The sequence below is a fragment of the Bacillus cereus ATCC 14579 genome (assembly GCF_000007825.1).
GTDB lineage: Bacteria > Bacillota > Bacilli > Bacillales > Bacillaceae_G > Bacillus_A > Bacillus_A cereus.
Genome location: NC_004722.1, coordinates 627,843 through 717,500 on the forward strand (window position 1 = coordinate 627,843; position 89,658 = coordinate 717,500).

Genomic DNA, 89,658 nt, shown 5'->3' on the forward strand with positions numbered 1-89,658 from the left:
CAGAAGCGAAAGTACGTAACATTGAGATTATGCTTGATATTGTTGTAAATCATAGTTCGACTGAACATAAGTGGTTTAAAGAAGCGAAGGAAGATAAAAATAGTCCATATCGTAATTACTATATTTGGCGTGATGAAAAAAATAATTGGCAGTCTAAGTTTGGTGGATCTGCTTGGAAATATGATGAGAAGACGGAGCAATATTATTTACATTTATTTGATGAAACACAAGCTGATTTAAATTGGGAAAATGAAAAACTTCGTGAAGAAGTATATGATATGATGCGTTTTTGGCTGGATAAAGGAGTAACAGGATTCCGATTAGATGTCATTAACTTAATTTCAAAAGACCAATGTTTCTTAAACGATGAAGGTAGTACTGCGACAAGTGATGGACGCAAGTATTATACAGATGGTCCGCGTGTTCATGAATATTTACAAGAGATGAACCGAAATGTTTTTGCAGGAAAAGATGTAATTACAGTTGGAGAAATGTCATCTACGACAATTGATAATTGTATTAAATATTCAAACCCTGAGCGTAATGAATTAAGTATGACGTTTAGTTTCCATCATTTAAAAGTAGATTATCCGAATGGTGATAAGTGGACGAAGGCTGATTTTGATTTTATTAAATTAAAAGAGATTATGTCTAGCTGGCAAATTGAAATGCAAAAGGGCGGAGGATGGAATGCGTTATTTTGGTGTAATCATGACCAGCCTCGCATCGTGTCACGCTTTGGTGATGATGGAAAGTACCGAAACGAATCTGCAAAAATGTTAGCGACAGCCATGCACATGCTGCAAGGAACGCCTTATATTTATCAAGGGGAAGAAATCGGTATGACGAATCCTAAATTTGAGTCCATCGAGCAATATCGTGATGTGGAATCGTTAAATATATACGATATAAAGCTAAAAGAAGGGCTATCAAAAGAAGAGATTATCGGGATTTTAAAGCAAAAATCTCGTGACAACTCTCGCACTCCGATGCAGTGGAATGAAGAGATGAACAGTGGTTTTACAACAAGTACACCTTGGATTTCAGCGGCTGAAAACTTTAAAGAAATAAACGTAGAGAAGGCATTAGAAGATAAAGAGTCCGTATTTTATCATTATAAAAAGTTAATAGAACTTAGAAAAACATATGATGTAATTACAGAAGGAGAATATGCTATTTTGGATAAAAATGACCCTAAAATTTGGGCATATACTCGTACTACAGAAAGTGAAGTACTACTTGTTATAAATAACTTCTATGGAGAAGAAATAACGTACTCTGTACCAGCGCACGTTCAATTAGATGGAATGAAACAAGAAGTACTACTGTCGAATTATAAAGATGCTAGCAAGGATATTGCAAAACTTAACTTAAGACCATATGAATCAATTGTGTATCGATATACGAAATAAAAAGGTTGTATGCCCATGCGGCATACAACCTTTTTATTTTAGGACACCACTGTACAAAATGTTTACCTCTACCTCAGGTTTGAATTTTACTTTTGCATAATCTTTATTCCAATTTTTCTTCTTCCATAAGTCAGGGTGGTAGGCGATAAGGTGTCTGCCGATACCGAAAGCATCACAGTTTGCTTTTTGTAACTTTTTCGTTATCTTTTTAGCTTCTTTCGTAAGTTGTTTAGACAATTCTTTATTTAGTTTTTTTCTTTCATCCATTTTGTAAAGATTATCTCTCGGAGCTTCAAGCGCTATAACTTTTAGTTGGAGCTTAATGTGAGCATAAACATTTCCTTTTTTATCTGTTGTTATTTTTAAGTCTCGTTTTAACTTTCGGTTGCTAATTTCCATTGTTAAATAATCAGATGTTTTCTCTGATTCATCGCTAGTAAGCTTCTGGGTTATACGGGCACTTGTTCCCATTTTTCCGGTTAATAATACGAATAAAACAGATTGTTTCAAAGGTAAATGCCCAGTTAATTTATCATTGTTAAATAAAGCTAGACCGTTTGTAATCACTTCTTTTCCTTTTATTTTTATAGAAGGGAGGGTAAAGTCTTTACCGGGATCTAACATTTTTGTAGCAGCTGTCTCTAAAGTTTCTTTTGGAAATACACTCATATCTTCTAAGCTTTTCACTTTTTTCTTTAGAAAATCTCCAATTAGTAAATTTCCTACTTTCTTTTTTTCTAGTATCTCGGATGTTTCACCATCTACTGCAATAAGTTTTACTAAAGCAGTTGGGTTTGTTGGGTCCCGAAAGCTGACATCTAAATAAGGTAATATACCTTTTTTTAGGATTTTGGTTCCTAGTAATTGAACACCATATTTAAAATAACGAATATTCCCAGTAACATTTTTTTTTAGGGCATCGCTTGTATCCCTTATGTTATGCCCCGTTGCTGAATGTATTTCATTTTCGAATGAAGATTGCTCTCCGCTTGAACTTTTTACGAGCTCGATTGTTTGCTGGAGTTGATTCTCTTCCGTAATATCAGATCCAATACTATAAGCTAACCTTGCCTCCCTTAATGGTTCTTGATCCCAGCATCCAGAAAGGAGGGAACTAGTACATAATACAAAAAGTAATTTAACTCTTTTTTTGAACATACTGTTCTCCTTTCTTATTTCGTATCACAGAATAAAGTAGAAATAAAAGAGGAAGGACAACTATGAAAATATAGGTGAACTTATCAGTGAAAGTTGAGATTACTTTTAATTCTTCAGGTGTATCTATAAATAAGGCTACACTAAAAGCAATAATACCAATGATTGGAACAGCTTTTTTATGATTAGCAAGATTGAATATATGTCCTATTCCGATTGAAGCAGCGCAATAATAACTAGCGATAGAAGCTGCAACAGTTATCATCCAAATTGGTATAAATAGTAAATCAGTTCGGTCTATAATTCCGATATGTAAGGAGCGTAATAAGTAAGCAACTGGTTCTGGAATAAGCTCAATTTGTTTTGGACTAAATACGATAAAGCAAATCCAAACAGTAAAAGTATAAAAAAGTGTTACAAATCCATTAGCGATAGAAATGGCCTTCAGTTTTGCGACAGAACTGCCATTTACTTTTGGAAAAGCGATAAGAATGATTTCAAAACCATACATGGCTGTAATTGTTTCCTTGGATGCTTGAATTATATTCCACCAGCCGGCTTCTGTAATGGGAAAAATATAAGAGAAATCAGCTCGGGAAAGCCCTAGAGCAATTAAAAGGGCCATTGGAATAATGAGGATAGAGGCCATGACATAAAATCGTACGATGACTTTAAAAGTGTTATAAGCTACATAACAACAAGCTATTGTAAATAGCATGAGAATGGCAGACCAAGGAGTAGCTTGTAATATCCATACTTTAATGACATTACAAGCATTCAACATAACCGTCATACCAATAAGCGTAAAATAAAAAACATAAGCAAAACCTAATAGTTTTCCAAACTTATTACCAAATAGCATACAAACGCTTTCATACATATCTGCATCAGGAAATCGCTTTAAGAAAAGCCACATAAGTAAAATAATAAGTTGAATTGCAAGCCCAGCGACGAGAGCGGAAATCCATCCACCTCCTTTTGCTATTGGGTGAAGACGGTTAGGTAGAGAAAGGATACCAACTCCGATTTGGCATTGAATAACGAAAAAGGTAAATTGAACGAGCGAAATTTTACTTTGCGTGTTTGTCACCGTCCTCATCCTCTCTCGTTACATGTTGTCGTTGCATTTTTTTCGGTTTTGGATCATGTGGTCGTTCCCAAAACGACCAAATTGGAAGTCTTACGAAAGAATCTTTCATATCTTTTATCCGCATCGGGGCAACAGGAGAAAGATATGGCGTATGAAATGAATGTAATTGACATAAATGAACGAAAGTTATAATTAGACCGAATGATATTCCGACGTATCCGAATATAGCAGCAAGAATCATTAATGGAAAACGAAGAATTCGAACTGCTGAACTCATATCGTTTGATGGAACGAGAAAAGATGAGATGGCAGTTAAAGCTACAACAATAATCATCGTATAAGAAACAAGTCCAGCTTTTACAATTGCATCACCAATTACTAAACCACCTACAATACCGATTGTTTGTCCAACTCGGCTTGGTAAGCGAATACCAGCTTCCCGTAATAATTCAAAGATTAATTCCATTAAGAGAGCTTCAAAAATAGGAGGAAGTGGTACTTTCTCTAATGAAGCTTTAATTGTATACACAAGTTCGAGCGGCAATACATCAGGATGAAAGGCTACGGTTGCGATATATATAGCTGGTAAGAGAAAAGCAATCAAGAAACTCACTAAGCGAATCATTCGGACGAAAGAACCGACAATCCAGCGGTTATTATAATCGTCTGGTGATTGATAGAAAGCAAATAACGTAACAGGAACGATAAGCGCTGTGGGATCTCCATCAGATAAAATAGCAACTCGTCCTTCCATTAAATTTGCAGCGGTCCTATCTGGACGCTCTGTATTTAATTGCTGCGGAAATGGTGAGAAAGACGTATCCTCTATAAATTCTTGTATATATCCTGGAGGCATAAGTGCATCTGTCTTAATCGTTTCTAACCTTCTTTTTACTTCTGTAACTAAATCGTCATTCGCTATGTTTTGCATATAAGCAATTGCCACTTTCGTATGCATTTCTTCACCAAGTGTGAAATATTTAACGACGATATTTGGACTTTTTATGAGCTTACGAATCGAAGCTAAATTAGTTGCTAGATCCTCTACAAAACCAGTATGTGGACCGCGCACAATCCCTTCATTATCAGGCTCTGCTATATCTCGCTTTAAAGATAAAGCTGTTTCGAAAATAAAAAAACTGTCGACGTGTTCATGAAAATATAAGGATTTACCTTGTAATAAAAGCTGCACACCATAATTTAAATTCGTTTCTTTTTTCATATTTAATGTAGAAAAAGCTTTATCTAAAGATAAATCCGATCGCGTTAATAATGGCTCAAGAGCTAATTGATGAATTAGATTTGGGTCTGCTAAAGATTCGATATATATGATTATTCCTTTTCCGTTTTGAAAAGGGAGATCTAATTTTTTTATATCATCAGAATGAGAAAGTTTATTTTCAATGTAATTAATGTTCTCAGGGAGTGATGGAAACATATGCTTTTGGCCCGTACTCTCTTGTTGTTCTTTTTTCTCTCTCACAATTTCCACCTCTTTTAGATAAAGTTACTTCTGTTAATTTTTGCTTTTTGTGAGAAATTTATGCTTGGATTATTTTTGACAAAGTAGCTTGAAAGTTACGTTACGTCATCTTTTATACTATAGAAAATAGGGTATAGGGGATGATATAAATGACTTTGAGGGATATGTGGGGATGGAAAGAAATTTTATATTTATTTATGTTTGTATTTGTTATTGTTCCAGTAACTGTTGAATCTCTTTTTTATAAATATATTTTAGAAATGATAGGTAACTCACTATATGCTGGAGTATTAATGGGCTTTATAATGGCAGTGATATTTACTACTGTAGTTTATCTTTTTTGTATCAAAAGATATAAACTCTCGTGGAAAGATATTGGAATTCGGAAGCTTTCATGGAAAGATCTTTTATGGACAGTTGGAGCGGTTATTTTCTTAATTGTAGCTAGTATTGCTGTATTAGTGATAATGGAGAAAATGGGTATTTCCTTTGAAAATAGTAAGACGGAGACGGTCCAAAATGATAAATCAATCTATTCATTCTGTATCGTGGTAATTGGAGCAGCAATTATATCACCAATCTATGAAGAGATTTTATATCGAGGTGTTTTTTATACATTTTTTCGTGATAGATATGGCATGTGGGGCGGTATGTTTATTAGTTCCATAATATTTACCGTTGTCCATATCCCTACATATAACACATTACTGGTGAATTTTTTGAGTGGGGTAGTATTTGCATGGTTATATGAGAAAACAAATTCTATTTTATCAGCTATGATTGCCCACGCATTATTCAATTTCATAGCAGTACTTCTAACATTTGTGTCGAATTAAGAAGATATATAGGAGGGATATATATGGAAATAGCTGTAGAACGTGTTTTTACGAAAGAGATTTTAAAAAGAGCAGTGAATTTGTTTCATGTAACAGTAGAAGAAAAGCCACTTGGAGATTTTGAGAATTATATTTTTAAGGCGAAGGGTGATAATGATGAAGATTATGTATTACGTTTAACACATTCTTCTCATCGTTCTAAACAAGAGGTAGAGGCTGAACTAGATTTTTTACGATATGTTGCGGAGAATGGGGCAAAGGTAGCAGGACCTCTTTATTCAACGTCTCGAAATCTCGTAGAAGAAATCGTAGCAGAGGATGGGACTTTCTTTTTCGCTTCTTTATTTATATATGCAAAAGGTGAGCAAGTAAAAGGAGCAGAATCGCCTTATTGGGGAGATGCTTATTTTGAAGCGTGGGGAAAAGCGATTGGGCAACTGCATCGCCTTACAATGGATTATCCTAAAACAGACTACCGTGATACGTGGGAAGAAGACGAAAGTGGAATTGTTAATGAATTAGAAGATGGTCAAGTGAAAGAGATTGCAGCAGTATTAATGGATGAAATTAAGGCTCTTCCAGTTGAAAGAGAAACGTTCGGTCTTATGCACGGTGATATTCATCAAGGTAATTTTCATTATGATGGTAAAGAGCTAACAATCTTTGATTTTGATGATGCTGCTTATAATTACTTTATACATGATTTAGCGATGGTTTTATACTACTCTGTTCTATTTACACCGTGGACAGCAGAAGAGAAGACAGATTTTGCTCGTAAACAGTTACAAGTGTTACGAAAAGGATATGAGTATGAGCACAGGCTGGCGGATAGTTGGTATGAATCGTTACCACTATTTTTACGTTTACGTGATATAGGTTTATATGGAACGCTTCAAAAGAAGTTTAAAGGGAAAGATATGCCTGATAACTTCTTGAAATTATCAGAAGAGCTATACGAAAGAATTATTAAAAGAGAAGCAATTGTGAATATATAATACATTTAGTTCAAAACAAAGTATATAAAACAAATATATACTTTGTTTTTTTATACAAAAATATGTTTACTTTATTAAAATAATATTGTCCTAGATTCGGTATACACTTATAATTTTATATATATTCTGAATATTCTTTATAAATAAGGAGGGGGAATGGTGGAAGCTTTCGTAAATTGGTTAAATAATATTGTTTGGAGTCCAGCACTTGTTTATTTATGTTTAGGAGTAGGTTTATATTTTTCCATTCGAACGAAGTTTTTACAAGTAAGGCACGTAGGAGAAATGGTTAAGCTGACATTTCAAGGAGAAAAATCAGAAGCTGGTGTTTCTTCATTCCAAGCGTTAGCACTTTCGTTATCAGGACGCGTTGGAACAGGAAATATTGCTGGGGTAGCAACCGCGGTTGCATTCGGTGGACCAGGAGCTGTATTTTGGATGTGGGCAGTAGCCTTTTTAGGGGCAGGATCAGCTTATGTAGAATCAACACTCGCGCAAATATATAAGACGAAACATCAAGGGCAGTTTCGTGGTGGACCTGCTTATTACATCGAAAAAGGTCTAGGTGTGAAATGGTATGCTTTAGTATTCGTTGCAGCGACAATTCTTGCAACTGGGCTTTTATTACCGGGCGTGCAAGCAAATAGTATTGCTGTAAGTTTAGAAACGGCTTTTGGTATTAATACTACCGTATCAGGGGCTATATTAGTTGTCGTATTAGCTCTTATCATTTTCGGTGGAGTAAAGCGAATTGTTAACGTAGCGCAAGTTGTCGTACCGTTTATGGCAGTAGGTTATATATTAGTAGCTTGCGTCATTGTTGCTATGAATATTGAAAAATTGCCAGAAGCATTTATGTTAATTATAAGAAGTGCATTTGCATTAGAAGCTGCTTTCGGTGGTATTATCGGTTTAGCAATCTCTTGGGGGGTAAAACGTGGTATTTATTCCAATGAAGCAGGACAAGGGACTGGACCACACGCAGCAGCTGCAGCCGAAGTATCACATCCAGCTAAGCAAGGTTTAGTACAAGCATTTTCCGTTTACATTGATACATTATTTGTTTGTTCAGCAACAGCATTTATGATGATTATTACAGGCATGTATAACGTATTTGATGCAAGCGGAAAAAACTTTATCGTTAATAAACTAAACGGCGCTCAGCCAGGACCAGGATATACACAGGCGGCGGTAGAATCTGTTTTCCCTGGATTTGGAAATGGTTTCGTTGCAATCTCGTTATTATTCTTCGCGTTTACAACAATTATGGCGTATTACTACATTGCAGAAACGAATATCGCGTACTTAAATCGTGATAAAGACCGTCCTTGGATGTCTATGGTATTAAAATTTGTATTTTTAGGAGCTGTATTCTACGGTTGTATAAAAACAGCAGCAACGGCTTGGGCTTTAGGTGATATCGGTGTAGGGATTATGGCATGGGTAAATATCATTGCGATTTTATTGTTACAAAAACCTGCATTAGTTGCATTAAAGGATTATGAAAAGCAGAAGAAAGAAGGAAAAGATCCAGTATTTGATCCAGGGCCATTGGGAATTAAAAATGCTGATTTCTGGGAACATGAATACGGAAAAGATAAGAAAGAAGAAGTATCTTAACTTAATAGAATAGAAATGAAAAAGCAAAGGGAAAATGCCTTTGCTTTTTTTTATGGACAAAATGAGGCTGGAAGTTATTTTTTTGCCTATTTTTGAATATAAAAAGAATGTACATGCTTTGTTAGGGGAAGGAGGGAGTATGTTGATAGAGTTTCGTAACGTAAATAAATATTATGGCAACTTTCAAGTTTTAAAAGATATTAATGTGCAAGTGAAAAAAGGTGAAGTAGTAGTTGTTGTTGGGCCTTCAGGATCAGGGAAAAGTACATTACTCCGGTGTATAAACCAGTTAGAGTCAATTACAGATGGAGAGTTAATTGTACAAAATACAGAGGTACACAATGCGAAAACAGATATGAATGAATTACGCCGAAATATTGGAATGGTCTTTCAACATTTTTATTTATATCCACATAAAACTGTTCTTCAAAATATTACACTAGCACCTATTAAAGTAAATAAAATTTCAAAAGAGGAAGCTGAGAAAACAGCAATGTTTTATTTAGAGAAAGTAGGAATCCCTGAAAAGGCCAGTGTATATCCACATCAATTATCTGGTGGACAACAGCAACGGGTGGCAATTGCTAGAGGACTTGCGATGCAGCCGGAAATTATGCTATTCGATGAGCCTACGTCTGCTCTTGATCCAGAGATGATCGGGGAAGTACTTGATGTTATGAAAACGCTAGCTAAAGAAGGGATGACGATGGTCGTTGTCACGCATGAAATGGGATTTGCTAGAGAGGTAGCAGATAGGATCTTATTTATGGATGATGGCCAAATTATTGAAGATACAACACCGGCGAACTTTTTTGCAAACCCTGAACAAGAAAGAGCCCGTTTATTTTTAAGTCGGGTACTAAATCATTAGAGGAGGAATTTCATGCTTAAAATGAAAAAGTTATTTACTTTAATCGTATTTTCATGTTTATTCGTGCTTGTTGTTGCTGGATGCGGAAGTAAAAAAGATGAGGCGAAAGAAACGAATACGAAGCAAGGCGGGGCCGTTGAGCAAATTAAGAAGCGCGGGAAACTAGTAGTTGGGGTGAAGAATGATACGAACTTATTTGGATTGAAAAACCCTTCCACAGGGCAGGTAGAAGGATTTGATGTTGATGTTGCAAAGGCGCTTGCCAAAAAAATTCTCGGAGATGAAAAGAAACTAGAATTAAAAGAAGTAACGTCTAAAACACGTATTCCACTACTGAAAAATGGTGACATTGATGCAATTATCGCAACAATGACAATTACGGAAGAACGTAAAAAAGAGGTCGATTTTTCAGATGTATATTTTAAAGCAGGGCAATCGTTACTCGTGAAAAAAGGGAGCGAAATTAAAAGTATTGATGATGTGAAAAAGGGTGTGAAGGTGTTAGCCGTAAAAGGTTCAACATCGACAAATAATATTCGTCAAAAGTCACCGGAAGCGACTGTATTAGAATTTGAAAATTACAGTGAGGCATTTACGGCGTTAAAAGCAGGAAAAGGTGATGTTTTAACGACAGATAATGCAATTCTTTACGGCATGGCAAAACAAGATTCAAATTATGAAGTTGTAGGGAAAATTTTTACGGATGAGCCGTACGGAATCGCAGTGCAAAAAGGTGCAGATGATTTAACGAAAGAGATTAATAGCTTGTTAAAAGATATGAAAGAGAATGGAGAATACGATAAATTGTATGAGAAATGGATTGGGCAAAAACAAGAGAAGTAAAGTGAAACTTTAATTAGTGGGGCTTTATTCCTATTGAAGAGTAAGAGTGAGAGGATGAGGGATGCTCATCCTCTTCTTGTAAAGAAAGAGGGGAGAATATGTGCCTGATTTTTCTATATTAACGAATAACATTGATATGTATTTAGAAGGGTTTAAATATACAGTTATGTCTAGTGTAATTGCATTGATAGGTAGTTTTATTTTAGGAGTAATTTTGGCAGTAATGCGTATTGCACCTATTCGCATTTTAAATTGGATAGGATCAGCTTTTGTGGAGTTTGTAAGAAATATTCCACTTGTATTAATTGCATTTATATTCTATTTTGCTTTACCTGTAATAGGAATTACTTTAAATGGTTTTGTAGCAGGAACAGTTACGCTTACGGTATATACGGCAACTTTTATTGCAGAAGTAATTCGCGCTGGTATTTTATCAGTTGCGAAAGGGCAGATGGAAGCTGCTCGCTCTTCAGGGCTAACGTATGTGCAGGCGATGTATTATGTTGTCTTACCCCAAGCAGTGAAAATTGTAGTTCCCCCTTTAGGAAACCAGTTTCTCAATTTAGTTAAAAACTCCTCAATACTTGGAATTATTGCTGGTGCTGATTTAATGTATCAAGGAGATTTAATTTCAACGAAGACGTTTGTTACGTTTGATGTTTATATATTTGTCGGGATGTTTTATTTAATATTAACAATTCCGCTCAGTATGCTAGTGCGTTATTTAGAAAAACGCTTAGCAAAGGAGGCGGTGTAAATGGATTTCAAGGGAGCAATTACAGGAGATCATATTCTATTTTTATTAAAAGGATTACTTATAACATTAGAGGTAGCGCTCATAGCAATTGTACTTAGTTTTATTATTGGAAGTGTAATCGGTATATTGCGCTACACGAAAATACCTGTCGTCTCACAAGTATTAGGAGTTATAGTTGAAGTGATTCGAAACTTACCACTACTGTTAATTATATTTTTCACGTATTTTGCACTTCCAGAAGCAGGCTTGAAATTAGAAATTATAACAGCTGCAATTGTTGCTTTAACAATATTTGAGGCAGCAATGATATCTGAAATTGTTAGAAGTGGTCTATTGTCTATTGAAAAAGGGCAGGTTGAAGCTGCAAGATCTTCGGGATTAACGTATGTTCAAGCGCTTTGGCATATTATTTTGCCACAAGCATTAAGGAGAATGGTTCCGCCGCTTGTCAGTCAATTTATTTCATTGCTGAAGGATACGTCGCTAGCGGTTGTTATATCACTCCCTGAGCTTATGCATAATGCTCAAATTATTAGCGGGCAAAATGTGAATTACATGATTCCGACGTTTATAGTAGTAGCTTGTATGTACTTTATCGTAAATTATAGTTTATCAATTTTATCGAGAAGATTAGAACTCCGTTGACTCTTACAATATATGTAAGGGTTTTTCCTTGTTTCTCCTTATTTTCCTCTAAATAGAATCTAAATCTTGCAATAATTCGATTTTTATATTGTTTTATCAGAAAAGTTTTAATTTTATATAGAAAATGTAATCGCTTTCGTGTATATTTTTATTATCAGAAAATTTTAACAGGATATAGGGGTATGGTAGGGGGAGGATTTAGATGCAGCAACCAACGAATGAGAAATTACATCGTACGATGAAGAGTAGACATTTATTTATGATCGCACTTGGTGGTGTAATCGGAACTGGTTTCTTCTTAGGTTCAGGTTACACCATTAATCAGGCTGGACCAGGGGGAGCCATCCTTTCATATTTAGTAGGCGGATTTATTATGTATTTAACAATGCTTTGTCTTGGAGAGTTAACGGTAGCGATGCCGGTTTCAGGATCTTTCCAAAAGTATGCGACGAAGTTTATTGGACCAGGAACGGGCTTTATGATTGGCTGGTTATACTGGCTCGGCTGGGCAGTAACAGTGGGTCTAGAATTAACGTCAATCGGTTTAATGATGAAAAGATGGTTTCCAAATGTTGATGTTTGGGTATGGTGCCTTGTATTCGGCGTTATTTTATATGCTTCAAACGCAATTTCGGCGAAAAGTTATGCTGAATTAGAATTTTGGTTCTCTAGTATTAAAGTAATTACAATTCTTGCATTTGTTGTGCTTGGTGGTAGTGCATTATTAGGATTTATATCATATGACGGAAAAGAAGCAGCACCTCTTTTCTCTAACTTTGTAAGCAATGGTGGACTTTTCCCGAATGGACTAGCTGCCGTATTACTTACAATGATTACAGTTAACTTCTCGTTCCAAGGAACAGAGTTAATCGGAATTGCAGCGGGAGAAAGTGAAAATCCAGAAAAAACAATTCCACGTGCGATTCGTAATACAGTATGGCGCATTATGTTATTCTTCATTTTAACAATGACGATTTTAGTAGGATTAATTTCTTGGAAAGAAGCAGGCGTAATTGAAAGTCCATTCGTAGTCGTATTTGATAAAATTGGTATTCCATACGCAGCTGATATTATGAACTTCGTTATTATTACTGCGTTATTATCTGTAGCGAACTCTGGATTATATGCAGCGACGCGTATACTATGGTCACTTGCAAATGAGGGAATGGCACCAACTTCCTTCCAGAAAGTAAATAAGCGTGGTATTCCAATTACAGCGCTAGTCGTAACGATTGCGGTAGCTGGATTATCTCTATTCACAAGTTTCCTTGCAGAAGATACAGTATACATGTATTTATTATCGATAGCTGGTTTATCGGCTGTTTCAAGTTGGATCATTATTGCTCTATCGCAACTTCGCTTTAGAAGTCAGTATATAAAAGGCGGAGGAAAGTTAGAGGACTTAAAGTATAGAACACCACTATACCCAATTGTCCCGATTTTAGCCTTAATTACAAATAGCATTGTTGTTATTAGTTTAGCGTTTATTCCTGAACAAAGAATGGCGTTATACTGTGGTATTCCATTTATCATTTTCTGCTATATATATTATTATATTAGTAAGAAACGGCAGAAACCGATGAAAGTGGAGATGGAAAAAACAAATGAAACTAACAATCAAACACGATGATATAGAAGCAGATTTATCGTATGGTCAATTAGCGATTGGAAAAGAAAACGGGTATTCACCGTTACAATTACTCATTTCTTCTATCGCAGGATGTAGTGCAATTGTCTTTCGAACAATTTTAGAAAAGAAACGTATTACATATGATACGTTTACAATCGAAACTGAAATTGGTAGAAGTGAAGCTTTATCGAAGCCAGTTGAAAGTGTTCATTTGCACTATAAAATTAAAGCAGAAAACATTACAGAAGAGCAGCTGGACAAGGCGCTGCAACTTGCAGTGAAAAATTGTACGATTGTTCAATCTGTAAAAGATAGTATAAAGGTTACGGAAACAATTGAACTAATAAAATGAAACATAAAAACGTGAGAATACGGCTCTCACGTTTTTATGTTTTTAATAAAGGGAGAAAGTATGATGGAATGTTTAGGTTGTAAATTAGCAAATGAAGAGGAAAAAATATATAAAATATATGAAGATGACTATGTAACATGTTTTTTAGATCATGAACCTTTCTATACAGGACATACTTTAATTGTGCCAAAGCAACATGTTGTAGAGGTAGACGAATTAGATGACGTTGCTCAATTATGGATGCTTCTAAGCTGATTGCAAAAGCGATTAAGGCATTATATAAACCTGACGGAATTACGATTTGTCAAAATGGTGGAATCTTTAATGAACTTACGCACTATCATATGCATGTTGTACCGAGATATAAAGAGCGTTCATTTGCTGAGTTTTATACGGTACAATCGGGAGAAAAGAAGAATCATAATTTGGAAGAAATAAAGACGTTGTTAAAAGAAGAGATAGAGCAAGTGTTGCTGACTGAAAAGGCATAAGAGGAATGTTCTTTATGAAACAGTCAGGAAAATTCGAATAAACAAAAGCCCGATTTCTTAGTTAAAATAGAGAAATTGGGCTTTTGTTTATTCTATTATTAAATTTTATCTATAAAAAGATTTTGCAGTGTCACAAAGTTACAGTGCTCATTCGTTATATAGAGTGAGAGGAGGAATTATATGAAAGTTACAAACAAAGATTATGAAAAGATGGAAGAGCTATATGAGTTGTATGAACAAAAAATTTATTATGTAGCTTATTCTATTTTAAATAATATTCAACAGGCTGAAGATGCGGTTCAAGAGACGTTTATTACTCTTTATAAGAACTTGGAAAAGCTCCATAGCTTGAGCACTGAAGAGCTTAAACGCTATATTTTGAGGGTCGCGAAAAACAAGGCGATTGATAGTTACCGGAAAAATAAACGACATGAAACATTTTTAGAAGAATATGAAAGAGAATCAATAGAAGCAGTAGATGAAAATATTGAAGAGTGGGAAAAACGTAAAATGTCTGAGGTTCAAATTGATACATTGCTAAAAGAGTTAAATGAATCTAACAGACAGGTGTTTAAGTACAAAGTCTTCTATAACTTAACGTATCAAGAAATTTCAAGTGTAATGGGGATTACGGAGGCTAATGTCCGCAAGCAGTTTGAACGCGCTCGAAAACGAGTCCAAAATATGATAGGAGGTATACAACATGACGAATTCAAAGAACTCCAAAGAAATATATGAACTTGCTGAAAAAATTGCTTTAGATGATTTTGATAAATCCGAAGAACAACATGAATTTTCACATACATATACGCGCAAAAAGAAATTGTTTATGGAAGAAATGAAGCTGAGAGGCGAGCGACCACAGAAAAAGCGTAAAAGACATCGTATGTTAATCGCTGCTGCCTGTTTATTAATTGGTATGCCAACAACTGTTTTTGGTGCAGTGAAAGTCTATAATATGATTGTTCAAAAACAAAATTACGAAGTAAATGTTTCCTTAACAAATAAGGATTCGAAAAAGAGTAATCAGTGGTATAAGTTGAAGATTGGTAAATTGCCAGAAAATATGGAAGCAATTGATGATAGTGCTATGAAATATTCATTTAAAGATAACGACGCAATGGGCGGGTTTTCATTTGTTCTTTCGAGAGTGGGAGAAAATGCGGATTTTCAAACTTTATATTCAAAAAGTTATGAAGAAAAAGAGATAAATGGCAGGAAAGCAGTAATTGTCCATAAAGAAACTGGAAACAACAACGTAATGTTTGACAGAAAGGTCTTTCTCTTTTTTGAGAAAGAAGGGATTATGTTAGAAAGTTATATTGGATCCGATGTAAACGAAGAACAAATGATAGATGTGTTAGGGAGTATTTCACTTGAGCCTACGTCAAAAGAAAAGGCATCATATATAGCAGATTATGATGAAAATCGCTTTACCAAAGCAGCTGAACCGAAAGAAAATAAGGTGATTCCATTGAAAAAAGATAGTCTACGACTATTTCATATAGGACAAAAGGTTCCAGTAACGATCTCTATGGATAACAGCCAAATTGAATATGTGATAGAAAAAGTTGAAGTCTTTGATTCAATTAAAGATTTTAAACAAGAGAATTTTAATGAACTTGGCCTAGAGATATTAAGCAAGAATAAGGCTTTAGATCAGATGGGAAAATTACTATCGTACAGACGAGATGAATATAAATTAGGGAATGGTAAAGATTCAATTGATACATTAGTAGATTCGAAATTAGTTAATGTTAAATTTGTCTATTTAACAACAACAGTGAAAAATATTGGTAAAAAGTCGACAGAAGAAATCTATATGCATCCATCCATAAAACAGCTTAAATTTGAAGGGAATGCATGGAACTACGCTAAAGAAGAGGGAATGGACGCAACGCGTATTATGACGGGTGAAGTTGATTACTTGGAACCTCACGGAGACGGGAAAAGCTTTTATAATATTGGCAGTATCACACCAGGACAAACGGTGAAGGTTAACTTAGGTTATTTTGTAGATGAGGATAAACTAGATTCAATCTTTTTGGATGCTTTCCATTACAGAGGGAATGGTGGCACTGAAAATATGAATGCGGAATATCGTTGGTGGATTGATATTCGTCAATAGTAACAAAGAGACTAAAAAGCTGCTTACATCTAGCAGCTTTTTTCGTCTTCATACATATGTAAAATTTCTTTCGCACGTATACGTAAACCATCTATCAATTCTTTCGGTTCTAACACTTTTGCATCTTTTCCAAGTCTATAAAATAAAGGAGTAATAAAGTTAATCTCACCTTTATCAATTGTTGAGTGTATATATCCTGTCCCATCCTCGTTTACTATAACGAATTCCTCAAGATAAGGAACGCTTTTACATTGGCGTACGCCTTCTGTTGTCAGTAAAACATGTAACTGAGTAGGGATGTGTACTACGTTAGAGTTAGAGGCAAACCACTCTTCTAAATTCATGAATGTATCCTCATTTTCTTCCGTTGATAATATGGAAAGAATACGATCGATGCGATACAGTAATACTTTTTTTCTACCGAAGTCATAGGACGGTAAGTACCATAACCCGTCGTGAGCATATACACCAATCGGATGAACATGTTTTGTTTTTATCCCTGATTTAGATTCGTATTGAAAGTGTAAATTTTTATTTTCAATAGCCGCTGTTAACACTTCGTTTAAAAGTGGGGTCTCAATTGTTCTCTTCGGATTCCAAAAGGCGATATAAGAACGTATTTTATCAACTTTCACTTTCGCATCATGTTGTAGGGAGCTATACAGTTTATGTGTAACGGAATTGATTTCTGTGTTAAAAGGTAAGTCGCGATAGTAACTTAAAGATTGAAAAGCAAAAAAGATAGAGACTGCTTCTTCTTCCGTAAATAAAATAGGCGGAATTACTCTATTCGTTAATACTTTATAGCCGCCGTTACGACCTTGTTCTGCGTAAATGGGCAACCCCATATCACTTAAATCTAAAATGTATCTATGAACCGTACGAACGGAAATATTAAATTCATCAGCTATTTCTTGAGCTGTAAATGTTTTTTTCGCAGAAGCAAATATAAGAATATCTAATAAGCGTTTAGCTTTTGACAAATGTATCACCTTTTCTTTTTAACGTGACATAAATTGTCATGTTTTATTGTTAGTATATTGTTTACATCATATGTTATCAAGATGAGATACAAGGAGGAAAAGATATGTCACGTGAAATAGTTTTATTTATAGCGGCGAGTTTAGATGGATATATTGCGAAAGAAAATGATGATTTAGAGTGGTTAATGGAAACGGAAGGAGAGGGAGATAATGGTTATACAGAAATGTACGAAACGATTGATACAATAATTATGGGAAAGAAAACGTACGATTATGTAGTAGAGCATACGGAAACATTCCCGTACTTAGATAAAGCATGTTATGTTTTTTCTCGTTCAGAAAAAGGTTCAGACGGAAACGTGGAATTTGTAAATGAAGATGTAGTGGAGTTTACAAAAAGGTTAAAAGCACAAGAAGGGTCTAAAATATGGATGGTTGGTGGAGGAGAGCTACTGAGAGAATTCTTTAAGAATAATCTAATTGATGAATATGTTGTTACGATTACACCGCATATATTAGGTTCTGGAGTTCCGTTATTTCAAGACAAGAACCCAGAAATTAATTTAACTTTGACGGATACGAAACGTTTTGGGCAATTTGTAAATTTATATTATAAAGTAAAGTGATAAAAAAACACGACTATTGATGATAGTCGTGTTTTTTTATGGATGGTAATGAAATTATAAAGCAAGACCCGTAATCGACTTCGCTCGTTACAGTAATATTTCCGCCGTGTAGTTCTACAATTTCTTTTACGATAGATAGCCCTAAACCAGTTCCGCCTGTAGATCGTGTTCTTGCTTTATCGACACGGTAAAAGCGGTCAAAAATGTGAGGGAGGTCTTCAAGCGGAATACCTTCGCCTTCATCTTCAATTGTAATGGAGATACGTTTATGTTCTTCTGTAATAGAAATGTTTATATGAGAATGCTCTTTTGAATGTCTATAAGCGTTATTTAAAATATTCACAACAACTTGTTCGAATCGTTGTTCATCTAAGTTTACTAGCAGTGTAGGAGGACAAGAGAAAGAAACTTTAATGTACCTTTCTTTATACATGGCGTTTACTTTTTCACATATACGCGTAAGGAAGGTGTGTAAATGCACTTCCTTTACTTGAATAGAAAAGTTATGTTGTTCCATTTGTGCAAGTGAAAATAAATCTTGAACTAAGTTTGTAATGTAATCAGACTCATCTTTTATAATTGATAAATATCGCAAACGTTGTTCAGAAGGGGTGCTTTCTTTTAAAGCAATGTCAGCATAACCTCTTACGTATGTTAACGGTGTTCGTAATTCGTGAGCAACACTTGCTAGAAATTCACTTCGCTCTGTTTTCATATAATGTAGATCATTTGCGAGCGTCTGAATAGATGATGCTAGTTCACCAATTTCATCATTTCGAGTAGTTGTTAATGAAACAGATAAATCACCTTTACTCATTTTTTCAGTGGCATGTTTCATGTGTAACAATGGTTTTGTTAATAATCGAGATAATAGGAAAATTGTGATGACTGTGAGTAGAAATGTGATGGCACCAGCAATAATGAATTGTTTTGTTAATCCATTAACTAACTTTTCAATTGATTCTGTTCCAAGAAACATGTACACATAGCCTTCATGTTTTCCATCTACTACAATGGGGCTAACTGTACATATATAATTAGATGTTTTCCAATGATTTTCTATAATCGCTCCATTATGGTCTGTTCGAGTTTGCATTTTACTAATATGATCGTTTATAGTCGTGTTTATTTCGTTAGATTTAGCTAGTATTTCTTTATTTGCATTTGTAATAACGACAGTTGTTTCAGCTTCAGATTCCATTAATGCTACGTGAGAGATGGTTTGCTCATCGTAATATTTTTCAAGTACATCTCGATGACTATTTCCTCGCTTTAATAAAGCTGTCATTTCTTCATTTACTCTAGTGTTTACAAGACTATAATAGAGCAAAATAAAGAGAACACTTTCAATTAAAAGTGTAACAATTAAAAAATAAAATCCGAATTGAATTGAAATTCGTTTCATCGTTTTGCCCCTTACTGTTCAGTATTAATCCATCGATAACCTACTCCATACACGGTTTTTAAATGATGATCAATAGGGAAATTTGCTTTTCGCAATTTATCACGTAAATTACGAATATGTGAATCGACTGTGCGATCTTCTGTATTTGTGTTTAACCCCCAAATTCGTTCGATGAGCTGATCACGGTTTAATACGTAGTTCACATGGCGTAAAAATAATCCGAGTAAAGAAAATTCAATTGGTGTGAGAAGGAGTTCTTCATTATGGACAGAAACGAAGTGTTTTGTTTCATCCCATACAATACCGTGATATTGGATTTGTTTATGTTCATTTGTACGTCTTAAAACGGCTTCAATTCTTGCGAAAAGTTCTTCTTCATGGAAAGGTTTCGTTACGTAATCATCGGCTCCAATTTTTAATCCTTGAACGACATCTACTGTTTGATCACGAGCTGTAACCATAATAATAGGAATGTTACTAAAAGATCGGATTTTTTTGCACGTTTCCCATCCGTCCATCTTTGGCATCATAATATCGAGTAAAACAAATTTAAAGTTTTGATTTTCTATATGTAAAATAGCTTCTTCTCCTGAAGTCGCACATACGCAGTTATATCCAATTGGTGTAAGATAAAGCGTTAATAATTCAAGCATTCTCGGTTCATCGTCTACGAGCAGTATATCAATCATAGAGAGCCCTCCATATTTATAATCGTTACTTAAAGTGTAATGCAAAATCATGAAGAAATGGTGCAGATTATGATGTGTCTGCATAATTTCTTCAGAATTGCTTGTTATTGTGGAGTTGAAATTACATTTTAGGTAATCATATTGGCTCAAAAATGATTAATACGGAGGCGGTATAGTGAAAAAAATGACCCGAATTTTTGGGATAACAATAATTACAGCAGTTGGTCTTGCTGCATGCGGACAAACGAATACAGACCATAAAAACCATGAATCTACAAAAGAGAAGAAAACAGAGCAAAAGGAAATGAAAATGAATCAGGAGGTAACGGCGCCAAAAGAAATGAACCAAGGTGCATCTAATGATTTATTAACGACAAGTTTAAAAAATGTAACGAGATTAAACACAAATGATCCTTCGCAAATGGCAGTATTAACTTCGCAAACGATATGGGCAGCAACTCATAAGGAGAACCAGCCAGGTGCTGTTATTTTAGTACCAGCAAGCGAGTGGCAATTAGGTATTGCGAGTGCAGATTTTATTCATCATCCGAATAACGGGCCGATTTTATTTATAGAAAAAGAAAAGATACCGGAAATGACGTTAAAAGAAATAAAACGATTAAATCCAATCGGAACGAAAGATGGAACACAAATTATGGTGATGGGAGATGTAGGTACTAGCGCGCTTGAACAATTAAAAGGTTATAAAGTAAAACAAATAAAAGAAACGGACCCAGCTATATTTGCGAAGGATGTTGATAAGGAGTATGCCGATATAACAGGAAGCTACCCAAATAGTGTTATTATCGGTTCGTCTGCAGAAGAAGGACGTTTATATACAACCCCCGCTGTAAATTGGATTTCTCATATGCCGGAACCACTACTCTATACAGAAAAGAATAAAGTGCCAGAAGCGACAATAGAGGCACTAAAAATGAGAAAAGATAAAGCAAATATATATGTATTAGGGCCAGAAAAAATTGTTTCAAAAGAAGTAGAAAAAGAGCTAAGCAAATACGGGAAAGTAACGCGTATTAGTGGAGAGACCCCTACAGAAAACTCGATTGCGTTCGCTAAATTTAAAGATGAAAAAACAAAATTTGGCTGGGGATTCACAAAACCTGGTCACGGTTTATCATTTGTTTCAAGTAAAACACCAGATTTAGCAGTTGCTGGGGCACCTTTTTCACATATGGGTAAACATGCACCTGTTGTATTATTAGAAGAAGGTAAAGCTTCACAAACAGTGTATGACTTCCTTGCAAGCATTCAGCCGAAGTTTAAAGATGATCCAACACTTGGACCATATAATCACGGTTTCTTATTAGGAAATACGAGTGATATTTCATTTGAAACACAAGGAATACTAGATGAGAGGTTAGAAATTGTTCAGGAAAGTGGTCAAGGACACGGTGGACATTAATGAAATGAGAAAAGATGCTACTAAGGTAGTGTCTTTTTCTTTAGGAAACTTTTACATAGCAAAAAATCTTCTACTCGTTATATAATAGCTTTCGTGCAGTCGGCTAGATTTTCTTATGGAGAAAACCAAATTATAAAGGAGTAGAGGAGTGATACTTTGTTTCAAACGATAAAAAATGACTGGTTTTCTAATGTGAAAGGGGACGTGTTATCAGGAATTGTCGTTGCTTTAGCGTTAATCCCTGAAGCGATAGCCTTCTCTGTTATTGCAGGCGTGGATCCGACAGTTGGACTATACGCAGCCTTTTGTATTGCAGTTACCATTTCATTTGTTGGCGGAAGAACTGGAATGATTTCAGCTGCAACAGGTGCAATGGCATTATTAATGGTAACGCTTGTTAAAGATCATGGTTTGCAATATTTATTTGCTACAACAATATTAACAGGTATTGTCCAGATTATTTTTGGCGTGTTCAAACTGAGCTCATTTATGAAGTTTGTTCCGAAATCTGTTATGAGTGGTTTTTTAAATTCACTTGGAATTTTAGTTTTTACAGCGCAATTGCCACATTTTAAAAATGCAACTTGGCAAATGTATGCACTCGTTGTATTAGGACTTGCAATTATATATTTATTTCCACGTATTACAACGGCTGTACCTTCTACGCTTATTTCAATTATTATTGTGACGAGTATTGCACTTATGAGCGGATTACAGTTGAAAACAGTAGGAGATATGGGAAGCCTGCCGAAAGAATTACCGTTCTTTAGTATTCCTGACGTGCCTTTTACACTTGAGACATTAGGGATTATTTTACCTTATGCAGTTATGCTTGCAATTATCGGTTTACTAGAATCATTATTAACAGCTTCAGTTTTAGATGATATGACGCATACGGAAAGTAATAAGCATAAAGAGGCACGCGGACAAGGGATCGCAAACATTGTTGCTGGTTTCTTCGGAGGAATGGCAGGTTGTGCAATGATCGGTCAATCTGTTATTAATATTAAATCAGGTGGACGAGGTCGCCTATCAACATTTGTAGCGGGCGGATTTTTAATCGTATTACTATTCGTTTTAGGAGATTATGTCGTTCATATTCCGATGGCAGCTTTAGTTGCGGTTATGATTATGGTTTCAATCGGAACGTTTGATTGGAATTCTGTAGCAACGATTCATAAAGTGCCAAAAGGGAACGCATTCGTCATGATCGTAACAGTCGTGGTCGTTCTTATCACTCATAATTTGGGATTAGGTGTAATTATCGGAACAGTAATTAGTGCGGTTTTATTTGCATTCAATATGGCAAAGATTCACGTGAAACATTTATATATTGAAAATAAGAAAATATACGAAATTCACGGTCAACTCTTCTTTGCATCTACAGCAGATTTTATAAATGCTTTTTCATTGGATGAAGGTATAAAAGAAATCGAAATGAACTTTACTCATGCGCACGTATGGGATGATTCGGCAGTGGCATCAATTGATAAAGTTATTATGAAATATGAACAAAGTGGCGTGAAAGTAAGTATAACAGGATTAAATGAACGTAGCTCAAAACTTGTTGCAAATTTAGCTACTTATAATAAAAGAATTGCTAGTTAAAAGCCTCCTTTTTAGGGGGCTTTATTATATAATACGAGTAGGATAACGAAAAGGGGATTCAGCATATGTACAAACAAATTATATTAGCATGTGACGGTTCTGAACATGCACTTCGAGCAGCGGAACATGCAACATATATTGCAAAATGTAGCGAAGAAACAAATGTTGAAGTTGTGTACGTAGTAGATAATAGAACGGCAAAATCAGATATTATACAAGGTCAAACAGATTTAGAAACAATATCAGCTAGTCGAAAAGATAAATTAAAAGAGATTGAAGGTTTATTAAAGAAAGAGAACATTTCTTATACAATTACGATATTACATGGTGATCCTGGAGATACAATTGTTCAATATGTGAATACAGGAGATATAGATCTTGTCATTGCTGGAAGTAGAGGGCTCAATACACTGCAAGAAATGGTGCTGGGAAGTGTAAGTCATAAAATAGCAAAGCGTGTGAAATGTCCAGTGATGATTGTAAAATGAAATAGAATGTAACGAAGATCTTAGTATAACTGAGGTCTTTTTTTATGTATAAATGACTCTTATCTGTGGAAATACTAGATATATAAGTTGAAAAGATGTTAACTTACAAATTTGTAAGTTAGTTGTTAGAGAAATCGATGTTATGAAATTTTTCCCATTGGTAAAATAAAAGTATCAAAGGGGAGATAGGGAGGATGGAAGCAATGAAATCATTTCAAAATTTGTCATATAGCCAAGGTGTCAGTCTTATTTGTTTAGGGGGATTTGCTGCATCTGTTACGTTAGCCGTTTTAATAAAGGTGTTTCATCAAATCTTTTAATCTTATAGTAGGGAAGGAATGGGTTGTTATCATTAGTAGGAACAGCAATGAAAATAAAAAATAGCTCTTAGCATGTATGTAAATGCTAAGAGCTATTTTTATGCTTGTTATATATTATTTAAGCTTGTTTTGATTTTACTGACCCTGTATTTAAAGTAAGAGCAAGGAAGAACATTGCAAGTACGCAAGATGCAAGTAATAAGATGAATCCGCCATCCCATCCGAATGCATCTACGATAAAGCCCATAGCTGCACTAGCGAAAGCTGCTCCGCCTAAGTAACCGAAGAATCCAGTTAAGCCTGCTGCAGTTCCAGCAGCTTTCTTTGGTGCTAAATCTAGAGCGTGTAGACCAATTAACATAACCGGTCCGTAAATTAAAAATCCAATTGCGACAAGTGCGATACTATCAACCATTGGATTACCAGGAGGGTTTAACCAGTAAACAAGAACTGCGATAAATACACCAACCATAAATAGAATACCAGCAGGTGCACGACGTCCTTTAAATAGTTTATCACTCATCCATCCGCAAAGAAGTGTACCTGGAATACCAGCCCATTCATATAGAGCGTAAGCAGTACGTGAGCTACTATGAGTAAAGCTTTTTTCTTCTACTAAATAAGTAGGAGCCCAGTCTACAACGCCGTAACGTACGAAATATACGAAAACGTTCGCAATAGCGATGTACCATAAAAACTTATTGTTTAATACGTATTTAAATAAAATTTCCTTTACTGAAAGTTCGCGTTCGCGATCTTTTACTTTTTCATCTGGTGGATATTCCCCAGTATGTTCTTCAATAGAAGGTAGTCCACAAGATTGAGGTGTATCTTTCATCGTAATTAATACATAAATACCAACTAAAATTGAAAGAATACCTGGGAAGTAAAAAATACTTTTCCAGTCATCTGCGAAGAAGTATAAGCCTAATGTTACAAGGGAAGGCATAAGCGCTCCGCCAACATTATGAGCGACGTTCCAAATAGACATTTTTGTACCACGTTCGCTAATAGAGAACCAGTGAACCATCGTACGACCACAAGGAGGCCATCCCATACCTTGTACCCATCCATTTAAAAACTGAAGTACAAACATAAGTATAATGCTCGTTGTAATGAAAGAAAATGAGCCGAAAATAATATTAATGATACCTGATAAAAATAGCCCAGCTGCTAAAAAGTAGCGAGGATTACAACGATCGGATACGATACCCATAAGAAATTTACTTAATCCGTAAGCAATAGAAACTGCTGAAAGGATAACCCCAAGTTCCCCTTTACTAAAGCCTTGCTCGATTAAGTATGGCATTGCTAGTGAAAAGTTTTTTCGAACAAAGTAGTAGCCTGCATAACCGATGAAGATACCTAAGAATACTTGTAAACGTAATTTACGGTATTCGCTATCAACGCGATCAGCTGGTAAGCGTTCCGCGTGGGGCGCAGGTTTAAATAATTGTGTAAAAAACATAAAATGAAAATCCTCCCCTAATTAATTCGAAGCGTTTTAAGACAGAGAATATAAAAAGGCCATGAAATATAAAAAAGTTTCCTTTTTTATGATTCATAGCCGTGTACTCCGTTTCTCCGTGACTGTCAATATTAACTTCGTTGAAAATTATACAACTTTGTGACAAAAATGTAAACGTTTTTATGAATAAAAGTATTGACGGATTTTGTTCGCGGGATTAATATTTAAATACGTTAAATATTTTATTGTTTAAATAAGAGGTGGATAACATGCCAAATGATATGACGCATATCGATAAAATTCAAGCTCTTGCCTTTTCGATTGGAAAGAAAATGCAGACGGAGTTATTAGAACAAATGCAAGCAACAGGACTTACACCACCGCAGTTTTATATTTTAAAGATTTTAGATCATTATGGGGCTTCAAGAGCGACAACATTAGCAAAAAAGATGTATGTGAAGCCTAGCGCAATTACAGTGATGATTGATCGTCTAATCGATCAAGAACTTGTAGAACGCTATCACGACAAAGATGACCGTCGTGTTGTCATCATCGAGTTAACGAAAAAGGGGAAAGCTAGAGTAGAAGAGGCAATGACAGCTCGCAACGAGCATATTGCAAAATACTTTTCACATTTAGAGTTGCAAGAAAGAGAAGATTTATTACGTCTCTTTGAGAAGTTAGAAACCATTATTTGCGGGACACAAGAGAAAAAAGAGAATAACTAAGAGGAATTGAGGAGATTACATGGAGCAACAAGAAAATCAAAATAGAAAGTTGTTGTTAATCGGTTTAGTAATCGCGATGCTATTTGCTGCATTAGATGGAACAATTGTTGGTACAGCAATGCCACGTATCGTCGGTGACCTAGGCGGATTAAGTTTAATGACATGGTTAACGACAGCTTATATGTTAACATCAACGACAGTTGTACCAATTGCAGGTAAATTAGCGGATTTACTTGGTCGTCGTAACGTATATATAACAGGGCTAGTTATTTTCATGATTGGTTCGGCGTTATGTGGTATGGCGAATGGTATGACAGAATTAATTATTTTCCGTGGTATTCAAGGTCTTGGTGGCGGTATTATGATGCCAATGGCTATGATTATTATTGGAGATATGTTCACGGGAAAAGAACGTGCGAAATGGCAAGGTATTTTTGGTGCGTTATACGGTCTTGCTTCTGTAATTGGACCGCAAGTTGGTGGTTGGATTGTAGATGCAGTGAACTGGAGATGGGTATTCTACATTAACTTACCGGTTGGTATTTTAGCAACAATCTTTATTGCAATGGGATTAAAATCACATAAACAAACAGGACCAATTAAAATTGATATCGCTGGAATCTTTACGATGATTCTAGGTGTTGTAAGTTTATTACTTGCGCTAACGTTTGGCGGAAAAGATTATGCATGGGATTCTTGGCAAATTATCGGTTTATTCGCACTAGCTGTAATTGGTATCGTTAGCTTTGTTATTGTTGAAACGAAAGCTGAAGAGCCGATTTTACCAATGCATTTCTTTAAAAATCGCACATTTACAATACTGAATGCGATTGGATTCTTTATGAGTATTGGAATGTTCGGCGCGATTATGTTCGTACCATTCTTCATGCAAGGTATTGTAGGAGTAAGTGCTGCTGAATCAAGAACAATTATGACTCCAATGATGATTACAATGATTGTAATGAGTATTATCGGTGGGCAACTTGTATTAAAAGTTGGTGTAAAACCACAAATTATCGCAGGTATGCTTATTATGGCCGGTGGTTTTTGGTTATTAACAACGATGGATATGCACACAACGAAGCTTACAGCTACTTCTTATATGATGGTTATCGGTTTAGGAATGGGTCTTGTAATGCCGACATTAACATTAGCGTTACAAGAAAGCTTCCCGAAAAAAGACCTTGGTGTCGTAACGTCATCAAGTCAGTTCTTCCGTCAAATTGGTGGAACATTTGGTATTACAATTTTAGGATCAATTATGAATAACACTTCAGGTACAACGTTAACAAATAAATTAGTACCTGTATTAGATACATTCCCGAAAGAAGCGGGACAAATGGTAACGAAATTTAAAGATATGATTCACACAGATCCACAAGGTTTATATTCGATGCTATTTAGCCCAGAGGCATTAAAACAAATGCCAGAAGCGTTTGCTAACAGCATTGTACCTATTTTGAAAAACTCTTTAGTAGACTCGCTTCATACTGTATTCTTAACAGGATTAGTATTTATCGTAGTAGGTGCCATCTTTACGATTTTCTTACAAAAAATTAAACTATCAGATCGTAAAAAAGATGCTGAAGAGCCTGCTGTTGAAGAAAAAGAAAAAACTGTATCATACTCGTAATGAAGAAGCATCGCCTTATGGCGGTGCTTTTTTGAGTATAACCTTAAAAGCTTTTTAGTGAGAAATGATTGACGTATTTTTAGAAATACGTTATATTATTTTCTGTAAACGGTTACATGAAATGAGGAGAAAAGAGAATGAGTACGATTAAAGACGTTGCGAAATTAGCGGGAGTATCTGTTGCGACCGTTTCCAGAGTTCTAAATAAAAATGGATATGTTCATGAAGATACATTAAAAAAGGTAGAGCGTGCAATAGAGATGTTAGATTATAAGCCTAGTACAGTAGCGCGTTCACTGTATAATAAAAAGTCTCGTTTAATTGGCTTAGTTGTTCCGAATATCGTGAATCCGTTCTTTCCAGAAGTTGCACGTGCCGTAGAAGATGTAGCACATAAACAAGGTTACACAGTTGTTCTTTGTAACTCTGATGAAAGTTTAGAAAAAGAGAAACAATACATTGATGTACTTAGACAAAATAATGTAGATGGATTTATTGTAGCAACGAATCCACAAAATAGTGTTAATTACATGAATTTATCTGTTCCGGTTGTTGCGATTGACCGTATGTTTAATGAGCGTATTCCTACTGTATATGCAGATAACTATGCAGGAAGTCAGGCTGCGACAAAGTTGTTACTAGATAAAGGATGTAAACATATTGCACATATTCGCGGACCACGTGATGTGAGTACTGCAAATGAACGTTTTGAAGGTTTTGTAGACGTTATTACGCAAAATAATCTTTCGTATATGATTGCGGAGAGTACGTTTGAGCCAGCAAATAGTGAGCGTGTAGCGATGGAATTATTAGAAGAATACCCGCATATTGATGGTATTGTTGCTGGGAATGATTTAATTGCGATTGGTATTGTAAAGGCTGCACTTCAAAAGGGGATTGCCATTCCAGATGATTTACAAATTATCGGATTTGATGGCATTTCTTTAACGGAAATGATGTATCCATCTATTACAACAGTTGCACAACCGATATATGAAATGGGGAAAATTGCAACAGAGTTGTTGTTAGAGCAAATGGAAGGAAATACATTAGAAGAGAAACACTATCGTTTGCCAATTGAAATTATAGAACGAAATACAACGAAGTAAGGAGATGAAACAGATGCCAAATATTGCAGTAGTAGGAAGCATTTCAATGGACTTAGTGGCTGTTTCAAAAAAACGGCCGAAAGCAGGAGAAACAGTAATTGGTGAAGCGTTTCATACAATCCCAGGAGGGAAAGGGGCAAACCAAGCAGTTGCTGCAGCTAGGTTAGGAGCAAATGTAGCAATGGTTGGAGCGGTAGGAAATGATGATTATGGAACAGTAGTTAGAAAAAATTTAGAGAACGAACGCATTTTTATCGATTATGTGGTACCGGTTACAGATAGAACGACAGGAATTGCTCATATCGTTTTAGCAGAAGAAGATAACAGTATTGTTGTCGTACAAGGGGCAAATGCTCTTGTAAATAAGTCAGTTGTAGATCGCTCCAAAGACCTTCTTGTAAAAGCGGATATGGTTGTTCTTCAACTAGAAATTCCACTTGAAACAGTAAAATATGTATTGGCTATTTGTGAGGAACATAATATTCCTGTTATGTTGAATCCAGCGCCAGCACAAGTTTTATCAGAAGAAATTTTAGAAAAAGCAACTTATATTACGCCAAATGAACATGAGTGCCGCATCGTATTAGATGATTTTACATCACCAATTGAAGATTTATTGGCGAAGTATCCAAATAAATTATTGATGACAGAAGGTTCTAACGGTGTTCGTTTCCATAATGGAACAGAGATTGTACATGTTCCTAGCATTGCTGTTGATGTAGTGGATACAACTGGAGCTGGTGATACATTTAATGGTGCGTTAGCAGTTGCACTTTCTGAAGGGGAGACACTTCAAAAAGCAATTCGTTTCGCGAATATTGCCGGTGGTCTTTCTGTAACGAAACTTGGGGCACAGGGCGGTATGCCAACGAGAGATCGAGTACGTGAAGTGCAGGTGATTGTTGGATGAAAAAGCATGGTGTATTAAACAGTGAAATCGCGGCAGTCCTTGCTTCACTTGGGCATACAGATACGGTTGTAATTGCTGATTGCGGTTTACCAATTCCTGACGGAGTAAAACGAATTGATTTAGCTGTTGAGATTGGAAAACCGAGTTTTTTAGAGGTGTTACAAGTTGTAGCTGATGATATGGCAATCGAAAAAGTGACGTTAGCAGAAGAAGTCATTATAAATAATGCGGAAGTAAATAAAGAGATCGAACGGAAATTAATAGAGCCAGCATTTGAGTATGTATCTCATGAACAATTTAAAGAGCATACAAAGAAAGCGAAGGCAATTATTCGTACAGGCGAGGCTACGCCTTATGCAAATGTAATTTTACATGCAGGCGTGATTTTTTAATAAAGGGAAGTGATGGGAATGCATATTGAAATGAAAAACATTTCAAAGGCGTTCAATGGCAATCCTGTTTTGAAGAATGCACAGTTTATGATTGAAACAGGAGAAGTCCATGCATTGATGGGGGAAAATGGAGCGGGTAAATCAACGCTCATGAAGATTTTAACAGGTGTATACAAAAAAGATGGTGGGACAATCAAGATTGATGGGCAAGAGCGCACCTTTAAAAATGCGAAAGAAGCTGAAGAGTACGGCATCGCATTTATACATCAAGAACTAAACATATTGCCGAATTTAACAGTAGCTGAAAATATGTTTCTCGGTAAAGAGTTAATGTATGGGAAAACAGGTATTTTACGCACTCGACAAATGAACGCGATTGCGCAGCAGCAACTAGCAGAGCTAGGGCTGCATGTAAGAGGCGCTATGTTAGCAGAGGAATTATCGGTTGGACAACAGCAAATTATCGAAATTGCGAAAGCATTAATGACAAACGCGAGCGTTATTATTATGGATGAACCTACTGCGGCACTGACGGATCGTGAAATCGAAACGCTCTTTACAGTAATCAATAAGTTACGTAAAGAAGGTGTTTCATTCGTGTACATTTCGCATCGTATGGAAGAGATTTTCTCAATATGTGATGCTATTACGATTTTGCGTGATGGAGAATACGTGGGAAAGAGATTAATTCCAGAAACATCATTTGATGAAGTAGTGAGTATGATGGTGGGGCGCAGCATTGGTGAACGTTACCCAGAGCGAAATAGTCAAATTGGTGATGTCATTTTTGAAATGCGTAATGGAACGAAGAAAGGGAAATTTGAAAATGTTTCGTTTCAAGTGAGGAAAGGTGAAATCCTTGGTGTAGCTGGTTTGATGGGGGCTGGTCGCACTGATATTATGAAAGCGATATTTGGTTATGAACCTTTAGACTCTGGACAAATTTTTATAAATGGACAAGAAGTAAAGATTGATAGTCCAATAGATGCAATTAGACAAAGAATTGCTTTCATTACAGAAGATAGAAAGTCTGAAGGATTAGTGTTAGATTTTTCAATTCGAGAAAATTTAGCTTTACCGAATTTAGAAAATCTTTCAAAGGGAAGTGTTCTAAGCAATGAGCTAGAACAACAGTTTACAGAGGATATGATGAAGCTTCTTAATGTGAAAGCATCTAGCGGGGAGCAGGCAGTGAAATCTCTTTCTGGTGGAAATCAGCAAAAGATTGTAATCGCAAAATGGCTAGGCATTCATCCACAATTACTCATTTTAGATGAGCCAACAAGAGGTGTTGATGTTGGAGCGAAAAAAGAAATTTACTCTATTATGAATAAGCTTACAGAGCAAGGCGATGCCGTTATTATGGTATCATCTGAGCTTCCGGAAGTTTTAGGGATGAGTGATCGAGTTCTTGTTATTCATGAAGGAAAAGTCGGCGGAATTTTAGGGAAAGATGAGGCATCACAAGAGTCTATTATGGCACTAGCTACAGGGGGAGAGTAAGGATGGCTAAGAAGGGGAATGTATTACAACAACTCGGTTCTTTAATCGGTTTAGTATTAATTATCGTCGTAATTACAGCTTTAAATCCAGCGTTCATTGAAATTCCAAATTTATTTAATATACTGCGTCAAGTATCGATTAATGCGCTTATTGCATTTGGAATGACCTTCGTAATTTTAACAGGGGGTATTGACTTATCGGTAGGTTCTATTTTAGCATTATCAAGTGCACTTGTTGCTGGAATGATGGCAAGTGGCATGGATCCGTTCCTTGCAATGGCAGTTGGACTATTAGCAGGTCTTGTAATGGGAATTGTAAACGGTATCATCATTGCGAAAGGAAAAGTAGCTCCATTTATTGCAACTTTAGCAACAATGACTATTTTTCGTGGGTTGACGCTTGTTTATATGGACGGACGTCCGATCACTGGTCTTGGTGATCATTTAATGTTCCAAATGTTTGGCCGCGGTTATTTTCTTGGTATTCCGGTACCAGCTGTTACAATGATGATCGCTTTCGCAGTACTGTACTTCATTTTGAAGAAAACGACATTTGGTCGCCGTACATTTGCAATTGGTGGAAATGAAGAAGCAGCAGCACTATCAGGTATTAATGTTACGAGAATTAAAGTAATGATTTACGGTCTTTCCGGAATTTTGGCAGCGCTTGCAGGTATTGTCTTAACGTCACGATTAGATTCTGCACAGCCGACTGCAGGTACTTCTTATGAATTAGATGCAATTGCAGCAGTTGTATTAGGTGGAACAAGTCTTTCTGGGGGAAGAGGATGGATTGTTGGTACATTCATCGGTGTACTTATTATCGGTGTACTAAATAACGGTTTAAATTTATTAGGTGTATCTTCTTTCTTCCAACAAGTTGTAAAAGGACTTGTAATCTTATTAGCTGTATTAATTGATCGTAGAAAAGAAGCGTAATGGAGGGACAGTTCATGAAGAAATGGTTACTTATACTCGTTGCATGTATTATGGTCATTACTGCTGGTTGTTCAATGGAACCGCCAGAATGGGCAAAGGATTCTAGCGATAAAGGTCGAAATAAAACTATTAAAGTTGGATTCTCTGTTTCAACTTTAAATAATCCCTTCTTTGTAACTTTGAAAAAGGGGGCAGAAAAGAAAGCGAAAGATAGTGGCATCGAATTGATTGCTGTTGATGCGCAAAATGATGCAGCAAAGCAAACGAACGATGTTGAAGATTTAATTCAAAAGGTGTCGATGTAGTTGTTATTAATCCGACCGATTCAGATGCTGTTGCTTCAGCAGTAAGTGCAGCAAACGCAGCAAATGTTCCTGTTATTACAGTAGACCGCGTTGCGAATTCAGGTAAGGTTGTTTCTCACATTGCATCTAATAATATCGAAGGTGGTCAAATGGCTAGTGATTACATTCGTGAATTAGTCGGCGAAGGAGCAAACGTTGCTGAGTTAGAAGGAATCCCTGGATCGTCTGCTGCTCGTGAACGTGGGAAAGGATTCCATAACGTAGCCGATAAGTCTTTAAAAGTAGTTGCCAAACAAGCGGCTGATTTTGATAGAGCGAAAGGATTATCTGTTATGGAAAACATTTTGCAAGCAAATAGCGATATTAAAGCCGTGTTTGCTCATAACGACGAGATGGCATTAGGTGCACTTGAAGCATTGAAGTCTGCTGGAAAAACAGATGTAGTAGTTGTTGGATTTGATGCAACAGAAGATGCTGTGAAAGCGGTTAACGATGGGCGTATGGCTGCAACAGTCGCTCAAAAACCAGAATTAATCGGAGAGAAGGCGATGCAAACAGCAAAAGAGATAACACAAGGTAAAAAAGTGGACAAATCTATTCCGATTGAATTAGAGCTTATTAAGAAAAATAAATAAATATAAAATGAAAATTAGGAAGGAAGAACAACAAATGAAATTCTTTATTGATACAGCAAACATTAACGAAATTAAAGAGGCAAATGAATTAGGCGTATTAGCTGGAGTAACGACAAATCCATCACTTGTAGCAAAAGAAGGCGTAGATTTCCACGAGCGCATTCGTGAAATTTGCAACGTTGTAGAAGGACCTGTAAGTGCAGAAGTAATTAGCTTAGAAGCTGATAAAATGATTGAAGAAGGAAAAGAATTAGCGAAGATTGCTCCAAACGTTGTTGTAAAAGTTCCAATGACAACAGAAGGTTTAAAAGCAGTAAAAGCGTTCTCTGATTTAGGAATTCGTACAAACGTTACATTAGTATTCTCAGCAGTTCAAGCATTACTTGCTGCTCGTGCTGGTGCAACGTACGTTTCACCATTCTTAGGTCGTTTAGATGATATCGGTCATAACGGTATGGATTTAATTCGTCAAATCGCAGAAATCTTTGCAATTCATGGTATCGAAACAGAAATCATCGCAGCATCTGTACGTCACAGCGTTCACGTAACTGACGCAGCATTAAACGGTGCACATATTGCAACAATCCCAGCAAACGTAATTGCTTCATTAGTGAAGCACCCATTAACAGATCAAGGAATTGAGAAATTCTTAGCTGATTGGGAAAAAACACAAGAGAAATAATAGAAAAGCAAGAATCCTAGTTTAATTGACTAGGATTCTTTTTTATTTAAAAGAATTTTCATGCAATTTTGCATATTGTCTTTTAAATTTGTTATATAAGATATTTAATATATATCACATAACTCTTTATTTTTAATATTTCGACATAAAGTGAAACTTTAATCAGTGGGGGCTTTGTTCATTCCCCCACTGATTATTAATTGAACCAAGAGATAAAAAGATAGAGGGTCTGACCAGAAAACTGGAGGGCATGATTCTATAACAAAAAGCTTAATGTTTATAGAATTATGTCTTTTTATATAGGGAGGGTAGTAAACAGAGATTTGGACAAAAATGCACCGATTTATCTGAATTTTAAGTTTTATAAAGGGGAGAAATGGAATGAGAAGAAAAGCACCATTTAAAGTGTTGTCATCATTAGCAATTGCGGCAATTATCGGATGTACATCTGTAATGAGTGCTCCGTTAGCATATGCAGAAACGGTAGCAAAAGAGAAAGATAGTGTATCTACAACACCAATTGATTACAATTTAATTCAAGAAGATCGTTTAGCGGAAGCTCTGAAAGAAAGAGGAACAATTAATCCAGCATCTTCTAAAGAAGAGACGAAAAAAGCTGTTGAGCAATATATTGAAAAGAAACAAGGAGATCAGGCGAATAAAGAAATTCTTCCAGATGCTCACTCACAAGAAACATCTGATTTCACAAAAAAAGTAAAAGAGAAAAAGATGGAAGAAAAGGAAAATGTAAAAAAGGCTGAAAAAAATGTTAGCCTTGAGCAAAAGCCAGAACCAAATAAAAAGCAATTGAATGGGCAAGTTCCAACTTCAAAAGCAAAGCAAGCTCCATATAAGGGATCTGTTCGATCGGATAAAGTATTAGTGTTACTCGTTGAATTTAGTGATTATAAACATAATAATATTGATCAAACACCAGGTTATATGTATTCGAAAGACTTTAGTAGAGAACATTATCAAAAGATGTTGTTCGGTAATGAGCCGTATACTTTATTTGATGGTTCAAAAGTAAAAACGTTTAAACAATACTATGAAGAGCAGTCTGGTGGTAGTTATACGACAGATGGATATGTAACGGAGTGGCTAACTGTTCCAGGAAAAGCATCTGATTATGGAGCTGATGGTAGCAGTGGTCACGATAATAAAGGTCCAAAGGGTGCACGTGATTTAGTGAAAGAAGCTTTGTATGCAGCTGCTGAGAAAGGACTAGATTTATCTCAGTTTGATCAATTTGATAGATATGATACAAACGGGGACGGGAATCAAAATGAACCTGACGGTGTAATTGATCATTTAATGGTAATCCATGCTGGTGTTGGTCAAGAAGCTGGTGGCGGTAAATTAGGTGATGATGCGATCTGGTCACATCGTTCAAAATTAGCAGTAGATCCAGTAGCGATTGAAGGTACGAAATCAAAGGTAGATTACTTTGGTGGTAAAGTAGCAGCACATGATTACACAATTGAACCAGAAGATGGAGCTGTAGGTGTGTTTGCACATGAATTTGGACATGATCTTGGATTACCAGATGAATATGACACGAAATATACTGGAAATGGTTCACCAGTCGAAGCTTGGTCATTAATGAGTGGAGGTAGTTGGACAGGGAAAATCGCAGGAACAGAGCCGACTAGTTTTTCACCACAAAATAAAGACTTCTTACAAAAGAATATGGGTGGCAACTGGGCAAAAATATTAGAAGTAGATTACGATAAAATTAAGAGTGGTGTGGGAGTTCCTACCTATATTGATCAAAGTGTTACGAAATCAAATCGTCCAGGCGTTGTACGTGTTAACTTACCAGGTAAAAGTGTTGAAACGATTAAACCGGAGTTTGGAAAGCATGCATATTATAGTACAAGAGGCGATGATATGCATACAACGTTAGAGACACCATTCTTTGATTTAACAAAGGGAACAAATGCAAAATTCGATTATAAAGCAAATTATGAGTTAGAAGCAGAGTGCGATTTCGTCGAAGTACATGCAGTAACAGAAGATGGAACGAAAACATTAATTGATAGACTTGGGGAAAAAGTAGTCCAAGGAGATAAAGATACAACAGATGGGAAATGGATTGATAAATCATATGATTTAAGTCAATTTAAAGGCAAAAAAGTGAAACTACAATTCGACTATATTACAGATCCGGCTGTAACATATAAAGGTTTTGCGATGGACAATGTAAATGTAACTGTTGATGGACAAGTTGTATTTTCTGATGATGCAGAAGGACAGTCTAAAATGAATTTAAATGGTTTTGTTGTTTCTGATGGGACAGAGAAGAAAGCTCATTATTACTACTTAGAGTGGAGAAATTATGCGGGATCAGATAATGGTTTAAAAGCAGGAAAAGGTCCAGTGTATAATACAGGTCTTGTCGTTTGGTATGCAGATGATAGTTTCAAAGATAACTGGGTTGGGGTGCATCCAGGTGAAGGATTCCTTGGTGTTGTAGATTCTCATCCAGAAGCGCTAGTTGGTAATTTAAACGGAAAACCAGCATACGGTAATACAGGCATGCAAATTGCAGATGCAGCATTTTCATTTGATAAAACACCAGCATGGAGTGTAAATTCATTAACACGTGGTCAGTTTAACTATTCTGGATTACAAGGTGTTACAACTTTTGATGATTCAAAAGTATATAGTAACAAGCAAATTGCAGACGCAGGAAGAAAAGTTCCAAACCTTGGACTTAAATTCCAAGTTGTTGGACAGGCAGAAGATAAATCGGCAGGCGCTGTTTGGATTAAACGTTAATAACATAAAAGCACATTCTTCATATGAAGAGTGTGCTTTTTAATTTGTACAGTAAGTTATTATTTTAGTTTATCCCGCATTAACGGTCAGTAAGATCCCCACCTCAAAATTCAGTGGAAATAAAGAAGTTAGTTGGGAGATCAACTACCCGTAAAAGCCCGATTGGTTCAACTAATAATCAGTGGGGAGGAACAAAACCCCCATTGATTAAAGTTTCACTTTATGTAATACAAGTGTTTATTCATGTGTACTGTATCAAATTATGTGGGGAAAGGAAATATTTCCGAGGAAATTGTCGAAGTATCGTCAGTATTTATAAACTTTCTGTTTAAAAGAAGAGATGTATTATTGCCTTTACGGCTCAATTTATTTACATTGTTATTTGGTTATACACAAAAGTAATATATTGGGCAAAAAGAGTTCTATTCGATAGGGCTCTTTGGTTTTGTATTTGATATACAAATATTAACCTCGATTGTTTGGAAATGTATCTTCTTGTTTAGCCTCAGTTGGACTTTAACTGCAGTTTTTGTTTTTCGTTTATATGAAGAAGGAGATGAGCGGTTACCTTTTATATTTAAATTAATTGGCATTATTCCAACGCTTCCATTATATTACGAGTTATATCAATATGCATTAAAAAAAAGACAACGATGGATTATCCCATCATTGTCTTTTTTACTTTGCTTCTTACATAAATCATCCCAGCAAATGTTAATAAAAATGCTGTCCCGATAATGAAGCTGACGCTAGGTGATGCTCCGATTGCGCCGACTGTAAAGGAGCCAGCAACAACTCCTAATGAGAAGAAGGCATAAAATAATCCGAATGCCTTTCCGCGATTATCGTCTGTAGTATTTTCAACAAGTAAAGCGTTAATAGACGGAAAGAGGATTGCGAATCCAATTCCATAAATCATCATTACGATAAAGAGCATACCTTTTGTAGCAAATAATCCGAGTAAAGATAATGCGAATGCCATAACTGCAATTCCGATTAGCATTAGTTTCGAACGATTAAATCGATCATAAATACGATTTGTTGGAAGCAAGAAGAAGAGGATAGCAGTTATACCAAATACACTTAACATCATGCCTGTTGTAGATGCTTTAAGCGCTAATGCCTCAACTTTTACTGGTAACATATAAGTGACAATTCCTTGTGAAAACATTAATGTGAAAGCACCAATATATGCTTGTAATAACGGTTCTGATTTTAAAAGTTCAACCATATCTTCTTTGTTCATCATTTGCGTTCTTGATGTATCTTTTCTTGATACGTTATTTGGTAAGAAGAATAGAGATACGATCGTACCAAGAGCCATTAAAATAGAAATAGTAATGAAGACCCACTCTACGCCAGCTGTTGCTTTCATAATACCGCTGAAAGCAGGTCCTACGATTGCGGCTGTTCCAACAGCAGCACCAGATAGAGCCATTGCTTTTCCTTGTCTTTTTGCATTTGTTTGTTTTGATAAAAATGTAAAGGCAGCAGGAATTAAAAAGCCATCACTAAATCCATGCATAAAGCGCACAACTAATAGTTGTTCACCACTTTGAACAACGGTGTATAACAAGACTATGAAACTCGTAATTCCCATGCTTATATAAAGGATTTTTTTTGCACCAAATTTATCGACAGCGGCTCCAGCAATAATATTACCGATCATATTAGCGAATGAGTACATACCGACAACTAGCCCGATAATAAGAGGAGTTCCTCCAAGGCTTTGAGCGAAAGTACTCATAATAGGTAATTGTGAAAATGTATCTAAAAATGCCACGATAACGATAAAGTAAATAAAATATTTCAAGCGATATTCACCTCTCCTATGCTATTATGGCACAATGCTAATTTCACCTGCAATGAAATTGAATTAACAGATGTGGAAAAAAGTACAAAGTGACAAAATATTGAACGTTATTTGTAAAAAATTAGTGGGGATGTGATTGTTTTTTTGAAATATATGGATAGAAGTATTATAATAGAATTGTAAACTTCACCAGGTTAAGTATATACATAGAGAGGGATGTATAAAATGAAAGCACTACTTTGGCATAATCAACGTGATGTACGAGTAGAAGAAGTACCAGAACCAACAGTAAAACCAGGAACAGTGAAAATCAAAGTTAAATGGTGTGGTATTTGTGGGACAGACTTGCATGAATATTTAGCAGGGCCTATTTTTATTCCAACAGAAGAACATCCATTAACACATGTGAAAGCACCTGTTATTTTAGGTCATGAGTTTAGTGGTGAGGTAATAGAGATTGGTGAAGGAGTTACATCTCATAAAGTGGGAGACCGCGTTGTTGTAGAGCCAATTTATTCTTGTGGTAAATGTGAAGCTTGTAAACATGGACATTACAATGTTTGTGAACAACTTGTTTTCCACGGTCTTGGCGGAGAAGGCGGCGGTTTCTCTGAATATACAGTAGTACCAGAAGATATGGTTCATCACATTCCAGATGAAATGACGTATGAACAAGGTGCGCTTGTAGAACCAGCAGCAGTAGCAGTTCATGCAGTACGTCAAAGTAAATTAAAAGAAGGGGAAGCTGTAGCGGTATTTGGTTGCGGTCCAATTGGACTTCTTGTTATCCAAGCAGCTAAAGCAGCAGGAGCAACTCCTGTTATTGCAGTTGAACTTTCTAAAGAACGTCAAGAGTTAGCGAAATTAGCAGGTGCGGATTATGTATTAAATCCAGCAACTCAAGATGTGTTAGCTGAAATTCGTAACTTAACAAATGGTTTAGGTGTAAATGTTAGCTTTGAAGTAACAGGTGTTGAAGTTGTACTACGCCAAGCGATTGAAAGTACAAGCTTCGAAGGACAAACTGTAATTGTTAGTGTATGGGAAAAAGACGCAACAATTACTCCAAATAACTTAGTATTAAAAGAAAAAGAAGTTATTGGTATTTTAGGATACCGTCACATCTTCCCAGCTGTTATTAAATTGATTAGCTCCGGTCAAATTCAAGCAGAGAAATTAATTACGAAAAAAATTACAGTGGATCAAGTTGTTGAAGAAGGATTTGAAGCACTTGTAAAAGATAAAACACAAGTGAAAATTCTTGTTTCACCTAAATAAGATAGAATCGAATAGAGTAGCCCTTTTCTAGAAATAGAAGAGGGCTACTTTTTTTCTATACTGAAAGGTGATAGACTTTCCTTTGACTCAATGTATTTTTGTTTGGAAGGGAGAATCTAATGCTTTCATTTTTGTTAACTTTAAAGCGAATGTTAAGAGCCTGTTTACGAGCGTGGAAAGATAAAGAATTTCAAGTATTATTTGTATTAACAATTTTGACTTTAATATCGGGTACGATTTTTTATAGTACAGTTGAAGGATTACGTCCTATTGACGCTTTATATTTTAGTGTGGTCACGTTGACGACTGTCGGTGATGGGAATTTTAGTCCGCAAACTGATTTCGGAAAGATATTTACAATTTTATACATATTTATTGGGATTGGACTAGTGTTTGGATTTATTCATAAGTTAGCAGTTAATGTACAATTGCCAAGTATATTATCGAATAGAAAAAAAGAGTAAAGCATTCAGATGCTTTACTTTTTTTTTACATTAGTTTAGACAAGCCTTAATAATAGTTTATTAAAATGAAAGTGTATTCATTCATTATATTCACTGTGTATAAAGTTATAATGATATGAACATTTGCATATTTTAATTTATTGATAGAAATTTCATGAAAGGTGGGATATTCTAGTCATAGGTTAACCGGACGACATCATAGGATCCTAACAAAATGTTTACAATAATTCAATTATAAAATGGAGGATTTTATATGAAAAAAAAAGTACTTGCTTTAGCGGCAGCTATTACATTAGTTGCTCCATTACAAAGTGTTGCATTTGCTCATGAAAATGATGGGGGACAGAGATTTGGAGTTATTCCGCGCTGGTCTGCTGAAGATAAACATAAAGAAGGCGTGAATTCTCATTTATGGATTGTAAACCGTGCAATTGATATTATGTCTCGTAATACAACACTTGTAAAACAAGATCGAGTTGCACTATTAAATGAATGGCGTACTGAGTTAGAGAACGGTATTTATGCTGCTGACTATGAAAATCCTTATTATGATAATAGCACATTTGCTTCACATTTCTATGACCCTGACAATGGGAAAACTTATATTCCGTATGCAAAGCAAGCAAAGGAAACAGGAGCTAAATATTTTAAATTAGCTGGTGAGTCTTATAAAAATAAAGATATGAAACAAGCGTTCTTCTATTTAGGATTATCTCTTCATTATTTAGGGGATGTAAACCAACCGATGCATGCGGCAAACTTTACGAATCTATCGTATCCACAAGGATTCCATTCTAAATATGAAAACTTTGTAGATACGATAAAAGATAATTATAAAGTAACGGATGGAAATGGATATTGGAACTGGAAAGGTACGAATCCAGAAGATTGGATTCATGGAGCGGCAGTAGTTGCGAAACAAGATTACGCTGGCATTGTAAATGATAATACGAAAGATTGGTTCGTGAGAGCTGCTGTATCACAAGAATATGCAGATAAATGGCGCGCTGAAGTTACACCAATGACAGGTAAGCGTTTAATGGATGCACAACGTGTTACTGCTGGATATATTCAGCTTTGGTTTGATACGTACGGAAATCGTTAAGTATTTAAAAAAGGTCAAATCTCAGAATAGAGTATTTGGCCTTTTTATCACTATACAATACATGGAGGTATGAAACGTGAAAGGTAAATTGCTAAAAGGTGTACTTAGCTTAGGTGTTGGTTTAGGAGCTTTATATAGCGGAACGTCAGCTCAAGCAGAAGTGTCTACAAATCAAAATGATACATTAAAAGTGATGACGCATAATGTATATATGCTATCAACAAACTTATATCCGAACTGGGGACAAACTGAGCGTGCTGATTTAATCGGGGCGGCAGATTATATAAAGAATCAAGATGTAGTTATATTAAATGAAGTGTTTGATAATAGCGCTTCAGATCGTTTATTAGGGAATTTGAAGAAAGAATATCCAAATCAAACAGCAGTATTAGGTCGTAGTAGTGGAAGTGAATGGGATAAAACGTTAGGAAACTATTCATCTTCAACTCCTGAAGATGGTGGCGTTGCGATTGTGAGCAAATGGCCAATCGCTGAAAAGATTCAATATGTATTTGCAAAAGGATGCGGGCCAGATAATTTATCGAATAAAGGATTTGTATACACGAAAATTAAGAAAAATGATCGTTTCGTTCACGTGATTGGGACGCATTTGCAGGCTGAAGATAGTATGTGCGGAAAAACTTCACCAGCATCTGTACGTACGAACCAATTAAAAGAAATTCAAGATTTTATTAAAAATAAAAATATACCAAATAATGAGTATGTGTTAATTGGTGGTGATATGAACGTAAATAAGATAAATGCAGAGAACAATAATGATTCAGAGTATGCATCTATGTTTAAAACATTGAACGCTTCTGTACCATCTTATACTGGACATACAGCGACTTGGGATGCAACGACAAACAGTATTGCAAAATATAATTTCCCTGATAGTCCTGCCGAATATTTAGATTATATTATTGCAAGCAAAGACCATGCGAACCCATCGTATATAGAGAATAAGGTGTTACAGCCGAAATCTCCACAATGGACTGTTACATCATGGTTCCAAAAATATACGTATAATGATTACTCTGATCATTATCCAGTAGAGGCGACTATTTCTATGAAGTAGTTTCAAAAAGTTTCTTCGTAAAGAAGAAACTTTTTTTATTTGCAAACAGGAAAATCATACTTTCTTTCCAATATGTATAAGACATATTGAAAAGAGGAGAGAAAAATGTGGATCGAGGAATTTTTAAAGAAGTTCCATTACCGTGTGCATTTTTGGATGAAGTGGCTTTAGATAGAAATATTCAATCGATTATAGAGTTAAGTGGAAATAAGAAGATTCGTATAGCGAGTAAATCGTTACGTTCTGTTCCGATTATGCAAAAGATTTTAGCTGCAAATGATCGATTTCAAGGTATTATGTGCTTTTCACCTAGAGAGGTTTTATTTTTAATAGAACAAGGATTTAATGATTTATTGCTCGGATATCCTGCTTATGATGAAAGAGCTTTGTGTGAAATTAGTTTGCTAACAAAGAAAGGTTTCATTATAACTTGTATGGTGGATTGTGAAGAGCATATTGTGTATTTAGAAAAAATTGCTGAGAAATCTAAAGGATGTTTTCGTGTTTGTTTGGATATTGATATGAGTAGTCGTTTCTTTCAATTTCATTTTGGTGTACAAAGATCCCCAGTAAAAAATGTGCAGGATGCGTTGAAAGTAGTAGAAAAGGTGAGAAGGTCATCATATTTAATGTTAGATGGTGTGATGGGTTATGAAGCTCAAATTGCTGGGGTGGGAGACCATATACCGAATCAATGGCTGAAAAGTAAAGTGATTTCGTATTTAAAGCAGAAATCAGTGCTAGAAGTGAAAGAAAGAAGAGAACATATTGTAAAAGCAATACAAAAACTTGGTATTGAGCTAAGGTTTGTAAATGGAGGCGGAACAGGAAGCATAAAAACAACTGAGAAAGATAATTCAGTTTCAGAGATTACAATAGGTTCTGCTTTTTATTCTCCGAAGCTGTTTGATTATTATAAAGAGGTGAAATTTCATCCAGCGGTCGGATTTGCTTTACCAGTTGTGCGTAAACCAGTCCAGTTTATTTACACTTGCCTAGGTGGTGGATATATTGCTTCAGGAGCAGTTGGAAAAGATAAAGAGCCTGAAGTTTGGAGACCGAAGGGTGCAAAACTATTAGCTTTAGAAGGTGCTGGCGAGGTACAAACGCCAATTTTTTATAGCGGCGAGGAACGAGTGGATATAGGAGAGTCCATTTTGTTTCGTCATAGTAAGGCTGGTGAATTATGTGAGCGCTTTCCTTTTTTGTATCGTGTTAAAAAAGGAGAGATTGTTGGGAAGTATTCAACATATCGGGGGGATGGCCAATGCTTTCTATAAAGGGGAAAAAGTGGAGAAATTGGACAGGGAATGTAGAAGGAACGCCGCATTATACGATGTATCCAGAAAGTATACAAGATGTAGTAGAAGTTGTGGGGCTTGCGCGAAAAAAGGGAAAGAAAATTCGTGTTGTCGGTTCAGGACACTCGTTTACCCCCCTTGTGCAAACGGAAGAAGTTTTAGTTTCTTTAGATGAATTGAAGGGTATTGTGAATATTGATGCAGAGAAGATGGTTGCTGAAGTATGGGCAGGAACAAAGTTATATGATTTAGGGAAGTTACTTGAGGAAAAAGGCTATGCGCAAGAAAATTTAGGGGATATTGATTCACAATCTATTGCAGGAGCGATTAGTACGGGGACTCATGGAACGGGTATTACCTTTGGGAGTTTATCAACACAAGTTATAGAGATTACGGCAGTTTTATCTAATGGTGAGAGTATAGTTTGTTCGGAAACTGAGAACGTAGAATATTGGAGAGCGTTTCAGTTGTCACTTGGAATGTTAGGTATCATTGTAAAGATAAAATTAAAGGTTATTCCAGCGTATTCACTCGTTTATGAAAGTGAAAAACAGTCATTATCCACTGTAATGAACAAACTAGAAGAATATAAGAAGCATCGTCATTTTGAATTTTTCGTTTTTCCTTATTCTGATGAAGTACAAGTAAAACTTACGAACGAAACAACGAATACAGGCAGTGATTTGAAATGGCATAAATTAAAGGTGGAGTTACTTGAAAATAGGATGTTCTCTTTACTATCTAAAGGGTGTAAATGGTTTCCTTCTATAAGTAAAGGAGTGAGTCGATTATCAGCTAAAGCTGTACCAAACACAAAAATAATTGGCCCGAGCTATGAAGTATTTGCTACATCACGTACGGTACCATTTTATGAAATGGAGTATAGCATTCCTTCAAAGTATATGAGGACGGTTGTAGAAGAAATCTCAAATCTTATTGAAAAGAAAAAGTATAAGGTGCACTTCCCGATCGAATGCCGCTATGTGAAAGGTGATGATATATGGCTTAGTCCAGCCTATGGAAGAGATTCAGCGTATATCGCTGTTCATATGTATAAAGGTATGAAATATGCTGCTTACTTTGGTGAAGTGGAAAAAATTTTTCTGAAGTATGAAGGGCGTCCGCATTGGGGGAAAATGCATACATTATCGTATGAGCAATTACAAGATATATATCCAGAGTTTCATTCGTTTTTACAGGCGAGGAAGTCTCTAGATGAACTTGGAATGTTTTTTAATCCTTATGCAGAAAAGTTATTTATCCCGCTATTTGCCGGGCAGTAAGACCCCCACTGATTAAATTTTCACATTATGTATATAAAAAAGCTGACAAATAATTATTTGTCAGCTTTTTTTAGTGTAATTGCATTTCTTGTATGACTAATATGTTCATAAAATAGTAGTTTATCACGGCTAAATACATGCAGTAAAACATGAATAATGAATAGGCCGTTAATGATAAATAGGAATAACAATGTAATGAGTAATACTAAAGGTTCTGTATGATTTAACATAGAGCTACTAGAAAGAATATAATTGATTCCGCCTAACGCAAAATAAAATATACCGTAGCGAATAAATAGTTCTTTTAATGTAATACGATCTGCTTTTCCTTTCAGATGAATGCGAAGCAATGCTTTCCCAATTGTTTTTCCATTTGTAAAGTATGGAATAAGAATAAAATAAATAAGGATTGAACACGTAATGAAAATGAGTTCATACATATTCGTGTAAGATTGCATATTAGAAACGAAGAAAGAATTTCCTTTGTTTTTAACGACAGGTACGACGATAGATAAGAAAATCCAATCAATTTGCATCGCGATAAGGCGACGAATGAATCCGACTGGTTTCGTTTCCAAATCAATATGACTATCTAACTCGTTTGTCTTCGGAAGGAAGTACGTAAATATTGGTGCAATGATAAAACCAATTACGCCACCTAATGTATTTAAAAACAAATCATCGATATCAAATAATCGGTATGCACAATTGTATATACCGTATAATCCAGTCACTTGTGTTAGCTCGAAAAATAGTGAAAGGAAAAAGGAAATGCAAATTGTTTGTAAGAAACTACGTCGGAAATAATAACGTAAGTAAATACCGAATGGAACAGTTAATAGAACATTAAATGCAACTTGTAAAAACGCAGACTCTTTTAATAAGTAGAAATAAGTAGCTGGTTTCGTTAAAACTGCCGATGTATGACTACTAATCTCTTGTATGAAATAAAATGGTGAGAGTTGCATGTGTTGTGTATTAGCTGGTTGTAGGCTACAAGTATCAAACGTTTGTGGTAACGGCAAAATAACAAGAAAATAGGCATTTAATAAGTAAAGTAATAATGAGTATAAAATAAATGAGCGCCATTTATTTAAATAACCGTATTTTCGATAATTAAATATTAAAAAAGGGATTAAAAGAAACATTGCTAAAAAGGGGAATAAAATAAATGCTGTTTTTACTGGAAATAAATATGCAGTCAAAGTAAAACTCCTTTCAATGAAAATTCGTTTATCATTATAGCGCTAAAAATATTTAAATACAAAGTTAAAATCTTTCGAAATAGAAATAATTACTAATTTTATAGGAATTAAGTTATAATAAATTTAATATGAGGATATTATGATTATGTAAGTTAAGAGAGGGTACAAGAGATGCGATATGAACTTTTTTCTGTAAGTGGGGATCATATTACGACTTTTGAAAGTGCATGGCGTTTTCAGGAGGGAGAACAGATTTTTGTTCATGATGATCAAACAAAAAGAAACTTTATTATTATTCGTCTGACGCATGATGTATTTCAACAAAATAAACATGTTATTCGTTTGTATTGTCAAGAGAAGAAAGTGTATGCATAAGAGAAGCCCTCTTACAGTATGAAAAGTAAGAGGGCTCTTTATCCCGCTATTTGTGGGAAGCACAATTGGTGAGGATTAAAGTTTCACTTTATCATTTTGCCCCTCGTAAGGAATAAAAAGAGAAGGGTTAATGCACATAGGTAGCATTTGATTTGGAAGAAAGTATATAGCCTTGTATTTTGTGCTTCAAAGTTACATGGCCTTCTCTTTGAGAAAGCCATGTATGGTAATCTTGTTGTGTTTTCCATAACAGACGAATCATATATTCTGCCTTATCATTTGTACGATGAACATGTGAAAACTCTATGTTAATACAACCGTTCGTTCCAGGGGAAGGATAATATTGTTTAAGCCCATAAAGTAGCTCATTTTCATATTCGTACTTAATGTGAATGAGTTTAGTAACTATAAACATATAAACACCTCTTTTACGATAATAGTAGGAAAGATAGAATTACTGTAATAGTAAACTTAAATAATATTATACTATTCAGAAAATTCTAAGTAAATAATAGATTTTAACTTAATAGAGGTATAAAAAAGCGAGTCATTCTATTACACTAGATGACTCGCTTTCAATTTGTAAGTTTTACTTTATAAGAAAATAAGAGTAAGTACACCTACGATAATACAATAGAAAGAGAAATATTTTAAATTTCCTTTTGCCATAATGTTCATAAACCATTTTAGTGAAATATACGTCATGATAAATGTTGCGATGAATGCAACGACATATGGTACGAATAATGTGTCTAGATTTGGATCATTTGCAATGTCTGTAATGCTTAACAATAAGCCACCTAAGCTAACAGGAATGTATAGTAAGAATGAGAAGCGAAGTGCTGTTTCTTGCTTCATACCAAGTAACATTGCTGCTACGATTGTGGCACCAGATCGGCTTATTCCGGGAATCAGTGCGCAAGCTTGTGCTAATCCGACGATGATTGCATCTTTCATAGAAAGGTCGCCATCATTTTTACGACCGCGTAAATTTCTAATAATCCAAAGGCCGACAGCAGTAATAAGAAGGGAAATCCCAACCATCTTCACACCTTTTAAGTACTGATCGATGTAATCTTTAAATAAAACACCAATAACACCTGCTGGAATGGTTGCAATAACAAGATAAATAATAAAGAAGAAATCTGATTTTGCGTCTTCTGCTCTTGTAAATATATAAGAGAGACCATTCTTCGTTAGACGAATTAAATCATTTCTATAAATAAGTAATACAGCTAATAATGAAGCTGAATTAACAAGTAGTTCGAAGCTAAACCCTTCTATTTTTAGTCCTAGCAAATGTTGTGCTAAAACGAGATGACCACTTGAAGAAATCGGAATTGGTTCTGTTAGTCCTTGGAACAGACCGAGAATTAAATATTTTAAAACGTAGTAAAATTGTTCCATAATAACCTCCTTGTTTATTAGTTGAAAGAAACAACTTTTCCATTATAACAAAGATATGGATGAATATTGAAAAGAAATAAATATTCAAAATAAAATAAAAATCCCTTATAGCAGTATAAGGGATTTTTATTTTTAATTAAGAAGTTACTGTTTCTTGAAGACTTTTAGACAATTGAACATCGACTTTTTCAGCATCATGAATATGATTCATAATAGTAGTATTTAATTTTTGGAACATTTGTTGTGTGTTAGCGAATTCTCGTAATATGTCATCATTACAAGACTTTTGGTTTTCGATAGCCTTAATAACATTTGTAGCACCATTTTGTAACGTTTGAATCATAACTAAAATATTTTCAATTCTAGCATTTGTATCGGCGCTCATTTCTACACCTTCATCAACTAAATGTAAATTATCTTTTGTGTTATCATATGCTTTTTCAATTTCTTCTTGAATTTTTTTCGTTAAGTTGCCGATGTTTTTTGTACTTTCTGCTGTACTTTCCGCTAGTTTTCTTACTTCATTGGCAACGACAGCGAATCCCTTACCATGCTCTCCAGCACGCGCGGCTTCAATACTCGCATTTAAAGCAAGTAAATTTGTTTGTGCTGCAATGTTTTGAATGACTTCTACAATTTGCTCGATTTCCTTTGAGCGTTCGCTTAGATGATTCATACTATTAGACGTGCGTTGAGATTGTTCACCTAATTTATTAATTACAATAAGTAAGCGGTGAACGGATTCTTTTCCTTCATTAGAGCAGTCAATAATTTCTGCAATAGACTGAATTAAGCTTTGTTCCTTTTGTAACATTTCATTATTTAACTCATTGGAATGTGTCGTACGTGTTGAAACATTTTCGAAACATGAACTTAATTGTTGAACTAAGCTTTGAAGTGTATTGTGTTGGTTATTTACAAGTTGATGCTCTTGGACAACGCTTTGTACACGATCGTGGATAGTAGAAATAGTCTCTTGTTTTTCAATATCTTTTTGTTTTAATTCTAATTCTAATTCTTGTATACGCTCTTCTAATTGAGAAATTGTATGTTGGAGTGATTTTTTTTGAGTAAACATGTATTTATTTCAACCGCCTTCGAAAGTTATATTTTCTCTATATTTGGATTTTAGCATCTTTTGTATTTTTTAAATATAGGAATTGTTAAATATTTAAGAATCTATTACATTTTATTCATAATTCTCTTTTTTTCGTCACGAAAAATAAACTGTATTTAATCGTTTTGTAAACAAACTGTAAAATAAATCATGTATAACTGTATAAGAAGGGAGTCGGATTATGAACTATTTTAAGCGAATCAGCTGTCTAGTATTAGCAGGAATTATCGGTCTTTCTAGTACAGTCGCTGTTAAAGCAGAGTCAAACGACGAGAAACTTAACAACATGCAACAGCAATTGCAACAAAACGATGCAGAAATGCAAAAGAAAGAGCAAGAAAAGCAAGCTGTTAGTAAAGAAATTAAAGGTATCGAAAACGAACTACATAATTTAAATAATACAATTGCAAAAAATAAAGAGGATCAAGCTGCTATTCAACGTAAAATTGATGAAACACATAAGCAGATTGAACAAAAAAAGGAAGAAATTATCGTTTTAGAGGATAAAGTCCTTGCTCGTAAAGATATTATGAGAAAACGTATGGTTTCTGTTCAAAACAGTTCAAATACAAGTTTAGTAGTAGAAGTTGTAGTAGAGTCAAAAAACTTTGCAGACTTCTTACAACGTATGAACGCAGTTTCTACTATTCTAGAAGCTGATAAAGAAATTTTACGTCTACAAGAACAAGATCTTCGTCAAATTGAAGAGGACAAGAAAACAATTGACGAAAAAGAAGCATCTTTAGTAGTAGATAAACAAAAATTAGCAAAAGCGCAAGCTGAACTGCAAGATAACCTGAAAAAACGTCAAGATAACTTGCAAACAGTTCAAGCTAAATATAATGAAGTTGCAAGCCAACTTAATTTAGCAGCGGAAGAGAAAGCTAAAATTGAATCAAATATGAAGGCAGTACAAGAAACGATTGCTCGTGAACAAGAAGCAGCAAGAATCGCAGCGGAAGAGCGTGCAAAAGCAGAAGCGGCTGCAAAAGCAGAGCAAGAAGCTTTAGCGAAAGCACAAGCGGAAATTGCTGAAAAGCAAAAGCAGGAAAAAGCTAATAAACCAGCTGAACCAGTTGCTAATAATAATTCGAAGGTAGAACCTACAAAACCTGCACAACCTGAACCATCTTCTAAGCCAACTGCTGGTGGGAAAGAAATTTATGTAGAAGCTACAGCTTATACAGCTGATCCAGGAGAAAATGGTTATGCGCCAGGTCAACAAGTATTTTCTGCATGGGGACCAGGTGGTAAAGGTTATAATCTAACTGCAAACCCAGGAATGAAATTAATTGCTGTAGATCCAAAAGTTATTCCATTAGGCAAAACTGTAAATGTTGAAGGGTATGGAGTCGCAATTGCAGCAGATACTGGTGGAGCGATTAAAGGTAACAGAATTGATGTGTTAATGCCTGATAAAGGGTCTTCTAGTCAATGGGGAAGAAAAATTGTTAAAGTTACAATTTTAAACTAAAACGTAATCCAACTTTACAATACGTAGAGTTGGATTTTTTTATAATAATAATGTTAAGTTGAGTTTACATTTTGTTAAGGGTAGCATACAATAATGGTGAGAGGTGGTAAATTTGACCATTTTAAACAGAGTAAAAGAATTAAGAGCTCGTTTTAACTTTACGCAAAGTGTATTAGCAGAAAAGGTTGGAGTAACGAGACAAACAATTGCTGCAATTGAAAAAGGGGATTACGTTCCTTCTTTGTTATTAGCACTTACGATTTGTGATGTGTTCCAGTTAAAGATGGAAGACGTGTTTGTTTTAAATAAGGAGGAGGAAGAGGATGAATAGAATTGTTTTTTCTTATATTATAAATGTACTCTATACTGCACTAGCATGTTGGACATTTGTTGAATTTTATAGTGTTATTACAGAGTTAGCAGATATAATTAAAAACGACAAATTCCCATTTGAAGTATGGTTTAATGGAGTACCATTCATTTTATTATTTATTGGAGCAATTATAGTTACAATTTTTTATAGAATTCAAAAGAAAAAATATAAGAATTTATCTTTTTGGATGTATCCATTATTATTTCCGCTAGAAGATGAACGTGAAAAAGCGATTACGGATAAAGCTTGTCGAACAACATTTGTATCGTTATGGTTTGTGTTACCTTGTGCAGTTGGATTTTTAACTTTTTCGCCTATTATTAATGAATATCTTCCTGGATACCCATTATATATTCTATTTTCTATTTTCTTTATTCAAATGACAGTATTTCACGTATCACTATACAGAAATAAATTAGCTTGAAAAGAAACCTTCTTGCATCGGCAAGAAGGTTTCTTTTCAAGCTAATACTTGTACATATAGCGATATTATTTTATCATTTTATATAGAGTAAGATTTTGTAAGGGAAAGGAACTGTGTATGAATAAGCAAAGAATTTATAGTATAGTAGCAATTCTGCTATTTGTTGTAGGTGGCGTGTTAATTGGAAAGCCATTTTATGATGGATATCAGGCTGAAAAGAAACAGACTGAAAATGTGCAGGCTGTTCAAAAGATGGATTATGAAAAGCATGAGACGGAATTTGTAGATGCTTCCAAAATTAATCAACCAGACTTGGCGGAAGTGGCGAATGCATCATTAGATAAGAAACAAGTAATTGGTCGTATTTCGATTCCAAGTGTTTCAGTAGAACTGCCTGTTTTAAAAGCTTCTACTGAAAAAAACTTATTATCAGGTGCAGCGACAGTAAAAGAGAATCAAGTTATGGGAAAAGGAAATTACGCATTAGCAGGACATAACATGTCTAAAAAAGGTGTTTTATTTAGTGATATAGCTTCTTTGAAAAAAGGCGATAAAATTTATTTGTATGACAATGAAAATGAATATGAGTATGCGGTTACTGGTGTATCTGAAGTGACTCCTGATAAGTGGGAAGTTGTAGAGGATCATGGGAAAGATGAGATAACGCTTATTACATGTGTATCTGTAAAGGATAATTCTAAGCGTTATGTTGTTGCTGGTGATTTAGTAAGAACGAAGGCGAAGAAGTAAAAAAGAAGGTGAACTCTTTAAAGAGTTCACCTTCTTTTTTACTAATGTTGAGAAATAATAGAATATTTCGGTTTTGTATTTAAATATTATTCTATTTATGTATAATAAAGTTAGGATTCTATATTTTGGGAGGAACAAGAGTGAGACAACAGGTGAAGAAACTTCTTTTAACAACGAGTATAGCGTTATTGGTAGCTCCGATTTCAGCTTATGCACATCCAGGGCGTACAGATGCTAATGGCGGACATACGTGTCGTACAAATTGTGAGAAATGGGGATTACAGTACGGGGAATATCATTATCACAATAAACCAGCTTCTAGTAGTGGCGCAACGAGCCCAGCTCCTAGCCAGAATAATAATAGTGCTGTAGAAGCTGAGAGACAAGCAGAAGCACAGCGCAATACCGAGGCGGAAAAACAACGTGCTGCAGAAGTGCAACGCAACGCTGAGGCGGAAAAACAACGTAATGCAGAAGCACAGCGTAAAGCTGAAGAAGAGAGACAACGTGTAGCCGAGGAACAAAGAAAAGCTGAAGAGGCACGTAAGCAAGAGGAAGCGCAGCGCCAAGCTGATATGGAAAAAGGTCAACTTGAAGGTCAAAAGAATGGAGAAACTGATTTTAAAGCAGGAAAAAATGATGCAGAAGTGCATGTAGCTGGAAAATCTGATGCATATAAACAAGCGTTTAAAGCGACTTATGCAGCCGTATGGTCTTTAGAAGAGCAGAAGAAAACGCATTTTGAAAAAGGAAAAGAACAAGGTTTAGCACAAGAGACGATGGACGATAGTCAAGTTGCTCCAGAGTTTAAGGTAAACTTTGCAGACGGATTCAAAGTAGGGAATAAAGAAAGAACAGAAAAAATTGAAAAAGAGCAAGCTGAGTTAGGGGAAAAGACAGGGAAAGAACTAGCTGAAAAGAATCCTGGAAATAGAGAGAAAGAAGTATACGTGAAGGCATATGAAACAGCGTATGAAAAAGGCTATAAGTCTACAAAAAAGGTAGTAGAAAAGGCTGGCTATAAGTATGCATTTGAAAACTATGATTTAAAAGTTCCTGCTAAGTATGAAAGAAATGAATTGTTAAAGAAATGGTTTACTGAAGGATTTAAATCGAATAAAAAAGCAGCGGAAATTCGAGAAGAAGGGTATAAAAAGGGAGACAGCTGGTTCTCATTCTTCTATAAGAGTTTCGTACCAAGTGAATATAAAGAACATAAAGAGCTGTACGAACAAGCAATTGAAAAAGGTAAAACAGCATAAAAAAAGATGAGGAGAAATTCCTCATCTTTTTTAATCCATCCATTTCACTAATTTCTTAGAAATTAATAATAAAACACAACCTAGTACAATTGCCACAGCGCCAATAACTGTGAATACTTCAGCGTATCCAAGTGAAGTTGTGAAGCTTGCAAGTTGTCCGCCTAAAATGTTGGCGATACCTGAACTTGCTAGCCATACACCCATTAGTAAAGATGCTAATTTTACCGGAGCAAGCGCACTAACCATTGATAGTCCGACAGGTGATAAGAATAGCTCACCTAACGTATGGAAAAGATACGTAAAGACGATAAACAGTAAGTTTGCTTTTTCTGTAATGTTATGTTCATCACTACCTGTTTTTAATGTAGCGATAACGAGAATGATATAACCAATACCGAGCAAAATCATACCAAGTCCCATTTTAGTTGGGATTTTTAAATCACCCTGCTTGCGAGTTGCAAGTTTTGCCCATAATGCAGAAATGACTGGAGCAAGTAAAATAATAAATAATGGATTGACCGATTGGAACCAAGATGTTGGAACTTCCCATCCGAACACAGAGCGGTCTACAAATTTGTTTGTATATAATGTTAATGAGCTACCAGCTTGTTCAAAGCCAGCCCAGAAGAAGACAACGAAGCATGTTAAAATGACGATAACTGCGGTACGTTGTTTTTCTTTTTTTGTTAATGGTGTATCTCCTACTGATGGTTGTCCAGCAGCTGTTTGTAAATCGCGAGTTGGTTTTTTACCGATATTACCAAGGAAGCGATTTGATAGTGTTGTAAATAAAATTTGTCCAATGATCATTCCGATTGAAGCGGCTAAGAAACCGTAACGGAATCCGTAATGTACAACGCCATCAACTGTTGTTTTGAATAAATTTTCTGATAAAAATCCGCAAACGAGTGGAGCTAAAAATGAACCGACGTTAATACCCATATAGAAAATGGTAAATGCACTATCACGTTTTGGATCGTTCTCTTCGTATAATTCTCCAACCAGTGTAGAGATGTTCGGTTTGAAGAATCCGTTACCGATAATAATAAGCGCTAATCCGAGGTATAGGCCTAATTGGTTTTGCAAGGCAAATAGTGTAAGGTTACCGATTGCCATTGTTATACCACCAATTGTGATTGCTTTTCGTCTACCTAGAAAACGGTCTGTTAAGTATCCACCAATCATTGGTGTGAAATAACAGGCTCCAGTATAAAATCCGTAAATAGAGAGTGCCCATGCGGGACTAAACCCAAGACCACCGCTTACTAAAGCTGTCGTTAAATATAATGTTAATAATCCTCGTAATCCATAGTAACTAAATCTTTCCCACATTTCTGTAAAGAAGAGTAAGTATAAACCTGGAGGATGTTTCTTTTTTCTTTGTTGTTCTCTTTCTAGTTGTATCGCTGATTCCATGTTATTTTCCTCCTGACACAAACAAAAACAAAGTTAATAATTTTGTACATTTAATATTTTACTTTATTAACTATTATAAGTCAATAAAGGTTGATTTTTCAGAAGAAATTGGAAAAGAGGAATAGCTATAGAATGGGTGTTTCTTTTGTGATAGACTATGGACTATGTTTTCTTTGTAAGGAAGCGGGTTATTGTACTTTTTTATATGTGAAATTGATTTCATAAAAGATGAAATTAAAGAAGGAGAAAGAAATGAAATTGTTACAGAAAAAAGAAATTTTACTTATTAGCCTTATGTTATTCTCTATGTTCTTTGGAGCAGGGAATCTGATATTTCCACCTTTCCTTGGGTATGAAGCAGGAGAACATGTTTGGATTTCATTAGTAGGGTTTATTATATCAGCAACAGGTCTTCCTATATTAGGTGTTATCTCTATTGCAAAAGCAGGAAGTTTTCAAACGTTAGCGGGTAGGGTTCATTCTTCATTTGCAATTATTTTTCCATGTATCGTGTATGTATTTATTGGACCTGGGCTTGGTATACCCCGTGCGGGAAGTTTAGCTTTTGAAATGGGGCCAGGTCAGTTATTCCCTGAAGCAGGAAACGGATTATTATTGTTTTACACAGTTATTTTCTTTAGTATTGTTTACTGGTTAAGTTTATCCCCATCTAAATTAATGGGGTTGTTTGGAAAAGTCTTGACGCCGTTATTATTATGTATGATTGCACTCATTTTTATAAAGAGTATGTTTACAACAGTAGGAGATATGAAAGAACCAATAGGGAACTATGGCCAAGCTCCTATGTTTCAAGGGTTTTTAGATGGATATTTAACAATGGATGCGTTAGCTGCTTTAATCTTTGGAATTGTTATTGCAAATGCATTACGTGCAAAGGGTATTGAAGATGATAAAGGTTTAGCGAAATATATGAGTATTGCTGGAATTGGGGCAGGACTATTATTATCTATTATTTATGTCATCCTTGGATATGTGGGGGCAATTAGTGGCTCATTAGGAACATTTGATAACGGTGCGAAAGTGTTAGCACAAGTTATGATTACATTATTTGGACAGGGCGGAGTCGTTTTATTAGGTCTTATTTTTACTATCGCGTGTTTATGTGTTTCAATTGGACTTGTTACGTCTTGTAGTCAATTTTTTGCGAGTGCATTTCCGAAAGTATCTTATAAATTGTGGGCATTTATAGTAAGCGTTGTTAGTATGATTTTAGCTAATTTAGGGTTAACGCAAATTTTAAAAGTATCAGTACCAATTCTTGGATTTATTTATCCAATTGCGTTAACGCTTATTATTCTAGGGTTATTCCATCAGTATATTGGAAAGTATGCATACGTATATGCAGTAACTGTTTTGGTTGTAGCGATATTTAGTGCAATTGACATTTTAAATAAAAATGTAATGATGAATCAGTGGACGTCAGCATTAAAATACATCCCGTTTTATACAGAAGGTGTTGGGTGGATTGTTCCAGCTATTGTAGGCATGTGTCTTGGTTTTATCGTTAGCATTTTTCTAAATAAGAATAAATGAGTAAAAAGGTGTTTTCCTATTTTGGGAAGACACCTTTCTTTTTTTGGAAAAATACTATTGAAAATGAATAGACTAAGAGTATGATAAAGATAATTGGTAATATATAGGTTCAATGAGAGTTACGAATAAGGGGGGAGCGTATGAAGAAGGATTTGGATAAGAAAATAGAAGCACTCGAAACGGCAATTGAAACAATTCAAGAAGCACTTGCTGAATTAAAAGTAAAGCAGAGGGAAATAGAAGTAGAAAACGCTCAGCAACATGTTAGTAAGAACAAGAAAGAATATATTGAAACGGTAATGGAGGAAAAGCCAAAAGAAGAAATAGTTAAGATAAAAGAGCCTTTGCAAGAACCTGAGTTAAAACAAGTAGATATATCGGCTTTTAAACCAGAGCCATTTAATATTATTAAGTTTTGTCAGACGTGGTTACCGCGTGTATTTGTCGGTATTATGTTGCTTGGAGTGATCTGGTTATTTAAAGCAGGGGTAGATGCTGGTTTATTAACACCAGCGATACGAATTGTGTTTGGTATCGCATTATCTATCGGGTTGTATTATATAGGAGATATTCAAATTAAAAGAGAGCGGCAAGCGTTAGGATTAGTATTAGCTGGAGGAAGTATTACCGGGATTGTTCTAACGACGTTTGCAGCACATTATTTATATGGATTTATTCCGGCAAGTGTCGCGTTTCTCTGTAATATTGCATGGGTTATTTTAGGGATTTATTTAGCGAAAAGATATCAATCGGAATATCTCACTATTTTCGTAGCGGTCGGTGCGTTCTTCGTACCATTCTTGTTAAATAGTACGACTCCTAATCCTTATATTTTCTTTGGATATGAGACAGTATTAACACTTAGTTTATTATGGTATGCGTTGAAAAATCGTTATAAATACTTATATATGATTTCTTACGCTGTTGCTGCCATTGTCCTTTTCGTTTTCTTTGCTGTTATGTCAATGTTAGTAGAGAACTTGCAAATACAGTTAACGATTGTATATGGTTTGATTCATTTACTATTATTTTGGCATATGTTTACGGAGAGAAGTTTTATACTAGAACCACGTTTGGCGATATTTAGTGCGAATGCAGTGTTCTTTATACTAGCTATTTCAAAAATACCTGATTTTACAACATGGGGATTAATTATTAGTGCACTCGTGCATGCCGCTATGTTCGTATGTGAATATAGGAAAAATAGACATTCTACATTTACAAATCTCTTATTTGGTTTCGCAATGGGAGCATTTAGTTTAGCAATTTTATATGAGTATAGTTTAGTGAATGCAGCGATTGTACTATTGTTACAAGGTTTCCTCGGCATGGTCACTTCTATTAAAGTAAAACAACAGATAAAATTGTATGTTAGTGCGACGGTTTACGCAATTGGAATGATACAGACTATTTTTAGCCCGTTTGATCAATTTATTTCGGCAGGCTTTGTTGCTCATCTTATTTTAATAGGAACGTTCTATTATTGCATGAGAGAAGCGAAAGAAGTATTAGCGAGCTTCGGCAAATATATGTATTCTATAGTGCTCTATTGGTTTATGATAATTGTATTTATTACAATTACGAGAATCGGTGAAGTTTTATCTGCAGATGGAAGCGTAATTAGTGTATCAGTATCGTTATTATGGATGGTATATGCATTATTTGCGGTTTGGTTTGGAAGAAATAGAAATATGGATGAAATATTATATGCTGGTTTAGTCGTTTTAGTCGTAACGGTAGGGAAGTTATTCTTACTTGACTTACCAGAGGTATCGATGATGATTAGGGCAGTGTTATTCCTAATCGTCGGTAGTATAGGTATCGTTATTTCAAGAATGTTTTTCTCGAAGGAAGAGAAGTGAGAAGAAGGCAATCCATGTATGGATTGCCTTTTTTATTATTTCTTATTAATCGTTACAGTTTCATTATATTTCGTTGTTGTATTTTGGCGTAGACGAAGCGTTGCTTGTCCAGTTGTATTTGAATCAATCTGTACATTTACAACTTTCTCAGCAGAGCCTAAGCTGTTTGTTGTGAAAGAAAATGCACTACTATATCCGAAAGTAGATGGCCAAGTGCCGTTTGCATTTTGTACTTTAGCCACTTGTGTTCCACCAGTAGTGAAGATACCTAAAGAATAGTTGTTATACGTTGTATTAGGTAGTAAGTTATTTACTTGAATCTTCATTTGGAAAATTTCATTGTTTGGTAGAATGCTAGGGTGTGTAACGACGTAGTCGCTTGTTGTTACCGCACCGTTATAACCGTATGAACCTGGTTTAAAAGTATTTGTATTAAACCATTGATAACCTGCATTTGGTGCACTCCAAGGTTCAGGTTGTGGTTCTGTTGATAAGCTTGGCTGTTCAAATGTTTGTAGAGCTGTAGGTGAATCAAGTTGTAAACCATTTACTTGATCTAAACTTGTAAATGTCTCTTTATTTGATAACCAATTTACGATGTTTTCTAATAAAATCGCATCGTTTTCTTCTTTATAACCATCGTAAGTTTTCTTTGTTTGGCCAGAATCTTCACGAACGTATTTTGGCGTAGCATCTTCAACAGGAGAAGAGTCACCAATAAAGGCAGCTTTTCCAAGTCCTACTTTTGCGATAGCAGCATATGGGCCTTCTGCAATACCACCGCCATTATAAACGCCACTATCAACAGCGTTATTCCATTTTGATGGATTTTCTGGAAGGTAAACAAGTCCTTTTGCTAGTTTTGGGTTTGTAATTGCTAGAGTAGAACCAGCATGCATTGCTACAGACGAAACACCTTTTGTAATTCCGAAAGATTGTTCAGGCGATACAATTGTTTTCGCTGAAACATCACCAAGTGCATTGTAGCGGAAGCGAATACCGAAGTTGTCAGAGAGCCAATCAGAGCTTTCTACTCCTTGCATAGCTTGTGAATTAGCTTCTTCATTAGACATTCCTTTTGCTGGATTATCCCAAGCACCGCGTCTATATCCATTAAATACTTCAGAAGAGTCCCAGCGATTTTTATTACGATCTGCATTGTAATGATCAGCAATAAAGAAGATACTACCACCATTTTTTACATATTGTAACATAGCGTCCTGCTCAGATTTTTTGTAAGGAATATTAGCTTCTGGAACGATAAATACATTGTAATCTTTTAAGTCTTCGTACGTAATAGGTGTTGATTTACGAAGTTCCTTTACGTGATATCCGTTTTTTGCAATGCCGTTTCCGAAGTCAGAAAAGCCGCCGTCAATAACCCAGTCAGCTGTCCCAGCAGTTTGACCGTGTGTATTATCGAATAATACTTTCTTCCCATTGTTTTGATTTACAACTTTTGCAGCAATTTCAGGAGCTGGGTCTACAGAGCTTTCGGCATAAGTAGACGATATGAACGAGGTCCCTATACTTAGTGTAATTGCTGTTGCTAAAGAAAATGTAATCCATTTTTTATTCTTCATAGAAGAATCCCCCTAATAATAAATATATGTGCTTTAATAATGTAATTTATTTTTCTGTAAAAATAAAGACGGAAAACATAAAAAATATTAAAAAATTGTAAAAATACCGTGAATTTTGTTGAGAAATATTTATATAGATATAAAAACATCCCTTCCAAGTAATAAGGAAGGGATGTTTTGCTTAACTAATTTTTGAGTTAGGTGTTTCATCAATCTTATGAAACCCTTTCATGTAATATACGATTGCTAAGCCGATAAGCCAAATTGGGCCGACAATCAATGCAATTCGTGTATCTTCTGAATACGCCATTATACCTAATACTAATACAAGGAAAACGAGTGAGAAATATGAGCTTAATGGGTATAAAGGCATTTTATACGATAACTTTTGTTTATTTTGAGTAGGCAAGCTTTTACGGAATTTAATTTGAGCGACTAATATAATTCCCCAAGTCCAAATTGCACCGAAAGTTGAAATGCTAGTAAGCCATGTAAATACCTTTGCAGGTACGAGATAGTTTAATATAACACCAATTAGTAAAACGATAGCAGTTGCTACAATTCCTTGGCTTGGAATGCCATTTTTATTTAAACGACCAAATCTTTCAGGAGCTTTTTTCTGCTGAGCTAATGTATATAGCATACGGCCTGTACTAAATAAACCACCGTTACAAGAAGAAAGAGCTGCTGTTAATACGACAAAGTTAATAATACCTGCTGCTTTTGCGATACCAATTTGTTGGAATGTTAATACGAATGGACTGCCTTTCTCACCAAGTTCGTTCCATGGATAAATTGCCATCATAACGAATAATGCCCCAACGTAAAAGAGTAGAATTCTCCAAAATACGTTATCGATTGCCTTTGCGAGTGTTTTCTTCGGATTTTGAGCCTCACCAGCTGTAACACCGATTAATTCAACGCCTAAATAAGCGAATAGTACCATCTGCATGGAGAGTAGTAACCCAGAAAATCCATTTGGGAACCAGCCACCATGTGACCAAAGATTTGAAATACCAGTAGCGATACCACCGTTTCCGAATCCGAATAAAATAATACCAGCTCCGACTACTATCATACAGATAATTGTGACAATTTTAATGAGAGCAAACCAAAACTCAAGTTCTCCAAATACTTTTACCGATAAGAAGTTAAAAGCGCTCATTAATAATAGAGCAAGTAATGCCCAAGTCCAGCGCGGGATATCTGGGAACCAGTACTGCATGTAAATACCAGCTGCTGTAATTTCAGCCATACAAGTAACAACCCATAAGAACCAGTAATTCCAACCAGTAATATAACCAGCGAGTGGTCCAATATAATCATATGCATATTTACTAAAAGAACCAGCAACAGGTTGTTCAATTGCCATTTCCCCAAGCGCTCGCATAATGAAAAAAATAACGAGACCGGCAATCATATAGCCTAGCAAAATAGAAGGACCTGCTAGTTTAATGGCGGAAGCGGATCCTAAAAATAGCCCAACGCCAATAGCTGAGCCCAGTGACATTAAAGTAATATGTCGTTCTTTTAAACCACGATTTAAAGTTCCAGATTTGTTTGTGTGCTGCATAAGAAGAATCCCCCTTGTAGAGTGAACGATATTTGAATGCGTTTACTAAATATTTAACTATTTCAAATTATAAAACATTTCTATCTGTTATGCTACAAAAATAATCATAATGAACTGTACTACATCTGTACTTGTCAGACTTAAACTTAAAATTCTAACTATTAGGGAATATATTGACTCTTCTTTTTATTGATTGTTAAGATTAAGTATTATATTTTCTCACATACTAGTAAGAAAAAGAATGTGTGATAATAATTCAGGTGTAGGAAGGGTACATAAGCATGTTTCAATTACAAAAATATAACACTTCTGTGAAGCAAGAGTTTTTAGCTGGCATCACAACTTTTTTTACATTTGCGTATATTCTTGTCATCAATCCAAAAATATTATCTGATGCAGGTGTACCATTTGACCAAGCGTTTACAGCAACAATTATTGCAACCGTTGTTGGAACAGTAGGTATGGCGATTTTCGCGAATTACCCGATTGTTATTGCTCCAGCTATGGGAATGAATGCATATTTTGCTTATTCTGTTGTACAGAAGGCAGAAGGGATTACATATGTAGTTGCCTTTTCAGCTGTATTTGTAACGGGGATTATTTTTCTTTTATTATCTTTTACTTCGTTTAGGCAAAAGTTAATTTTAGCAATTCCTGATAGTTTAAAGCATGCAATTGCAGGTGGAATTGGACTATTTATTGCTTTTATTGGATTGCGCCTTTCTGGAATTATCGTGGATCATCCGTCTAATTTAGTTACGATTGGTGATTTTCATTCTCCAGCTGTTATTTTAACTTTAATTGGTTTAATATTAGCGGCGGTATTAATGACATTGCGTGTGAGCGGTGCATTATTTATTAGTATGATTGTGACAGGAATTATTGCCTTCTTTACAGGGCAATTGAAGTTTGCTGATAAAATTGTGGCGATGCCTCATTTACCAGAGGGTATCATCGTTTCAAACCCAATCAATGCCTTTTCAGATGTAATTGAATACGGATTATACGGCGTTGTATTTTCATTTTTACTTGTACTTTTATTCGATACAACAGGTGCATTACTTGGTTTAATTAAACAAGCAGGTTTAATTACAGACAATACAGAGAAGCGTTTTGGTAAAGCGTTTATTGCAGATGCAATTGGCGGGACTACAGGTTCTATCTTTGGAACAAGCCCAACAGCAGCGACGATTGAATCGTCAGCAGGTATTGCTGCAGGTGGTAAAACTGGGTTAACAGGGATTGTAGTTGTTGGTCTAACAATTATAACGGCATTTTTTAGTCCTGTTATTGCTTCTTTATCAAGTGTAGCCGCTATTACAGCTCCTTCATTAATTATAGTAGGTAGTTTAATGGCACAAAGCATTCGAGATATTAATTGGAATGAATTTGAAGATGCGTTACCAGCATTTTTAATTTTTATAGGTATTCCGTTAACATCTAGTATTGCGAATGGAATTGCAATTGGATTTTTAGTGTATCCAGTCTTGAAAATTGTGAAAGGGAAAGGGATGGAAGTGCATCCGTTACTCTACTTATTTACAATTTTATTTGGATGTCATTTATTCTTATAATATAGGAGAGGGGGCTTCTTATGAGGGGCTCCTTTTTTGTGTATAATAAAGTGAAACTATAATCAGTCACGCAAAATATAAATTACTTAATGGAATATATATGTTACAATATGGATGGAGGGGGAACATGAATGGCTGTAAGTAAAATAAAAGTCGCGCGTGTTCAGTTAGATTTAACACAGCAACAATTAGCAGAAAAAGTAGGCGTTACAAGGCAAACGATTAGTTTAATTGAGAAGGGCAAATACAATCCGTCTTTAGATTTATGTTTGAAAATTTGTTATGCAGTAGATAAAACTTTGAATGATTTGTTTTGGGAGGAAAAGGAGTGATTCGATGAAAATTGTGAAAGATGAACGTTTAATGATTGAAGGGTTAAAACATATTAGATTAGTTTTCATCTTACAAAATATTTTCATACTAGGTATTGTTTTTTATCGCTACGTTTTGCAAGATGCAGGATATGAAAGTGTTTCGGATTTATTAATGGTATTTATGGGTGGGATTGTAGTTATTAACTTTTTAAATCTGAAAAATTCAGTGGAAGTGTATGAGCATACAGGGGGAGTATCACGTAGCTATTTCATGAAACTATTATTAATTCCTGTAAGTATTGTTATTGGGATTTTAGCTATTTGTATCGTTGTAACACCAGATATTTCGATAAAGGAAATTAGTATGACAGGATTTATTATGTTTGCTTGTTTTTTAGTTCCTAGTCTGTTTATATACATATATATGAAAAAGATAAAAAGTGAAGATTGAAATATAAGAAAAGCTTTCCCGTATTGCGGAAAGCTTTTCTTATATTCTTTTATACAGTACTTTATGAAGGCCAATTGGTTCAATTTCAAAGATTTCACCATGTTCTTGGAAGCCTAAGCGCTTGTAATAGTCAGCTACAGTAATTCGGCCATTACACCATAGCATATTTGCTTGACGCTCTTGTAAGATTTGTTCTGCTTTCTGAATTAAGGAGCTTCCAGCGTGGTTGTTTCGAAACTCAGGCAATGTGGCCATTCCTCGTAGACGATAATGCATACCTGCTTGTAAGTCGGGATGCATTTCCTTTGAGAAAGAAGCGATACTAATAAGTTGATCGTTTATAAATGCGCCTAAGTGAAAGGTATCTGTTTCATAATCGGAAGGGTATTTACAATCTGCTAATGTTTGATTGGGGCGTAAAATTTTTTGACGTAATACGTAAGTTTCAGATCCCTCAATATTTTTCACGGTAATCATATTAACATCCTTTCTTATAACGCTTTTTCTGTTAATTGTATAAAGAAATAGGCAGGTGCGGCGAGAAGTCCGAGTATGCTAGCAGTTCCAAGAAGGAGTGAAAGTAGGAGGCAAGAATATTTTATTCCATTCGATTTTTTCCATCCGTAACTACAAATCTCAATACTAACACCGATGAGAATAATGGCAACGAGTATTTCGGCTAATAATAAGAGAGCTAAAGTTATAATAGACATAATGTAATCCATCCCCATAATATGTGATAGTAACATTTTACCATATGAAATGGAAAAAATGCCCCTCAATTATGTGAGGGGCATTTTTTTATTCTAATATGTTTTTTAGTGTATCGATATGTTCTTTTGAGCCTGTTACAAGTAATGTATCACCGTGTTGTAGTCTTGTATCCCCATGTGGGATTAATGCTTTATTTCCACGATAAATTTGAATGACTAGTACATCACCTAAAAACGGAAGGCGACGAAGTGCAACGCCGTTATATTTATTGCTCCGTAGTTCAACTTCACGGACTGTTTCGTTTGCTGTTGTAATTAAGCGAACGAGACTAGGTTTATCAATAAGCGCACGTAATAAAATACGTGTAGAGTTAATTGTTGAGAATACAGCGATATGTTCTTGCGTTGCTTTTTCTTGTAGAAGTGGATCTTCTACACTTGCAATAACATGTTCAACACCTAGCTCTTTTGCATGTTCTGCCAATAATAAGTTTTGTTCATCATCACTTGTTGCAACAACGACGCGATCTGCATCAAATGCTGTTTGTTCAGTTAATGATGCGATTGTGATGTCATCTAATTTCACGATAGGGAAGTCATGTGATGTCGCTTCTTCATCATTTATTTTGTTTTGACGCATCATATATAGCGTTACGTCATAATCTTCTCGTTTTAAATCTAGTGATAACGGAAGGGTAATTCTGCTCGCGCCAATAATAGCTACTTTTGGTTTTGGTGTTTCTACTTTTGGGAACATTTTTTTAAACAATATAGGTGCAAAAATACAAGTAATAACTGCGCTTAAAATAAGAGAGACAGATAAACTTGGACTGATGATCTCCAGTTTTTCACCAATTTGTGCAGCCGCAATAACTAAAGAAAGTGTCGATGTTAATAAGATTGCACTTCCAAGTACGATATTACGTGGATACCATTTTCTTAAGACGAGTGATGGTAAGAGTTTCGAAATAAAGAGTCCTACAATTAAGATTGGAATCATTAGCATACTAGAAGGTTCTTTGAAAATAGACCACACCTCTAGATTTACACCAACCATTACGAAGAAAATAGGGATGAAGAAACCATAGCCGATAGAATCAAGTTTTTCCACCATATCTTCATTTGGTGATAATAACGATACAAGTACACCTGCTAAGAAGGCGCCTAAAATATTTTCTGCTCCAACAGATTCCGATAACCCAACTAAGATTAAAATGAGTGCAAAAACAGCTCGTGTATCAATTTGTACACTACCAGCTTTTAAACTATCTAAGTATGGAATGTTTTTAAAACGTTTTGCAACGAAGTAAATAACAATACCAGCGCCGAATAGAAGAAGAAGAAGCCACATGCTTTGGCCGCTTTCGGAATTTAATCCGACGAATACAGCGAGTAAAATCATTGTAACTAAATCCGCAATAACAGCGACTAATAAAATGATTTGCCCAATTGCTGTTTTTCCTAAGTTATTCTCTTTTAATGTTGGTACAACAACACCTAAAGAAATAGTTGAAATAATTAAAGTCATGAACATTGCATTATCTACGAATCCTAGCCATACGAATAGTAATGATAGGGCATAAGATAAGATGAAAATAAATAAGAAGATAATGCTTGCTGCCTGAAATGTATTTGGTTCGTTTGTCGTATTTTTTTTCCCTTTTTGTTTAAAGATAGAAAAATCAATTTCTAAACCGCTTAAGAACATGAGGAAGATAAATCCTAATGTTGATAAAACTTGAAGCCATATATCTGGCTCAATAATATTAAACCCACTTTTACCTACAAAGATTCCTGCAATAATTTCTGCAACGACCACAGGAAGTGCTTTTAATTTAAAGCGTTGTAACAAAAGGGGAACGAAAAACGCGATTGCAACGACAACCATAAGTGATAGAACAGAAGTATGATGTTCCATTGCGTTCTCTCCCTTCAAATAAATATAGTACCTATTTAGCCATATAATAGGTAGAAAAGCAACGCATATGGATTCGATTTCATAAAGAAAGACTTTTCTTAACATTTGTCATAATAAGTATATTTTTCATGATTATGCTGTTAATTCCGTAATGTGGATGTAATAGAGGGGATAAAAAAAGACTGCTGAGGAATCTCAGCAGTCTTTTTCATGTACATTACATTGAGAAGAAGATCCATACAGTTAAACCAACTGTTGCAGTTGCAACGAAGAAACTGTATATCATTGTAAGAATTTGAACTCTTCCTTCTCCTTCTTTTAAATGCATGAACATAATTAATTGTAACAATGCTTGCGCAACAGCCATTATGATAATAGTTGTTAAGACTGTTGAAAGTGGCAATGTTGTGTAAAGTGCCACGTATAACGCTAGAAACGTTAATGCAAGCGATAAAATAAATCCGAAAACGTGTGACCAAGGGAATCCGCTATGCGCATGTCCGTTTGCTTGATTGTTGTTTTGAGCCATTTACGCCACCATCCCGTTCAAGTAAACTAGTGTGTAAATAAAGACCCAAACAAGATCAAGGAAATGCCAGTATAAGCTGATAATGAATACTTTACGAGCTGTAACTGGTGTTAAACCTCGTTTTAAAATTTGGATAATAACACAAATTGCCCAAATGATACCGCCTGTTACGTGGGCTCCATGCGTTCCAAGAAGAACGAAGAATCCAGATAAGAAAGCACTTGTTTGAATTGTTGCGCCTTCACCAATGTACATAATGAACTCTTCGATCTCGAAGAATAGGAAACCTGCACCTAAAAGTAATGTAAGGACGAACCATCCAAGCATCGCTTTTTGGTTATGCTTACGCATTTCATGAATTACGATACCGCATGTAAAACTACTTGTTAAAAGTAGTAATGTTTGAATTAAAAGCGTTTTAAGTTCAAACAATTGCGCTGGTGTTGGGCCATCTGCCGTACGACCAGCAAGGACTAGATAAGAGGCGAAAAGTGTTGCGAACAGCATAATTTCAGCCCCAAGAAAAATCCAGAATCCTAGGATATTCAATCTGCTTTGTTCGGATTGATATTCCAAAGGTAAGCTTTTATCTAAAGCCGCCATGTCATTTCACCTCTCATGCTATATGTTCTGTTTTTTTAATTTCATCAACACTGATATAGTAGCCTTCATCATAATCGAATGAACGATAGATTAAGCAAGCTAAAATACCAATACCACCGATTGCTGCAAGCCAGAACCAGCTAAATACTAATGCGAAACCTGCAAGACCGAAGAATCCAGACGCAATAATAGGCACACCAGAGTTACTTGGCATGTGAATTGGTTTAATATCTTCTGCTGCTGGTGTAACTGTTTCTCCGCGTTTTTTCATGTACCAGAAAGCATCAGCTTCTTTAATTTCAGGAAGCTTCGCGAAGTTGTAATGTTGTACAGGAGAGTGAGTTGCCCATTCAAGTGTACGACCATCCCATGGATCTCCAGTTGTGTCACGTTCACCGTGACGTGCACTCCAAATTACGTTGTAGCAAAAAAGTAGGAAGCCGATACCATTCATTCCGGCACCACCAGATGCGATTTGGTTTAGCCATCCCCATCCAAGACTTTCAGAGTCAGTGCACACCCAAAGAGTAACCCCGTATAAACATAAGAAGTACATTGGCAAGAAACAGATGTTGAATCCGCTCATAAAGATCCAGAATGTCCATTTACCTAGGCGTTCATTTAACATATGACCAGTCATTTTTGGATACCAGAATGTGAATCCAGCAAGCATAGCGAATACTGTACCTGCGATTAATACGTAGTGGAAGTGAGCGATTAGGAAGTAGCTGTTATGGTATTGATAATCAGCTGCTGCCATTCCAAGCATAACCCCTGTAACCCCACCGACTACGAAGTTTGGAATAAATGCCAATGACCAAAGCATTGGAACTGTAAAACGAATACGTCCTTTATACAGTGTAAACAACCAGTTAAAGATCTTAACCCCGGTTGGAATCGAAATCGCCATTGTCGAAATCGAGAAGAATGAGTTAACCGCTGGACCTGCACCCATCGTGAAGAAGTGGTGAAGCCATACGACGAAACTTAGTAAAGAAATTGCAACCATTGAGTATACCATTGCACTGTAACCGAATAGACGTTTACGTGAGAATGTACTAATGATTTCAGAGAAAATACCGAATGCCGGTAAAATAACGATATATACTTCAGGGTGACCCCATACCCAGAACAGGTTGGCCCATAACATTGGCATACCGCCGCTCGCCATCGTAAAGAAGTGAGCATCGAATAGACGGTCAAATGTCATTAATGCAAGAGCAACTGTTAATACTGGGAAAGCGAAAATAATGATAATTGTTGTAATTAAGATTGACCAAGTAAACATTGGCATTCTCATTAAAGTCATACCAGGTGTACGCATTTTTAAGATAGTAACAAGGAAGTTAATACCGGTCATTAGCGTACCGAGACCTGAAATCTGTAATGCAATTGCGTAGTAGTTATTTCCTACGCCCGAAGTAAACTCTGTACCTGCCATTGGGAAGTAAGAAGTCCACCCAGCGTCTGGAGAACCACCGATTACGAAAGCGATGTTGAATAACATTGCTCCGACAAAGAATAACCAGAAACTTAAAGCATTTAAGAACGGATATGCAACGTCACGAGCACCAATTTGTAATGGTACTACAAGGTTCATTAATCCCATAACGAATGGCATTGCCATGAAAAGAATCATTACTGTACCATGTGTTGTAAAGATCCCGTTATAGTGTTCAGCGTTTAAATAAGTTGTTTCTGGGAATGTTAACTGTGCACGGATCATTAAACCATCCATACCACCACGGAATAACATGATAACCGCAGAAATAATATACATAGCTCCGATTTTTTTATGGTCAACAGTTGTTAACCATTCGTCCCAAAGCCATTTCCATTTTTTATACTTTGTTAGTACGAAAATGATTGCTAATGTCACAAGAACGATAGAAGCGTCTGCACCGTAAATAATCGGGTCACCTGTGACAAAGAATTCATCAAGCTTCACTGTGTTCACTCCAATCTGTTGGAATAATAGCTATTATTTTTTGTTTTTGTAGTAGTTGTAATCACAATATTCAAGTGATTTTGGATCTACATAACTTAAGTGGTGACTAGAGAATGTCATACGACCAACTACACCAGGTTTAACAATTTCGTTGTACTTAGCTTCTGTTAGTTTAGGAGCAGTTTCTTGTACTTCTTTAACCCACTTGTCATATTTCTCTTTAGTTTTTGCTTCAACTTCGAACTCCATGTGTGTGAATCCTTCACCAGAGAAGTTCGCACTACGGCCTAGGTAAGAACCTGGCTTATCAGCTTGTAAATAAAGATCCATAATCATGCCATCCATTGTGTACTTCATACCACCAAGTTCTGGTACCCAGAAAGCATTCATTGGGCCGACAGAAGTCAGTTTGAATTGAATTGGTACACCAGCTGGGATGTTTAAATAGTTAACGGTTTCAATTTTTTCCTCTGGGTAACTGAATAACCATTTCCAGTTTGCAGATGTAACATAAATTTCAACTGGTTTAATATGTTTGGACTCTTTCGGAACCTCTTCCGAAGCATAAGTTGCTTTTACTGTTGGAATCGATAATGCGATAACGATAATAACAGGAACAAGCGTCCAAATAATTTCTAGTAATGTGTTACCGTGTTGTTCAGGTGGCTCATAGTCCATATTCTCTGGTTTTTCACGATAACGAATCAAGATGACTGTAAACAGAATGAATACAATTGCGATAATTAATGACATAAGCAAGAATGACCAAACAATTAAATCATACTGTGCTTTTGCAACAGGTCCTTGCGGATTTAATACTGCGAGTTTTTTATCACAGCCACCGAGGAACAGAAGTAATGATAACGGAAGAAGCGAAGCCAACTTCCAAAACGCTTTCTTTAGTTGCACGATTGAAAATCTCCTTTCTCCTTGGATTGAAACTATGCCAATAAAACAATATAAACCTATTAATTTATAGAAGGCAATAGTTTTTGATATATTGTTAAAAAATAGACACAAATGCACACTTTTTAAGGTGAATATCATTTGTAACTTGATTACATTGTAAACTATTTTCCAGGGAAAAACGTGATTGTGAAAATTTTAAGATAAATAAAGTTATACCAGGATATCCAAGAAATAGAAAAAAGCTATCTTATCATAAGAAAGATAGCTGAATATTTTGTATATTTAGTTTATTTCTCGTATGACAGTTCGTGGCTGTTCAAGTGTGACAATTTTTTTATATTTAACTTGATATAAAATGTAACAAATAATCATAAATGGAATGCCACAATAAAGAGCAATTCTTTGATCTGGAATGAAAGCCAAACTAACAAATGTAATGAAATTCAGCGAAAACGCTACGATTGGAACTAGTGGATAGAGCGGTGTACGATATTTTAAATCATTTATGTTGCCACCGTTTTTCACGAAATTTCTACGGAAGAAAAACTGTGAAGCGGCGATTGACATCCAAACGACAACGGCAGCCATTGCTGCAATAGATGTTAAAACTAGAAAGACAGTATCTGCCGCAAATACACTTGTTAGTAAGGACAGGCTAGCGAAAATTAGGCTGAAAATTAATGCATTTAGCGGTACACCTTTTTTAGTTAATTTCGTAAATGCTGGACTTGCCATTCCTTGTTTTGCCATCGCCCACAGCATACGAGAATTTGCGTAGAGACCAGAGTTAGCAACGGATAATACAGCTGTAATAATAACAAAGTTCATAATGTCTGCTGCATATGGGACACCGGCTACATCAAATACAAGTACAAAGGGACTTTCGACTAGATTAGCCTCTTGCCATGGGAGTAAACCTACAACAACTGATATCGCTAAGACGAAGAAGAAGAGAGTTCGCCAAATTGTGTTTTTAATTGCTTTTGGAATTGTTTTTTCAGGATTTTCACTTTCGCCTGAAGCGATTCCGATTAATTCTGTTCCTTGGAAGGAGTAATTTACTGTAATCATCGTAAGAAGAACAGCTAATGCACCATTTGGAAATAGCCCGCCATTTTCAGTGAAATTATGAAGCATTGGAGCTGGCTTTCCATTAAAGTCTAGTAGACCGAACATAACAGCGCCGCCAAGTACGATGAAAATAACAATTGTTGCGACTTTTACACTTGCGAACCAAAACTCTGCTTCTGCATATGCTTTTGCTGATAAAGCGTTTACGAGGAAGAGTGCTGCTGCAAATGTAACGCACCAAATCCAGGAAGAAACGTCTGGAAACCAGCGTTTCATTAAAATACTTACAGTTGTTAACTCTACGCCAACTGTAACAGCCCAATTTAACCAATACATCCAACCGACAACAAATCCAAAACCAGGTGAAATGAATTTGCTTGCATAACTTTGGAATGAACCTGCTTCTGGCATAGCGACGGATAATTCACCAAGACATAACATCGTTAAATACATAACAAATCCACCGACTAAAAATGCAAGAATAGCACCACCAGGTCCGGCATTATGGACAATTTGACCAGATCCCATAAATAACCCGGTTCCGATAACACCGCCGAGTGCAATCATAAATAGGTGTCTACTTTTCATTGTTCGTTTTAAATCTGTTTGTTCAATTTGTTGATTCATATGTCCCTCACCCCGTATTTTCTTGAATGTGTGAACTTCGTTTTATTCTGAGTTTTTAATCATTAGTGGGGGATGCAACACACACTCGGTTTATTTGCTATGAAATGAATGGAGTATGTAAAAAAACGAACTATGACTAAATACTCTAAGAATGTTTGTTAACATGGTGATATCTTCACTATGTTAACAATTTTGATTTTAGCAAAATATTCTGTAAATGTATATTTATTTTTCTTTTTATTAAAAATAATTAGAATTTTTATAATTAATTCTATGAGCGATAATTCACATGATCTTTCTAGCAAACTAGTAAGAAGAAGGGTACAATGATAAGAGGTGTATCTGTAAAATAATAATTAATGGAGTTTTGTTTATAATGAAAAAGTTAAAATATCTTTTTGTTTTTGGGATTATACTTGCTGCTGCATTTTTTATAGGAAAAGATAAAATCATGCAAAAGGCGCAAGTTCTACGCTTAGAGTTTCTATCTGAAATGAAAGAAGCAGCTATGATTGAAGATGTTCCGTTTATTAAACAATTACCAGAATTGCCTAGAGGGTGTGAAGTGACAAGTTTAGCTATGTTGCTGCAATATAAAGGTGTACAAGTAGATAAGATGCAACTTGCTAGCGAAATTCATCGTGTTCCATTTGAACAAAATGGTTTGCGTGGAAATCCTTACGAGGGATTTGTAGGAAATATTTATACAAAGGCAGAGCCTGGATATGGTGTATACAATAAACCAATCTTTGATTTAGCAGAAAAATATGTTCCTGAAAAAGTAATTAATTTAACAGGTAGAGACATGCAAGATATATATAAAGTAATTAGTTCTGGCTCTCCGGTATGGGTCATTATTAATACGACGTTTAAGCCGCTAGCTGAAAGTAGTTTTGAAACATGGAATACGAGTTCAGGCGAAGTGAAAATTACATATTATGAGCATAGTGCAGTAGTAATTGGATATGATCAAAACTTTGTATATGTAAATGATCCTCTTAAAAATAATCCACGTTTGGCTGTTCCGCGAGCAGAATTTGAGAAAGCTTGGGAGCAAATGGGAAAACAAGCAATTACTATTTTATAATAATGAAAAAGTCATCTTTGGGATGGCTTTTTCTTTTTGGTTTATTAACACTGAAAATTCAGAAGATTCTTTTAAAAGTTAACGATTCACGTTATAATAACATTTAACTTGGTGAAGAAGGGGAGAAGAGAAATGGATGTTGCAAAGGAACTTGTTTTGTCAAAAAATCAGTTAGTTGAGTGGAGAAGGCATTTTCATAAGTATCCAGAGTTATCTTTTCAAGAAGAGAAAACATCGCAGTTTGTGTTCGATATACTTCGGAAATTCCCATATTTAGAAGTGTCACGGCCGACTAAATATAGTGTGATGGCAAAGTTAGTAGGTAAACATCCGGGCAAAACAGTTGCGATTCGAGCCGATATGGATGCTCTTCCTATTCATGAAGAAAATGAGTTTGATTTTATTTCTACATATAAAGGTGTAATGCATGCATGTGGTCATGATGGACATATAGCGATATTACTTGGGGTTGTACATAAGTTGGTAGAAGAAAGAGAGAAGATTAAAGGGGAGATTCGTTTTCTATTCCAACATGCTGAAGAGAATTTTCCTGGTGGTGCAGAGGAGATGGTTGCTGCAGGTGTAATGGAAGGTGTGGATTATATTATTGGTGCTCACCTTTGGGCGTCGTTAGAGGTTGGGAAAATAGGTGTTATTTATGGTCCTGCAATGGCTGCACCGGATGTTTTTAAAATTAAGATAGAGGGGAAAGGTGGACATGCTGGAATCCCTCATGAAACGGTGGATAGTATTGCAATCGGAACACAAGTCGTTTCGCAACTTCAGCAAATTGTATCTCGCCTCACGAATCCATTAGATTCTCTCGTAATATCTGTTACGCAATTTCATGCTGGGACAACTCATAATGTAATACCAGAGCAAGCTGAGATTGAAGGGACAGTAAGAAGTTTAAGACATGAATTACGAGGTGAAACAGAGAAGAAGATTGAGCGGATTGTGAAGCATATTACGGAATCTTACGGAGCGAAATATACATTTTCATATGAATATGGATATCGACCAGTTGTAAATGATTATGAAGCTACAGAGCTTATTGAACAAACGGCATTACAACTTTATGGAAGGGATAGAGTTGTTCGTTTACAGCCGACGATGGCTGGAGAAGATTTTTCAGCGTTTTTACAAAAGGCACCGGGGACATTCTTTTTTATTGGAGCGGGAAATAAAGAGAAAGGTATTATATATCCTCACCATCACCCTCGTTTTACGATTGACGAAGATGCATTACCGATTGGAGTGGAAGTCTTTGTATCAGCCATTATGAACTTTATAAGTAAAGGAGAATGAGATGAAGAAAATACACATTCTAGCGCTTATCCCAGTTCTTTGTTTAGTAGTTGGGCCAATATTTGCGAATTCAGTTACTCCTTACGTATTAGGGATGCCATTTTTATTATTTTGGGTATTATTATCAGTGTTTATTACATCTTTTTGTATGGGGCTTGTGTACGTGTTTGATCCTGCTAATAAGGAGGATGTAAAATGACTGCATTACTTATCATTATTTTATTTTTGTTTCTCGCACTATTTTTAGGGATTCGGGCACAACATGGAAAAGATATGAATTTAGAACAATGGTCAGTTGGAGGAAGAGGATTTGGCACTATTTTTGTTTTTCTCCTTATGGCAGGTGAAATTTATACGACGTTTACATTTTTAGGGGGAAGCGGCTGGGCATATAGTAAAGGAGCACCTACCTTTTATATTTTGGGATATGGTGCTTTAGCTTATCTTTTATCGTATTTTTTATTGCCACCCATTTGGAAGTATGCGAAAGAGCATAACCTTGTTTCACAGTCAGATTTTTTTGCGAAGAAATATAGAAGTAAAGCGCTTGGACTTATTGTTTCGATTGTTGGTGTTGTTTCCATCATCCCATATCTTGTTTTACAGTTAAAAGGACTGGGAATTATCGTTTCAGAAGCTTCTTACGGAAGGGTGTCACCTGTTGTTGCAGTATGGATCGGTGCTATTGTTATAACTATATATGTAATGGTTTCAGGTATACATGGTTCGGCTTGGACGGCTGCTTTGAAGGATATTATGATACTGTTTATCGTTATGTTTTTAGGTATATATTTGCCGTATCATTATTATGGAGGATTTCAGCCGATGTTTGAGGCTGTAGAGGCAGCGAACCCGGGATTTTTATCTTTACCTGAAGAAGGAATGAGTATTTCTTGGTTTGTTTCTACTATTATATTAACGGCCCTCGGTTTTTATATGTGGCCTCATACATTTGCTTCTGCTTTTTCTGCAAAAAATGAAAAAGTATTTCGTAAAAATGCAGCAATTATGCCATTGTATTCTTTAGTTTTACTTTTCGTATTTTTTGCAGGATTTGCTGCTATATTGCAAGTTCCTGGGTTAAAGGGAGCGGATGTAGATCTTTCGTTATTCCGTCTTGCTTTACAAACTTTTGATCCTTGGTTTATTGGAATTATTGGTAGTGCGGGAGTATTAACGGCATTGGTTCCAGGGTCTATGCTTGTTATGGCGGCTTCTACACTGTTAGCAAAAAATATTTACCGAACGATAGTCCCGTCTGCTTCAGATAGACAAGTTGCTAAGATGGCAAAATTATTTGTGCCTGTAGTAACGCTCGTGGCAGTTTTATTTACATTTAAAGGAGGAGAAACAATAGGAGCACTTCTATTAATGGGATACAGTATCGTTACACAACTTTTCCCTGCACTTGTATGTAGCTTGTTTCCACGTCAAATTATTACGAAGCAAGGGGCGATTGCAGGAATGGGAGTTGGGCTATTAGTGGTCGCATATATTACCTTATCTGGTTCAACTATAGCCACGATGTTTCCGAGTTTCCCGCAGTATATAAAAGATTTGAATGTAGGTATAGTCGCATTGTTAATTAATATAATTGTGATGTTTGTAGTTAGTGGATTTACAAAAGGTGTATTTATAAAGAAAAACACTATAATAGTAGAAAAGTAATTCGTTTATCCTGCATTAACGGGCAGTAAGACCCCCACCTCAAAATTCAGCGGAAGCAAAGAAGTTAGGTGGGGATTAAACTGTCCGTAAAAGCCCGATTGGTGAGGGGTGATTAAAGTTTTACTTTATTAGAGCTATCTTTGAAAAGAGATAGCTCTTTTTTTGTATATATTTCCTTCTATTAGCGGAATCTAACTAAAAACTTGTTGAAAAGGAAGCTAGGTGGGGAAATTGTTAGAGCTTGAAGGTAACTTATTTGAAGTTATGAAAGAAATTAGGGATGAGTTAGGTTCACCTAATGATTTAACAATTAGAGAAGTTGCTCTTGCTGGGAGTTTTACACGTTGTGCGGTTGTGTTTTTATGTGGATTGACAGATAAGGATAATGTTTATAAATATGTCATTCGCACACTGCAATACGAAGAAATTATAAATGAGGAAGCTGTTGTTCAAACGTTATTGGATCGTTTTATTTCTATCGCAGAAGTGGGTGTAAAGACGAAGTTTCCAGATATTATGAATGCGATATTAGCGGGAGATACAGTTATATTAATTGATAATATTCAAACCGCTATCGTTATTAATAGTAGGGCCTGGGAGAAGCGAAGTTTATAACCACCAGTGACAGAAGATTTAATACGCGGACCGAGAGTTGGATTAAATGAAGATATTAATGTGAATAAAATGTTAATCCGACGCAGTTTACGCGATCCAAAGTTGAGGTTCCAATCTTATATTATGGGGAAGCGATCGCAGAAAGAAGTAACCCTAGTATATATAGAAGATATTATTAATCCTCACATTGTAAAAGAGTTAGATCGCCGTCTTCAATCAATAGTGACAGATGTCGTTTTGGAAACAGGTACGATTGAACAATTAATTCAGGATAATAATTTATCCCCATTTCCACAGTTTTTGAATACAGAGAGGCCTGATAATATTATAGCCTCATTAGCGAAAGGGAAGGCAGCCATTTTAGTAGACGGATCCCCGTTTGCTCTTATTGCACCACTTGTGTTTGTTGATATTTTTCAATCTGTAGAAGATCATTACGAGCGCTGGGTGATTGGAACGTTATTAAGATTTTTACGTATGGGTTCAGGCATAATTGCGGTTTTGTTACCAGCTATGTATGTAGCACTTGTATCTTATCATCAAGGACTTATTCCTTCTAAACTGGCTTATTCAATTGCAGGTGCGAGGGAAGGTGTTCCGTTTCCTGCATATATTGAAACGTTAATGATGGCCTTGACTATGGAATTAATACGAGAAGCTGGAATCCGATTGCCGAAACCGATGGGACAAACGATAGGGATTGTAGGAGGTCTTGTAATTGGAGAAGCTGCGGTAAATGCAGGGATTGTAAATCCGTTTTTAGTTATTATTATTGCAGTTACTGCGATTGCTACGTTTTCGCTTCCTGTATATAGTATTACGATTACGTTCCGAATTTTACTTTTCGTCTTTGTATTAGCTGCAACGGCTTTTGGGCTGTATGGGATCATTCTAGCTCTGATCGCACTTGCTATTCATATTACAAATTTAACAAGTGTTGGTATACCGTATACAACTCCAATTGCTCCTGCATTTTATAAAGATTGGAAAGAAGAATTTATTCGCATGCCAAAATCGATGTTGAAAGATAGACCAGAGTACTTACAAACAAAAGATTCTACAATACGTCCAAAGGAGCGAAAATAAGTGAAACCATTTGAGTATGGCGATGAAGAGATTGGATCTCGTGAAATTGGGTTTGCGGTATCATCGACCATTATTGGTATAGGGGCATTGTCTATGCCAAGAGATATCGCTAACCAAACTTTATTTTCGGACGGTTGGATTATCTTGCTTTTGGGTGGATTGATCTGCGCGGTTTTAGGTTGGTTTGTGACGAGAGTGGCTATCTTATTTCCAAAACAAAATTTTGTTCAATATACGAGTGCGCATTTGACGAAGCCTGTTGCATACACAATTAGTAGTATTTTAGTATTAACGTTTGCTGCTTTGACAGCATATGAATCGCGAATGATTTCAGTTATTTCTCAAACGTATTTATTTAGTGATACACCAATACAACTACTGTCTTTCTTCTTCTTATTAGTTGTTATTTATGGAATAGCAGGATCAAGAGCAGCCTTATTAAGGTTAAATGTTTTATTCTTACCTATTGTTTTAATTGCGATAGTACTTCTTTCTTTATTGAATATAAATTTAATGGAAATAAATAATTTACTACCAGCTTTTCAAACGAAAGTAAGTCAATATGCTGTTGGAGTTAAAAATTCTATTTTTACGTTTATTGGATTTGAAGTAGCGTTATTTTATGCGGTTTTGCTGAATGATAAGACAGCGAAAAAAGCGCCAATGGCAGTCGCGAAAGCGGTGATGGTAAACGTGCTGTCATACATTTTAATTTATGTAACTTGTATTAGTGTTTTTACTTATATGACAACACGTGGATTGACATATCCAACAATTGAATTAGGGAAAGAAATTGAAATTGGTGGAGGATTTTTAGAAAGGTTTGATGCGATTTTTTTTACGACTTGGATTATTACTATTTATAACACTACAGCAATGTATTATGATGTCGCATCTTTATTGTTTTGTGCTATGTTTCCGAAAGTGAAGAAACATATTTTTATTTTCGTAAGTGCCCCTATTATTTTTATGGTGAATATGATACCTAGTAGTTTAAATGCTTTATCAAGTTATGGGACTTATTTAGCTTGGATAGATATGGGGTTTGTTGTGTTAGCGCCTTTGCTCGTTTTAATTGTATATAAAATAAAAAGAAGGAATGGTGGAAATGAAACACCTTCTTAAAATTATAATGGTTATGGCTTTAACTGGATTTATGAGTGGGTGTTCTGAGTTAGAAGAGATAGAAGAAAGAGGATTTGTAGTAGGAGCGGCTTACGATATCGTAAAGGAGAAGAAAGCGAATCCAATTATGAAAGGAACCTATCAGATGGTACTCCCTAGTAAATTGTCTCAACAGGGTGGACAAGGGGGTGGGGATAGCGAAAATTATATTAATGTTAGTGCAAAAGCAGATAGTGTATTTGAACAAATAAGAATAATCGCCAAAAAAATTAGTCGTACATTATTTTTCCCTCATATACAAGTGATTATTTTCTCTGAAGAATTACTTTCACATCCATACATTTTGCAAAATACGTTAGATGTATATATTCGCGATCATGAGATGAGAAGAAATATTCGTTTGTTCGTTTCTAATAAAAATGCCGAAGCTATTTTAAAACAAAGTGCCAAGCCTGAAAATTTACCGGCGCAGTATATTGATATGTTAGCTGAACACCCTCCAAAAAATGCCCAAATGATTGAGGCTGCAAGAATTGGTGAGGTGCAGGAAAAGATGATCTCTAACCGAAGTTTTGTATTACCTATTCTTGAACTAACAAAACAAGGGGTACAAATGAACGGTGCAGCATTGTTTCGTGGAAAGGATAATAAGTGTGTAGGCAATTTGAGTGGGGAAGAAACATTAGGGATGAATTATATAATAGGTAAAAAAATTGGAGGTTTTTTTACCATTCGTAAAAAGGATCAACTTATTACATATGAAATTCATAAGTTACGTCGAAAAATTAAAGTATCCACAACGAATGCTACAAAACCGAAATTTAATATTCATTTATCTCTGGAAGGTACAATAGCTGAGTTGCACTTTAGTGATCATAAAAAGGTTTTGAATGAAAAACGTTTAGAGAAGGATATATCGGAAGAAATGGAGGAGCGTATTCAAAAATCGATTAAGCTTGTTCAAAAAAAATATAAGGTAGATGTATTAGAGTTAGGGGAAGTGTATAAGAGACATAATTATAAAGAATGGACAAAAATAAGTAAGAATTGGGATCAAGGCGAAAATTACTTTAGTAATGCTGAAATTACTGTTCACGTTCATCCAACAATTGAACATTCAGGTTCAGCTTTACCGAAAAGAGTGAAATAAGGTGATGAAAGTTGTTTACTGGATTAGGAATTAGTTGCACGATATTAATGGCGGTGCTGCCGGGGGCTATATATTTCATTCATAAAAAACTCACAACGTATGGAGCGCAGCCGTGGAATACTGATGTACAAAAAAAGAAACCTGAATGATTTTCAGGTTTCTTTCGGACAAAGCATATGTGAAGGGGGATGCCTTCTATGTATGCTTTGTTTTATACAAGCCCTAACCAATGTACCAATTGTGTAGAGAGGAATGTAACAACAATGGCGATAACGGTAGGGATTGCAAACGATAAGAATGTCCATTTTGCACTTTTTGTTTCTTTGTATATGTTAACCAGTGTTGTTCCGCACGGGAAATGAAGAAGTGAGAACAACATTGTGTTTAACGCTGTTAACCAAGTCCAACCATTTTCTAGGAATAGATTTTTAATTTGATTAAAATCATCTATTTCAGTTAAAGCCCCAGTTGATAAGTAAGACATTAATAAAATTGGGATTACAATTTCATTAGCAGGTAGTCCAAGAATGAATGCAGCTAGAATAAACCCGTCAAGTCCTAACATTTTAGCAAATGGATCTAGGAAGTTTACAAAATACATAAGTAAGCTTGTGTCACCAATAAAAATGTTAGCAAGTAACCAAGTTAATGCAGCCGCAGGGGCAGCAACAACTATAGCTCGTTTTAAAACGTAGATTGATTTATCGAGTGTTGCGCGAACAATTGTATTCCAAACTTTTGGCTTGCGGTACGGAGGTAACTCAAGTGTGTAGTGAGTTGGAACCCCTTTTAAGGCTGTTTTTGATAGTACCCAAGAAACAGTTAATGTCATAATAACACCAAGTACAACCATTCCAACTACAACGCCAGCAGTAACCAATGTTTGCATACTGCCTGTATAACCAGCAGCCATAAATAGTGAAGCCATTAAAATTAACATAGGCCAGCGACCGTTACAAGGAACGAAGTTGTTCGTTAAAATTGCTAGCATACGTTCACGTGGTGATTCAATGATACGTGTTGACATAATGGCTGCTGCATTACAACCAAATCCCATTGCCATTGTTAAAGATTGTTTCCCGTGTGCGCCGGATCGTTTGAATAAGCGGTCCATATTAAACGCGACACGTGGTAAGTATCCGTAATTTTCTAATAGCGCGAACATAGGGAAAAAGATTGCCATAGGTGGTAACATAACGCTAATAACAGCACCGATACCACGGAACAAACCAAGTATTAAAATGCCATGTAACCATTCAGGTGCATGCGCTGCTTGGAACCAAGATGTTAAATATCCTTCGGCCCATCCGAAGAATTCGGCAATCATATCAGATGGTACGTTAGCGCCTGCAATTGTAAGATAAAAAATAATAGATAAAATACCGAGCATAATTGGGAATCCCCAGATTGGAGATGTGAAAATTTTATCTAGTTTTTCGGAACGATATAATTTATCAGTATTTGTATATTGGACAGATTCTTTACATATGCTTGCAGATGTTCGGTAAATATCTCCGACTATATCATCTCGTATATCTTCTTTTGAAAGTGTTTGTGCATGTTGAATAATATAGTCTAATGGAAGAGCTTTACTGGCTGAGTGAGATTCCATTAATTACGACCTCCCTTACAAGTGGTTCATTATGGTGTTTTTGAAGTGTAGTTAAGAAATTTTTATCTCCATCTAATATACGTAACGCAATCCAACGTGCTGGATACGTATCACCGAACACTTTATAAATTTGTGGTTCTAATTCCTGAATCATATTTTCGATTTTTTCGCTGTAAGTAATTTTAATTGGTGTTGGAATTAGTTTTTTATTTGCTACTTTTGCAATAACATTTAGCAAATGACCAATACCTACTCGGTTACGTGCTGAAATTTTAACGACAGGTACACCAAGTGATTTTGCTAATTTCTTTTCATCGATAACAATCCCTTTTTTCTCGGCTTCATCAATTAAGTTAATGCAAATGACTACATTGTTTGTCATCTCCATCACTTGAAGTGCTAAATTTAAATTTCTTTCCATAGCAGTTGCGTCTATAACAACTACAGTTACTTCTGGTTTTTCAAATATAATATAATCCCTCGCTACTTCTTCGTCTGCGGAATTTGAGTATAGTGAGTAGGTTCCAGGTAAATCTATTAATGTATAATTACTTCCGTTATGTTCATATTCTCCTTCAGCTTTTAAAACAGTTTTTCCCGTCCAGTTTCCAGTATGTTGTTTTAAGCCTGTTAAAGTATTAAATAATGTACTTTTCCCTGTATTCGGGTTACCAGCTAAAGCGATACGATGTTTGCTCATCTGAAATCATCTCCTATTAATACCCCGAAAATAAGGGAGCTTTCTTCTTTACGCAGTGCAATAGTTGTGTTACTCACTTGATAAGCGACCGGATCTCCAAGTGGACTGCGTTGCAATACTTTAATCGTCGCCCCCGGGATAAATCCCAAATCTAATAAGCGTCGTTTCATAGTTCCTTCTAATTGTATCTTCTCAATTTGTACAAACTCTCCTATTTTAAATTCGGAAAGTGGTTTTATATTAGCCGATACCATAAAAGTTACCTCATCTCTATATTTTTAGTTTGAGTTTAAAAAGTTTCCTAAGGTAAACTTTTTGTTAGTAATATAGTAGACTACATTGGATTATGTTGTCAATTAGTACTTTAAAAATATTCATTTATTTTTAGAATTGTTCCAATTTATTTAGTTGTACTAAAAAATATTACTGAAATTATTTTTAATGTGCATAAATTAGGTGTGTGAAAATTACAAAATACAGCGGAATTGTAAATGTAACTTTAACGAAAAGGGAAAAAGAGAGAAAAACATTTACATTGAATTTACATTGTTAAGAATATATTTACATTGCAGTGTAGTTAGTGTGGTTTTTGTTTGGTTATTTAACTATAAATGTTGGGATTTCTAGCTTTTAAGGATTATTATCGTCATTTACTTAAAATTAAAAATTGCTTAACACTCACATAATATTGTTGTCCTACAATGAATTTGTGTTCGAAAGAAAATGAATTCGAAAAGTGATAATCCAAATGGGGGTACAAGACATGGTTATGAAAAAAGGTATTAAATTTTCTTTAGCAGCTTTAGTGGTAGCAGGAGCATTAGTTGGTTGTGGGAAAGCAGAAGATACAACTAGTAAAGACACTGCTAAAGGAAGCGATAATACAAAACAAGAATTATCAGGTACGATTGCAGCGGCTGGTTCTACAGCTCTTCTACCTCTTGCGGAGGAAGCTGGAAAGAAATTCATGGAGAAAAATTCAAAAGTTTCTATTCAAGTTCAAGGTGGCGGTAGTGGAACTGGGATTAACCAAGTAGCATCTGGTGCAGTACAAATTGGTAATTCAGATGTTCCGTCCGGAGATAAAATAAAAGATGCTGAAAAGGCGAAAGAATTAGTAGATAACAAGGTAGCGGGTATTGCATTCGCTCTTGTCGTAAATAAAGATGTAAAAGTTGATAACTTAACAATGCAACAAGTACAAGATATCTTCACTGGAAAAGTAACAAATTGGAAAGAAGTTGGCGGAAAAGATGAAAAAATCAATGTAATTAATCGTCCAGCTTCATCTGGTACACGTGCTACATTTGAAAAAACGATTATGAAAGACGCGAAAATTAATGATGGAACTGGTACAACACAAGATTCTAACGGTGCAGTAGAGCAAGCGATTAACTCTACTCCTGGTTCGGTGAGCTATTTAGCAATGTCTTACATGGTGGGCGAGAAAAAAGGCGCACTACAAACAGTCAAAATTGATGGTGCTGAACCGAAAGTTGAAAACATCGCGTCTGGTAAATATCCATTCTGGTCTTACGAATATATGGTAACAAAAGGTGAAGCGAAGGAAGCGACGAAAGCTTACATCGATTATGTAAAAGGTAAAGATTTTGAAAAACAAGTAGAAGATATGGGCTACATTCCAATGTCTAAATTAAATAAGTAATAAAATTTTATGGGGCTGGCTGCAAGGCCAGTCCTGTTCATTTCAATCTGTGAAGTGGGGTCTGTCCTGTGATGAAGGGGAAAAAACAAATTAATTACGTGAAAAGTGAATATATAGGAAGATCACTTGTTACGTTTTGTGGTATTTTTATTGTTTTAATTACATTAGCTATTATTGCGTTTATTTGTGGGAAAGGTATTCAATCTTTTACACAAAGTGGTATCTCATTTACTGAGATGTTAACATCGACAAAATGGAATCCAAATGCTGAGCAAGGATCCTTCGGGGCTTTAATTTTCATTGTAGGTTCAACGGTGGTTTCGTTAGGCGCGGTTATTATTAGTGCACCAATTGCTATAGCTCTTGCTATATTCATGAATTTAATTTCGCCAAAGTTTGGAAATAAAGTATTGAAGCCTGTTCTAGAATTGTTAGTTGGTATTCCTTCGGTTGTATACGGATTATTAGGTGTTACGATTTTAGTACCACTATTACGTGATTCGTTTGGGGGAGTAGGCTTTAGTTTAATTGCAGGTATTGTTGTATTAAGTATTATGATTTTACCTACTATTGCTAGTATCGCTTCTGATGCAATACGTTCTGTTCCATTTGATTATTTAGAAGCTTCTTATGGTCTAGGATCAACGAAATGGCAAGCGATTAGCCGAGTGATTGTTCCTGCTGCGAAAAAAGGGATTTTAACAGGTGTTGTTTTAGGCTTAGCGCGTGCTTTCGGTGAAGCGTTAGCGGTTCAAATGGTAATCGGGAATACGATTAAATTACCAGAAGGAATATATAGTCCGACAGCGACGTTAACTGGTATTTTAACAATGGACATGACGAATACATTGAACGGAACTGCTTGGACCCATGCGCTATGGACTTTAGCGATGATTTTACTTGTTATTTCATTCCTGTTTATTTTAGTAATTCGAGCGATTGGGCAAAGAGGTGAGCGATAATAATGAATGCAAGAACGGTAAATAAAGTTTGGACGGGTATCTTTTATGCGGTTGCGGCTTTAGTTGTAGCTTTGCTAGTGTTCTTAGTATTTGAGATTTTACAAAAGGGATGGGGATTTTGGGATCCTAATTTCTTGTTTGGAGAACCAAGCAATACAAGATCTGGTGGTGGGATTGGTCCGCAGTTATTCAATTCCTTCTACATGCTTGTTATAACGCTTATTATATCTATTCCTCTTGGATTAGGTGCTGGAATATATTTAGCGGAGTACGCAAAACAAGGACGTTTTTTAAATTTTGTTCGTCTATGTATAGAGACGATGGCGTCTTTACCTTCTATTGTTGTTGGTTTATTTGGTTTGTTAGTGTTCGTTACAATGACAGGTTGGGGATACACAGTAATGGGTGGTGCTCTTGCTTTAACTATTTTAAATTTACCAGGTTTAACGCGTGTTTGTGAAAATGCGATTTCAGAAGTTCCTCAGAATGTAAAAGAGGCAAGTCTTGGATTAGGTGCAACGAAGTGGCAAACAATCGCTCGTATTATTATCCCATCGTCATTACCACAAATTATTACAGGGATTATTTTAGCGGCGGGTCGTATATTTGGGGAAGCGGCAGCATTAATTTACACAGCGGGTTTAACATCCCCGATTTTAAATTCAGCAGCGGATTTCTCAAGTCTTGCGCATCCTTTAAATCCGTTTAGACCAGCTGAAACATTAGCGGTTCACATTTGGAAATTAAATTCTGAAGGAGTTATTCCAGATGCGAAGTTGATTGCGACAAAATCTGCAGCTGTATTAATTATTATGGTATTACTATTCAATGTTATTTCACGCTTGATAGCATCTATATTACACAAGCGCTTTACAGGAACGAAAAGAAAAAGTAAAACAACGACAAAGGTAAAAGCGGCATAAATTATAAAGAAGAACTCTCTATTTATAGGTAGGGGGTTCTTTTGTATTTTAATATAGAAGGAATGGATGTAATGATTGTTGAATTTGTGATTAATTATAAAGAAGAACAGATGTAATTTAGAGAGGAGCTTTAATTTGTTTTTTCTGCAAATGTCAGGTTTTCCTGGGTCAGGAAAATCGACAGTTTCTAAGTATATAGCGAAATTAACAGGTGCTGTAATTATAGATCATGATGTTTTGAAATCCGCGTTGTTAAAATCATTAAAAGTAAAAGGAATTGAATCAACGATTGTTGGTGGGCTTGCGTATGATGCCGAATGGGTATTGATTGATTCTTATTTAGAACAAGGGCATAGTGTTATATTGGATAGTCCGTGTTTATATGAGGGAATGGTTGAAAAAGGGATTGAACTATCAAATAAACATGGTGTGAAATATAAATATATTGAGTGTTATCTTAATGATATGGAAGAGATTAATAGGAGACTGCAAACACGTAAGCGTATGATCAGTCAAATTGAAAAGGTGGAGTCGGAAGTAGGTTTTAAAAAGTGGTTAAATGGTAGTAAAAGACCTTCAAATAATGAATACCTTATTGTGGATTCTAGTAAACCTATAGAGCAATATGTGGAAAAAATGATGGATTATATGACTAAATAGAGAAAAGGCGTTATCTTCATTTGTGAAGATAACGCCTTTTGTTTTTAAATATCAAGTGTTTCTGTAGAAGTGCTTATTTTCCTACGGGAGCGTCTTTTTCTCCCGATTTTATCTAATAGTTCATACATAACTGGAACGACTACTAATGTAAGAGCAGTTGAGACTGCCAAACCGCCGATGACAACGACGGCTAAACTTTTTGATACCATACTTCCTGCTTGGGATTGGCCAAATAGGAGTGGGAGCATAGCAACGATTGTTGTAATAGCTGTCATAATAATTGGGCGTAGTCTAGTAGAACCTGCTTCAAGTAAGGCTTCTCTAGTTTCCATTCCATGTTCCCGATTTTGTTGGACTCTTTCTATTAATACAATAGCGTTTGTAACAACCATCCCGATTAACATTAATGCGCCGATCAAGGAATTTACATCAACAGGTGTTCGTGAAATGATTAATCCTAAAATACCACCGAAAGCAGCTAATGGTAAGGAGAATAGGATTGCAAAAGGAGCACGTGCTTGCCCGAAGGTGATAACCATAATTAAATATACGATCCCGATTGCAATCCCCATAATTTTGAATAAATCTGTAAAATTCTCTTGCATAGATTCAGTAGCTCCTGCGATATTTACTTTTGCACCACCAGGTAAATCTAAGTCAGTCATCGCTTTATTTACTGCTGTGTTTACTTTACTCAAATCTTCATTTGAAGCTTCGGCTGTAATTTGGATTGTTTCTTTTCCGTCTTTATGGAAAATTTCTGTTTGTGTTTGTTTTTCTGAAATAGTTGCGATGTCTTTTAAAGGTATTGGTCCATTAATAGGTGATAGTATGTTTGTATTTAAAATATCTTCTTGTTTATTAATGTTTTCTTTTTTGTGTTCTATCATAATAGTAGCTTTTTCATTATTAATTGTAATTTCGCCAATAGGTGATTTCTTCATAAGGAATGCTACTTGTTGCGCAGCTATTTCTGGTGTTAAACCTAGTTGTTCAGCCTTTGTTTGATCAATATGAATTTGCCATTCTTTCTTAGAGTCTTCTAAATTTGTTTTTACTTTAGAAAGATCATCCATGCTTTTTAGTTTTGTTTCAACGATAGTAGCCGCCTCTTTTAAATCCGCTTCGTTAGTAGCTGTTACGTTAAATTGTAAGTTATTGCCGCCGCCAGAGCTTGAATAACTTGTTTTTATATAATCAAGTTCAGCAGGCTCAAAAGTTTTATTTTCCTTTTTTAACTCTTTAATATATTGATCAATATCAGAACCTTTTTTAAAGACTACGAATATACTAGCGAGGTTATTTTTAGTTGTTTGCCCCCATTGTGCATCTTCTGCGCTAGATCCCATTCGTAAAATAACGTCTGTTATATCTGAATTAGAAAGTAATTTTTTTTCAAAATCAAATGCTTTTTGTTTTTGAGATTCAGCATTATAATGGGCTGGAAATGTCATGTTAATAGATAACATTGTGTCGTCTTCAGATTTTATGTTTGCTTTCGGTAGTAATATATAAGCTGCAATTGATCCTACAAATAATAAAAATGCAGTAAGTAGAATAATGAATTTATGAGAAAGAGCCCACTTTAATGTAGCGACATATCGTGATGAAGAACTTGGCTTTCGATGCTTTGTTTTTTTGAGTAGTAAAAAAGCCATAAGTGGAACAACTGTTAGTGCAACGATTAAGGATGATAATATAGAATATACAACTGCTAATACCATAGGTAACATTAATTTTCCGATTGCTCCTGATACGAGGCCGATAGGTAAAAAAACAGCGACCGTTGTTAAAGTAGAAGAAGTAATTGCGACTGCGACTTCTTTCGTTGCATCGAGAATGATATCTTTAGAGAAAGAATCTTTTTGTAAACGGCGGAAAATATTCTCGATGACAACGATACTATCATCGACGAGACGTCCAACCGCAACAGCTAAACCACCGAGGGTTAAAATGTTAAGCGTAATGTTAGATTGATGTAGTAAAAAGAGTGTTAATAAAATGGATAATGGAATACTGACAACAGCGATGAGTGTTGTTCGGAAGTTACGTAAAAAGATTAAGATAATTAGAGTTGCAGCGATTGCTCCAAGTATTACTTCTTTTCCCATGCTAGTAACAGCATTTTCAACTTGTTCATGGGTTGAAGCCAAAAGTTTAATGGAAAATTGATCTTTATATTCCTTATCTATCTCTTTAACTTTTTTATCAATCTCTTTTCCAATGGCAACTGCATTTTTACTCGGTTCTTTCATGATGATTAATCCTGTGCCTTCTTCTCCGTTTATATGTGAGATTGTATCGTAGTGTTGTTTGATTTCAATTTGAGCAATGTCTTGCAATTTCACTTGGGGTGCCACAGTGATGTTTTTAATGTCATTTACATTTTTTATGTCCCCAATGACGCGGAGGTTGTATTCTTCCTGATTAACAGTAATTGCCCCAGCTGGAGTAGAAGTTTCTTTTCCTTGTAAAACAGTTAGTACCTGCTGTGATGTTACGTTTTTGTTTTTTAATTGGTTCGGATCAAGTACGATAGATAATTCAGAGGTGGATTTTCCGAAAAACATAACGTTGGCAACACCATCAATGTTTTCGAGTTGTGGTACGATTTCTTTTTCAATTTGTTTTTCATCTGCTTTTGAAAAACCGTTTTGTTTCTGGATAGTAATTTGAGCGAGTGGAATCATAGAAGTGTTTAATTGACTAACTACGGGCTTGGTTACATCTTTAGGTAATTTAATTGTATTGACGGCTTTTTCGACTTCGCGTGCTGCATCTTTCATGTTTGCTTTTGATGTATACGCA

Annotated in this window: 81 protein-coding genes and 4 pseudogenes (2 of these 85 running past the window's edge); 58 read left to right on the forward strand and 27 right to left on the reverse strand. The window is 35.5% G+C overall.

Annotation, left to right across the window (positions count from 1 at the left end; translation table 11 throughout):
* Positions 1-1,412, forward strand: partial view of an alpha,alpha-phosphotrehalase gene (treC, locus tag BC_RS03170; RefSeq protein WP_000656142.1) — the 3' portion only. Its footprint begins 250 nt before the window's first position; only the last 1,412 of its 1,662 coding nucleotides appear in the window; the start codon falls outside the window, past its left edge; the stop codon is at positions 1,410-1,412.
* 33 nt (positions 1,413-1,445) lie between these two features.
* Here treC and gerKC read toward each other — a convergent pair whose 3' ends face one another.
* From gerKC to gerKA, 3 genes are read right to left on the reverse strand one after another with little or no spacing between them, the layout of a single operon-like run.
* A complete protein-coding gene (gene gerKC, locus BC_RS03175; protein WP_000474043.1) occupies positions 1,446-2,570 on the reverse strand; it encodes a spore germination protein GerKC in 1,125 nt (374 codons plus the stop codon).
* Entirely contained in the window at positions 2,551-3,657 is a 1,107-nt protein-coding gene (locus tag BC_RS03180) for a GerAB/ArcD/ProY family transporter (protein WP_000185799.1), read from the reverse strand. The genes gerKC and BC_RS03180 overlap by 20 nt, the downstream gene beginning before the upstream one ends.
* Positions 3,638-5,140, reverse strand: coding sequence for a spore germination protein GerKA (gene gerKA / locus BC_RS03185; protein ID WP_001208313.1), 1,503 nt, complete (start codon positions 5,138-5,140; stop codon positions 3,638-3,640). The genes BC_RS03180 and gerKA overlap by 20 nt, the downstream gene beginning before the upstream one ends.
* A gap of 149 nt (positions 5,141-5,289) precedes the next feature.
* Between gerKA and BC_RS03190 the strand changes: the two genes are divergently transcribed.
* The 12 genes and pseudogenes from BC_RS03190 (at position 5,290) to BC_RS03245 (ending at position 16,308) form a co-directional block, all read left to right on the forward strand.
* Complete coding sequence (locus BC_RS03190; protein ID WP_000175183.1) at positions 5,290-5,976, forward strand: CPBP family intramembrane glutamic endopeptidase; 687 nt, start codon at positions 5,290-5,292, stop codon at positions 5,974-5,976.
* Between the two features lie 23 nt (positions 5,977-5,999).
* Positions 6,000-6,971: a phosphotransferase enzyme family protein gene (locus BC_RS03195; protein ID WP_000401659.1), complete on the forward strand. Its 972-nt coding sequence runs from the start codon at positions 6,000-6,002 to the stop codon at positions 6,969-6,971.
* A gap of 159 nt (positions 6,972-7,130) precedes the next feature.
* On the forward strand, positions 7,131-8,591 hold the full coding sequence (locus tag BC_RS03200) for an alanine/glycine:cation symporter family protein (protein WP_000387162.1): 1,461 nt from the start codon (positions 7,131-7,133) through the stop codon (positions 8,589-8,591).
* Between the two features lie 142 nt (positions 8,592-8,733).
* On the forward strand, positions 8,734-9,462 hold the full coding sequence (locus tag BC_RS03205; RefSeq protein WP_153018810.1) for an amino acid ABC transporter ATP-binding protein: 729 nt from the start codon (positions 8,734-8,736) through the stop codon (positions 9,460-9,462).
* A 12-nt stretch (positions 9,463-9,474) separates the two neighbouring features.
* The gene (gene glnH, locus BC_RS03210) at positions 9,475-10,305 is read left to right on the forward strand and encodes a glutamine ABC transporter substrate-binding protein GlnH (RefSeq protein WP_000916486.1); all 831 of its coding nucleotides are present in this window, start codon (positions 9,475-9,477) and stop codon (positions 10,303-10,305) included.
* Positions 10,306-10,405: 100 nt separating this feature from the next.
* Positions 10,406-11,062 (forward strand): amino acid ABC transporter permease, encoded by a 657-nt coding sequence (locus BC_RS03215; protein ID WP_001112672.1) that lies wholly within the window; start codon positions 10,406-10,408, stop codon positions 11,060-11,062.
* On the forward strand, positions 11,063-11,707 hold the full coding sequence (locus BC_RS03220) for an amino acid ABC transporter permease (protein WP_000345960.1): 645 nt from the start codon (positions 11,063-11,065) through the stop codon (positions 11,705-11,707).
* A gap of 202 nt (positions 11,708-11,909) precedes the next feature.
* A complete protein-coding gene (locus tag BC_RS03225; RefSeq protein ID WP_001187104.1) occupies positions 11,910-13,337 on the forward strand; it encodes an amino acid permease in 1,428 nt (475 codons plus the stop codon).
* Positions 13,312-13,689: an OsmC family protein gene (locus BC_RS03230; protein ID WP_000778831.1), complete on the forward strand. Its 378-nt coding sequence runs from the start codon at positions 13,312-13,314 to the stop codon at positions 13,687-13,689. Before BC_RS03225 ends, BC_RS03230 begins: the two co-directional genes overlap by 26 nt.
* 63 nt (positions 13,690-13,752) lie before the next feature.
* Positions 13,753-14,180 (forward strand): annotated as a pseudogene (locus tag BC_RS03235) (HIT family protein).
* A gap of 180 nt (positions 14,181-14,360) precedes the next feature.
* Entirely contained in the window at positions 14,361-14,918 is a 558-nt protein-coding gene (locus BC_RS03240; protein WP_000869257.1) for an RNA polymerase sigma factor, read from the forward strand.
* Positions 14,884-16,308: a DUF4367 domain-containing protein gene (locus tag BC_RS03245; RefSeq protein WP_000185138.1), complete on the forward strand. Its 1,425-nt coding sequence runs from the start codon at positions 14,884-14,886 to the stop codon at positions 16,306-16,308. Before BC_RS03240 ends, BC_RS03245 begins: the two co-directional genes overlap by 35 nt.
* 29 nt (positions 16,309-16,337) lie before the next feature.
* Here BC_RS03245 and BC_RS03250 read toward each other — a convergent pair whose 3' ends face one another.
* Positions 16,338-17,300 (reverse strand): helix-turn-helix transcriptional regulator, encoded by a 963-nt coding sequence (locus BC_RS03250; RefSeq protein ID WP_113732210.1) that lies wholly within the window; start codon positions 17,298-17,300, stop codon positions 16,338-16,340.
* A 95-nt stretch (positions 17,301-17,395) separates the two neighbouring features.
* Between BC_RS03250 and BC_RS03255 the strand changes: the two genes are divergently transcribed.
* Positions 17,396-17,917 (forward strand): dihydrofolate reductase family protein, encoded by a 522-nt coding sequence (locus BC_RS03255; RefSeq protein WP_000085781.1) that lies wholly within the window; start codon positions 17,396-17,398, stop codon positions 17,915-17,917.
* A gap of 13 nt (positions 17,918-17,930) precedes the next feature.
* Here BC_RS03255 and BC_RS03260 read toward each other — a convergent pair whose 3' ends face one another.
* The gene (locus BC_RS03260) at positions 17,931-19,322 is read right to left on the reverse strand and encodes a sensor histidine kinase (RefSeq protein ID WP_000822525.1); all 1,392 of its coding nucleotides are present in this window, start codon (positions 19,320-19,322) and stop codon (positions 17,931-17,933) included.
* Between the two features lie 11 nt (positions 19,323-19,333).
* Positions 19,334-20,011 (reverse strand): response regulator transcription factor, encoded by a 678-nt coding sequence (locus BC_RS03265; protein ID WP_000565469.1) that lies wholly within the window; start codon positions 20,009-20,011, stop codon positions 19,334-19,336.
* Positions 20,012-20,186: 175 nt separating this feature from the next.
* Here BC_RS03265 and BC_RS03270 point away from each other — a divergent pair, with 175 nt between their 5' ends.
* The 4 genes from BC_RS03270 to BC_RS03285 all read left to right on the forward strand — a co-directional run bounded on the left by BC_RS03270 (position 20,187) and on the right by BC_RS03285 (position 23,850).
* Positions 20,187-21,434: a hypothetical protein gene (locus BC_RS03270; RefSeq protein WP_000738877.1), complete on the forward strand. Its 1,248-nt coding sequence runs from the start codon at positions 20,187-20,189 to the stop codon at positions 21,432-21,434.
* Between the two features lie 156 nt (positions 21,435-21,590).
* Entirely contained in the window at positions 21,591-23,042 is a 1,452-nt protein-coding gene (locus BC_RS03275) for a SulP family inorganic anion transporter (RefSeq protein ID WP_000487894.1), read from the forward strand.
* 65 nt (positions 23,043-23,107) lie between these two features.
* Entirely contained in the window at positions 23,108-23,530 is a 423-nt protein-coding gene (locus BC_RS03280) for a universal stress protein (RefSeq protein WP_000277999.1), read from the forward strand.
* Positions 23,531-23,733: 203 nt separating this feature from the next.
* Positions 23,734-23,850, forward strand: coding sequence for a DUF4027 family protein (locus BC_RS03285; protein ID WP_000834733.1), 117 nt, complete (start codon positions 23,734-23,736; stop codon positions 23,848-23,850).
* 118 nt (positions 23,851-23,968) lie between these two features.
* Here the strand turns inward: BC_RS03285 and glpT are convergent, their stop codons facing one another.
* Positions 23,969-25,318 carry a glycerol-3-phosphate transporter gene (gene glpT / locus BC_RS03290; RefSeq protein WP_000466385.1) on the reverse strand — a complete coding sequence of 450 codons (1,350 nt, stop codon included), beginning with the start codon at positions 25,316-25,318 and terminating at the stop codon, positions 23,969-23,971.
* 269 nt (positions 25,319-25,587) lie between these two features.
* Between glpT and BC_RS03295 the strand changes: the two genes are divergently transcribed.
* The 11 genes and pseudogenes from BC_RS03295 to BC_RS03345 all read left to right on the forward strand — a co-directional run.
* On the forward strand, positions 25,588-26,046 hold the full coding sequence (locus BC_RS03295) for a MarR family winged helix-turn-helix transcriptional regulator (RefSeq protein ID WP_001132365.1): 459 nt from the start codon (positions 25,588-25,590) through the stop codon (positions 26,044-26,046).
* 19 nt (positions 26,047-26,065) lie between these two features.
* Entirely contained in the window at positions 26,066-27,679 is a 1,614-nt protein-coding gene (locus BC_RS03300; RefSeq protein ID WP_000437649.1) for an MDR family MFS transporter, read from the forward strand.
* A 137-nt stretch (positions 27,680-27,816) separates the two neighbouring features.
* Complete coding sequence (gene rbsR / locus BC_RS03305; RefSeq protein ID WP_000104051.1) at positions 27,817-28,788, forward strand: ribose operon transcriptional repressor RbsR; 972 nt, start codon at positions 27,817-27,819, stop codon at positions 28,786-28,788.
* A 13-nt stretch (positions 28,789-28,801) separates the two neighbouring features.
* Positions 28,802-29,698: a ribokinase gene (gene rbsK, locus BC_RS03310; RefSeq protein ID WP_001132865.1), complete on the forward strand. Its 897-nt coding sequence runs from the start codon at positions 28,802-28,804 to the stop codon at positions 29,696-29,698.
* Positions 29,695-30,090: a D-ribose pyranase gene (rbsD, locus tag BC_RS03315; protein WP_000716152.1), complete on the forward strand. Its 396-nt coding sequence runs from the start codon at positions 29,695-29,697 to the stop codon at positions 30,088-30,090. The genes rbsK and rbsD overlap by 4 nt, the downstream gene beginning before the upstream one ends.
* Before the next feature lie 18 nt (positions 30,091-30,108).
* Positions 30,109-31,593, forward strand: coding sequence for a ribose ABC transporter ATP-binding protein RbsA (gene rbsA / locus BC_RS03320; RefSeq protein WP_000546778.1), 1,485 nt, complete (start codon positions 30,109-30,111; stop codon positions 31,591-31,593).
* Positions 31,594-31,595: 2 nt separating this feature from the next.
* A complete protein-coding gene (locus BC_RS03325) occupies positions 31,596-32,531 on the forward strand; it encodes an ABC transporter permease subunit (RefSeq protein ID WP_001074641.1) in 936 nt (311 codons plus the stop codon).
* Positions 32,532-32,545: 14 nt separating this feature from the next.
* Positions 32,546-33,471: pseudogene (gene rbsB / locus BC_RS03330) on the forward strand (ribose ABC transporter substrate-binding protein RbsB).
* 34 nt (positions 33,472-33,505) lie between these two features.
* Entirely contained in the window at positions 33,506-34,153 is a 648-nt protein-coding gene (fsa, locus tag BC_RS03335) for a fructose-6-phosphate aldolase (RefSeq protein WP_000667670.1), read from the forward strand.
* A 381-nt stretch (positions 34,154-34,534) separates the two neighbouring features.
* On the forward strand, positions 34,535-36,934 hold the full coding sequence (gene inhA2, locus BC_RS03340; RefSeq protein ID WP_001252988.1) for a M6 family metalloprotease immune inhibitor InhA2: 2,400 nt from the start codon (positions 34,535-34,537) through the stop codon (positions 36,932-36,934).
* Between the two features lie 429 nt (positions 36,935-37,363).
* A pseudogene (locus BC_RS03345) lies at positions 37,364-37,672 on the forward strand (hypothetical protein); the annotation flags it as partial.
* Here the strand turns inward: BC_RS03345 and BC_RS03350 are convergent.
* A complete protein-coding gene (locus BC_RS03350) occupies positions 37,593-38,747 on the reverse strand; it encodes an MFS transporter (RefSeq protein ID WP_000873272.1) in 1,155 nt (384 codons plus the stop codon). The pseudogene BC_RS03345 and the gene BC_RS03350 sit on opposite strands and share 80 nt — an antisense overlap.
* A gap of 225 nt (positions 38,748-38,972) precedes the next feature.
* Between BC_RS03350 and bdhA the strand changes: the two genes are divergently transcribed.
* The 6 genes from bdhA to BC_RS03380 all read left to right on the forward strand — a co-directional run bounded on the left by bdhA (position 38,973) and on the right by BC_RS03380 (position 45,256).
* Positions 38,973-40,025 carry a (R,R)-butanediol dehydrogenase gene (bdhA, locus tag BC_RS03355; RefSeq protein ID WP_000645827.1) on the forward strand — a complete coding sequence of 351 codons (1,053 nt, stop codon included), beginning with the start codon at positions 38,973-38,975 and terminating at the stop codon, positions 40,023-40,025.
* A 119-nt stretch (positions 40,026-40,144) separates the two neighbouring features.
* Positions 40,145-40,489: a potassium channel family protein gene (locus tag BC_RS03360; RefSeq protein WP_000948210.1), complete on the forward strand. Its 345-nt coding sequence runs from the start codon at positions 40,145-40,147 to the stop codon at positions 40,487-40,489.
* A 253-nt stretch (positions 40,490-40,742) separates the two neighbouring features.
* Entirely contained in the window at positions 40,743-41,594 is an 852-nt protein-coding gene (cerA, locus tag BC_RS03365) for a phospholipase CerA (protein ID WP_000730997.1), read from the forward strand.
* 76 nt (positions 41,595-41,670) lie between these two features.
* A complete protein-coding gene (sph, locus tag BC_RS03370) occupies positions 41,671-42,672 on the forward strand; it encodes a sphingomyelinase C (RefSeq protein WP_000676803.1) in 1,002 nt (333 codons plus the stop codon).
* 107 nt (positions 42,673-42,779) lie between these two features.
* A complete protein-coding gene (locus tag BC_RS03375; RefSeq protein ID WP_000373755.1) occupies positions 42,780-43,952 on the forward strand; it encodes an amino acid deaminase/aldolase in 1,173 nt (390 codons plus the stop codon).
* The gene (locus BC_RS03380; RefSeq protein ID WP_000948912.1) at positions 43,940-45,256 is read left to right on the forward strand and encodes a D-arabinono-1,4-lactone oxidase; all 1,317 of its coding nucleotides are present in this window, start codon (positions 43,940-43,942) and stop codon (positions 45,254-45,256) included. The genes BC_RS03375 and BC_RS03380 overlap by 13 nt, the downstream gene beginning before the upstream one ends.
* Positions 45,257-45,309: 53 nt before the next feature.
* On the opposite strand, the gene BC_RS03385 is transcribed toward BC_RS03380, so the two are convergent.
* Positions 45,310-46,461, reverse strand: a complete 1,152-nt coding sequence (locus BC_RS03385; RefSeq protein ID WP_000128021.1) for a VanZ family protein — start codon at positions 46,459-46,461, stop codon at positions 45,310-45,312.
* A 171-nt stretch (positions 46,462-46,632) separates the two neighbouring features.
* Between BC_RS03385 and BC_RS03390 the strand changes: the two genes are divergently transcribed.
* Positions 46,633-46,836, forward strand: coding sequence for a hypothetical protein (locus tag BC_RS03390; protein ID WP_001268332.1), 204 nt, complete (start codon positions 46,633-46,635; stop codon positions 46,834-46,836).
* 127 nt (positions 46,837-46,963) lie between these two features.
* Here the strand turns inward: BC_RS03390 and BC_RS03395 are convergent, their stop codons facing one another.
* The 3 genes from BC_RS03395 to BC_RS03405 all read right to left on the reverse strand — a co-directional run bounded on the left by BC_RS03395 (position 46,964) and on the right by BC_RS03405 (position 49,321).
* Positions 46,964-47,251: a hypothetical protein gene (locus tag BC_RS03395; RefSeq protein ID WP_000471238.1), complete on the reverse strand. Its 288-nt coding sequence runs from the start codon at positions 47,249-47,251 to the stop codon at positions 46,964-46,966.
* A 179-nt stretch (positions 47,252-47,430) separates the two neighbouring features.
* Complete coding sequence (locus BC_RS03400) at positions 47,431-48,243, reverse strand: undecaprenyl-diphosphate phosphatase (protein WP_000434794.1); 813 nt, start codon at positions 48,241-48,243, stop codon at positions 47,431-47,433.
* 136 nt (positions 48,244-48,379) lie between these two features.
* Positions 48,380-49,321, reverse strand: a complete 942-nt coding sequence (locus BC_RS03405; protein WP_000495039.1) for a methyl-accepting chemotaxis protein — start codon at positions 49,319-49,321, stop codon at positions 48,380-48,382.
* Positions 49,322-49,541: 220 nt separating this feature from the next.
* On the opposite strand from BC_RS03405, the gene BC_RS03410 reads away from it, so the two are divergent.
* From BC_RS03410 to BC_RS03430, 5 genes are all read left to right on the forward strand, one after another.
* The gene (locus BC_RS03410) at positions 49,542-50,834 is read left to right on the forward strand and encodes a 3D domain-containing protein (RefSeq protein WP_001105776.1); all 1,293 of its coding nucleotides are present in this window, start codon (positions 49,542-49,544) and stop codon (positions 50,832-50,834) included.
* Positions 50,835-50,937: 103 nt separating this feature from the next.
* On the forward strand, positions 50,938-51,165 hold the full coding sequence (locus BC_RS03415; RefSeq protein ID WP_011109823.1) for a helix-turn-helix transcriptional regulator: 228 nt from the start codon (positions 50,938-50,940) through the stop codon (positions 51,163-51,165).
* Complete coding sequence (locus tag BC_RS03420) at positions 51,158-51,631, forward strand: hypothetical protein (RefSeq protein ID WP_001080038.1); 474 nt, start codon at positions 51,158-51,160, stop codon at positions 51,629-51,631. Before BC_RS03415 ends, BC_RS03420 begins: the two co-directional genes overlap by 8 nt.
* 117 nt (positions 51,632-51,748) lie before the next feature.
* Complete coding sequence (locus BC_RS03425; RefSeq protein ID WP_001041726.1) at positions 51,749-52,381, forward strand: class A sortase; 633 nt, start codon at positions 51,749-51,751, stop codon at positions 52,379-52,381.
* Between the two features lie 140 nt (positions 52,382-52,521).
* A complete protein-coding gene (locus BC_RS03430) occupies positions 52,522-53,643 on the forward strand; it encodes a YHYH domain-containing protein (protein WP_001249819.1) in 1,122 nt (373 codons plus the stop codon).
* Between the two features lie 30 nt (positions 53,644-53,673).
* Here BC_RS03430 and BC_RS03435 read toward each other — a convergent pair whose 3' ends face one another.
* A complete protein-coding gene (locus tag BC_RS03435) occupies positions 53,674-55,059 on the reverse strand; it encodes a peptide MFS transporter (protein WP_000443143.1) in 1,386 nt (461 codons plus the stop codon).
* Positions 55,060-55,311: 252 nt separating this feature from the next.
* On the opposite strand from BC_RS03435, the gene brnQ1 reads away from it, so the two are divergent.
* Together brnQ1 and BC_RS03445 are read left to right on the forward strand one after the other, a co-directional pair.
* Positions 55,312-56,613 (forward strand): branched-chain amino acid transport system II carrier protein BrnQ1, encoded by a 1,302-nt coding sequence (gene brnQ1, locus BC_RS03440; protein ID WP_000771689.1) that lies wholly within the window; start codon positions 55,312-55,314, stop codon positions 56,611-56,613.
* A gap of 140 nt (positions 56,614-56,753) precedes the next feature.
* Positions 56,754-58,475 (forward strand): DUF2339 domain-containing protein, encoded by a 1,722-nt coding sequence (locus BC_RS03445; RefSeq protein WP_000710918.1) that lies wholly within the window; start codon positions 56,754-56,756, stop codon positions 58,473-58,475.
* A 35-nt stretch (positions 58,476-58,510) separates the two neighbouring features.
* Here BC_RS03445 and BC_RS03450 read toward each other — a convergent pair whose 3' ends face one another.
* The gene (locus BC_RS03450; protein WP_000791522.1) at positions 58,511-60,058 is read right to left on the reverse strand and encodes a hypothetical protein; all 1,548 of its coding nucleotides are present in this window, start codon (positions 60,056-60,058) and stop codon (positions 58,511-58,513) included.
* Between the two features lie 181 nt (positions 60,059-60,239).
* Positions 60,240-61,631 carry an amino acid permease gene (locus tag BC_RS03455; RefSeq protein ID WP_001164897.1) on the reverse strand — a complete coding sequence of 464 codons (1,392 nt, stop codon included), beginning with the start codon at positions 61,629-61,631 and terminating at the stop codon, positions 60,240-60,242.
* A gap of 281 nt (positions 61,632-61,912) precedes the next feature.
* Between BC_RS03455 and BC_RS03460 the strand changes: the two genes are divergently transcribed.
* The 3 genes from BC_RS03460 (at position 61,913) to BC_RS03470 (ending at position 63,970) form a co-directional block, all read left to right on the forward strand.
* Positions 61,913-63,205 (forward strand): NCS2 family permease, encoded by a 1,293-nt coding sequence (locus BC_RS03460; protein ID WP_000487192.1) that lies wholly within the window; start codon positions 61,913-61,915, stop codon positions 63,203-63,205.
* A gap of 131 nt (positions 63,206-63,336) precedes the next feature.
* The gene (locus BC_RS03465) at positions 63,337-63,537 is read left to right on the forward strand and encodes a helix-turn-helix transcriptional regulator (RefSeq protein WP_000301182.1); all 201 of its coding nucleotides are present in this window, start codon (positions 63,337-63,339) and stop codon (positions 63,535-63,537) included.
* Between the two features lie 4 nt (positions 63,538-63,541).
* Positions 63,542-63,970, forward strand: coding sequence for a hypothetical protein (locus BC_RS03470; protein ID WP_000706637.1), 429 nt, complete (start codon positions 63,542-63,544; stop codon positions 63,968-63,970).
* 39 nt (positions 63,971-64,009) lie between these two features.
* On the opposite strand, the gene BC_RS03475 is transcribed toward BC_RS03470, so the two are convergent.
* From BC_RS03475 to BC_RS03510, 8 genes are all read right to left on the reverse strand, one after another.
* Positions 64,010-64,447: a GNAT family N-acetyltransferase gene (locus tag BC_RS03475; protein WP_000633769.1), complete on the reverse strand. Its 438-nt coding sequence runs from the start codon at positions 64,445-64,447 to the stop codon at positions 64,010-64,012.
* A gap of 14 nt (positions 64,448-64,461) precedes the next feature.
* A complete protein-coding gene (locus BC_RS03480) occupies positions 64,462-64,719 on the reverse strand; it encodes a DUF4022 family protein (RefSeq protein WP_000926991.1) in 258 nt (85 codons plus the stop codon).
* A 52-nt stretch (positions 64,720-64,771) separates the two neighbouring features.
* Entirely contained in the window at positions 64,772-66,601 is a 1,830-nt protein-coding gene (locus BC_RS03485) for a monovalent cation:proton antiporter family protein (protein ID WP_000399967.1), read from the reverse strand.
* A 217-nt stretch (positions 66,602-66,818) separates the two neighbouring features.
* A complete protein-coding gene (gene qoxD / locus BC_RS03490; RefSeq protein ID WP_000068425.1) occupies positions 66,819-67,130 on the reverse strand; it encodes a cytochrome aa3 quinol oxidase subunit IV in 312 nt (103 codons plus the stop codon).
* Positions 67,131-67,733 carry a cytochrome aa3 quinol oxidase subunit III gene (gene qoxC / locus BC_RS03495; protein WP_000729317.1) on the reverse strand — a complete coding sequence of 201 codons (603 nt, stop codon included), beginning with the start codon at positions 67,731-67,733 and terminating at the stop codon, positions 67,131-67,133.
* A 13-nt stretch (positions 67,734-67,746) separates the two neighbouring features.
* Positions 67,747-69,681, reverse strand: a complete 1,935-nt coding sequence (gene qoxB / locus BC_RS03500; RefSeq protein WP_000762380.1) for a cytochrome aa3 quinol oxidase subunit I — start codon at positions 69,679-69,681, stop codon at positions 67,747-67,749.
* Positions 69,682-69,714: 33 nt separating this feature from the next.
* Positions 69,715-70,590 carry a cytochrome aa3 quinol oxidase subunit II gene (locus tag BC_RS03505; protein ID WP_001176165.1) on the reverse strand — a complete coding sequence of 292 codons (876 nt, stop codon included), beginning with the start codon at positions 70,588-70,590 and terminating at the stop codon, positions 69,715-69,717.
* Positions 70,591-70,872: 282 nt separating this feature from the next.
* Entirely contained in the window at positions 70,873-72,288 is a 1,416-nt protein-coding gene (locus BC_RS03510) for an amino acid permease (protein ID WP_001075759.1), read from the reverse strand.
* Between the two features lie 376 nt (positions 72,289-72,664).
* Between BC_RS03510 and BC_RS03515 the strand changes: the two genes are divergently transcribed.
* The 8 genes and pseudogenes from BC_RS03515 to BC_RS27500 all read left to right on the forward strand — a co-directional run bounded on the left by BC_RS03515 (position 72,665) and on the right by BC_RS27500 (position 80,476).
* A complete protein-coding gene (locus BC_RS03515; RefSeq protein WP_000734488.1) occupies positions 72,665-73,375 on the forward strand; it encodes a C39 family peptidase in 711 nt (236 codons plus the stop codon).
* 132 nt (positions 73,376-73,507) lie between these two features.
* Positions 73,508-74,683: an amidohydrolase gene (locus tag BC_RS03520; protein ID WP_000382128.1), complete on the forward strand. Its 1,176-nt coding sequence runs from the start codon at positions 73,508-73,510 to the stop codon at positions 74,681-74,683.
* A 1-nt stretch (position 74,684) separates the two neighbouring features.
* Complete coding sequence (locus BC_RS03525; RefSeq protein ID WP_000719833.1) at positions 74,685-74,882, forward strand: DUF3311 domain-containing protein; 198 nt, start codon at positions 74,685-74,687, stop codon at positions 74,880-74,882.
* Positions 74,879-76,351 (forward strand): sodium:solute symporter family protein, encoded by a 1,473-nt coding sequence (locus tag BC_RS03530; RefSeq protein ID WP_000125939.1) that lies wholly within the window; start codon positions 74,879-74,881, stop codon positions 76,349-76,351. The genes BC_RS03525 and BC_RS03530 overlap by 4 nt, the downstream gene beginning before the upstream one ends.
* Positions 76,352-76,573: 222 nt before the next feature.
* A pseudogene (gene gerLA / locus BC_RS03535) lies at positions 76,574-78,052 on the forward strand (spore germination protein GerLA).
* Positions 78,053-79,177 (forward strand): spore germination protein GerLB, encoded by a 1,125-nt coding sequence (gene gerLB, locus BC_RS03540; protein WP_000802005.1) that lies wholly within the window; start codon positions 78,053-78,055, stop codon positions 79,175-79,177. It begins immediately after the preceding pseudogene.
* Entirely contained in the window at positions 79,161-80,327 is a 1,167-nt protein-coding gene (gene gerLC / locus BC_RS03545; RefSeq protein ID WP_000681629.1) for a spore germination protein GerLC, read from the forward strand. The genes gerLB and gerLC overlap by 17 nt, the downstream gene beginning before the upstream one ends.
* Before the next feature lie 11 nt (positions 80,328-80,338).
* Entirely contained in the window at positions 80,339-80,476 is a 138-nt protein-coding gene (locus BC_RS27500; RefSeq protein ID WP_000493991.1) for a hypothetical protein, read from the forward strand.
* Between the two features lie 62 nt (positions 80,477-80,538).
* Here the strand turns inward: BC_RS27500 and BC_RS03550 are convergent, their stop codons facing one another.
* The 3 genes from BC_RS03550 to BC_RS03560 are packed head-to-tail and all read right to left on the reverse strand — an operon-like array spanning position 80,539 to position 82,893.
* Complete coding sequence (locus BC_RS03550; RefSeq protein WP_000443605.1) at positions 80,539-81,939, reverse strand: nucleoside recognition domain-containing protein; 1,401 nt, start codon at positions 81,937-81,939, stop codon at positions 80,539-80,541.
* A complete protein-coding gene (locus BC_RS03555) occupies positions 81,917-82,639 on the reverse strand; it encodes a FeoB small GTPase domain-containing protein (protein ID WP_000033865.1) in 723 nt (240 codons plus the stop codon). The genes BC_RS03550 and BC_RS03555 overlap by 23 nt, the downstream gene beginning before the upstream one ends.
* Complete coding sequence (locus tag BC_RS03560; protein ID WP_000252982.1) at positions 82,636-82,893, reverse strand: FeoA family protein; 258 nt, start codon at positions 82,891-82,893, stop codon at positions 82,636-82,638. Before BC_RS03560 ends, BC_RS03555 begins: the two co-directional genes overlap by 4 nt.
* A gap of 509 nt (positions 82,894-83,402) precedes the next feature.
* Between BC_RS03560 and BC_RS03565 the strand changes: the two genes are divergently transcribed.
* The 4 genes from BC_RS03565 (at position 83,403) to BC_RS03580 (ending at position 86,850) form a co-directional block, all read left to right on the forward strand.
* Positions 83,403-84,305 (forward strand): phosphate ABC transporter substrate-binding protein PstS family protein, encoded by a 903-nt coding sequence (locus BC_RS03565; RefSeq protein ID WP_000245108.1) that lies wholly within the window; start codon positions 83,403-83,405, stop codon positions 84,303-84,305.
* 71 nt (positions 84,306-84,376) lie between these two features.
* Positions 84,377-85,267, forward strand: coding sequence for a phosphate ABC transporter permease subunit PstC (gene pstC, locus BC_RS03570; RefSeq protein ID WP_164928322.1), 891 nt, complete (start codon positions 84,377-84,379; stop codon positions 85,265-85,267).
* Positions 85,268-85,269: 2 nt separating this feature from the next.
* Complete coding sequence (gene pstA / locus BC_RS03575; protein WP_000994147.1) at positions 85,270-86,190, forward strand: phosphate ABC transporter permease PstA; 921 nt, start codon at positions 85,270-85,272, stop codon at positions 86,188-86,190.
* A 135-nt stretch (positions 86,191-86,325) separates the two neighbouring features.
* On the forward strand, positions 86,326-86,850 hold the full coding sequence (locus BC_RS03580) for an AAA family ATPase (protein WP_000465755.1): 525 nt from the start codon (positions 86,326-86,328) through the stop codon (positions 86,848-86,850).
* Between the two features lie 44 nt (positions 86,851-86,894).
* On the opposite strand, the gene BC_RS03585 is transcribed toward BC_RS03580, so the two are convergent.
* Positions 86,895-89,658 carry the 3' portion of an efflux RND transporter permease subunit gene (locus BC_RS03585; protein WP_000375538.1) on the reverse strand. 281 nt of this gene lie beyond the right edge of the window, so only the last 2,764 of its 3,045 coding nucleotides appear in the window; its start codon lies off the right edge, out of view; the stop codon is at positions 86,895-86,897.

Excerpts from the sequence above, each read along its gene's own strand:
- gerKC (WP_000474043.1), bottom strand. The coding sequence starts at position 2,570 with ATGTTCAAAAAAAGAGTTAAATTACTTTTTGTATTATGTACTAGTTCC.
- BC_RS03190 (WP_000175183.1), top strand. The coding sequence starts at position 5,290 with ATGACTTTGAGGGATATGTGGGGATGGAAAGAAATTTTATATTTATTT.
- BC_RS03195 (WP_000401659.1), top strand. The coding sequence starts at position 6,000 with ATGGAAATAGCTGTAGAACGTGTTTTTACGAAAGAGATTTTAAAAAGA.
- glnH (WP_000916486.1), top strand. The coding sequence starts at position 9,475 with ATGCTTAAAATGAAAAAGTTATTTACTTTAATCGTATTTTCATGTTTA.
- BC_RS03220 (WP_000345960.1), top strand. The coding sequence starts at position 11,063 with ATGGATTTCAAGGGAGCAATTACAGGAGATCATATTCTATTTTTATTA.
- BC_RS03225 (WP_001187104.1), top strand. The coding sequence starts at position 11,910 with ATGCAGCAACCAACGAATGAGAAATTACATCGTACGATGAAGAGTAGA.
- BC_RS03230 (WP_000778831.1), top strand. The coding sequence starts at position 13,312 with ATGAAACTAACAATCAAACACGATGATATAGAAGCAGATTTATCGTAT.
- BC_RS03240 (WP_000869257.1), top strand. The coding sequence starts at position 14,361 with ATGAAAGTTACAAACAAAGATTATGAAAAGATGGAAGAGCTATATGAG.
- BC_RS03245 (WP_000185138.1), top strand. The coding sequence starts at position 14,884 with ATGACGAATTCAAAGAACTCCAAAGAAATATATGAACTTGCTGAAAAA.
- BC_RS03255 (WP_000085781.1), top strand. The coding sequence starts at position 17,396 with ATGTCACGTGAAATAGTTTTATTTATAGCGGCGAGTTTAGATGGATAT.
- BC_RS03260 (WP_000822525.1), bottom strand. The coding sequence starts at position 19,322 with ATGAAACGAATTTCAATTCAATTCGGATTTTATTTTTTAATTGTTACA.
- BC_RS03265 (WP_000565469.1), bottom strand. The coding sequence starts at position 20,011 with ATGATTGATATACTGCTCGTAGACGATGAACCGAGAATGCTTGAATTA.
- BC_RS03280 (WP_000277999.1), top strand. The coding sequence starts at position 23,108 with ATGTACAAACAAATTATATTAGCATGTGACGGTTCTGAACATGCACTT.
- BC_RS03285 (WP_000834733.1), top strand. The coding sequence starts at position 23,734 with ATGAAATCATTTCAAAATTTGTCATATAGCCAAGGTGTCAGTCTTATT.
- glpT (WP_000466385.1), bottom strand. The coding sequence starts at position 25,318 with ATGTTTTTTACACAATTATTTAAACCTGCGCCCCACGCGGAACGCTTA.
- BC_RS03295 (WP_001132365.1), top strand. The coding sequence starts at position 25,588 with ATGCCAAATGATATGACGCATATCGATAAAATTCAAGCTCTTGCCTTT.
- BC_RS03300 (WP_000437649.1), top strand. The coding sequence starts at position 26,066 with ATGGAGCAACAAGAAAATCAAAATAGAAAGTTGTTGTTAATCGGTTTA.
- rbsR (WP_000104051.1), top strand. The coding sequence starts at position 27,817 with ATGAGTACGATTAAAGACGTTGCGAAATTAGCGGGAGTATCTGTTGCG.
- rbsK (WP_001132865.1), top strand. The coding sequence starts at position 28,802 with ATGCCAAATATTGCAGTAGTAGGAAGCATTTCAATGGACTTAGTGGCT.
- rbsD (WP_000716152.1), top strand. The coding sequence starts at position 29,695 with ATGAAAAAGCATGGTGTATTAAACAGTGAAATCGCGGCAGTCCTTGCT.
- rbsA (WP_000546778.1), top strand. The coding sequence starts at position 30,109 with ATGCATATTGAAATGAAAAACATTTCAAAGGCGTTCAATGGCAATCCT.
- BC_RS03325 (WP_001074641.1), top strand. The coding sequence starts at position 31,596 with ATGGCTAAGAAGGGGAATGTATTACAACAACTCGGTTCTTTAATCGGT.
- fsa (WP_000667670.1), top strand. The coding sequence starts at position 33,506 with ATGAAATTCTTTATTGATACAGCAAACATTAACGAAATTAAAGAGGCA.
- inhA2 (WP_001252988.1), top strand. The coding sequence starts at position 34,535 with ATGAGAAGAAAAGCACCATTTAAAGTGTTGTCATCATTAGCAATTGCG.
- bdhA (WP_000645827.1), top strand. The coding sequence starts at position 38,973 with ATGAAAGCACTACTTTGGCATAATCAACGTGATGTACGAGTAGAAGAA.
- BC_RS03360 (WP_000948210.1), top strand. The coding sequence starts at position 40,145 with ATGCTTTCATTTTTGTTAACTTTAAAGCGAATGTTAAGAGCCTGTTTA.
- cerA (WP_000730997.1), top strand. The coding sequence starts at position 40,743 with ATGAAAAAAAAAGTACTTGCTTTAGCGGCAGCTATTACATTAGTTGCT.
- BC_RS03380 (WP_000948912.1), top strand. The coding sequence starts at position 43,940 with ATGCTTTCTATAAAGGGGAAAAAGTGGAGAAATTGGACAGGGAATGTA.
- BC_RS03390 (WP_001268332.1), top strand. The coding sequence starts at position 46,633 with ATGCGATATGAACTTTTTTCTGTAAGTGGGGATCATATTACGACTTTT.
- BC_RS03395 (WP_000471238.1), bottom strand. The coding sequence starts at position 47,251 with ATGTTTATAGTTACTAAACTCATTCACATTAAGTACGAATATGAAAAT.
- BC_RS03400 (WP_000434794.1), bottom strand. The coding sequence starts at position 48,243 with ATGGAACAATTTTACTACGTTTTAAAATATTTAATTCTCGGTCTGTTC.
- BC_RS03405 (WP_000495039.1), bottom strand. The coding sequence starts at position 49,321 with ATGTTTACTCAAAAAAAATCACTCCAACATACAATTTCTCAATTAGAA.
- BC_RS03410 (WP_001105776.1), top strand. The coding sequence starts at position 49,542 with ATGAACTATTTTAAGCGAATCAGCTGTCTAGTATTAGCAGGAATTATC.
- BC_RS03420 (WP_001080038.1), top strand. The coding sequence starts at position 51,158 with ATGAATAGAATTGTTTTTTCTTATATTATAAATGTACTCTATACTGCA.
- BC_RS03425 (WP_001041726.1), top strand. The coding sequence starts at position 51,749 with ATGAATAAGCAAAGAATTTATAGTATAGTAGCAATTCTGCTATTTGTT.
- BC_RS03435 (WP_000443143.1), bottom strand. The coding sequence starts at position 55,059 with ATGGAATCAGCGATACAACTAGAAAGAGAACAACAAAGAAAAAAGAAA.
- brnQ1 (WP_000771689.1), top strand. The coding sequence starts at position 55,312 with ATGAAATTGTTACAGAAAAAAGAAATTTTACTTATTAGCCTTATGTTA.
- BC_RS03445 (WP_000710918.1), top strand. The coding sequence starts at position 56,754 with ATGAAGAAGGATTTGGATAAGAAAATAGAAGCACTCGAAACGGCAATT.
- BC_RS03450 (WP_000791522.1), bottom strand. The coding sequence starts at position 60,058 with ATGAAGAATAAAAAATGGATTACATTTTCTTTAGCAACAGCAATTACA.
- BC_RS03455 (WP_001164897.1), bottom strand. The coding sequence starts at position 61,631 with ATGCAGCACACAAACAAATCTGGAACTTTAAATCGTGGTTTAAAAGAA.
- BC_RS03460 (WP_000487192.1), top strand. The coding sequence starts at position 61,913 with ATGTTTCAATTACAAAAATATAACACTTCTGTGAAGCAAGAGTTTTTA.
- BC_RS03465 (WP_000301182.1), top strand. The coding sequence starts at position 63,337 with ATGGCTGTAAGTAAAATAAAAGTCGCGCGTGTTCAGTTAGATTTAACA.
- BC_RS03470 (WP_000706637.1), top strand. The coding sequence starts at position 63,542 with ATGAAAATTGTGAAAGATGAACGTTTAATGATTGAAGGGTTAAAACAT.
- BC_RS03475 (WP_000633769.1), bottom strand. The coding sequence starts at position 64,447 with ATGATTACCGTGAAAAATATTGAGGGATCTGAAACTTACGTATTACGT.
- BC_RS03480 (WP_000926991.1), bottom strand. The coding sequence starts at position 64,719 with ATGTTACTATCACATATTATGGGGATGGATTACATTATGTCTATTATA.
- BC_RS03485 (WP_000399967.1), bottom strand. The coding sequence starts at position 66,601 with ATGGAACATCATACTTCTGTTCTATCACTTATGGTTGTCGTTGCAATC.
- qoxD (WP_000068425.1), bottom strand. The coding sequence starts at position 67,130 with ATGGCTCAAAACAACAATCAAGCAAACGGACATGCGCATAGCGGATTC.
- qoxC (WP_000729317.1), bottom strand. The coding sequence starts at position 67,733 with ATGGCGGCTTTAGATAAAAGCTTACCTTTGGAATATCAATCCGAACAA.
- BC_RS03510 (WP_001075759.1), bottom strand. The coding sequence starts at position 72,288 with ATGAATCAACAAATTGAACAAACAGATTTAAAACGAACAATGAAAAGT.
- BC_RS03515 (WP_000734488.1), top strand. The coding sequence starts at position 72,665 with ATGAAAAAGTTAAAATATCTTTTTGTTTTTGGGATTATACTTGCTGCT.
- BC_RS03520 (WP_000382128.1), top strand. The coding sequence starts at position 73,508 with ATGGATGTTGCAAAGGAACTTGTTTTGTCAAAAAATCAGTTAGTTGAG.
- BC_RS03525 (WP_000719833.1), top strand. The coding sequence starts at position 74,685 with ATGAAGAAAATACACATTCTAGCGCTTATCCCAGTTCTTTGTTTAGTA.
- BC_RS03530 (WP_000125939.1), top strand. The coding sequence starts at position 74,879 with ATGACTGCATTACTTATCATTATTTTATTTTTGTTTCTCGCACTATTT.
- gerLC (WP_000681629.1), top strand. The coding sequence starts at position 79,161 with ATGAAACACCTTCTTAAAATTATAATGGTTATGGCTTTAACTGGATTT.
- BC_RS03550 (WP_000443605.1), bottom strand. The coding sequence starts at position 81,939 with ATGGAATCTCACTCAGCCAGTAAAGCTCTTCCATTAGACTATATTATT.
- BC_RS03555 (WP_000033865.1), bottom strand. The coding sequence starts at position 82,639 with ATGAGCAAACATCGTATCGCTTTAGCTGGTAACCCGAATACAGGGAAA.
- BC_RS03560 (WP_000252982.1), bottom strand. The coding sequence starts at position 82,893 with ATGGTATCGGCTAATATAAAACCACTTTCCGAATTTAAAATAGGAGAG.
- BC_RS03565 (WP_000245108.1), top strand. The coding sequence starts at position 83,403 with ATGGTTATGAAAAAAGGTATTAAATTTTCTTTAGCAGCTTTAGTGGTA.
- pstC (WP_164928322.1), top strand. The coding sequence starts at position 84,377 with ATGAAGGGGAAAAAACAAATTAATTACGTGAAAAGTGAATATATAGGA.
- pstA (WP_000994147.1), top strand. The coding sequence starts at position 85,270 with ATGAATGCAAGAACGGTAAATAAAGTTTGGACGGGTATCTTTTATGCG.